The 115343-nt window shown below is 34.7% G+C and carries 84 protein-coding genes, 2 pseudogenes and 1 riboswitch (2 of these 87 cut by a window edge); of the genes and pseudogenes, 47 read left to right on the top strand and 39 right to left on the bottom strand.

Annotation, left to right across the window (positions count from 1 at the left end; genetic code table 11):
* Both FLAK523_RS07675 and FLAK523_RS07680 read right to left on the bottom strand, forming a co-directional pair.
* Positions 1 to 1560, bottom strand: the 5' portion of a protein-coding gene (locus tag FLAK523_RS07675) for an ATP-dependent DNA helicase RecQ (protein WP_248908034.1). Its footprint begins 336 nt before the window's first position; the window shows 1560 of its 1896 coding nt (coding positions 1–1560); the start codon lies at positions 1558 to 1560; its stop codon lies beyond the left edge, outside the window.
* A 72-nt stretch (positions 1561 to 1632) separates the two neighbouring features.
* Positions 1633 to 2202, bottom strand: a complete 570-nt coding sequence (locus tag FLAK523_RS07680) for an AAA family ATPase (protein WP_248908036.1) — start codon at positions 2200 to 2202, stop codon at positions 1633 to 1635.
* A 119-nt stretch (positions 2203 to 2321) separates the two neighbouring features.
* Between FLAK523_RS07680 and FLAK523_RS07685 the strand changes: the two genes are divergently transcribed.
* From FLAK523_RS07685 to FLAK523_RS07700, 4 genes are all read left to right on the top strand, one after another.
* Entirely contained in the window at positions 2322 to 2606 is a 285-nt protein-coding gene (locus tag FLAK523_RS07685) for a DUF493 family protein (RefSeq protein WP_248902286.1), read from the top strand.
* Positions 2607 to 2695: 89 nt separating this feature from the next.
* On the top strand, positions 2696 to 3421 hold the full coding sequence (locus tag FLAK523_RS07690; RefSeq protein ID WP_248902287.1) for a DUF4290 domain-containing protein: 726 nt from the start codon (positions 2696 to 2698) through the stop codon (positions 3419 to 3421).
* Positions 3422 to 3488: 67 nt separating this feature from the next.
* Positions 3489 to 4802, top strand: a complete 1314-nt coding sequence (murA, locus tag FLAK523_RS07695) for a UDP-N-acetylglucosamine 1-carboxyvinyltransferase (protein WP_248902288.1) — start codon at positions 3489 to 3491, stop codon at positions 4800 to 4802.
* A gap of 94 nt (positions 4803 to 4896) precedes the next feature.
* Positions 4897 to 5766, top strand: coding sequence for a cation diffusion facilitator family transporter (locus tag FLAK523_RS07700; RefSeq protein ID WP_248902289.1), 870 nt, complete (start codon positions 4897 to 4899; stop codon positions 5764 to 5766).
* Between the two features lie 74 nt (positions 5767 to 5840).
* Here FLAK523_RS07700 and FLAK523_RS07705 read toward each other — a convergent pair whose 3' ends face one another.
* From FLAK523_RS07705 to FLAK523_RS07715, 3 genes are all read right to left on the bottom strand, one after another.
* Positions 5841 to 8324, bottom strand: coding sequence for a DUF5686 and carboxypeptidase regulatory-like domain-containing protein (locus FLAK523_RS07705; RefSeq protein WP_248902290.1), 2484 nt, complete (start codon positions 8322 to 8324; stop codon positions 5841 to 5843).
* 86 nt (positions 8325 to 8410) lie between these two features.
* On the bottom strand, positions 8411 to 8824 hold the full coding sequence (gene aroQ, locus FLAK523_RS07710; RefSeq protein ID WP_248902292.1) for a type II 3-dehydroquinate dehydratase: 414 nt from the start codon (positions 8822 to 8824) through the stop codon (positions 8411 to 8413).
* A gap of 74 nt (positions 8825 to 8898) precedes the next feature.
* Positions 8899 to 9462: a porin family protein gene (locus FLAK523_RS07715; RefSeq protein ID WP_248902293.1), complete on the bottom strand. Its 564-nt coding sequence runs from the start codon at positions 9460 to 9462 to the stop codon at positions 8899 to 8901.
* A gap of 349 nt (positions 9463 to 9811) precedes the next feature.
* On the opposite strand from FLAK523_RS07715, the gene FLAK523_RS07720 reads away from it, so the two are divergent.
* The 4 genes from FLAK523_RS07720 to FLAK523_RS07735 all read left to right on the top strand — a co-directional run bounded on the left by FLAK523_RS07720 (position 9812) and on the right by FLAK523_RS07735 (position 12725).
* Positions 9812 to 10402, top strand: a complete 591-nt coding sequence (locus FLAK523_RS07720) for a porin family protein (RefSeq protein ID WP_248902295.1) — start codon at positions 9812 to 9814, stop codon at positions 10400 to 10402.
* Positions 10403 to 10482: 80 nt separating this feature from the next.
* Positions 10483 to 11385, top strand: a complete 903-nt coding sequence (xerA, locus tag FLAK523_RS07725; protein WP_248902296.1) for a site-specific tyrosine recombinase/integron integrase — start codon at positions 10483 to 10485, stop codon at positions 11383 to 11385.
* Positions 11386 to 11466: 81 nt separating this feature from the next.
* Positions 11467 to 11862 (top strand): transposase, encoded by a 396-nt coding sequence (locus FLAK523_RS07730; RefSeq protein WP_248902299.1) that lies wholly within the window; start codon positions 11467 to 11469, stop codon positions 11860 to 11862.
* Between the two features lie 38 nt (positions 11863 to 11900).
* On the top strand, positions 11901 to 12725 hold the full coding sequence (locus FLAK523_RS07735) for an IS3 family transposase (RefSeq protein WP_248908062.1): 825 nt from the start codon (positions 11901 to 11903) through the stop codon (positions 12723 to 12725).
* Positions 12726 to 12857: 132 nt separating this feature from the next.
* Here the strand turns inward: FLAK523_RS07735 and rny are convergent, their stop codons facing one another.
* The 3 genes from rny to FLAK523_RS07750 form a co-directional block, all read right to left on the bottom strand.
* The gene (gene rny, locus FLAK523_RS07740; RefSeq protein WP_248902300.1) at positions 12858 to 14420 is read right to left on the bottom strand and encodes a ribonuclease Y; all 1563 of its coding nucleotides are present in this window, start codon (positions 14418 to 14420) and stop codon (positions 12858 to 12860) included.
* Positions 14421 to 14628: 208 nt separating this feature from the next.
* Positions 14629 to 14922, bottom strand: a complete 294-nt coding sequence (locus FLAK523_RS07745) for a cell division protein ZapA (protein WP_248902302.1) — start codon at positions 14920 to 14922, stop codon at positions 14629 to 14631.
* 8 nt (positions 14923 to 14930) lie between these two features.
* Entirely contained in the window at positions 14931 to 15221 is a 291-nt protein-coding gene (locus tag FLAK523_RS07750; RefSeq protein WP_248902303.1) for a hypothetical protein, read from the bottom strand.
* Positions 15222 to 15398: 177 nt separating this feature from the next.
* On the opposite strand from FLAK523_RS07750, the gene FLAK523_RS07755 reads away from it, so the two are divergent.
* The 3 genes from FLAK523_RS07755 to FLAK523_RS07765 all read left to right on the top strand — a co-directional run bounded on the left by FLAK523_RS07755 (position 15399) and on the right by FLAK523_RS07765 (position 20470).
* On the top strand, positions 15399 to 17096 hold the full coding sequence (locus FLAK523_RS07755) for a M23 family metallopeptidase (RefSeq protein ID WP_248902305.1): 1698 nt from the start codon (positions 15399 to 15401) through the stop codon (positions 17094 to 17096).
* Between the two features lie 15 nt (positions 17097 to 17111).
* The gene (locus FLAK523_RS07760; RefSeq protein WP_248902307.1) at positions 17112 to 19580 is read left to right on the top strand and encodes a TonB-dependent siderophore receptor; all 2469 of its coding nucleotides are present in this window, start codon (positions 17112 to 17114) and stop codon (positions 19578 to 19580) included.
* A gap of 167 nt (positions 19581 to 19747) precedes the next feature.
* Positions 19748 to 20470 (top strand): hypothetical protein, encoded by a 723-nt coding sequence (locus FLAK523_RS07765; RefSeq protein ID WP_248902309.1) that lies wholly within the window; start codon positions 19748 to 19750, stop codon positions 20468 to 20470.
* Positions 20471 to 20485: 15 nt separating this feature from the next.
* Here the strand turns inward: FLAK523_RS07765 and FLAK523_RS15275 are convergent.
* The 5 genes and pseudogenes from FLAK523_RS15275 to FLAK523_RS07795 form a co-directional block, all read right to left on the bottom strand.
* A pseudogene (locus FLAK523_RS15275) lies at positions 20486 to 21191 on the bottom strand (hypothetical protein).
* 69 nt (positions 21192 to 21260) lie between these two features.
* Positions 21261 to 23087, bottom strand: coding sequence for an ABC transporter ATP-binding protein (locus FLAK523_RS07780; protein WP_248902314.1), 1827 nt, complete (start codon positions 23085 to 23087; stop codon positions 21261 to 21263).
* Positions 23087 to 24814 carry a phospho-sugar mutase gene (locus FLAK523_RS07785; protein ID WP_248902316.1) on the bottom strand — a complete coding sequence of 576 codons (1728 nt, stop codon included), beginning with the start codon at positions 24812 to 24814 and terminating at the stop codon, positions 23087 to 23089. Before FLAK523_RS07785 ends, FLAK523_RS07780 begins: the two co-directional genes overlap by 1 nt.
* 130 nt (positions 24815 to 24944) lie before the next feature.
* Entirely contained in the window at positions 24945 to 25901 is a 957-nt protein-coding gene (locus tag FLAK523_RS07790) for a glycosyltransferase family 2 protein (RefSeq protein ID WP_248902317.1), read from the bottom strand.
* A 3-nt stretch (positions 25902 to 25904) separates the two neighbouring features.
* Positions 25905 to 26441, bottom strand: coding sequence for a DUF4199 domain-containing protein (locus FLAK523_RS07795; RefSeq protein ID WP_248902319.1), 537 nt, complete (start codon positions 26439 to 26441; stop codon positions 25905 to 25907).
* 241 nt (positions 26442 to 26682) lie between these two features.
* On the opposite strand from FLAK523_RS07795, the gene FLAK523_RS07800 reads away from it, so the two are divergent.
* The 4 genes from FLAK523_RS07800 to FLAK523_RS07815 all read left to right on the top strand — a co-directional run bounded on the left by FLAK523_RS07800 (position 26683) and on the right by FLAK523_RS07815 (position 31836).
* Positions 26683 to 26934 (top strand): type B 50S ribosomal protein L31, encoded by a 252-nt coding sequence (locus tag FLAK523_RS07800; protein WP_248902321.1) that lies wholly within the window; start codon positions 26683 to 26685, stop codon positions 26932 to 26934.
* Positions 26935 to 27081: 147 nt separating this feature from the next.
* Positions 27082 to 28257: a GlmU family protein gene (locus tag FLAK523_RS07805; RefSeq protein ID WP_248902322.1), complete on the top strand. Its 1176-nt coding sequence runs from the start codon at positions 27082 to 27084 to the stop codon at positions 28255 to 28257.
* Between the two features lie 314 nt (positions 28258 to 28571).
* A complete protein-coding gene (locus FLAK523_RS07810; protein WP_248902324.1) occupies positions 28572 to 30035 on the top strand; it encodes a sodium:alanine symporter family protein in 1464 nt (487 codons plus the stop codon).
* 166 nt (positions 30036 to 30201) lie between these two features.
* Complete coding sequence (locus FLAK523_RS07815; RefSeq protein WP_248902325.1) at positions 30202 to 31836, top strand: ABC-F family ATP-binding cassette domain-containing protein; 1635 nt, start codon at positions 30202 to 30204, stop codon at positions 31834 to 31836.
* A gap of 114 nt (positions 31837 to 31950) precedes the next feature.
* Here FLAK523_RS07815 and FLAK523_RS07820 read toward each other — a convergent pair whose 3' ends face one another.
* The gene (locus tag FLAK523_RS07820) at positions 31951 to 32235 is read right to left on the bottom strand and encodes a GNAT family N-acetyltransferase (RefSeq protein WP_091092755.1); all 285 of its coding nucleotides are present in this window, start codon (positions 32233 to 32235) and stop codon (positions 31951 to 31953) included.
* Between the two features lie 766 nt (positions 32236 to 33001).
* On the opposite strand from FLAK523_RS07820, the gene FLAK523_RS07825 reads away from it, so the two are divergent.
* Together FLAK523_RS07825 and FLAK523_RS07830 are read left to right on the top strand one after the other, a co-directional pair.
* Positions 33002 to 33676, top strand: a complete 675-nt coding sequence (locus FLAK523_RS07825) for an alpha/beta hydrolase (RefSeq protein WP_248902327.1) — start codon at positions 33002 to 33004, stop codon at positions 33674 to 33676.
* 37 nt (positions 33677 to 33713) lie between these two features.
* Positions 33714 to 34613, top strand: coding sequence for a lytic transglycosylase domain-containing protein (locus FLAK523_RS07830; RefSeq protein ID WP_248902328.1), 900 nt, complete (start codon positions 33714 to 33716; stop codon positions 34611 to 34613).
* Between the two features lie 192 nt (positions 34614 to 34805).
* Here FLAK523_RS07830 and FLAK523_RS07835 read toward each other — a convergent pair.
* Positions 34806 to 35069, bottom strand: a pseudogene (locus tag FLAK523_RS07835) (DUF2892 domain-containing protein); the annotation flags it as partial.
* Between the two features lie 1508 nt (positions 35070 to 36577).
* Here FLAK523_RS07835 and FLAK523_RS07845 point away from each other — a divergent pair.
* Entirely contained in the window at positions 36578 to 59338 is a 22761-nt protein-coding gene (locus FLAK523_RS07845; RefSeq protein ID WP_248902330.1) for an Ig-like domain-containing protein, read from the top strand.
* A 440-nt stretch (positions 59339 to 59778) separates the two neighbouring features.
* Here FLAK523_RS07845 and FLAK523_RS07850 read toward each other — a convergent pair whose 3' ends face one another.
* Complete coding sequence (locus tag FLAK523_RS07850; protein ID WP_248902332.1) at positions 59779 to 60294, bottom strand: DUF2892 domain-containing protein; 516 nt, start codon at positions 60292 to 60294, stop codon at positions 59779 to 59781.
* 167 nt (positions 60295 to 60461) lie between these two features.
* On the opposite strand from FLAK523_RS07850, the gene rpmH reads away from it, so the two are divergent.
* Entirely contained in the window at positions 60462 to 60623 is a 162-nt protein-coding gene (gene rpmH, locus FLAK523_RS07855; RefSeq protein ID WP_248902334.1) for a 50S ribosomal protein L34, read from the top strand.
* A gap of 158 nt (positions 60624 to 60781) precedes the next feature.
* Positions 60782 to 63634 (top strand): carbamoyl-phosphate synthase large subunit, encoded by a 2853-nt coding sequence (gene carB / locus FLAK523_RS07860; RefSeq protein ID WP_248902336.1) that lies wholly within the window; start codon positions 60782 to 60784, stop codon positions 63632 to 63634.
* A 179-nt stretch (positions 63635 to 63813) separates the two neighbouring features.
* Here the strand turns inward: carB and FLAK523_RS07865 are convergent, their stop codons facing one another.
* From FLAK523_RS07865 to FLAK523_RS07890, 6 genes are all read right to left on the bottom strand, one after another.
* Entirely contained in the window at positions 63814 to 66072 is a 2259-nt protein-coding gene (locus FLAK523_RS07865) for a hypothetical protein (protein ID WP_248902338.1), read from the bottom strand.
* Between the two features lie 71 nt (positions 66073 to 66143).
* Positions 66144 to 67679, bottom strand: coding sequence for a M20/M25/M40 family metallo-hydrolase (locus FLAK523_RS07870; RefSeq protein ID WP_248902340.1), 1536 nt, complete (start codon positions 67677 to 67679; stop codon positions 66144 to 66146).
* 224 nt (positions 67680 to 67903) lie between these two features.
* On the bottom strand, positions 67904 to 68767 hold the full coding sequence (locus FLAK523_RS07875; protein ID WP_248902341.1) for a DUF808 domain-containing protein: 864 nt from the start codon (positions 68765 to 68767) through the stop codon (positions 67904 to 67906).
* A 44-nt stretch (positions 68768 to 68811) separates the two neighbouring features.
* Positions 68812 to 69495, bottom strand: coding sequence for a nitroreductase family protein (locus FLAK523_RS07880; RefSeq protein ID WP_248902343.1), 684 nt, complete (start codon positions 69493 to 69495; stop codon positions 68812 to 68814).
* Positions 69496 to 69663: 168 nt separating this feature from the next.
* Complete coding sequence (locus FLAK523_RS07885) at positions 69664 to 70317, bottom strand: dienelactone hydrolase family protein (RefSeq protein ID WP_248902345.1); 654 nt, start codon at positions 70315 to 70317, stop codon at positions 69664 to 69666.
* Positions 70318 to 70413: 96 nt separating this feature from the next.
* Positions 70414 to 71088, bottom strand: coding sequence for a phosphoribosyltransferase (locus FLAK523_RS07890; RefSeq protein ID WP_248902347.1), 675 nt, complete (start codon positions 71086 to 71088; stop codon positions 70414 to 70416).
* A gap of 229 nt (positions 71089 to 71317) precedes the next feature.
* On the opposite strand from FLAK523_RS07890, the gene FLAK523_RS07895 reads away from it, so the two are divergent.
* From FLAK523_RS07895 to FLAK523_RS07930, 8 genes are all read left to right on the top strand, one after another.
* Positions 71318 to 72277 carry an ion channel gene (locus FLAK523_RS07895; RefSeq protein WP_248902348.1) on the top strand — a complete coding sequence of 320 codons (960 nt, stop codon included), beginning with the start codon at positions 71318 to 71320 and terminating at the stop codon, positions 72275 to 72277.
* A gap of 99 nt (positions 72278 to 72376) precedes the next feature.
* A complete protein-coding gene (locus FLAK523_RS07900; protein ID WP_248902350.1) occupies positions 72377 to 73276 on the top strand; it encodes a MerR family transcriptional regulator in 900 nt (299 codons plus the stop codon).
* A 35-nt stretch (positions 73277 to 73311) separates the two neighbouring features.
* Complete coding sequence (locus tag FLAK523_RS07905) at positions 73312 to 74772, top strand: NAD(P)/FAD-dependent oxidoreductase (RefSeq protein WP_248902351.1); 1461 nt, start codon at positions 73312 to 73314, stop codon at positions 74770 to 74772.
* A gap of 12 nt (positions 74773 to 74784) precedes the next feature.
* Positions 74785 to 75624 (top strand): phytoene/squalene synthase family protein, encoded by an 840-nt coding sequence (locus FLAK523_RS07910; protein ID WP_248902353.1) that lies wholly within the window; start codon positions 74785 to 74787, stop codon positions 75622 to 75624.
* A 27-nt stretch (positions 75625 to 75651) separates the two neighbouring features.
* A complete protein-coding gene (locus FLAK523_RS07915; protein WP_248902355.1) occupies positions 75652 to 76092 on the top strand; it encodes a sterol desaturase family protein in 441 nt (146 codons plus the stop codon).
* A gap of 1 nt (position 76093) precedes the next feature.
* Positions 76094 to 76771, top strand: a complete 678-nt coding sequence (locus FLAK523_RS07920; protein WP_248902356.1) for a lycopene cyclase domain-containing protein — start codon at positions 76094 to 76096, stop codon at positions 76769 to 76771.
* A 1-nt stretch (position 76772) separates the two neighbouring features.
* Positions 76773 to 77234: an SRPBCC family protein gene (locus FLAK523_RS07925; RefSeq protein ID WP_248902357.1), complete on the top strand. Its 462-nt coding sequence runs from the start codon at positions 76773 to 76775 to the stop codon at positions 77232 to 77234.
* Positions 77234 to 78529 (top strand): deoxyribodipyrimidine photo-lyase, encoded by a 1296-nt coding sequence (locus FLAK523_RS07930; RefSeq protein WP_248902358.1) that lies wholly within the window; start codon positions 77234 to 77236, stop codon positions 78527 to 78529. The genes FLAK523_RS07925 and FLAK523_RS07930 overlap by 1 nt, the downstream gene beginning before the upstream one ends.
* Positions 78530 to 78669: 140 nt before the next feature.
* Here the strand turns inward: FLAK523_RS07930 and FLAK523_RS07935 are convergent, their stop codons facing one another.
* Genes FLAK523_RS07935 through FLAK523_RS07960 form a run of 6 tightly spaced genes read right to left on the bottom strand, consistent with a single transcriptional unit; the run spans position 78670 to position 83690 of the window.
* Positions 78670 to 80088 carry an SDR family oxidoreductase gene (locus FLAK523_RS07935; RefSeq protein WP_248902359.1) on the bottom strand — a complete coding sequence of 473 codons (1419 nt, stop codon included), beginning with the start codon at positions 80086 to 80088 and terminating at the stop codon, positions 78670 to 78672.
* Between the two features lie 18 nt (positions 80089 to 80106).
* Positions 80107 to 80718 carry a GTP cyclohydrolase I FolE gene (gene folE, locus FLAK523_RS07940; protein WP_248902366.1) on the bottom strand — a complete coding sequence of 204 codons (612 nt, stop codon included), beginning with the start codon at positions 80716 to 80718 and terminating at the stop codon, positions 80107 to 80109.
* Positions 80719 to 80748: 30 nt separating this feature from the next.
* On the bottom strand, positions 80749 to 81432 hold the full coding sequence (locus tag FLAK523_RS07945; protein WP_248902368.1) for an SDR family NAD(P)-dependent oxidoreductase: 684 nt from the start codon (positions 81430 to 81432) through the stop codon (positions 80749 to 80751).
* Positions 81433 to 81451: 19 nt separating this feature from the next.
* Positions 81452 to 81730, bottom strand: coding sequence for a TIGR03643 family protein (locus FLAK523_RS07950; protein WP_248902370.1), 279 nt, complete (start codon positions 81728 to 81730; stop codon positions 81452 to 81454).
* Positions 81727 to 83031, bottom strand: coding sequence for an AarF/ABC1/UbiB kinase family protein (locus FLAK523_RS07955; protein ID WP_248902372.1), 1305 nt, complete (start codon positions 83029 to 83031; stop codon positions 81727 to 81729). Before FLAK523_RS07955 ends, FLAK523_RS07950 begins: the two co-directional genes overlap by 4 nt.
* Positions 83031 to 83690, bottom strand: a complete 660-nt coding sequence (locus tag FLAK523_RS07960; RefSeq protein WP_248902374.1) for a TetR family transcriptional regulator C-terminal domain-containing protein — start codon at positions 83688 to 83690, stop codon at positions 83031 to 83033. The genes FLAK523_RS07955 and FLAK523_RS07960 overlap by 1 nt, the downstream gene beginning before the upstream one ends.
* 110 nt (positions 83691 to 83800) lie before the next feature.
* Here FLAK523_RS07960 and FLAK523_RS07965 point away from each other — a divergent pair, with 110 nt between their 5' ends.
* Entirely contained in the window at positions 83801 to 84709 is a 909-nt protein-coding gene (locus FLAK523_RS07965; RefSeq protein WP_248902381.1) for a TIGR01777 family oxidoreductase, read from the top strand.
* 8 nt (positions 84710 to 84717) lie between these two features.
* Here the strand turns inward: FLAK523_RS07965 and FLAK523_RS07970 are convergent, their stop codons facing one another.
* The 4 genes from FLAK523_RS07970 to rmuC form a co-directional block, all read right to left on the bottom strand.
* The gene (locus FLAK523_RS07970) at positions 84718 to 85257 is read right to left on the bottom strand and encodes a YceI family protein (protein ID WP_248902383.1); all 540 of its coding nucleotides are present in this window, start codon (positions 85255 to 85257) and stop codon (positions 84718 to 84720) included.
* Positions 85258 to 85406: 149 nt separating this feature from the next.
* Positions 85407 to 85952, bottom strand: a complete 546-nt coding sequence (locus tag FLAK523_RS07975; RefSeq protein WP_248902385.1) for an acyl-CoA thioesterase — start codon at positions 85950 to 85952, stop codon at positions 85407 to 85409.
* 3 nt (positions 85953 to 85955) lie between these two features.
* Entirely contained in the window at positions 85956 to 86321 is a 366-nt protein-coding gene (locus FLAK523_RS07980; protein ID WP_248902387.1) for a 6-phosphogluconate dehydrogenase, read from the bottom strand.
* Positions 86322 to 86326: 5 nt separating this feature from the next.
* A complete protein-coding gene (gene rmuC, locus FLAK523_RS07985) occupies positions 86327 to 87697 on the bottom strand; it encodes a DNA recombination protein RmuC (protein WP_248902389.1) in 1371 nt (456 codons plus the stop codon).
* A gap of 187 nt (positions 87698 to 87884) precedes the next feature.
* Here rmuC and FLAK523_RS07990 point away from each other — a divergent pair, with 187 nt between their 5' ends.
* The 6 genes from FLAK523_RS07990 (at position 87885) to FLAK523_RS08015 (ending at position 93308) form a co-directional block, all read left to right on the top strand.
* Complete coding sequence (locus FLAK523_RS07990) at positions 87885 to 89078, top strand: ectonucleotide pyrophosphatase/phosphodiesterase (protein ID WP_248902391.1); 1194 nt, start codon at positions 87885 to 87887, stop codon at positions 89076 to 89078.
* Positions 89079 to 89155: 77 nt separating this feature from the next.
* A complete protein-coding gene (locus FLAK523_RS07995; protein WP_248902393.1) occupies positions 89156 to 89740 on the top strand; it encodes a pseudouridine synthase in 585 nt (194 codons plus the stop codon).
* A 21-nt stretch (positions 89741 to 89761) separates the two neighbouring features.
* A complete protein-coding gene (locus FLAK523_RS08000) occupies positions 89762 to 90214 on the top strand; it encodes a tRNA (cytidine(34)-2'-O)-methyltransferase (protein WP_248902395.1) in 453 nt (150 codons plus the stop codon).
* 114 nt (positions 90215 to 90328) lie between these two features.
* On the top strand, positions 90329 to 91936 hold the full coding sequence (locus tag FLAK523_RS08005; RefSeq protein ID WP_248902396.1) for a class I SAM-dependent methyltransferase: 1608 nt from the start codon (positions 90329 to 90331) through the stop codon (positions 91934 to 91936).
* Positions 91937 to 92049: 113 nt separating this feature from the next.
* Positions 92050 to 92445, top strand: coding sequence for a transposase (locus tag FLAK523_RS08010; protein ID WP_248902397.1), 396 nt, complete (start codon positions 92050 to 92052; stop codon positions 92443 to 92445).
* A gap of 38 nt (positions 92446 to 92483) precedes the next feature.
* Positions 92484 to 93308 (top strand): IS3 family transposase, encoded by an 825-nt coding sequence (locus FLAK523_RS08015; RefSeq protein WP_248908072.1) that lies wholly within the window; start codon positions 92484 to 92486, stop codon positions 93306 to 93308.
* 43 nt (positions 93309 to 93351) lie between these two features.
* Here FLAK523_RS08015 and FLAK523_RS08020 read toward each other — a convergent pair whose 3' ends face one another.
* The 3 genes from FLAK523_RS08020 to FLAK523_RS08030 form a co-directional block, all read right to left on the bottom strand.
* Positions 93352 to 94131, bottom strand: coding sequence for an ABC transporter ATP-binding protein (locus tag FLAK523_RS08020; RefSeq protein ID WP_248902398.1), 780 nt, complete (start codon positions 94129 to 94131; stop codon positions 93352 to 93354).
* 143 nt (positions 94132 to 94274) lie between these two features.
* Positions 94275 to 95306 (bottom strand): iron ABC transporter permease, encoded by a 1032-nt coding sequence (locus FLAK523_RS08025; protein ID WP_248902399.1) that lies wholly within the window; start codon positions 95304 to 95306, stop codon positions 94275 to 94277.
* Positions 95307 to 95422: 116 nt separating this feature from the next.
* Complete coding sequence (locus FLAK523_RS08030) at positions 95423 to 96565, bottom strand: ABC transporter substrate-binding protein (protein ID WP_248902400.1); 1143 nt, start codon at positions 96563 to 96565, stop codon at positions 95423 to 95425.
* Positions 96566 to 96661: 96 nt separating this feature from the next.
* Here FLAK523_RS08030 and FLAK523_RS08035 point away from each other — a divergent pair, with 96 nt between their 5' ends.
* The 7 genes from FLAK523_RS08035 (at position 96662) to FLAK523_RS08065 (ending at position 103681) form a co-directional block, all read left to right on the top strand.
* Positions 96662 to 97030: a DUF5522 domain-containing protein gene (locus FLAK523_RS08035; RefSeq protein ID WP_248902401.1), complete on the top strand. Its 369-nt coding sequence runs from the start codon at positions 96662 to 96664 to the stop codon at positions 97028 to 97030.
* Between the two features lie 80 nt (positions 97031 to 97110).
* Positions 97111 to 97620, top strand: coding sequence for a bifunctional adenosylcobinamide kinase/adenosylcobinamide-phosphate guanylyltransferase (gene cobU, locus FLAK523_RS08040; protein ID WP_248902402.1), 510 nt, complete (start codon positions 97111 to 97113; stop codon positions 97618 to 97620).
* A gap of 2 nt (positions 97621 to 97622) precedes the next feature.
* The gene (locus FLAK523_RS08045; RefSeq protein WP_248902403.1) at positions 97623 to 98273 is read left to right on the top strand and encodes a diphthine--ammonia ligase; all 651 of its coding nucleotides are present in this window, start codon (positions 97623 to 97625) and stop codon (positions 98271 to 98273) included.
* A gap of 32 nt (positions 98274 to 98305) precedes the next feature.
* A complete protein-coding gene (gene cobT, locus FLAK523_RS08050; RefSeq protein ID WP_248902405.1) occupies positions 98306 to 99991 on the top strand; it encodes a nicotinate-nucleotide--dimethylbenzimidazole phosphoribosyltransferase in 1686 nt (561 codons plus the stop codon).
* A 56-nt stretch (positions 99992 to 100047) separates the two neighbouring features.
* Complete coding sequence (locus FLAK523_RS08055; protein ID WP_248902407.1) at positions 100048 to 100845, top strand: adenosylcobinamide-GDP ribazoletransferase; 798 nt, start codon at positions 100048 to 100050, stop codon at positions 100843 to 100845.
* The gene (cobC, locus tag FLAK523_RS08060) at positions 100830 to 101351 is read left to right on the top strand and encodes an alpha-ribazole phosphatase (protein WP_248902409.1); all 522 of its coding nucleotides are present in this window, start codon (positions 100830 to 100832) and stop codon (positions 101349 to 101351) included. The genes FLAK523_RS08055 and cobC overlap by 16 nt, the downstream gene beginning before the upstream one ends.
* A gap of 99 nt (positions 101352 to 101450) precedes the next feature.
* Positions 101451 to 101690: riboswitch (cobalamin riboswitch) on the top strand.
* Between the two features lie 77 nt (positions 101691 to 101767).
* On the top strand, positions 101768 to 103681 hold the full coding sequence (locus FLAK523_RS08065) for a TonB-dependent siderophore receptor (protein WP_248902411.1): 1914 nt from the start codon (positions 101768 to 101770) through the stop codon (positions 103679 to 103681).
* 73 nt (positions 103682 to 103754) lie between these two features.
* On the opposite strand, the gene FLAK523_RS08070 is transcribed toward FLAK523_RS08065, so the two are convergent.
* Entirely contained in the window at positions 103755 to 104372 is a 618-nt protein-coding gene (locus FLAK523_RS08070; protein ID WP_248902414.1) for an N-acetylmuramoyl-L-alanine amidase, read from the bottom strand.
* Positions 104373 to 104770: 398 nt separating this feature from the next.
* Here FLAK523_RS08070 and gyrB point away from each other — a divergent pair, with 398 nt between their 5' ends.
* From gyrB to FLAK523_RS08095, 5 genes are all read left to right on the top strand, one after another.
* On the top strand, positions 104771 to 106714 hold the full coding sequence (gyrB, locus tag FLAK523_RS08075) for a DNA topoisomerase (ATP-hydrolyzing) subunit B (RefSeq protein WP_248902416.1): 1944 nt from the start codon (positions 104771 to 104773) through the stop codon (positions 106712 to 106714).
* A 94-nt stretch (positions 106715 to 106808) separates the two neighbouring features.
* A complete protein-coding gene (mdh, locus tag FLAK523_RS08080) occupies positions 106809 to 107744 on the top strand; it encodes a malate dehydrogenase (RefSeq protein WP_248902418.1) in 936 nt (311 codons plus the stop codon).
* 210 nt (positions 107745 to 107954) lie between these two features.
* On the top strand, positions 107955 to 110924 hold the full coding sequence (secDF, locus tag FLAK523_RS08085) for a protein translocase subunit SecDF (protein ID WP_248902420.1): 2970 nt from the start codon (positions 107955 to 107957) through the stop codon (positions 110922 to 110924).
* A 405-nt stretch (positions 110925 to 111329) separates the two neighbouring features.
* Positions 111330 to 111626 carry an acyloxyacyl hydrolase gene (locus FLAK523_RS08090; RefSeq protein ID WP_368670287.1) on the top strand — a complete coding sequence of 99 codons (297 nt, stop codon included), beginning with the start codon at positions 111330 to 111332 and terminating at the stop codon, positions 111624 to 111626.
* Between the two features lie 182 nt (positions 111627 to 111808).
* On the top strand, positions 111809 to 113404 hold the full coding sequence (locus FLAK523_RS08095; RefSeq protein ID WP_248902422.1) for a T9SS type B sorting domain-containing protein: 1596 nt from the start codon (positions 111809 to 111811) through the stop codon (positions 113402 to 113404).
* A 56-nt stretch (positions 113405 to 113460) separates the two neighbouring features.
* On the opposite strand, the gene lgt is transcribed toward FLAK523_RS08095, so the two are convergent.
* From lgt to cysS, 3 genes are all read right to left on the bottom strand, one after another.
* Entirely contained in the window at positions 113461 to 114387 is a 927-nt protein-coding gene (gene lgt / locus FLAK523_RS08100; protein WP_248902424.1) for a prolipoprotein diacylglyceryl transferase, read from the bottom strand.
* A gap of 107 nt (positions 114388 to 114494) precedes the next feature.
* Positions 114495 to 114728: a membrane protein insertion efficiency factor YidD gene (yidD, locus tag FLAK523_RS08105; RefSeq protein ID WP_248902426.1), complete on the bottom strand. Its 234-nt coding sequence runs from the start codon at positions 114726 to 114728 to the stop codon at positions 114495 to 114497.
* 73 nt (positions 114729 to 114801) lie between these two features.
* Positions 114802 to 115343, bottom strand: partial view of a cysteine--tRNA ligase gene (gene cysS / locus FLAK523_RS08110; RefSeq protein ID WP_248902428.1) — the final stretch only. The gene runs 937 nt beyond the window's last position; 542 of the gene's 1479 nt are visible here — the last part of the coding sequence; its start codon lies beyond the right edge, outside the window — the gene reads right to left on this strand; its stop codon occupies positions 114802 to 114804.

Genomic DNA, 115343 nt, shown 5'->3' on the forward strand with positions numbered 1-115343 from the left:
TTGGTTTTCTAAATATTTCGATACTCTGTTAATTGTCCTTTCATCTTCACGGATTTCGTTAAAAATCAAACTGGCATCATTGTTTTTCGAATGGTAATCAACTATGTCTTTTTCTTTTAATTTATGTAAAACAGCATGAATTTCCATTTCTGAATGATTCGACTTTTTAGCAATCAATTGTATGTTGAATGGAGTTTGCATTTCATAGATTCCAGGATATGTTCTCAGGATAGCCAATATGATTTCTTCATCCCGGTGATTTAAGCTGATGTATCTAATTACTTCTTTGGATGGGATGATGAACTGTAATGTTATTTTTTCCGAAAATTCCTGGGATAAAGTAATGACTCCTTGTCTGTCTAGAAATTGTATGGCATTATACGTTTTAAGGACTGGAAATCCATATTTTATGCAAAAGTGATTTAAATTAAAACTGAACTTCTCGTTGATTCCTTCTCCGTATGCTATTTGGAAAAAATTACAAAGTTTAATGTACATACTATTCAGGAACTTTTTATCAGGAAGTATTTTTAAAAATTGATTTTCTGCCTGAGCAATATCAGATGGATTGCTTAATAATACGGCATAGGCTTTTTCTCCATTTCGACCTGAACGACCCGCTTCTTGATAGTAGTTTTCTAAATTTTCCGGTAATTGGATGTGAATGACTGTCTTTACATTTGATTTATCAATGCCCATTCCAAAAGCATTTGTGGCTACAATTACTTGTGCTTTTTCTTCCATCCACAACTCCATATTTTTGTCTTTATCTTTAGAGGTAAGTCCGCCGTGATAATACGTTGCTTTAAATCCTAAAGATTGTAGTTGAGATGAAATATCAAGGCAGGATTTCCTGTTTCGGACATAGATAATCGAAGGTTGCGGATTTTTTTTTAAAATTTGTTCAATTCTAAAAAGTTTGTCTTCTACTTCAAAAGTCATATATGCAATATTATCTCTTGCAAAAGATTTTTGGAATAGTTGAGGGTTTTGTAATCCTAATTCATTTATGATGTCTTCTTTCGCTTTTGGTGTAGCAGTTGCGGTCAAAGCCAAAAAAGGTATTTTGGGGAAATGTTTTTTTAATTCTGAAATTTTTAAATATGCAGGACGAAAATCATGGCCCCATTGGGAAACACAATGCGCTTCATCAATTGTTATAAGGTTTATAGGCAAGTTTTTTAACCTGTCTAATATCCAGTCAGATTGTAAGCGTTCAGGGGATAAGTACAGGAATTTATAATTTCCGAACTGGCAATTGTCTAAAAGATCAATCATCTCATCGGATTTTATTCCTCCCGTTAAAGCGATAGCCTTGATGTTTCGCTTTTCTAAATTGGCAACCTGGTCTTTCATTAAAGCGACAAGCGGAGAAATCACAAGGCAGATACCTTCATTTATCATCGCGGGAATCTGAAAACAAATTGATTTACCACCACCTGTTGGCAATAACGCAAATGTGTCTTGTCCGCTTAAAACGGAATCGATGATTTCATTTTGCAGTGACCTAAAAGCATCGTGTTTCCAGTATTTTTGAAGAATTTGTAACGCTTCAGACATTAATCTTGAATTTAGAATTACAATTTTCGAATAATATATTTACTATTCGCAATTCAATACTCAAATTACGAATTAATTTGAAATGGTGTCTAATATAAAAAGAATTCTGTTATCAACCGTATCTTTAGGCACTTCAATAAGATTATAGCCGTAACCTTGATAGGTTTCAATAAGATGATCTTGAATCAATTTAGCTTGTTCGTAATTTTCATAACGCGCATCGTCGCTTATGTAAATCTCTTCCCAAGGTGGTAAAATGAATATCTTGGAATATTTGTGTTCTTTGCAAATAGCATCAAACGAAGCAGGGTAACTGTCTCCTATGTAGTGCATATAAGCCAAGACATCTGGAATTCCCCGATCAATAAAAACGACATTATGGGGCTCGTTTTGTGCGTCTTCAAACTGTTTTTTTCTGCCTTCTAGGAGTAGTTCACTAAAGAGCAGGGGTTTCTCAAGGAATAATTGTTCAATTCCTTGTTTTTTTGCTTCTAATGTTACTTCTCTAGAGATTTCAGGATAACAACAAAAACCTTTTGCTATTAATCCGTCAATTAGAGTACTTTTTCCAGTTCCTGGACCGCCAATAATTACTATGATTTCTTTCTGCACTTTTTGGAAATAAGGCGCAAACTTACTCAAACTTATCGGGATTTAAAAAATGATAGGCGTTAAAATTACTGTTTTTGTCAAAAAATCCCAATTCAAAAATAAATATTCACATTTGAAACCGTATATTTGCTATTATTTTTAAATATAGAATGGATAAGAATACCGAAGAATTTTATGATCGATTAAAAACGGAATTGGATTTAAGTAATACTTGGCCTGCCTTGTATTTGTTTAAATTTATTGTACCAACAGAAAATGACAATGTCGAACGTGTTGAACAAGCATTTAACTGTATGGGTGCCGTTATAAAAACTACAAAATCTAGAACTGGAAAATTTACAAGTGTGTCTATTGATGTTCAAATGAAAAATTCTCAGGAAATAGTTGAAAAATACCAGGAAGTCTCTGTTATTAAAGGGATTATTTCTCTGTAACATTTGAAGTGTTATTTTGAGGCAGCTTAAATTTGTATGCTGAATACTCTTAGAATTCGCATATTATATATATTCAAAAAAATTCAAATATGAATTCAAAATACCAAAAGGAAATCGCAAACGATGTTGTACATCATTTGGAATATAATGCCGAGAGATCGCATCTAATTATTCCTGAATACGGTCGTCATTTGCAAAAACTAATAGATCAAGCTACTGCTATTGAAGATGCTGAAGAGCGAAACAAAGCGGCAAAATATATTATTCAGGTAATGGGAAGTTTAAACCCCCATTTACGTGATGTACTTGATTTCCAACATAAATTATGGGATCAGCTTTTTATTATGTCTGATTTTAAATTAGATGTTGAGTCTCCATATCCAATTCCATCTCGTGAAGTTTTACAACTGAGACCAGATGTTTTAAAATACCCGCAAAATTTCCCTAAATACAGATATTATGGGAACAATATCAAGTACATGATTGATGTTGCCAATAAATGGGATGATGGGGATATGAAAAATGCTTTAGTGAAAGTGATTGCTAATCACATGAAAAAATCATATTTGAGCTGGAATAAAGACACGGTGAAAGACGATGTTATTTTTGAACATTTATATGAATTATCAGATGGTAAATTAGATATGCTTCAAAGTACTGAAGAACTTATAAACACGACTGATTTATTGCGTACTAACAAACGTATATCTAATAAAATCATTCCAGTAGGTGCACCAAAAATTCAAAGCAATAAGAATTCTAAATCAGGGAAACCAAATCCTTTGCACAAAAAAACAAACAAAAAATCTTTATAAAGCGGGTTAACTTTTGAGTCATCAAAAAATAATTTGTAATCGTAATATATAAATACTAAATCAAAAAATGGGAATATTCAAAATCGAAGGAGGCATTCGCCTAAAAGGAGAAATCACTCCACAGGGAGCAAAAAATGAAGCATTACAAATATTGTGTGCTGTGCTTTTAACACCTGAAAAAGTGACAATCAACAATATTCCTGACATTATTGATATCAACAAACTGATTAAGCTTTTAGAAAATTTAGGGGTTAAAATCCAAAAAACAGGTTCTGGTTCTTATACTTTTCAAGCTGATGACGTTAATGTAGGGTATCTAGAAACGGAAGCCTTTAAAAAAGAAGGAGGATCACTTCGTGGTTCTATTATGATCGTTGGGCCGCTTTTGGCTCGCTTCGGAAAAGGATATATTCCTAAACCGGGAGGAGATAAAATAGGTAGAAGAAGATTAGATACTCATTTTGAAGGATTCATTAATCTAGGAGCTAAATTCCGTTACAATAGAGAAGATCACTTTTACGGAGTTGAGGCTACTGAAGGGTTAACAGGTGCTGATATGCTACTTGACGAAGCTTCAGTTACTGGAACTGCTAATATTGTTATGGCGGCAGTTTTGGCAAAAGGTAGAACAACAATTTACAATGCCGCTTGCGAACCGTATTTGCAACAACTTTGTAAGATGTTGAACTCTATGGGAGCTAATATCACAGGAGTTGGTTCGAATTTATTGACTATCGAAGGAGTGGAAAGCCTAGGTGGATGCGAGCACAGAATTCTTCCTGACATGATTGAAATTGGATCTTGGATTGGATTAGCAGCCATGACTAAAAGTGAAATCACAATTAAAAACGTGAGTTGGGATAATCTTGGAGTAATTCCAAATAATTTCAGAAAACTAGGAATTACATTAGAACGTAGAGGAGATGATATTTACATTCCTTCACATGAAAATGGATACGAGATTAAAACTGATATTGACGGTTCTATTCTTACTGTTGCCGATGCACCATGGCCAGGATTTACTCCTGATTTATTGAGTATCGTATTGGTTGTGGCAACACAAGCAAAAGGGGATGTGTTGATACATCAAAAAATGTTTGAAAGTCGTTTGTTCTTTGTGGATAAACTTATCGATATGGGCGCGAAAATTATGTTGTGCGATCCACATAGAGCGGTTGTTATGGGGCATAATTTTGAGTCTCAATTGAAAGCAACGACAATGTCTTCACCTGATATTCGTGCAGGTATATCTTTATTGATTGCTGCGCTTTCAGCAAAAGGAACCAGTACAATTCAAAACATTGAACAAATCGATCGTGGATACGAAAGAATTGATGAAAGGTTGAGAGCCATTGGAGCTAATATTGTTCGTATCGAATAAATAATATATTTCATTTTTTTTAAATCGCTTAAATACTTCTTTTAATAACAATCAAAAAGAAATATTTAGGCGATTTTAATTTTTTATAAAAAGTATGTCAAACGAAAAGAAAGCAATTCAAGCAACGTATTTCAGTATAGTTGGAAATAGTTGTCTAGCAATAATCAAAGGGTTAGCCGGATTTTTCGGTAATTCGTATGCTTTGATTGCAGATGCCATTGAGTCTACTACGGATATATTCGCGTCCTTTTTAGTCTTGTTTGGAATCAAATATTCGAATAGACCAGCTGACAAAAATCATCCTTATGGTCACGGTAGGGCAGAGCCGCTAATCACTTTTTTAGTTGTTGGTTTTCTTATTACATCTGCCACTATTATTGCTTATGAAAGTATTATAAATATTCAGACACCTCATGAACTTCCTAAATCCTGGACCCTTTTGGTTCTTGGTGGAATTATTATTTGGAAAGAATTTTCATTCCGCCTTGTAATGAGAAGAAGTGTGGAAACAAATAGTTCTTCTTTAAAAGCGGATGCTTGGCATCATCGTAGCGATGCGATAACATCTGTTGCTGCTTTTATTGGGATTTCAATCGCTATAATTTTGGGAAAAGGATATGAATCTGCTGATGACTGGGCGGCTCTTTTTGCATCTGGTTTCATTCTATATAATAGTTATTTGATTTTTAGACCTGCTCTTGGTGAAATTATGGACGAGCATTTATATGACGATTTGATCGAAGAAATAAGAAGGGTCTCCAGTCAAGTAGAAGGAATAATTGACACTGAGAAATGTTTTATACGTAAGGCAGGAATGAAATACCACGTGGACCTTCATGCTATTGTGGAAGCTACTATTTCGGTTAAAGAAGGACACGATTTGGCACATAAACTAAAAGACACATTACAAGAGGAAATACCTGAGTTAGGAAATGTTTTAATACATATTGAACCAAACAAATAATAATATAAAATATCCCATTGCAAACGCATTGGGATATTTTTTTTACTTGTTTATTATAAAGTATTGATTGTATGCTATTCTAATATATTTAGAAATTTCAAACCAAAAACAACTCCGTCTCCCTTGATACCATTTTGATAAGAACGAACATAATCTACTCTCAACATCTTGAATTTCCCGAAACCTAGATTGTCTAATCCTATTGTAACTTCAGAATAGGGTTTTTTGTTTGGTACTGCAAGCGTATGGAATCCCATTACCAAAGTTGAATTTAATTTATTTAATAGCGGTATTTTATTCATAATATATCCTTCGTCATTGTGCTCCATATGGACTTCGAAATAACTTTCGTTTGTACTATTAGAATAATAAGGCAGTAAATTAAATACATTCAGGTAGCGTTCAGTTTGTCCTATGTGGGTCTGGTTTCCATTGAAATGTTTATAGTCTACAAAGGAAATGTTCTCCGCGTTAAAGAATTTACCTGCTTTTAAATTCATTCCAAGTTTACCTTTGTTTCCTAATGTGACATCATAACTCAGGCGGGCGTTGATATGGTCAAATTCATATTTTTTCTCATTTCCTGCAAATGCTTTTTCATAACCCAGATTAAGTGTCGGGTATTTTTCATTTCGGATATTATATTTACCGTCGGGGCGAGACGAATATTTATTTCCGAAATTAATTTTTGCATTCAGCGTAGCTTTCATCAAATTATGTTTTTCAAAAGCGGGAGTGACAAAATCATTTGGAGCCAATGGATTATTGGAAGAATAAATATCTTCGTTGTTAAAATATGAAAAATCAGTAGTGTTGAAAAGTGGTTTTCGTTGCTGGTATTCCATTTTACCGTTTAGATTTACCCCATTTGCGATGTCTTGGCTATAGCCAATTTGTGCAAACTCAACATTATATAATTTCATGTAATTGTCTTTGAAAAATAAAGAACTAACCGAGTTTGTTAAATTATTAATTGGTTGATTATTGTTGAATTGACGAACAGTGTTTCCTCCCGATACTGATACAGTTGCATAATCTTGATTGTTGAATCTATGGATGAATTGTCCTGTAATACGCAAACGATCATCCGAAAAACCATAGTTTAGCTTTGTGCCAATGGAAGTGTATTTTCCCTTCTCGTTATCTTTCCAGTTTGAATATCTAAATCCGGAATCAAAATTATATCCCTGAACGGTATTAAAACTCAATGAACTTAGATTAAATAAGCCTTCGTAGCTGAAAGATTTTTTCTCTGAACTGTTTCTATAGGTATATCCTGTTAAAAGTTTTAATAATTTGAATTTATTACCCTTTTGGTCTATGGAATCCATATACTTTTTTGAATTGCGCACTTTGTAAATGCTGTCTTTTCGAATGTAATCGTTGCTTTCTTCTAAGGTTAAAGGAATAGGTCTGTTAGTGTTCCAAAAAGCTGTGTCTTTTTTATTCGAATTTACTTCAATAGATGTTATTTCGTTAGTAAATGTTTTTTTGGGAAAAGCTTTTATGAATTCATAATTGCTGTATACATAGGTGTATTTTCCAATAAATTTTATACCAAAAGCACCAGCATTTATGTCAAGACTCTGAGTGTTTTTAGCCCAGATTTTATTGTTTTTGTTGTAAATGAAGTTTTGTTTAAGTGTCATAACATCAACAAATTCTTCTTTCATTCGGTATCCTTTTATGTTTAAATCAACAGCATAGATTGCCCATGAATCATCAACAATATAAATGTAACCTTCAAAAACGGGTTCACTATCTCTTTTTGCAATTACTTCTATTTTATTAATTGTTCGATTATTCTCATCATTGAAAGTGCTTTCAAGTTTAAATTTATAGTAATTAAAAGCATTGTCAGCTATAGGCGAAATCATATTAACCCCAAAGTTCACAGTGTTGTCGTAGAAGTCGTAAAAAGAAGACCTCGCAGTGTTGTAACTGTATCCATTATCTCTACCACTTACCTTAGAAGCTGTTACTACTTCTTTTAAATTATTTGGTTTTTCGAATGAGATCTTTGAAAATGTTTCAGATAAGGAAATAATGCCCGTTCCTGTTGAATCTAAACCTCCGTTCATATCCCCAATTTTTTGACCAAATATCTTTTTAGGAGCATTTTTTAGTTTGAAAATACCTCGGGAATAAAAATCAGCTTTGTAACGATCTGTTTTTTCGGTGTTTTCCTTTTTGTTGGCGATTGCATTTTTTATGATTGCAATAGCAGGGTTGATCTTTGTGTTGATGACTACTTCTTTTAATGAGAAGCTTTCTTCCATCATTTTTACATCTAAAAGATATGGTTTGTTTTCTGTTTGGACAGCTATTTTTTGAGTCTTAAATCCTAAATATTGGAAAACAACCGAATGCTTTCCGGCAGTTTTAATATTCAATTCATAATTCCCATTCTCGTTTGAAGTTGTACCGTTATAAGTATCTTCTTCGAAGACAGTTACAAAAGGAATAGGATTGCCTTTCTCATCAGAAACGGTTCCCTTGATTTGAGCATAATTGGTAAATGACACCAAAATTAGAAGCAGTAAAAAATGTTTTTTCATGAAAGTTTTTTCTCTCACAAAAATAGAAGAAGTTTAAAAAGAGGATATTAATTATATGTTAAACATTTATAAGAATATTTTTAGCTTTAAAGAAAGGACTGAATCGCTAATTCGTAGCTTTTTAGTCCAAAACCAAGAATCACTCCTTTTGCATTTCCTGAAATATACGATTGATGTCTAAAACTTTCACGTGAAAATGTATTCGAAATATGAACTTCTATTACCGGAGTAGTTATCGCTTTTACAGCATCTCCTATTCCTATAGAGGTATGCGTATAAGCACCAGCATTTAGTATTATCCCGTCAAACGTAAAACCAAATTCCTGGATTTTATCAATCAATTCCCCTTCAATATTACTTTGAAAATAACTGAATTCAATTGCCGGAAATTTTATTTGTAAAGTCGTAAAATACTCTTCAAATGTTAAGTTTCCGTATACTTCAGGTTCTCTCTTTCCTAATAGATTTAGATTTGGTCCATTAATAATGCTGATTTTCATATTGATGTTTTTGTAAAAATAAAAAAACCGTTCCAATTATAGAACGGTTTTAATAAAATTAGTTTTTATTATTCTTAAAATGTAAATCCTGCAGAAATTTGAAGTGCTGAATTTTTAACTTCTGCTTCTTTAGAAGCTTCAGTAAGACCTAAAACATAACGACCTTGTAAAAAGAAGTTTTTTGTAATATTAATTCCTAAACCTCCCACGGCTGCAAATTCAAAAGTCTCTGCATTATTATAAACAAAATTATTTCTTTCACTTAATAAAATGGAAGCTTGTGGTCCAAAGTCAAGACTAAATGTTTTATTTAAATTGATTTTTACCAAAACTGGTGCGGATAAATATCCCAATTCATTTTTGAATTCTTCAACAGCATTTTTGTATGTTGCGCCTTGGGTTGAATATAATAATTCAGGTTGTAAAGATAAACCTTCTGTTAGTCTAACTTGAACAACTAATCCTGCGTGATAACTGGTTATAGCATCAGTAGTATAATTAGTGTTGTTAACTGTAATTGCAGAGCCTGTTTGGTTTGCATAATTTACTCCACCTTTTAAACCAAATTTAACTAATTGTGCCTGTGTGTTAACTGATATGGCAATGATTAAAAGGGTAAATAATATTGTCTTTTTCATAAGTGGTATTTAATTTTGATTGTTAGTATTAAGATCACAATTTAAAACTCTTTATTTTGATATTTATTACAATTCTATCTTTTTTTTTAATAAAGTAAAAAAATTAAAGAAGTTTTAATTTTTTTAACCCTTTCTTTTAAATCTTATCAATTTAATGATCAATAAATCAAGTAGTTGTAGTTTTATTTTTGTTTTATAGCTAACAATGTTAACAAGTTAAATATGATATAAATGATTGTTTTCTTGGTTTTAATCGAATTTTATTGACACTCAACGAATTTGTTTTAATTTTGTAAGTTGTTGTAAAATAAATACATAGCTTTATTTTGTTAATTTTAAAACAAAAATTATGAAAAAAGTTATTTTAACGGCAGTAGCACTATTTACAATCTTATTTGTAAATGGTCAAGACAAAAAGGATATGTCTTTTGGTGTCAAAGCAGGGTTGAATGTTTCTTCAATTAATAATATAGATGAAGATGGAGTGGATTCAAACTCTTTAATAGGTTTTCATGTTGGTTTTTTTGGTGAATTTATGGTAAGTGATAAATTCGCTATACAACCTGAATTACTCTACTCCACTCAAGGAGTTGAATTAGAATTTTTAGGGGAAAAAGGGGACTTGAAATTAGACTATATTAATATTCCAGTATTGGGTAAATATTATGTGTCTGATGCTTTTAGTTTGGAGGCCGGTCCGCAAATTGGATTTTTAGTATCTGCCAAAGCTAATTCAGGTGGAGTAGAAGAGGATGTAAAAGATGAACTTAAATCAACTGATGTAAGTTTAGCTTTTGGTGCTAATTATACTATTTCTAAAAATATAATGATAGGTGCTCGATATAATTTAGGTTTGACACGCTTACAGGAAAATTTGTCTCCAGGGGAAAAAGATTTTAAAAACTCTGTATTCCAAATTTCTTTAGGTTACAAATTCTAGTAATTCTTTTTTAAAATAAAAGTAAAACCACGCCATCAGCGTGGTTTTTTTATATCTTAAAATATCTTTACTTTGTAAGTATGAATTGGAATTCCTATATCACTAATTTTCAGTCTTATTTAAGAATCGAAAGGGGTTTGTCAAAGAATACAATTGAGAATTACTCTTTTGATATAGAACGCTTGTGTCTTTTTCTTGATGAAAATGAAATTGTTGTTTCTCCATTAAAAATAGGTGAAGAAACGTTGCAGCAATTTATTTATAGTGTTTCAAAAGAAGTGAATCCCCGTTCTCAAGCAAGGATTATTTCAGGTTTGAAAAGTTTTTTTGGTTATTTGATATTTGAAGATTACCGTCTTGACAATCCTTTGGAATTGATAGAAAGTCCTAAAACGGGCAGGAAGCTACCCGATACCTTGTCTTTGGAAGAAATTGATGCTCTTATAGCTGCAATTGATTTAAGTTCGAATGAAGGAGAGCGTAACCGCGCGATGATTGAAATACTGTATGGTTGTGGTCTTCGGGTTTCGGAGTTAGTTGAACTTAAAATTTCCGATTTGTTTTTTGAGGAAGGTTTTATAAAAGTCACGGGAAAAGGAAATAAACAACGTTTTGTTCCAATTGCCGAATTAGGTAAAAAGTACATTCTTATATATAAGGATTCTATTCGAATTCATCTTAATATTCAAAAAGGATTTAATGACACTTTGTTTCTCAATAGAAGAGGGAGGCAGCTTACAAGAGCTATGATTTTTACAATTATAAAAGACTTGGCTCGAAAAATAGAATTGGACAAAAAAATAAGCCCGCACACTTTTCGCCATTCATTTGCGACTCATCTTTTGGAAAATGGTGCTGATTTGCGATCTATTCAATTAATGTTGGGACACGAATCAATAACAACTACAGAGATTTATTTGCACTTAGATCGAAAACATTTAGCTCAAGTAATGAATAATTTTCATCCAAGGAAGAGTGATTAGTGATCAGTGTTCAGTGTTCAGTTTTCGGTAATTAGTGATCTGTACTTCCCTGATATAGGTTGACCACAAAAGTCAAGTTATATGAATGCAAATTTAAAAGAAATTAGGAAACTCCGAGTTTATTCGGAAGAGTTTAAAAAAGGAATCGTAAGTTTTTACGAAAGCGGGAAGTATAGTGTTCTGCAATTAGAACGACTTTACGGAGTAAATAACGTTACAATCTACAATTGGATTTATAAATTTTCTACTTTTAATGAAAAAGGAATTAGAGTTGTAGAAATGAAAGATAGTAACATTGATAAGCTAAAACAGTTAGAACTCAAGATAAAAGAACTTGAACAAGCGGTTGGTCAGAAGCAAATAAAAATTGATTATCTCGAAAAGATGATTGATATAGCTAAAGATGAATTTAATATCGACATAAAAAAAAACTCCAACACCCCACAATCAGCTGGTTCGTTGAGAACCAGAAAGTAATAAGTTTTTCTTTAAATCAGCTTTACGAAACACTTGAAATAAGCAAGCAAGCAGTTAATCAGTATTCAAAAAGACAGGTTGCTTTTGAAAGAAAGATAGAATGTCTGATTTTAGAAGCAGAGGAACTAAGGAAAGAACACCCTGGTTGTGGGGTTGAGAAAATGTATTATGCTTTGCGTCCTAATTTCATAGGAAGAGATAGATTTATCGATACGTTTATGGATTTAGGGTTCAGGATAAAAAGGCATAAAAATTACAGGAGAACAACGTTTTCTGTGAAAGTTTATTTTCCGAATCTAATAAAGTCAATGTCTGTATATGCTCCGTCGACGATTTGGCAATCGGATATAACTTATATTTATGTTGGAGAAAGATTTTATTACGCAGTGTTTATAATAGATGTTTATACAAAGAAAATCGTTGGACATCAACTATCTAATCATATGAGAGCTACTGCTAATTTAAGCGCAATGCAAATGGCATTAGAAAACAATCAAGCTCCAATGATACACCACTCTGATAGAGGTAGTCAGTATATTTACAATGAATATATAGCTCTTCTCAAAGTGAGTGGATGCGAAATCAGCATGGCATTGTCAGGACAAGACAATGCTTATGCAGAAAGGATTAACAGAACAATAAAAGAAGAGTATATAGACCATTGGAAACCTAAAACATTTGAACAATTAAAAAAGGATGTAGATAGAGCAGTTGAACATTATAATAATAAGAGACCTCATAACAACATAGGGAAATTAAGCCCTGTTGATTTTGAAAATAATTGGTTCAATAATCCTCTTTTTTCTAAGCCTATTATTACTATTTTTGACAATGATAAATTAATAGAAATCGGTCAACTTTAATTAGGGACGTGCAATCAGTTGCAGTTTTCTATAATATATTCGATTTTAAGCAAAAAAAAGACTTGTCAATTTTTCAATCAACAAGTCTTTTTATAAGTTATCTATTTCCTTACTTAGGAGGATTATAGTGTATTATTTAGCAATATTTACCGCTCTAGTTTCTCTAATTACGGTTACTTTAACTTGACCAGGATATGTCATTTCAGTTTGTATTTTTTGAGATATTTCAAAAGAAAGCGTAGCAGCATTATCGTCAGAAACTTTTTCACTTTCCACTATTACACGTAACTCTCTACCCGCTTGAATTGCATAAGCATTTTTAACACCTGTGAATCCGTAAGCTACTTCTTCTAAATCTTTTAAACGTTGGATGTATGAATCTAATACTTGTCTTCTCGCTCCAGGTCTTGCGCCAGATATAGCATCACAAACTTGGATAATTGGAGATAATAAAGATTTCATTTCTATTTCGTCGTGATGCGCTCCAATGGCATTACATACCTCTTCTTTTTCACCATACTTCTCAGCCCATTGCATTCCTAATAGAGCGTGAGGTAAATCACTTTCTGCATCTGGAACTTTACCAATATCATGAAGTAATCCAGCTCTTTTGGCAAGTTTTACATTCAATCCTAATTCGGCTGCCATAATTCCACAAAGTTTTGATACTTCACGAGAGTGTTGCAATAAATTTTGTCCATAAGAAGAACGGTATTTCATACGTCCTACTACTTTAATTAATTCAGGGTGTAATCCGTGGATTCCTAAATCGATAACAGTACGTTTACCAACTTCTATGATTTCGTCGTCAATTTGTTTTGTTGTTTTAGCAACAACTTCTTCAATACGTGCTGGGTGAATTCGTCCGTCAGTTACTAATTTATGTAAAGCTAAACGAGCAATCTCTCTACGAACCGGGTCAAAACAAGAAAGTATAATCGCTTCTGGTGTATCATCAACAATGATTTCAACTCCTGTAGCTGCTTCTAAAGCTCTAATGTTTCTACCTTCACGTCCAATGATTCTACCTTTAACATCATCTGATTCAATGTTGAATACAGAAACACAGTTTTCTACTGCTTCTTCTGTACCAACTCTTTGAATAGTGTTGATAATGATTTTTTTAGCTTCTTGCTGAGCAGTTAGTTTTGCATCTTCAATAGTTTCTTGAATGTGCCCCATCGCTTGGCTTTTCGCTTCTGCTTTTAGTCCTTCGACTAATTGATTTTTAGCTTCCTCTGCTGATAAACCAGAAATCACTTCTAGTTGTTGCAGTTGGCTTTTGTGCATTTTTTCAACTTCGACTTGCTTTTTATCTAAAACTTCAATTTTTGACGTGAATTCAATAGTTTTTGATTCGAAATCATCGTTTACTTTTTTAGCTTTTGATAGTTCATTAGAAATTTGAGATTCTTTGTCTCTTATTCTTTTTTCTACTTCAGCTACCTTTTTATCACGAGAAAGGATTACTTGCTCATGTTCTGATTTTAATTCGATAAATTTCTCTTTTGCTTGAAGAATTTTATCTTTTTTTATGTTTTCAGCTTCTAAGTTGGCGTCTTTTAAAATAGATGTTGCCTCTTTTTTAGCGTTTTTTATCAAATTAGAAATATTACTTTTTTCTATGATCTTGGCAATTCCAAAACCTCCTGCAATACCTATAATTCCTGAAATAATAATCGTTACTATGTCCATGTTTATTAAAATTTATATATAAAAAAGCCTACATTAGGTTGCTTGAATAAACTCGGAAAGACAAGTTTTGAGCTAACTCACTGTTCAAGTTTCCTCGCCGGGGCGTGGCATGCTTTAGTAGTGATGATTTGCTCATTCTAAATTGTTAGTGTTGAGTTTACCAAATATGAACTAATGTAGGCAGTATCTTAGTTTCTGTAAAGAACGTTTAATTATCGAGATATTGATCTATTAATGCGTTAAGTTTATTGATTCTTTCAATAGTTTCATCGCCGTTAATAGCATTGTCAATTTGTTTTTGTTCCACTTGTGATGCAAATTGTAAAGCGCACATTGCTAATACGTCTTGCTTATCGCGAACAGCATAATTTTCTTCAAATTGCTTAATCATTACATCAATTTTTTTGGAAGCGCTTCTAAGCCCTTCTTCTTGAGATAAATTTACCGTTAACGGGTAAACTCTTTCTGCTATTGATATTTTTATTTTAAGCTTATCGTCCATATCTTTTACTAATCTGATAGCTGTGCTATACAGTAATCAATTTCACGAATTAATGAATTTATTTTAAGCTTTGTATCTCTTTTATTATCGTCACTGCCTAGTAATGAATTGGCAATTTTAAGTGTTTCATATTGCGCTCTTAACGCGTCAATCTCAATAGATTGATTTTCTATGATTTGTGCAGATTTTGTTAATTCGATTTTTATTTCCTGAGTATTTCTTTCTAAACTTTTTATTTTAATAATAAGTTTTTCAATCTTATTTTCAAGAGTATCAATTATTTCTGCAATTACACTCATTATATATTCTGTTCATTACTTAATATTACAAAGTTAGTATTCCTTTTTAGTAATGCAATACTTTATTAGTTTTTTTATATTAAAATACGTAAGGCGTTGTAAAATAAGTAATTGCGTTTTATTTTGATTTGTAAAGTATTACCGAATACTTTTTTTATCTTAGCAAAAATGTATTTGATGAGATTTCCTGTTATTATTTTGTTGTTTTGTAGTTCGCTTTTTGCACAAACGGAGTATCCAAAAGATTATTTTGGATTGCCCTTAGATATTCCTATACAGCTGTCTGGGAATTTTGGGGAGTTAAGGCCAAATCATTTTCATGCCGGTTTTGATTTTAAAACTTTACAAAGAGAAGGATTGGAAGTTCATGCAGTGGCTGATGGCTATATTTCGAGAATAAAGATGTCTTCTTTTGGAAATGGAAAAGCGATTTATATTACTCATCCTAATGGATATACATCTGTGTATTGTCATTTACAAAGACCTAATGATGTAATTGAAGCTTTTGTAAATAAAGCGCAGTATAAAGAAAAATCATATGATATTGAGTTGTTTTTAAAACCGACTGATTTAACAATTACAAAAGGTCAGACCATTGCATATAGTGGAAACACTGGATCGTCTGAAGGACCTCATTTGCACTTCGAATTTAGAGATACTAAAACAGAAAAAGTTATCAATCCACTTTTGTTTGGGTTTGATAAACATATAAAAGACACCAAGAAACCTTTAATTTCTGCAGTTTATGTTTACCCTTTAGATTCAAAAACCTCTATAAATAGATCTAAACGACCTTTATTATTAAATGTGGTTTTACAAAAAGACGGAACATACCTTGCGAATAAAGTTTCGGCTAACGGGAAAATTGGTTTTGGAGTTACAGCTTATGATTATGACAATGCTTCTTTTAATAAGAACGGAATCTATAAAGTGCAGACTTATTTAAACGGAAAGCCAAATTTCGGATTTCAATTTGATACTTATTCTTTTGATGAAATGCGTTATATAAATGCGTTAATTGATTATCCTAGATATAAGAAAAGTTATCAAAGAGTCCAGAAATTATTTATGACAAACCCTTTTCCGTTAAGTATTATTAAAACGGATGAAACTAACGGGATTATTCAGGTTTTGCCAAATTTATCTTTTGTTTACCAAATAAAGATTTCAGACTTTTTTGGAAATATGAGTGTCGTAACAATTCCTATTCATTATGATTTATTGACTACAATTATTGATCAGGAGCCAGTAGTTTCTAACTATTTTGTAAAAGTCAAGAAGGATAATAATTTCGCTAAAAATAATTGGTCTGTTTTCTTTCCTTCGAATACTTTTTATGAAGATTTTGAAATTAATTTCGATGTAAAGAATGAAACTCTTTATCTTCATGATGATTCTGTTCCTGTTCATTCTAATTTCACTATATCAGTTGAAGATTCTTCTTATACTGATGCTCAAAAAGAAAAGGTTTTTATTGCTGATATTGATGCCAGAGGAAGAGCAGGTTATAATTATACGTATAGTAAAGGGAATGTGTTTTCGGCCAAGGTTAGATCTTTAGGTAAATATAAATTATCAATCGATACAACTCCACCTACGATATCTATAACTAATCCTATTGAAGGGAAATGGATAAGTACACAAAAAACAATTCAACTGAGAATTGACGATGATACATCTGGAATCAAATCTTATGACGGATATTTGAACGGGAAATGGATTCTCTTCGAATATGATCATAAAACAAAAAAAATTACTCATAATTTCAGTGATGGAATTGTTTCAGAAGGCGTTAATGATTTAAAGGTGGTTGTAACTGATAAAGTAGGAAATTCATCTATCTTTGAAACGCAATTTTTCAGAAGTCAAAAATAATAATACATTTTCAATTTGAGTCTCTATAAAATAATTTTTGTTTTCCTTTTCGGCTGTATTGGGTTTACTTCATATGCTCAGTCCGCCATTGTGAAAGGTGTTATTCTAGATAAAAATAATCTGCCCTTGGACAATGTAAATGTAACTTGTTCCGGTTTCAGAGCACAATCTAATGTAAATGGTTTTTATCAGATACAAGTTCCGGCTAATCAAAAAGTGGCTGTAATATTCACTCATATCTCCCTAAAAAAAACTACGGTTTTTTTAACTTTAAATACTGCTGAACACTATGAGTTCAATTTGGTTATGAATGATCAGGAAGAACAAATGGGAGAAATAATTGTCACTACAAATAATAAAAAAATAGTTCAGGGAATTACAAGTTTAGATCCAGCGGTAATTCGTAAAATTCCAGGAGCTAATGCTGGTGTCGAGAATATCCTAAAAACCTTAGCAGGTGTAAATTCAAATAATGAACTGAGTACGCAATATGCTGTTCGTGGCGGAAATTATGATGAGAATTTAGTTTATGTAAACGAGATTGAAGTGTATCGCCCTTTTTTAATTCGTTCTGGTCAACAGGAAGGTCTTAGTTTTACCAATACCGACTTGGTACAAAACATTGATTTCTCAGCAGGAGGTTTTCAATCGAAATTTGGAGATAAATTATCTTCTGTCTTAGATATTACCTATAGGAATCCTGTAGAATTTGCAGCTTCACTTGAGGCTAGTTTTCTTGGCGGAAGTCTATCAGTCGATGCTGTTTCCAAAAACAAAAAATGGACTGCAATAACTGGAGTGCGATATAGGAATAATAGTTTATTAGTAAAAAGTCAAGATACACAAACGAATTACACACCTACATTTGCTGACATTCAAACCAATATTAATTTCCAGGCTTCGACTAAATGGCAATGGAGTTTTTTAGGGAATGTATCACAAAATAAGTACCAATATCAGCCTTTAACACGTCAGACAAAATTTGGAACAATTGATAAGCCTATGGCACTATCAGTATATTATGAAGGACAGGAAAGAGATAAATACGATACTTATTTTGGGGCAATGAAAACTACATTCAAAGCTACTGAAAATTTCACTTTGAAATTTATTGGCTCTGTTTTCCATACTTTAGAGCAAGAATATTTTGATATTTTGGCTCAATATCGTTTGGGTGAAGTCGATTCTAATATTGGGTCGGTTACTTATGGGGGAGTTTCTTTTACAAGAGGAATTGGTTCGCAACTTAATCATGCTCGAAATGATCTCGATGCCTTGATTGTAAATACGGAAGTAAAAGGAATACACGATTGGAAAAAAAATCTATTTGAATGGGGTGTGAAATACACGCGTGAATCGATAAGGGATCGCATAGTAGAATGGGAAGTTATTGATTCTTCAGGGTTTTCAATAAATCCTCCTATTGTAATCCTTCCAAAAAACGACCAGCCATATTCACCTTATACCGGTCCGTTGACACCTTTTCAAAATATAAGAGCTAAAAATTTCAATACCATTAATCGATTTTCCGGATATGGACAATGGAGCCGAAAAGGGAAAATAGGTAGAAACGAAGTTTGGGTAAATGCAGGTGTGAGAATGCAAAATTGGGCTGTTACAGGTGCAAGTGAAATAGGAAAAGGGCAGACCACTATAAGTCCAAGATCACAATTTGCAATAAAGCCCGACTGGGAAATGGATATGGTTTTTAGGATTTCTGGAGGATTGTATCACCAACCACCATTTTATAGAGAGTTAAGAAATGCCGAAGGGACTGTGTTGCCAAATGTAAAAGCGCAGCAATCAGTACATTTTGTTTTAAGTAACGATTATAGTTTTAAATTGTGGGAACGCCCTTTTAAATTAGTTTCCGAGTTGTATTATAAGTCTCTTACGGATGTCAATACCTATACCATTGATAATGTAAGAATACGATATGCGGCTTCAAATGTTGCAACTGGCTACGCTCAGGGATTAGATCTTCGCTTGAACGGGGAGTTTGTTCCTGGAACTGAATCCTGGTTTAGTTTTGGGTATCTTAAAACCGAAGAGAACAGTAACAATAGAGGTTATATTGCCAGACCTACGGATCAAAGACTGAAATTTGGGGTTTTGTTTCAGGACTATATGCCAAATATCCCAACGGTAAAATTATATCTAAATTTGGTATACAATACAGGATTGCCGGGAGGTTCCCCTTCGTATTCAGATCCTTATCAATATCAAAACAGGTTGAATGATTATCGAAGAGTTGATGTTGGTTTTTCTAAAGTGTTTATAGATAATAGCACCGGAAAATTAAATTATGGATGGTTTAGTAGTTTCAAGGAACTGTCTGTTGGATTGGAAATCTTCAATTTGTTCAATAATCAAAATGCAATTACGAATACTTGGGTTAGAGATGTGTATACAAAAAACGAATATGCGATTCCTAATTTTATGACTACAAGGGTTTTTAATGTAAAGTTGAGTGCGAAGTTATAGGGCACAGGTTCTTTTTTTATTTCATAAATAAGACTAAAATCTAAAAAGCATTTTTAAAATTCATTACATTTGATTTAATAAGTTTGTAGAAAAATAGAATAAAGAAGATTTCATTGCTAATTAAAAAGGAATCAGGGTTTTGTTCGAATAAATAAAAATTTCCAGATATGAAATATATATATAAGATACTATTAGGCGTATCAGTTCTGTTTTTAACCAGCTGTAAAGAAGAAGTTGAAAAACCGAAAGTGATTTATGATTCTGCCAATAAAGCTAAAGGAATAAGTAGAATAGATTCTACTCAAGTTTCGATTTCTGATTTACCAATACAAATGGAAGGAACCAATTATTTGATTCATCCAGTGGGAGATTTGCGGGTTTATGAAAGAGGTTCGAAAGCTAGGTATGGTTCTTCGAGTGTAATTGATCTAAGTTTTACCATTTCTAATTATGGAGAAAATGAAATTACGGGGTTTTTACAAAACCTGAAATTTCAAAAAATAAACTCGGATTCAATTAGACCTTTGACGGATAAGCCCGCTTTGATACAAACGGCAAGTTATTTAAAATCGGTTTCTGATAGAGCCAAAAAACAAATATTAGTATATACTATGTATGATATAGATACTAATAGAGATGGTAAATTAGACACGAGTGATATAAAATCTTTGTATCTAAGTGATATTAGTGGCGATCGTTTTACTAAAGTATCTCCTGATTTTCAGGAATTAATTGATTGGAATTTAATAGAATCTATTAACAGATTGTATTTTAGAACTGTTGAAGACACCAATAAAAACGGTCAGTTTGATAAAAATGACGTTGTGCATTACAATTATATAGATTTAGGAAACCATGAATGGAAAGTGATTGACTATAAGCCAATCTAAAATTCATAGCAATTTCTAAATTAAAATATCACTTTCAAGATCGGATTTTTCTATTGTAAAATCGAAACCTAGTTCTTTTACAAGTTCTATAACTAGGTTTTTATACCAGTTTTCTGATTTTGGATGGATGTATATTTTTTCGATCAGTTGATCGATATCTACATTGATTTTCAGACCATCGTTCAACGTGATTTTTCTTTCCCCTACATCTGAAATTATTCGAACCTCCCGCTCGTATTGAAAACTTTTTCGTTTGAATAAAAAAGGGAAAAACATATCGTCAAACGGAATGTATTCTTTTTTGTAATCGATATAATTTACTTCACCAATCAATATACTGTTTGTAGCACTTTTCAGGAATAAGTGCTTTCTGTAATCTTCCTATGGTTGATTGTATGGCTAATCCTTCTGTATTTTGAGTGAATATTTGCCACATGGCAAAGGATTCGTATTCGTTGATATGCCAACTACTGATAGCTACTTTTTCACGATGTGTTTTGTAGTAATTTAAGAAATCAGGATTGTCAATTGATAGTTTCTTTATTTCATCAAAGGTAGGCTCACTAAAAGTACCTTCGTATTGATCCTCAAATTTATCTGACCGAGACATAAATAATTTTTTAGACATCAATAAGGCTAAAAATTTAGATAAATCTAGATATTTCCAGACTATTGTGTCTGGATCGTCGGTAAGATTAATATTTGGGTTACTGAGGTACATTTATTTGAATTTATAGATTTAATATTAGTATGCCACAAATCCTTAATCCAAATTTAGTGAATTATATCATTATTCAAACGATTGTAAGTTAACCAATTTGTTATAAGTCCCATTCAATGCAATCAGTTCATCGTGAGTTCCCTGCTCTACAATTCTTCCTTTTTGCATCACTACAATTGAATCTGCTTTTTGTATAGTCGAAAGACGGTGTGCAATAACGATTGATGTTCTGTTTTGCATCATATTTTCTAGCGCCACCTGCACAAATTTTTCGCTTTCAGTATCCAATGCTGAAGTAGCCTCATCCAAAATCATAATAGGAGGATTTTTCAAAACAGCACGGGCAATAGATAAACGTTGTTTTTGACCACCTGAAAGTTTGTTTCCGCTATCACCTATGTTTGTGTGGATGCCTAATGGTAAATCTTTTACGAACTCATACGCGTTGGCAATTTTTAATGCTTCAATGATTTCCTCGTCTGTTGCATCTTGTTTTCCTAACGCAATATTCGCTTTGATGGTGTCATTAAATAATATGCTGTCTTGAGTTACTAAACCCATCAATCCTCTAAGAGATTGTAGGTCCATATCTTTGATATCTACACCGTCAATAGTTATCGTTCCTTCGTTTACATCATAAAAACGAGTCAATAGATTAGCGATAGTGCTTTTTCCGCTTCCAGATTGTCCTACAAGAGCAACAGTGTGCCCTTTTTTAACTTCTAGAGAAAAGTCTTTTAAAACGATTTCATCTTCGTATTTAAAGTTGATGTTTTTTATAGTAATATTTGAATCGAATGAGTTTTTATCAATAGCATCTATTTTGCTGGTAATGGTGTTTTCTTGATCCAGTATTTCTAAGATTCTTTCAGCAGCAGCATTTCCTCTTTTGATGCTATAAGATGCTTTTGAGATAGATTTAGCTGGTGTAAGAATATTGTAAGCTAATCCCATATAAGCGATAAAAGCAGCTCCTTTTAAACTGTGTTCAATCAAAACCATATGTCCTCCGTACCAAAGCAATATGGCGATAACCATAATTCCCATAAATTCACTCATAGGTGAAGCCAGGTTTTGTCGATTGCCTATAGTGTTAGATAAACTAAAAAAACGGTTCGTAGAGTTTTGGAAAATTCCATTAAAATAACTTTCAGAGTTGTATCCTTTTACGACTTTTAATCCCCCAAGGGTTTCCTCGATAGTTGATAAAAACAATCCTTGTTCTTCTTGGGCTTTAGTTGATTGTTTTTTTAATTTTTTTCCAATAAGGGAAATGATGTAACCAGATACAGGAATAAAAATAAAAACAAAAACGGTCAGTTTTACACTTATGGTAAACATCGTTACAATTGTAAAAATGATGGTAAGAGGTTCTTTTACTACCAATTCTAAAATAGATAGAAATGAATTCTGCACTTCGTTTACATCAGCTGCAATTCTTGAAATGGTATCCCCTTTTCTTTTTTCTGAGAAAAAGGAAATAGGCAATTCAAGTGTTTTTTTATACATCGCATTTCTAATGTCTCTCAGGATGCCGTTTCTAAGATAGGTAATGAAAAACATAGCCATATAATCAGACAAGTTTTTCAACAAGAATATAGTAATTATTCCTGCAACCAGAATGGATAAAGTATAACCTATTCCGTTTAGGTCTGTGATTGCGGTAAGATAATAACTCAAGGAATCCGATATGTAATCTTTTAATTCCCAAATTCCTTTATAGCTTGGAACGGTGTAGTTTTTTTTGGATTGTCCAAATAATACATCCATCATAGGCATTAATGACACAAAGGAAAGTGTTCCAAAAAGGGCGTACAAAACATTGAAAAAGATGTTTAAATATGCATACTTTTTGTATGGTATTAAAAAAGGGAATATTTTCTTGAAATTGTTCATTAGTTCAATTGCATTGCAATAATAATATTTTTAATTTTCTCGTCTAAGGAGCGCTCAACTTCGGCGAAATCAGCTACGTCGTATAGGTCAGCCTTTACGCTGATATAGAATTTAATTTTAGGCTCGGTTCCACTAGGTCTTGCTGCAATTTTTGCCCCGTCTTCAGTGTAATAAATCAACACATCTGATTTTGGGATATTCATTGTCTCGTCTTCTCCAGTGAATAAGTTTTTAGCAATTGATGATTTGTAATCTTCCATCATTACAACACGCTCCCCGTTGATTTCTTTCAAAGGGTTTTCGCGTAAATCCACCATCATTTGGTTGATTTCTTTTAGACCTTCGATTCCTTTTTTGGTCATAGAAACTAAATATTCTTTATAGAATCCGTTATCAACGTATAATTTCAATAGTTCTTTGTAAACAGTACTTCCTTTGGCTTTGGCTTGCGCTGCCATTTCGCATATTAATAAAGTTGCTGCAACGGCATCTTTATCACGTACGGCATCACCAACCATATAACCAAAGCTTTCTTCACCACCACCTATGAATTCCAGTTCCGGAAAATCTTTAATCATTTTGGCAATCCATTTGAAGCCAGTCAAACCTATTTTGCATTCCACCTCATAATTGGTAGCCAGTTCCATCATCATAGGAGTGGAAACAATTGTAGAACCTACGAATTGCTTGCCATTAATTTTTCCTGCTTTTTTCCATTGCTCTAATAAAAAAGCAGTCATCAAAATCATACTTTGATTTCCGTTAAGGAGAATCATTTTGCCTTCGTTATTTCTAACGGCTACCCCTAAACGATCACAGTCAGGGTCAGTACCTACAACAATGTCGGCATTTGTTTTGTCAGCCAGGGCAAGTGCCATAGTCAATGCTTCCGGTTCTTCTGGATTAGGAGATTTCACGGTAGGGAAATCCCCGTTAGGCTCTGCCTGTTCAGCAACAATGTGAACATTAGTATATCCTGCTTGTTCTAAAGTGGCTGGAATTGACTTAATAGAAGTTCCGTGTAATGAAGTGAAAACGATGCTCAGATTTTCTTTGGCCTCAGCCGAAGTATTAAAACTCGCATTTTCAATCGAAGACTTGATGAAAGCCTCGTCGATTTCACTATCTATATATTGAATCAAATCTTCATTTGCCTCAAATTTTATTTCACTGTATTTTAAATCTTCAATAACCTGAATGATAGCTGCGTCTTGAGGGGGAACAAGTTGTCCTCCGTCTTCCCAGTACACTTTGTAACCATTATATTCCGGAGGATTATGTGAAGCTGTAAGCACAATTCCGCACTGACAACCTAGTTTTTTTACTGCAAAACTCAATTCGGGTGTTGGACGCATATCCGAAAATAAATACACCTGAATACCATTCGCAGAGAAAACATCGGCAACCACCTTTGCTAGAGTATCGCTATTGTGACGACAGTCATAAGCAATCGCCACTTTTAAATCCTGATTAGGAAACACTTTGTGCATATAATCAGAAAGACCTTGGGTGTTTTTACCCAGGGTGTATTTATTGATGCGGTTGTTTCCCACGCCCATAACACCACGCATTCCTCCAGTCCCAAATTCAAGATTTTTATAAAAACTTTCCTCTAGTTCTTTTGGAGAAGAAGTCATCATTTCTTTAATTGCTTCCTGAGTATCATTGTCAAACGTAGGCGTTAACCATTCGTTTACTGCGTCTAATGTGTTTTGTGGGATATTCATTGTGTGTATTTTTATATTGTTAGTCATTAAATTGAGGCTAATTATTTATTTTTTAAGGAGCTAATCCTGCTGTCCGTTATATCCACGCTAAAAAAGCGTGGGATGCCACTTCCATCAGGGCTAATGTGTATTATAAATTAAGTTCGCTCGCGATTTTATAACGTTCTTCGTTGTTTTTTGAGCGTAAAATAATTTCGCCAAGAAATCCCGCCAAAAACAATTGAGTTCCTAAAACCATAGTGGTTAACGCTATGAAAAACCAAGGGTTATTAGTCACTAAGCTATATCGCATATCATTATACATATAGTATAGTTTAGAAACACCTATGTATCCTGCTGACATAAAACCAATGATAAACATAAACGAACCCATAGCGCCAAATAAGTGCATTGGTCTTTTTCCAAAACGAGATAAGAACCAGATAGTGATTAAATCCAGGAAGCCATTAATGAAACGCTCCATACCAAATTTAGTTTCCCCGTATTTTCTAGCTTGATGCTGAACAACCTTTTCACCTATTTTACCAAAACCGGCATTTTTTGCCAATACTGGAATGTAACGGTGCATTTCACCTGAAACCTCTATGTTTTTTACAACCACATTTTTGTAGGCTTTCAATCCACAATTAAAATCATTCAACTCCACACCAGATGTTTTTCTAGCGGCCCAGTTGAATAATTTAGAAGGAAGATTTTTTGCCATTACGGAGTCGTAACGCTTCTTTTTCCAACCTGATACTAAATCAAAATCTTGACTCGTTATCATATTGTATAAACCCGGAATTTCTTCTGGACTGTCTTGTAAATCAGCATCCATAGTGATAATAACATCACCTTTTGCCTTTGCGAAACCAGCATGTAAAGCTTGTGATTTACCAAAGTTCTTCATAAAACGAATCCCTTTTATATTTGGGTTTTCATTCGAGAACCCCTCAATAAGTTTCCAAGAATTATCCGTACTACCATCATCTAGGAAGATAACTTCATAGCTGTAGTTGTTGGCTTGCATCACTTTTATGATCCAAGAGTATAATTCTTGTAGAGATTCCTCTTCGTTAAGAAGTGGTATAAGGATAGTTAAGTTCATTTATTAGTAATCTTGCGATGAAGTTTTTGATTTAAATATTGCAGCCATAATTAATCCTAAAATAGCACAGAAAAAGATAACAAAAACAGATCCTTTCAATTGTTCAACGATAGAATAAGGGTCGGTTTCTCTTAATTGTTTAATTGTTTCGTTTAAAGAAGAAGCAGGTACGCCAAATTTCTCTGAAGTACTAATCAAGTACTTTATTGTCAGATCCAGAAGAGTGTCTTTTATAGCTGGGTCAATAAAGTTGAATAAAACAATTTTAAAAAGAACAGAAATAAGTACGCCAATTACTGCCGAAATAAAATAAGTTGTAAAGGCTTCTTTGAATGTAAAAACTCCGTTTAATTCTTTTTTGGTAGTCGAGAGTAATATAATAGGTACAACAATAAAAACAGAAAGGCTTAAAAGTGTTGTCCACCAAGCAATGAATAATTCGATGTCAACGGCATACATAAAAGCAGTGATTAATGATAATGCTACTCCAGTGATAATGCCATAGGTAATTCCGTTTTTCTTGATAATTTCGTTAATCATTATTTGGTTGGTTTTAAATTAATCCACAAATATAGCAATTCCCATTTTATTCAGGGATAAAAAAACCTTTTTACGATTATTTAAAAAAATTGTCACAAAGGATTGTTTATTGAAAATTAATTGTAAATTTGCACACTTAAAATAATACAATAGCAAAAAGTTATGATGTGTTTATACCTTTTCGGTTAAAGGAAAAGCTTCAAAGCAGGTTATAGCCAAACAAATAAAAAAGAATTACAAGATGAAAAAAGGTACACACCCAGAGAATTACAGATTAGTTGCTTTTAAAGACATGTCAAATGAAGACGTTTTTATCACTAAATCTACAGCAGATACAAGAGAAACAATTACAGTTGACGGTGTTGAATACCCAGTTGTAAAAATGGAGATCTCTAGAACTTCTCACCCTTTTTACACAGGTAAAAGCAAACTTATCGATACTGCAGGACGTATTGACAAGTTCAAAACTAAATATGCTAAACACGTTAAATAATTTTAACTTGTTTTTAATTATACTAAAGCCTTCCATTTCGGAAGGCTTTTTTATTTGTTTAAATCAGGATCGTTAAGGGAGAACTTCTTAACATAACAAATAAAAACTTTGTAACTTTGGTCCTTTGTAACTTTGAAACTTTATAAAATGAATTACATACTTTTTGACGGGCCTGCTCGTAATGCATTATTGCCTTTTACCTTTACACGTCCGGTTGCTGATATTCTTATCGGGATTATGACTATTCGTCAAAAATGGGAATTGCATTTAGGCTCTACTACCACTACAATTACTGAGGAATATCTATCGGATAAATATCCTATGGTGGAATTGGAAGAAAACATTATGATTAATGCTTCTTTTCTTCCTAATGCTGTCTTGGCTGAAATGGTAAGTAATTTAGAGTCAAATCAGGTTATTTTTAAAGGTGAAGAAGTAGTTGCTTTTTTTACCAATGAAAATCAAGAAGAGGTAGATTTTGATTCTTATGAAATTATTGAGTATGATGACGACTGCCTGACAGTTGAAAACACTTGGGATATTTTTTCTAAGAATGATGCTGCAATTCGGGAAGATTTTGAAATTTTAACCGAAGGAAGGAAATCGAAACAAATTCCTCAAAGTGTCAACGTTATTTCTCCTGAAAATATATTTATAGAAGAAGGAGCTAAACTTGAATTTGTGACTTTGAATGCTTCTACAGGACCTATATATATAGGTAAAAACGCTGAAATAATGGAAGGTTCTGTTATCCGTGGGCCTTTTGCTTTGTGTGAAGGTGCTGTTGTTAAGATGGCAGCAAAGATTTATGGCGCAACTACTGTTGGACCACATTCCAGAATTGGAGGGGAAGTTAATAATTCGGTATTGTTTGGATATTCAAATAAAGGTCATGACGGTTTCTTAGGAAACTCTGTCTTGGGTGAGTGGTGTAATATTGGTGCTGACAGTAATAATTCGAACCTAAAAAACAACTACGAAGAGGTAAGATTGTGGAGCTATGAAACCGAAGGTTTTGCCAAAACAGGACTTCAGTTTTGTGGTTTGATGATGGGAGATCACAGTAAATGCGGAATTAATACTATGTTCAATACAGGTACCGTAATAGGAGTGAGCGCTAATATCTTTGGAAGTGGTTTTCCCCGCAATTTTGTACCAAGTTTTTCTTGGGGTGGAGCTTCTGGTTTTACTACATATATAACAAAGAAAGCTTTCGAAACTGCAAGACTTGTTATGGGTCGAAGAGACGTTGAATTTGATGAAAAAGAATCAGCTATTTTAGAGCATATCTTCGAGGAAACTAAAAAGTGGAGAAAAGAATAGTTTCAACGGTTTTATAGTATTTTAAAAATATAGAAGACGGTTCAATTTTTTAAAATTGAACCGTCTTTTTTGTGGTGTTCAAAACTGTATTGATGATTGGATTTTAATAATGTGGAGATAATATGTTAAAAACCCATTTTTTCGAATAAAAATAAGCCGATTTATTAGGGTTGATATTTAGTAGGTTAATAAGTTTTTACTTTTTTAAAGCACCTTTGTTAGTTTTTTTTACCTATATGTTATAGTTTTATCGAAATTTAATAATAAAACGAATGTTTTAATGAGTTTGTGATAATTATATAAATACTAAATATATGGAAGAAGTTATTGGGGTGTTGAATGATATTGTTTGGAGTAATGCTTTAATTGTTTTGTGTTTAGGAACGGGGCTTTATTTTACGTTGCGCACTCGTTTTCTACAAGTACGACATATTAAAGAAATGTTTCGCTTGCTATTTGATGGTGAAAGTTCTGAATCAGGGGTTTCTTCTTTTCAGGCTTTATCCATGTCATTGGCAGGTAGAGTAGGGACTGGGAATATTGCAGGTGTTGCTACGGCGATTGCATTTGGTGGACCTGGAGCAATGTTTTGGATGTGGATGGTTGCCTTTTTAGGGGCGAGTACCGCATTTGTTGAAGCTACTTTGGCACAAATTTATAAAGAAAAACATTTAGGACAGTTTCGTGGAGGCCCCGCTTTTTATATAGAAAGAGGTTTAGGAGTGAAATGGTTTGGTGTTTTATTCGCAGTCGTTTCGGTTATTTCTGCTGGTTTATTATTACCGGGTGTTCAAGCAAACTCTGTTGCTGATGGAATTCAAAATGCTTTTCAATTGGATACTTGGATGTCTGGGGCTGCAGTTGCTGTTATGTTTGGTCTTATCGTTTTTGGAGGAGTAAAAAGAATTGCCAAATTTACCGAGTACATTGTACCTATTATGGCAATTGGTTATATTTTAATCGTATTAGTGATAATCGCTATTGATTACGATCAATTACCAGGAGTTATTTCTTTGGTTTTCAAAAGTGCTTTTAATATGGAAGCTGGTTTTGGAGCTGTTTTTGGTCTTGCTATTCAATGGGGAGTGAAAAGGGGAATTTATTCTAACGAAGCAGGTCAAGGTACAGCGCCACATATTGCCGCTGCCGCTAATGTTTCGCATCCTACTAAACAAGGTTTAGTTCAATCGTTTTCTGTTTATATAGATACTTTATTAGTTTGTTCTGCAACGGGGTTTATGTTGTTGATAACAGGAAAATACAATGTGCAAAATCCGGCTTTTGGAACTGATGGTGCTTCTGAATTTTTATATAATGGGGCACAAAATGTTTCGGTAGGCCCAGGATTTACTCAAAGTGCTATGGATAGTGTTTTCCCAGGCTTTGGGTCTTATTTTGTGGCAATAGCATTGTTTTTCTTCGCTTTCACAACAATTTTGGCTTATTATTATATCGCAGAAACTAATATTTCTTATTTAACTAGAAATTTAAAATCACCAATTTATACTCACATACTTAAAGTGGTTATGATGTTAGTGATTATGTATGGTTCAATTAATCAAGCAAAATTAGCTTGGGACATTGGAGATTTAGGTGTTGGATTGATGGCTTGGTTTAATATTATAGCTATTATTCTTTTACAAAAACCGGCTTTGGCAGCATTGAAAGATTATGAAAAGCAGAAAAAGGAAGGGAAAGACCCTGTTTTTTACCCAGAAGATATTGGAGTTACAAATGCACATATTTGGAATACTATAAATAAAAAGAAAGAGGATTAACATCCTATAGAATTTTTTTGAAAGCTTCTAGAGATAAGAATTTAATTCTGTTTCTAGAAGCTTTCATTTTATAATAAACAAATTAGTTATTTAAGCTATCTTTGCATTTTTAAAATTAACTCGGTTTCAATTAAATTAGAAGCCGAATCTACAAATAAACATTACAATGATTACAGTTAACGATATTTCAGTACAATTTGGTGGTACTACGCTTTTTAGCGATGTTTCTTTTGCTATAAATGAAAATGATAAAATTGCCCTTATGGGTAAAAATGGAGCGGGTAAATCGACGCTTCTGAAAATAATTGCAGGACAAAGCAAACCGTCAACTGGGAATATCTCGGCACCAAAAGAAGCAGTTGTTGCTTATTTACCACAGCATTTATTGACTACTGATGGAGCTACAGTAATGGAAGAAACTTCAAAAGCTTTTGGAGAAATTTTTGGTATGAAAGCTGAGATTGATGAAATCAACGAACAATTAACCATTCGTACTGATTATGAAAGTGATGCGTATATGAAATTGATCGAAAGAGTTTCTGACTTAAGCGAGAAATTTTATGCTATCGAAGAAGTGAATTACGAAGCTGAAGTAGAGAAAATATTAATTGGGTTGGGTTTTGTTCGTGAGGACTTTACGCGTCAAACATCTGAGTTTTCAGGAGGATGGAGAATGAGAATTGAACTAGCTAAAATCCTTTTACAAAAACCAGATTTAATTTTACTGGATGAACCAACAAATCATATGGATATTGAAAGTATCCAATGGTTAGAGGACTTCTTGATTAATCAAGCAAAAGCGGTTGTGGTGATTTCTCACGATAGAGCGTTTGTGGATAACATTACTAATCGTACTATTGAAGTTACAATGGGACGTATCTATGACTACAAAGCGAAGTATTCTCATTATTTAGAATTGAGAAAAGACCGCCGTATGCACCAACAAAAAGCATATGATGAGCAGCAACGTATGATTGCTGATAATAGAACTTTTATTGACCGTTTTAAAGGGACTTTCTCTAAAACAGATGCTGTTCAGTCTCGTGTTAAAATGTTAGAGAAACTAGTTATAGTACAGGTGGACGAAGTAGATAATTCGGCATTAAAATTAAAATTTCCTGCAGCGGTTCGTTCGGGACAATATCCAGTAATTGTGAAGGATTTGTCAAAATCTTACGGAGATCATGTGGTTTTCAAGGATGCTAATATAGTAATTGAAAGAGGGCAAAAAGTTGCTTTTGTCGGAAAAAATGGAGAAGGAAAATCGACAATGATCAAAGCCATTATGAAGCAAATTGAAATTGATGGCGGTAGTCTTGAGATTGGTCATAATTCGCAAATTGGTTATTTTGCTCAAAACCAAGCAGCTTTATTAAATGAAAACGCTACTATTTTTGAAACTATTGATGATATTGCGGTAGGGGATGTTAGAACTAAAATAAAGGATATCTTAGGAGCTTTTATGTTTCACGGAGATGATGTGACTAAAAAAGTAAAAGTCCTTTCAGGAGGAGAGAAAACACGTTTAGCAATGATTAAATTATTGTTAGAACCGGTTAATTTGTTGATTCTGGATGAACCTTCAAATCACTTGGATATGAAGACTAAAGACATCATTAAAGATGCGCTACGTGATTTTGATGGGACTTTGATCTTGGTTTCTCACGACAGAGATTTCCTTGACGGACTAGCGACAAAGGTTTTTGAATTTGGAAATAAAAGAGTAGTTGAGCATTTTGAAGATATTACGGGATTCTTGGCAAATAAGAAAATGGAGAGCATGAGAGAAATAGAAAAATAATTTTTTATATAATTATAAAAAAGGCATAAGTTAATTCTTGTGCCTTTTTGTGTTATACTAGACATTAGTAAAAAAAAAGCGGCTGAACATACTAAATGATACAGCCGCTTTTTTTTAAAGTCTAATTCCTGGGGGAAGTAGTTCTTTGTAAATAGGGTTTTTTTTAAAAAAAACCACGATTTTTGGAAGTATGGGAACTACTTTTAATTTTCGTTCAATGGCAATGGCCATTATTTCAGATAGTAACTGAGAAACAAACTCTTCGTTGTCAAATTCGTCTGGAGTATTTATTTTTGTCAAAAATATCTTTTTTTCTTGAAAAGAATATTCAACTGAAACTAACCCTTCCTCTACTGTAGTTTCAAATTGTCTTGCGAAAGTATTGTCTTTGATTTCCATGATAATAGATTGTTCCATATTGTTTGTTTAAGTATTTGTGACCGGACTAATATTCGCCCAATTTTATTATTGAAGATTCATTGGCGTTTTTTTACCAATTGTATTTTAATTTTAGTGTTGGTTTTATTTCAAATTAAATATATCCATGATTATCTATTGCTATTATAATACGCTTGTACCATTTGTTCACTACAACTAAGAAAACAGATAATCGCCCTCCTTCAGGAAGTCAACATTGTGTGTTAGGGTTGTGTTATTTTCGAAAATTTGCAGATAAATAAAAGGGTTTTGTTACTGAACCTATATTATGTTTCTAGTATTTTTTTTAGTGAGGCAACCTTTACAAAGGTATTGAATTGATTATCAGTATCAAATCATTTTAACGTCTATGTTGGAGGCGCTCTTCTCTTTGTCAGTAAACAATAGTCGTTGCAAGGTTGTTGCACGTTATTTTTTTTTTATACAGCTACAGTTTCGTTTAGGTATTCATGGAATGGATGGTCTATCTCTGTTCAATTTCATCTTCAGTTGTAAAGTTTCGGTGTTTTAATCCATACTCGAGCCAAAGGATAATAATTTTCGACGAGAAAGTAGAAAATGACTCTATAGCTGTTGCGACCACAGTTTTAGATTTGTAAAGTAGAACAGTCATAATTTAATGCTAATATAAAGGTAGATTCGAAGTTGGTTTCAATAAAAAAATTAATTTTATAAGAAATTTGTAATAATTAGATGGCAATCTGTTGTAAAATATTGAAGCACAATTATGAGTAAAATACCAGTTTATTTTATGCCTGGATTAGCGGCCAGTGCTGCTATTTTTGAGAGAATACAACTTCCAGAAGCTGATTTTGAAACACATCTTCTAGAGTGGGAGATTCCGTTGGTTAAGGAATCTTTGGACGATTACGCCAAGAGAATTGCTCTGAAAATCAAAAAGGAGAGTCCTGTTTTGATTGGCGTTTCATTTGGAGGTATTTTGGTTCAAGAAATGGCAAAACATATCGATGCGAGAAAGGTAATTATCATCTCGAGTGTAAAAAGTAATTTGGAATTCCCCCGAAGAATGAAAATTGCTAAGACCACTAAAGCTTACAAACTCATTCCGATGAGTTTGATATTAAATTTGGAGAATTTAGCCAAGTTTTCCTTTGGTTCAAAGATTAATCATCGATTGAAATTATATGAAAAATTTCTGTCGGTTCGTGATATCGGTTATTTAGAATGGGCTGTAGAGAAAGTGATTCTTTGGGATCGAACAGTCGTTGACGAAAGTGTAATCCATATTCATGGCGATATGGATGATGTTTTTCCAATAAAGTATATCAAAGAATGTACTGTGGTAGAAGGAGGAACTCACATTATGATTTTGAATAAATACAGGTGGTTTAATGCTAATTTGGGCGCTATTATTTTGGGAGCAAATACAACTGTGGACTGATTGTTGCTGCCTGATATACATGCTAAAAATGAGAAAAATGAAAAGAATAGAAAGAATAAGTATCCTCCTTACGGTAGTTTTTGCAAGCGGTCTATTGATTTTTGCAACTACATATGAGTCGAAGGACAAGCTAGATAAAGAAAAAAAATATGTATCAACCTATTTTCCGGTTACGGCTAATTTTGCTGGGGAAACTACACCATTGAAAATTTCGGATGTCAAAGAACGCTTGGATCGGGAATTGATTGTCAACATAAATCTTCATGCCTCTACTATTTTAGCGATAAAAAGAGCAAACCGTGCTTTTCCTGTTATTGAACCCATTCTTAAGAAAAACGGAATTCCAGATGATTTTAAGTATCTAGCAGTGATAGAAAGTGGTTTAGTCAATGCAGTATCCGGTGCTGGCGCTAGAGGGGTATGGCAGTTTATGCCGGAAACAGCTAAGGAAAGAGGAATGGAAGTTAACGAGATTGTTGATGAACGCTATAATTTAGAAAAATCAACACAGGCAGCTTGTAGTTATTTTTTGATTGCTAAAGCAAAATTTGGAACTTGGACTTTAGCTGCTGCTTCTTATAATGGCGGAATGGGAGGGGTTAACAAGCAAATGGAGATCCAAAAAGAATCTAATTACTATGATTTGTTGCTTACCGAAGAAACGTCTCGTTACGTATTCCGAATTTTGGCACTGAAAGAAATTATGAAAAATCCTGATAAATTTGGTTTCTCCTTAGCAGATGAAGAGCTGTATGCGATATTGCCAACAAAAAAAATCGCTGTAGACACTACGATTAATGACTTAGCTGATTTTGCGAAAGCGCAGGGGATAAACTATAAGATTTTGAAAATTCATAATCCATGGCTTAGAGATAAAAAATTAGAGAATCCAACGAATAAAAAATATACAATTGAAATTCCATTGAGTGGATATTAAGTCAAAACGGTCTGAATATTACCAAAGGACAAGATCTTTTAGAATCTTTTGCTTTTAGATTGTATAAAAAAAACGCAGCATCACAATTACTATTTTTCAATAGACCTGCGAAGCTGCGTTTTTTAATGCTTTTTATTTGCTGATGAAAGTATAATAAAAAAGGGCAAATAATTTTATTTGCCCTTTTTTGAATTATATTTTTTTCATTTGACCTTTCATCATGGTGATCTGTTCTTTCAGCATACCTTGTTTGTCTAGTCTTTTTGCTTCGTTTAGAAGGTTAGTCGCTTCTAGCTTTCTTCTTCTTGACATCGCAACTCCCGCTAGATTTAATTTGGCAACAGCCAAATCGATAGACAATCCTAATTCGATTGCTTTCTTGAAATATTTTTCAGCTTGGTTGATATTAGTTTGCGAAAGCATTATTCCGTGTAAGTAATTGAAATATACCTGTTTATTTAATGCCTGGTTTGGCGGCAAGTGCTGAATTTTTTGAACGGATTGTTCTTCTGTAAGATATATTTGAAAATTATCCGTTAGAATGGGAAATTTCCATAGATAATGAAACTTTATCTGGTTATGCTAAAAGAATGACTCAAAAGATTTTTCGGCCCAATCCGGTTTTAATTGGCGTTTCTTTTGGAGGTATTTTGGTTCAAGAGATGGCAAATTTCATCAAAATTTAAAATGTAATTTAGAATTTCCACGAAGGATGAAACTCGCCAAAAAAAACCAAAGCTTATAAATTGATTCCTACGACTTTGTTTGCCAATATTGAAAATCTTACGAAGTTTTCGTTTTGATCTAAAATTAATCAGCGGCTCAAGTTGTATGAAAAATATTTGATTGTTCGAGATAAACGTTATTTAGATTGGGATGTAGAGCAGGTAATATTATGAGAAAGAACTGAGGTAGATTATTCCGTTGTACATATACACGGCGATGCTGATGATGTTTTTTCTATAAAGTACATACAGAATTGCATTGTCGTTGAAGGAGGAACTCACACCATGATATTGATGAACTACAAATGGTTGAATGGGAATTTGCCAAGGATTATTAATATTTCTAAATAGTCTTTTAAAAATTAGTCAGTAAAAAAATCATTCTGCATTGATTAAAGTATTTTATATGAATTTTTATTGAACAGGTTTTTTTAACCTTTAATGTTTGGCTAACACCTATTGGTCATGAAATTTACAATGTAAGTTGAGTGTTTTTTTAAAATAATTTCTTTCTACTCAACTAATTTTTTATTTTTTTTCACTGAAAACGATAACCAAGAATGCTAATAAAAGTATTTACAGCTTTATATCTTTATTTAAGTGTAGTTTAAGCTTTGTTTTGTATGTAAGACGTTGAATTATTCTATTATAGCAAAACATTTTAATTTAAATACAGTAAGTGTTTTTTTGTTTTTGAAAATCAAGACGTTAGTTAATAAGTGAATCTATTTTTTTGATATTATACTATGCGTTCCTACTATTTGTTTATATTATTATTCTTGTTAAATTTATAAATTTTTATTTTTTTATGACATTAAACGTTTTTATTCGTATTTCAACAAAAAAAAATTAATTGTATTAATTTCTATTATACCTTGCGTTAATTTTAAAATAATAAACAAACTATTGTGTAGCAATAAGCTTGATTGTTTGTGTATTTTAAAGTTTAATTATTAATTATTATGCATTATATTCAAAAAATTAACAAACAATATTAATTCACTACCCCCAATTAATTAGAATATTTAAATTGAATGTAACATCTTCAATTTACACTGATTTGCTTTTTAATTCCTATATTAATTAGTGCTACTTATTTGAAAATATAAAATATGTTTAATCGATAAAATTTTCCTGATTAAAAGTATTTAAAGCTTTAATAAGTAAAAATAACTCTTGAAAATAAATTAAAACACTGTTATATATACTTGCTTATTAAAACAAAAAAATTCCCCAAGCATGAAAAATTTTACTCACCTTATTTTTAATTTAGTTGGATCTAAATTAAATTTGTCTTTTTCATTAAACGCCATTTTAATTATGGTTTTTTCTATTTGTGTTGGTTCAGTTAATGCCCAAACTCAGCCAGCTGCTAGCCTAAGTCAAGGTGCCAATGGAGCTTTAACAGCTAGGACCACTCCTGTTGTATGGCAAAATGGTAACGTAAATGCCAATCAAGCGCATTATGTAGAGGGTAATTCTTTGCCATACAGGTTAGTAATGACTCAAATGCCTATTAATGGCACTGAAGTGACATTGACCCTTCAATATGATTTGGTAAATAATAGCCGTTATGCCCTTGATTTTTTAACTGGTTTTCAGCAAATTCAACGTCATGATTTTGACAACCATACTGAGGAAGAAATTGTAAATCCAGTTATTGATTATTCTCAATTTTCATTAAATAGTCCTACTAGTACACTACCCATTACTACACCATCTTATCTAAACGGTACATATGGAGCGGGAGCAGGAAGAGCTTTAGCTGATTTTAATGCATTACTAGCTGAGGATAAGTTTATTACATTATGGGGAGCCAATTTTAATACTAACGCAGGTATTAATTATACCTATTGGATTGGAAATACACAGGTTTTTACGGAAGCAGAAATTTTATCTCTAGTTGGGGGTAATAAATCGGTATCTTTTACCATAAAATTCACACCTACCTCTTCAACAGTAATTTTAGCATGGGGAGGTCATATTGCTGATAGGCTAGATTGGAGTTCAAATCCATTATTGAGTGCGGGTGCTATCAGTGGCTCACCTTATCATACCAGAACCGTAAGCTGGAGTTTAAACAATTTAGGTAACCAGGATAGATCCCTCGCTGTGGCATTATCACCAGCAATCTGCCCATCATTTTTGACTACTCCAATAAATCCTTGTACTAATACATTAAATGGAACACCCATTCCCTGTGTTGAAAACGCTTGTGCTGGGTCAACTTTATTTTATAAGATTCCTACGGAATCAGGAGCGACTTCTTATTTGTGGTCGGTAACATCATCAATCGGGTCTTCTACTACTGGAATTGTCATTTCTCCTAACGCAACCAGCCAGGCCATATCTGTTTATTTTCCCAATGCTGGAAAGTATACAGTTAATGCTGTTCTTAAAAATGATTCAGGTATTACCATTGCATGTCCAATAAATACAGTGACAATTAATAATCAGGTAACTGGTAATTCTATTGCTTCCCCTCAATCTATTTGTTATGGAACTACGCCCGCTACTTTAACTGAAACAACATCTTCTTTTGGCAAAGGATATGTTTATTTATGGGAAAGCAGTACTACCAGTGCAACTTCTGGTTTTAATTCTGCTACTGGGGCAAATAATACAGCCAATTACTCTCCAGGAAGTTTAACACAAACAACCTGGTATAAACGATATGTAACTTCTGGAAGCTGTACCAGTGGTTATTCCAATGAGATTATGATTACTGTGAATCCATTGCCAACAGCTTCCACAACCTCTCAAACTAATGTAAGTTGTTTTAGTGGAACTAATGGAAGTGCTACTGTAACAGCATCAGGAGGAACATCTCCTTATACTTATTCTTGGTCTCCTTCAGGCGGAACAGCAGCTACAGCTTCTGGGCTTGCCGCTGGAACTTATACCGTTACTGTTACAGACAGTAAGGGTTGTACCAAGACAGCTACAGCTACCATCACACAACCATCAGCTGCTTTATCTGCTTCTGCAACGGGAACTAATGTCAACTGTTTTGGTCAGTCAACGGGTTCAATGACCGTTTCAGCCAGTGGGGGAACACCTTCTTATAGTTATGTAATTGCGGGTCCTACGGTTAATACCACAGGAGCAACATCAGGTATTTTCACTGGATTATCAGCTGGATTATATACAGTTACTGTCACAGATAGTAAGGGTTGTAGTACGACAGCGACTTATACAGTTACACAGCCTACAGTAGCATTATCAGCATCAGCTACGGGAACTAATGTTAACTGCTTTGGTCAGTCTACAGGTTCAATGACCGTTTCAGCTGGTGGTGGAACAGCATCTTATAGCTATGTAATTGCCGGCCCTACGGTTAATACTACAGGTGCTACATCAGGTATTTTCACAGGTTTATCGTCTGGAGCATATACAGTTACTGTAACAGATAGTAAGAGTTGTAGCACGACAGCGACTTATACAGTTACACAGCCTACAGCTGCTTTAGCAATTTCATCTTCAGTAATTACAAAAGCGACTTGTCTAAATGGTACAAATGGCGCAATTGATATTACAGTATCTGGAGGAACTTCTCCTTACACTTATTTATGGTCGAATTCGGCTACTACTGAAGATTTATCTGGATTATCAATTGGTACTTATTCAGTTATAATTAAAGATGCAAATTTTTGTGAATTTACTTCAGTTAATATTACCATTGGTTCAACTAATTGTCTACCAGTAGCGGCAGCAGATGCAGAAACAGTAGCTGAAGACGGAAGCTTAACAGCGAGCGTAGCGGGCAACGACACTCCAAGTGGCGATGGCGGCAATGTATGGTCAGTAGTTACTGACGTAGCGAACGGAACCTTAGTATTTAATCCAGATGGTAGTTATACTTACACACCAAATGCGAATTACAATGGTTCAGACAGCTTTACGTATAAAGTATGTGATACCGATAATGATTGTTCACAGGCCACATTGACCATTACGGTAAATGCCGTGAACGATGCCCCGGTAGCTGTTGATGATACCATTACGGCCACTGAAGACACGCTATTTACATCGACTGTTGATTTAGATTTCAACGATACCGATTTAGATGGTGATTCCTTAACGGTTGTTGCAGGAACATTTACTACAGCACAAGGCGGAACATTGGTTCTTGCTGCTGATGGTTCTTATACCTACACACCAGCATTGAACTTCAATGGAACAGACAGTGTTGATTACACCGTTACAGACGGATTCTTAACAGATATTGGAACATTGACCATTACGGTAAATGCCGTGAACGATGCCCCGGTAGCTGTTGATGATACCATTACGGCCACTGAAGACACGCTATTTACATCGACTGTTGATTTAGATTTCAACGATACCGATTTAGATGGTGATTCCTTAACGGTTGTTGCAGGAACATTTACTACAGCACAAGGCGGAACATTGGTTCTTGCTGCTGATGGTTCTTATACCTACACACCAGCATTGAACTTCAATGGAACAGACAGTGTTGATTACACCGTTACAGACGGATTCTTAACAGATATTGGAACATTGACCATTACGGTAAATGCCGTGAATGATGCCCCGGTAGCTGTTGATGATACCATTACGGCCACTGAAGACACGCTATTTACATCGACTGTTGATTTAGATTTCAACGATACCGATTTAGATGGTGATTCCTTAACGGTTGTTGCAGGAACATTTACTACAGCACAAGGCGGAACATTGGTTCTTGCTGCTGATGGTTCTTATACCTACACACCAGCATTGAACTTCAATGGAACAGACAGTGTTGATTACACCGTTACAGACGGATTCTTAACAGATATTGGAACATTGACCATTACGGTAAATGCCGTGAACGATGCCCCGGTAGCTGTTGATGATACCATTACGGCCACTGAAGACACGCTATTTACATCGACTGTTGATTTAGATTTCAACGATACCGATTTAGATGGTGATTCCTTAACGGTTGTTGCAGGAACATTTACTACAGCACAAGGCGGAACATTGGTTCTTGCTGCTGATGGTTCTTATACCTACACACCAGCATTGAACTTCAATGGAACAGACAGTGTTGATTACACCGTTACAGACGGATTCTTAACAGATATTGGAACATTGACCATTACGGTAAATGCCGTGAATGATGCCCCGGTAGCTGTTGATGATACCATTACGGCCACTGAAGACACGCTATTTACATCGACTGTTGATTTAGATTTCAACGATACCGATTTAGATGGTGATTCCTTAACGGTTGTTGCAGGAACATTTACTACAGCACAAGGCGGAACATTGGTTCTTGCTGCTGATGGTTCTTATACCTACACACCAGCATTGAACTTCAATGGAACAGACAGTGTTGATTACACCGTTACAGACGGATTCTTAACAGATATTGGAACATTGACCATTACGGTAAATGCCGTGAACGATGCCCCGGTAGCTGTTGATGATACCATTACGGCCACTGAAGACACGCTATTTACATCGACTGTTGATTTAGATTTCAACGATACCGATTTAGATGGTGATTCCTTAACGGTTGTTGCAGGAACATTTACTACAGCACAAGGCGGAACATTGGTTCTTGCTGCTGATGGTTCTTATACCTACACACCAGCATTGAACTTCAATGGAACAGACAGTGTTGATTACACCGTTACAGACGGATTCTTAACAGATATTGGAACATTGACCATTACGGTAAATGCCGTGAATGATGCCCCGGTAGCTGTTGATGATACCATTACGGCCACTGAAGACACGCTATTTACATCGACTGTTGATTTAGATTTCAACGATACCGATTTAGATGGTGATTCCTTAACGGTTGTTGCAGGAACATTTACTACAGCACAAGGCGGAACATTGGTTCTTGCTGCTGATGGTTCTTATACCTACACACCAGCATTGAACTTCAATGGAACAGACAGTGTTGATTACACCGTTACAGACGGATTCTTAACAGATATTGGAACATTGACCATTACGGTAAATGCCGTGAATGATGCCCCGGTAGCTGTTGATGATACCATTACGGCCACTGAAGACACGCTATTTACATCGACTGTTGATTTAGATTTCAACGATACCGATTTAGATGGTGATTCCTTAACGGTTGTTGCAGGAACATTTACTACAGCACAAGGCGGAACATTGGTTCTTGCTGCTGATGGTTCTTATACCTACACACCAGCATTGAACTTCAATGGAACAGACAGTGTTGATTACACCGTTACAGACGGATTCTTAACAGATATTGGAACATTGACCATTACGGTAAATGCCGTGAATGATGCCCCGGTAGCTGTTGATGATACCATTACGGCCACTGAAGACACGCTATTTACATCGACTGTTGATTTAGATTTCAACGATACCGATTTAGATGGTGATTCCTTAACGGTTGTTGCAGGAACATTTACTACAGCACAAGGCGGAACATTGGTTCTTGCTGCTGATGGTTCTTATACCTACACACCAGCATTGAACTTCAATGGAACAGACAGTGTTGATTACACCGTTACAGACGGATTCTTAACAGATATTGGAACATTGACCATTACGGTAAATGCCGTGAACGATGCCCCGGTAGCTGTTGATGATACCATTACGGCCACTGAAGACACGCTATTTACATCGACTGTTGATTTAGATTTCAACGATACCGATTTAGATGGTGATTCCTTAACGGTTGTTGCAGGAACATTTACTACAGCACAAGGCGGAACATTGGTTCTTGCTGCTGATGGTTCTTATACCTACACACCAGCATTGAACTTCAATGGAACAGACAGTGTTGATTACACCGTTACAGACGGATTCTTAACAGATATTGGAACATTGACCATTACGGTAAATGCCGTGAACGATGCCCCGGTAGCTGTTGATGATACCATTACGGCCACTGAAGACACGCTATTTACATCGACTGTTGATTTAGATTTCAACGATACCGATTTAGATGGTGATTCCTTAACGGTTGTTGCAGGAACATTTACTACAGCACAAGGCGGAACATTGGTTCTTGCTGCTGATGGCTCATACACCTACACACCAGCATTGAACTTCAATGGAACAGACAGTGTTGATTACACCGTTACAGACGGATTCTTAACAGATATTGGAACATTGACCATTACGGTAAATGCCGTGAATGATGCCCCGGTAGCTGTTGATGATACCATTACGGCCACTGAAGACACGCTATTTACATCGACTGTTGATTTAGATTTCAACGATACCGATTTAGATGGTGATTCCTTAACGGTTGTTGCAGGAACATTTACTACAGCACAAGGCGGAACATTGGTTCTTGCTGCTGATGGTTCTTATACCTACACACCAGCATTGAACTTCAATGGAACAGACAGTGTTGATTACACCGTTACAGACGGATTCTTAACAGATATTGGAACATTGACCATTACGGTAAATGCCGTGAATGATGCCCCGGTAGCTGTTGATGATACCATTACGGCCACTGAAGACACGCTATTTACATCGACTGTTGATTTAGATTTCAACGATACCGATTTAGATGGTGATTCCTTAACGGTTGTTGCAGGAACATTTACTACAGCACAAGGCGGAACATTGGTTCTTGCTGCTGATGGTTCTTATACCTACACACCAGCATTGAACTTCAATGGAACAGACAGTGTTGATTACACCGTTACAGACGGATTCTTAACAGATATTGGAACATTGACCATTACGGTAAATGCCGTGAATGATGCCCCGGTAGCTGTTGATGATACCATTACGGCCACTGAAGACACGCTATTTACATCGACTGTTGATTTAGATTTCAACGATACCGATTTAGATGGTGATTCATTAACGGTTGTTGCAGGAACATTTACTACAGCACAAGGCGGAACATTGGTTCTTGCTGCTGATGGTTCTTATACCTACACACCAGCATTGAACTTCAATGGAACAGACAGTGTTGATTACACCGTTACAGACGGATTCTTAACAGATATTGGAACATTGACCATTACGGTAAATGCCGTGAACGATGCCCCGGTAGCTGTTGATGATACCATTACGGCCACTGAAGACACGCTATTTACATCGACTGTTGATTTAGATTTCAACGATACCGATTTAGATGGTGATTCCTTAACGGTTGTTGCAGGAACATTTACTACAGCACAAGGCGGAACATTGGTTCTTGCTGCTGATGGTTCTTATACCTACACACCAGCATTGAACTTCAATGGAACAGACAGTGTTGATTACACCGTTACAGACGGATTCTTAACAGATATTGGAACATTGACCATTACGGTAAATGCCGTGAATGATGCCCCGGTAGCTGTTGATGATACCATTACGGCCACTGAAGACACGCTATTTACATCGACTGTTGATTTAGATTTCAACGATACCGATTTAGATGGTGATTCCTTAACGGTTGTTGCAGGAACATTTACTACAGCACAAGGCGGAACATTGGTTCTTGCTGCTGATGGTTCTTATACCTACACACCAGCATTGAACTTCAATGGAACAGACAGTGTTGATTACACCGTTACAGACGGATTCTTAACAGATATTGGAACATTGACCATTACGGTAAATGCCGTGAACGATGCCCCGGTAGCTGTTGATGATACCATTACGGCCACTGAAGACACGCTATTTACATCGACTGTTGATTTAGATTTCAACGATACCGATTTAGATGGTGATTCCTTAACGGTTGTTGCAGGAACATTTACTACAGCACAAGGCGGAACATTGGTTCTTGCTGCTGATGGTTCTTATACCTACACACCAGCATTGAACTTCAATGGAACAGACAGTGTTGATTACACCGTTACAGACGGATTCTTAACAGATATTGGAACATTGACCATTACGGTAAATGCCGTGAATGATGCCCCGGTAGCTGTTGATGATACCATTACGGCCACTGAAGACACGCTATTTACATCGACTGTTGATTTAGATTTCAACGATACCGATTTAGATGGTGATTCCTTAACGGTTGTTGCAGGAACATTTACTACAGCACAAGGCGGAACATTGGTTCTTGCTGCTGATGGTTCTTATACCTACACACCAGCATTGAACTTCAATGGAACAGACAGTGTTGATTACACCGTTACAGACGGATTCTTAACAGATATTGGAACATTGACCATTACGGTAAATGCCGTGAATGATGCCCCGGTAGCTGTTGATGATACCATTACGGCCACTGAAGACACGCTATTTACATCGACTGTTGATTTAGATTTCAACGATACCGATTTAGATGGTGATTCCTTAACGGTTGTTGCAGGAACATTTACTACAGCACAAGGCGGAACATTGGTTCTTGCTGCTGATGGTTCTTATACCTACACACCAGCATTGAACTTCAATGGAACAGACAGTGTTGATTACACCGTTACAGACGGATTCTTAACAGATATTGGAACATTGACCATTACGGTAAATGCCGTGAATGATGCCCCGGTAGCTGTTGATGATACCATTACGGCCACTGAAGACACGCTATTTACATCGACTGTTGATTTAGATTTCAACGATACCGATTTAGATGGTGATTCCTTAACGGTTGTTGCAGGAACATTTACTACAGCACAAGGCGGAACATTGGTTCTTGCTGCTGATGGTTCTTATACCTACACACCAGCATTGAACTTCAATGGAACAGACAGTGTTGATTACACCGTTACAGACGGATTCTTAACAGATATTGGAACATTGACCATTACGGTAAATGCCGTGAACGATGCCCCGGTAGCTGTTGATGATACCATTACGGCCACTGAAGACACGCTATTTACATCGACTGTTGATTTAGATTTCAACGATACCGATTTAGATGGTGATTCCTTAACGGTTGTTGCAGGAACATTTACTACAGCACAAGGCGGAACATTGGTTCTTGCTGCTGATGGTTCTTATACCTACACACCAGCATTGAACTTCAATGGAACAGACAGTGTTGATTACACCGTTACAGACGGATTCTTAACAGATATTGGAACATTGACCATTACGGTAAATGCCGTGAATGATGCCCCGGTAGCTGTTGATGATACCATTACGGCCACTGAAGACACGCTATTTACATCGACTGTTGATTTAGATTTCAACGATACCGATTTAGATGGTGATTCCTTAACGGTTGTTGCAGGAACATTTACTACAGCACAAGGCGGAACATTGGTTCTTGCTGCTGATGGTTCTTATACCTACACACCAGCATTGAACTTCAATGGAACAGACAGTGTTGATTACACCGTTACAGACGGATTCTTAACAGATATTGGAACATTGACCATTACGGTAAATGCCGTGAACGATGCCCCGGTAGCTGTTGATGATACCATTACGGCCACTGAAGACACGCTATTTACATCGACTGTTGATTTAGATTTCAACGATACCGATTTAGATGGTGATTCCTTAACGGTTGTTGCAGGAACATTTACTACAGCACAAGGCGGAACATTGGTTCTTGCTGCTGATGGTTCTTATACCTACACACCAGCATTGAACTTCAATGGAACAGACAGTGTTGATTACACCGTTACAGACGGATTCTTAACAGATATTGGAACATTGACCATTACGGTAAATGCCGTGAATGATGCCCCGGTAGCTGTTGATGATACCATTACGGCCACTGAAGACACGCTATTTACATCGACTGTTGATTTAGATTTCAACGATACCGATTTAGATGGTGATTCCTTAACGGTTGTTGCAGGAACATTTACTACAGCACAAGGCGGAACATTGGTTCTTGCTGCTGATGGTTCTTATACCTACACACCAGCATTGAACTTCAATGGAACAGACAGTGTTGATTACACCGTTACAGACGGATTCTTAACAGATATTGGAACATTGACCATTACGGTAAATGCCGTGAATGATGCCCCGGTAGCTGTTGATGATACCATTACGGCCACTGAAGACACGCTATTTACATCGACTGTTGATTTAGATTTCAACGATACCGATTTAGATGGTGATTCCTTAACGGTTGTTGCAGGAACATTTACTACAGCACAAGGCGGAACATTGGTTCTTGCTGCTGATGGTTCTTATACCTACACACCAGCATTGAACTTCAATGGAACAGACAGTGTTGATTACACCGTTACAGACGGATTCTTAACAGATATTGGAACATTGACCATTACGGTAAATGCCGTGAACGATGCCCCGGTAGCTGTTGATGATACCATTACGGCCACTGAAGACACGCTATTTACATCGACTGTTGATTTAGATTTCAACGATACCGATTTAGATGGTGATTCCTTAACGGTTGTTGCAGGAACATTTACTACAGCACAAGGCGGAACATTGGTTCTTGCTGCTGATGGTTCTTATACCTACACACCAGCATTGAACTTCAATGGAACAGACAGTGTTGATTACACCGTTACAGACGGATTCTTAACAGATATTGGAACATTGACCATTACGGTAAATGCCGTGAATGATGCCCCGGTAGCTGTTGATGATACCATTACGGCCACTGAAGACACGCTATTTACATCGACTGTTGATTTAGATTTCAACGATACCGATTTAGATGGTGATTCATTAACGGTTGTTGCAGGAACATTTACTACAGCACAAGGCGGAACATTGGTTCTTGCTGCTGATGGTTCTTATACCTACACACCAGCATTGAACTTCAATGGAACAGACAGTGTTGATTACACCGTTACAGACGGATTCTTAACAGATATTGGAACATTGACCATTACGGTAAATGCCGTGAACGATGCCCCGGTAGCTGTTGATGATACCATTACGGCCACTGAAGACACGCTATTTACATCGACTGTTGATTTAGATTTCAACGATACCGATTTAGATGGTGATTCCTTAACGGTTGTTGCAGGAACATTTACTACAGCACAAGGCGGAACATTGGTTCTTGCTGCTGATGGTTCTTATACCTACACACCAGCATTGAACTTCAATGGAACAGACAGTGTTGATTACACCGTTACAGACGGATTCTTAACAGATATTGGAACATTGACCATTACGGTAAATGCCGTGAACGATGCCCCGGTAGCTGTTGATGATACCATTACGGCCACTGAAGACACGCTATTTACATCGACTGTTGATTTAGATTTCAACGATACCGATTTAGATGGTGATTCCTTAACGGTTGTTGCAGGAACATTTACTACAGCACAAGGCGGAACATTGGTTCTTGCTGCTGATGGTTCTTATACCTACACACCAGCATTGAACTTCAATGGAACAGACAGTGTTGATTACACCGTTACAGACGGATTCTTAACAGATATTGGAACATTGACCATTACGGTAAATGCCGTGAACGATGCCCCGGTAGCTGTTGATGATACCATTACGGCCACTGAAGACACGCTATTTACATCGACTGTTGATTTAGATTTCAACGATACCGATTTAGATGGTGATTCCTTAACGGTTGTTGCAGGAACATTTACTACAGCACAAGGCGGAACATTGGTTCTTGCTGCTGATGGTTCTTATACCTACACACCAGCATTGAACTTCAATGGAACAGACAGTGTTGATTACACCGTTACAGACGGATTCTTAACAGATATTGGAACATTGACCATTACGGTAAATGCCGTGAATGATGCCCCGGTAGCTGTTGATGATACCATTACGGCCACTGAAGACACGCTATTTACATCGACTGTTGATTTAGATTTCAACGATACCGATTTAGATGGTGATTCATTAACGGTTGTTGCAGGAACATTTACTACAGCACAAGGCGGAACATTGGTTCTTGCTGCTGATGGTTCTTATACCTACACACCAGCATTGAACTTCAATGGAACAGACAGTGTTGATTACACCGTTACAGACGGATTCTTAACAGATATTGGAACATTGACCATTACGGTAAATGCCGTGAATGATGCCCCGGTAGCTGTTGATGATACCATTACGGCCACTGAAGACACGCTATTTACATCGACTGTTGATTTAGATTTCAACGATACCGATTTAGATGGTGATTCCTTAACGGTTGTTGCAGGAACATTTACTACAGCACAAGGCGGAACATTGGTTCTTGCTGCTGATGGTTCTTATACCTACACACCAGCATTGAACTTCAATGGAACAGACAGTGTTGATTACACCGTTACAGACGGATTCTTAACAGATATTGGAACATTGACCATTACGGTAAATGCCGTGAATGATGCCCCGGTAGCTGTTGATGATACCATTACGGCCACTGAAGACACGCTATTTACATCGACTGTTGATTTAGATTTCAACGATACCGATTTAGATGGTGATTCCTTAACGGTTGTTGCAGGAACATTTACTACAGCACAAGGCGGAACATTGGTTCTTGCTGCTGATGGTTCTTATACCTACACACCAGCATTGAACTTCAATGGAACAGACAGTGTTGATTACACCGTTACAGACGGATTCTTAACAGATATTGGAACATTGACCATTACGGTAAATGCCGTGAACGATGCCCCGGTAGCTGTTGATGATACCATTACGGCCACTGAAGACACGCTATTTACATCGACTGTTGATTTAGATTTCAACGATACCGATTTAGATGGTGATTCCTTAACGGTTGTTGCAGGAACATTTACTACAGCACAAGGCGGAACATTGGTTCTTGCTGCTGATGGTTCTTATACCTACACACCAGCATTGAACTTCAATGGAACAGACAGTGTTGATTACACCGTTACAGACGGATTCTTAACAGATATTGGAACATTGACCATTACGGTAAATGCCGTGAATGATGCCCCGGTAGCTGTTGATGATACCATTACGGCCACTGAAGACACGCTATTTACATCGACTGTTGATTTAGATTTCAACGATACCGATTTAGATGGTGATTCCTTAACGGTTGTTGCAGGAACATTTACTACAGCACAAGGCGGAACATTGGTTCTTGCTGCTGATGGTTCTTATACCTACACACCAGCATTGAACTTCAATGGAACAGACAGTGTTGATTACACCGTTACAGACGGATTCTTAACAGATATTGGAACATTGACCATTACGGTAAATGCCGTGAACGATGCCCCGGTAGCTGTTGATGATACCATTACGGCCACTGAAGACACGCTATTTACATCGACTGTTGATTTAGATTTCAACGATACCGATTTAGATGGTGATTCCTTAACGGTTGTTGCAGGAACATTTACTACAGCACAAGGCGGAACATTGGTTCTTGCTGCTGATGGTTCTTATACCTACACACCAGCATTGAACTTCAATGGAACAGACAGTGTTGATTACACCGTTACAGACGGATTCTTAACAGATATTGGAACATTGACCATTACGGTAAATGCCGTGAACGATGCCCCGGTAGCTGTTGATGATACCATTACGGCCACTGAAGACACGCTATTTACATCGACTGTTGATTTAGATTTCAACGATACCGATTTAGATGGTGATTCCTTAACGGTTGTTGCAGGAACATTTACTACAGCACAAGGCGGAACATTGGTTCTTGCTGCTGATGGCTCATACACCTACACACCAGCATTGAACTTCAATGGAACAGACAGTGTTGATTACACCGTTACAGACGGATTCTTAACAGATATTGGAACATTGACCATTACGGTAAATGCCGTGAACGATGCCCCGGTAGCTGTTGATGATACCATTACGGCCACTGAAGACACGCTATTTACATCGACTGTTGATTTAGATTTCAACGATACCGATTTAGATGGTGATTCCTTAACGGTTGTTGCAGGAACATTTACTACAGCACAAGGCGGAACATTGGTTCTTGCTGCTGATGGTTCTTATACCTACACACCAGCATTGAACTTCAATGGAACAGACAGTGTTGATTACACCGTTACAGACGGATTCTTAACAGATATTGGAACATTGACCATTACGGTAAATGCCGTGAACGATGCCCCGGTAGCTGTTGATGATACCATTACGGCCACTGAAGACACGCTATTTACATCGACTGTTGATTTAGATTTCAACGATACCGATTTAGATGGTGATTCCTTAACGGTTGTTGCAGGAACATTTACTACAGCACAAGGCGGAACATTGGTTCTTGCTGCTGATGGTTCTTATACCTACACACCAGCATTGAACTTCAATGGAACAGACAGTGTTGATTACACCGTTACAGACGGATTCTTAACAGATATTGGAACATTGACCATTACGGTAAATGCCGTGAACGATGCCCCGGTAGCTGTTGATGATACCATTACGGCCACTGAAGACACGCTATTTACATCGACTGTTGATTTAGATTTCAACGATACCGATTTAGATGGTGATTCCTTAACGGTTGTTGCAGGAACATTTACTACAGCACAAGGCGGAACATTGGTTCTTGCTGCTGATGGTTCTTATACCTACACACCAGCATTGAACTTCAATGGAACAGACAGTGTTGATTACACCGTTACAGACGGATTCTTAACAGATATTGGAACATTGACCATTACGGTAAATGCCGTGAATGATGCCCCGGTAGCTGTTGATGATACCATTACGGCCACTGAAGACACGCTATTTACATCGACTGTTGATTTAGATTTCAACGATACCGATTTAGATGGTGATTCATTAACGGTTGTTGCAGGAACATTTACTACAGCACAAGGCGGAACATTGGTTCTTGCTGCTGATGGTTCTTATACCTACACACCAGCATTGAACTTCAATGGAACAGACAGTGTTGATTACACCGTTACAGACGGATTCTTAACAGATATTGGAACATTGACCATTACGGTAAATGCCGTGAACGATGCCCCGGTAGCTGTTGATGATACCATTACGGCCACTGAAGACACGCTATTTACATCGACTGTTGATTTAGATTTCAACGATACCGATTTAGATGGTGATTCCTTAACGGTTGTTGCAGGAACATTTACTACAGCACAAGGCGGAACATTGGTTCTTGCTGCTGATGGTTCTTATACCTACACACCAGCATTGAACTTCAATGGAACAGACAGTGTTGATTACACCGTTACAGACGGATTCTTAACAGATATTGGAACATTGACCATTACGGTAAATGCCGTGAACGATGCCCCGGTAGCTGTTGATGATACCATTACGGCCACTGAAGACACGCTATTTACATCGACTGTTGATTTAGATTTCAACGATACCGATTTAGATGGTGATTCCTTAACGGTTGTTGCAGGAACATTTACTACAGCACAAGGCGGAACATTGGTTCTTGCTGCTGATGGTTCTTATACCTACACACCAGCATTGAACTTCAATGGAACAGACAGTGTTGATTACACCGTTACAGACGGATTCTTAACAGATATTGGAACATTGACCATTACGGTAAATGCCGTGAACGATGCCCCGGTAGCTGTTGATGATACCATTACGGCCACTGAAGACACGCTATTTACATCGACTGTTGATTTAGATTTCAACGATACCGATTTAGATGGTGATTCCTTAACGGTTGTTGCAGGAACATTTACTACAGCACAAGGCGGAACATTGGTTCTTGCTGCTGATGGTTCTTATACCTACACACCAGCATTGAACTTCAATGGAACAGACAGTGTTGATTACACCGTTACAGACGGATTCTTAACAGATATTGGAACATTGACCATTACGGTAAATGCCGTGAATGATGCCCCGGTAGCTGTTGATGATACCATTACGGCCACTGAAGACACGCTATTTACATCGACTGTTGATTTAGATTTCAACGATACCGATTTAGATGGTGATTCATTAACGGTTGTTGCAGGAACATTTACTACAGCACAAGGCGGAACATTGGTTCTTGCTGCTGATGGTTCTTATACCTACACACCAGCATTGAACTTCAATGGAACAGACAGTGTTGATTACACCGTTACAGACGGATTCTTAACAGATATTGGAACATTGACCATTACGGTAAATGCCGTGAATGATGCCCCGGTAGCTGTTGATGATACCATTACGGCCACTGAAGACACGCTATTTACATCGACTGTTGATTTAGATTTCAACGATACCGATTTAGATGGTGATTCCTTAACGGTTGTTGCAGGAACATTTACTACAGCACAAGGCGGAACATTGGTTCTTGCTGCTGATGGTTCTTATACCTACACACCAGCATTGAACTTCAATGGAACAGACAGTGTTGATTACACCGTTACAGACGGATTCTTAACAGATATTGGAACATTGACCATTACGGTAAATGCCGTGAACGATGCCCCGGTAGCTGTTGATGATACCATTACGGCCACTGAAGACACGCTATTTACATCGACTGTTGATTTAGATTTCAACGATACCGATTTAGATGGTGATTCCTTAACGGTTGTTGCAGGAACATTTACTACAGCACAAGGCGGAACATTGGTTCTTGCTGCTGATGGTTCTTATACCTACACACCAGCATTGAACTTCAATGGAACAGACAGTGTTGATTACACCGTTACAGACGGATTCTTAACAGATATTGGAACATTGACCATTACGGTAAATGCCGTGAATGATGCCCCGGTAGCTGTTGATGATACCATTACGGCCACTGAAGACACGCTATTTACATCGACTGTTGATTTAGATTTCAACGATACCGATTTAGATGGTGATTCCTTAACGGTTGTTGCAGGAACATTTACTACAGCACAAGGCGGAACATTGGTTCTTGCTGCTGATGGTTCTTATACCTACACACCAGCATTGAACTTCAATGGAACAGACAGTGTTGATTACACCGTTACAGACGGATTCTTAACAGATATTGGAACATTGACCATTACGGTAAATGCCGTGAACGATGCCCCGGTAGCTGTTGATGATACCATTACGGCCACTGAAGACACGCTATTTACATCGACTGTTGATTTAGATTTCAACGATACCGATTTAGATGGTGATTCCTTAACGGTTGTTGCAGGAACATTTACTACAGCACAAGGCGGAACATTGGTTCTTGCTGCTGATGGCTCATACACCTACACACCAGCATTGAACTTCAATGGAACAGACAGTGTTGATTACACCGTTACAGACGGATTCTTAACAGATATTGGAACATTGACCATTACGGTAAATGCCGTGAATGATGCCCCGGTAGCTGTTGATGATACCATTACGGCCACTGAAGACACGCTATTTACATCGACTGTTGATTTAGATTTCAACGATACCGATTTAGATGGTGATTCATTAACGGTTGTTGCAGGAACATTTACTACAGCACAAGGCGGAACATTGGTTCTTGCTGCTGATGGTTCTTATACCTACACACCAGCATTGAACTTCAATGGAACAGACAGTGTTGATTACACCGTTACAGACGGATTCTTAACAGATATTGGAACATTGACCATTACGGTAAATGCCGTGAACGATGCCCCGGTAGCTGTTGATGATACCATTACGGCCACTGAAGACACGCTATTTACATCGACTGTTGATTTAGATTTCAACGATACCGATTTAGATGGTGATTCCTTAACGGTTGTTGCAGGAACATTTACTACAGCACAAGGCGGAACATTGGTTCTTGCTGCTGATGGTTCTTATACCTACACACCAGCATTGAACTTCAATGGAACAGACAGTGTTGATTACACCGTTACAGACGGATTCTTAACAGATATTGGAACATTGACCATTACGGTAAATGCCGTGAATGATGCCCCGGTAGCTGTTGATGATACCATTACGGCCACTGAAGACACGCTATTTACATCGACTGTTGATTTAGATTTCAACGATACCGATTTAGATGGTGATTCCTTAACGGTTGTTGCAGGAACATTTACTACAGCACAAGGCGGAACATTGGTTCTTGCTGCTGATGGTTCTTATACCTACACACCAGCATTGAACTTCAATGGAACAGACAGTGTTGATTACACCGTTACAGACGGATTCTTAACAGATATTGGAACATTGACCATTACGGTAAATGCCGTGAACGATGCCCCGGTAGCTGTTGATGATACCATTACGGCCACTGAAGACACGCTATTTACATCGACTGTTGATTTAGATTTCAACGATACCGATTTAGATGGTGATTCCTTAACGGTTGTTGCAGGAACATTTACTACAGCACAAGGCGGAACATTGGTTCTTGCTGCTGATGGTTCTTATACCTACACACCAGCATTGAACTTCAATGGAACAGACAGTGTTGATTACACCGTTACAGACGGATTCTTAACAGATATTGGAACATTGACCATTACGGTAAATGCCGTGAACGATGCCCCGGTAGCTGTTGATGATACCATTACGGCCACTGAAGACACGCTATTTACATCGACTGTTGATTTAGATTTCAACGATACCGATTTAGATGGTGATTCCTTAACGGTTGTTGCAGGAACATTTACTACAGCACAAGGCGGAACATTGGTTCTTGCTGCTGATGGTTCTTATACCTACACACCAGCATTGAACTTCAATGGAACAGACAGTGTTGATTACACCGTTACAGACGGATTCTTAACAGATATTGGAACATTGACCATTACGGTAAATGCCGTGAACGATGCCCCGGTAGCTGTTGATGATACCATTACGGCCACTGAAGACACGCTATTTACATCGACTGTTGATTTAGATTTCAACGATACCGATTTAGATGGTGATTCCTTAACGGTTGTTGCAGGAACATTTACTACAGCACAAGGCGGAACATTGGTTCTTGCTGCTGATGGTTCTTATACCTACACACCAGCATTGAACTTCAATGGAACAGACAGTGTTGATTACACCGTTACAGACGGATTCTTAACAGATATTGGAACATTGACCATTACGGTAAATGCCGTGAATGATGCCCCGGTAGCTGTTGATGATACCATTACGGCCACTGAAGACACGCTATTTACATCGACTGTTGATTTAGATTTCAACGATACCGATTTAGATGGTGATTCATTAACGGTTGTTGCAGGAACATTTACTACAGCACAAGGCGGAACATTGGTTCTTGCTGCTGATGGTTCTTATACCTACACACCAGCATTGAACTTCAATGGAACAGACAGTGTTGATTACACCGTTACAGACGGATTCTTAACAGATATTGGAACATTGACCATTACGGTAAATGCCGTGAACGATGCCCCGGTAGCTGTTGATGATACCATTACGGCCACTGAAGACACGCTATTTACATCGACTGTTGATTTAGATTTCAACGATACCGATTTAGATGGTGATTCCTTAACGGTTGTTGCAGGAACATTTACTACAGCACAAGGCGGAACATTGGTTCTTGCTGCTGATGGTTCTTATACCTACACACCAGCATTGAACTTCAATGGAACAGACAGTGTTGATTACACCGTTACAGACGGATTCTTAACAGATATTGGAACATTGACCATTACGGTAAATGCCGTGAACGATGCCCCGGTAGCTGTTGATGATACCATTACGGCCACTGAAGACACGCTATTTACATCGACTGTTGATTTAGATTTCAACGATACCGATTTAGATGGTGATTCCTTAACGGTTGTTGCAGGAACATTTACTACAGCACAAGGCGGAACATTGGTTCTTGCTGCTGATGGTTCTTATACCTACACACCAGCATTGAACTTCAATGGAACAGACAGTGTTGATTACACCGTTACAGACGGATTCTTAACAGATATTGGAACATTGACCATTACGGTAAATGCCGTGAACGATGCCCCGGTAGCTGTTGATGATACCATTACGGCCACTGAAGACACGCTATTTACATCGACTGTTGATTTAGATTTCAACGATACCGATTTAGATGGTGATTCCTTAACGGTTGTTGCAGGAACATTTACTACAGCACAAGGCGGAACATTGGTTCTTGCTGCTGATGGTTCTTATACCTACACACCAGCATTGAACTTCAATGGAACAGACAGTGTTGATTACACCGTTACAGACGGATTCTTAACAGATATTGGAACATTGACCATTACGGTAAATGCCGTGAATGATGCCCCGGTAGCTGTTGATGATACCATTACGGCCACTGAAGACACGCTATTTACATCGACTGTTGATTTAGATTTCAACGATACCGATTTAGATGGTGATTCATTAACGGTTGTTGCAGGAACATTTACTACAGCACAAGGCGGAACATTGGTTCTTGCTGCTGATGGTTCTTATACCTACACACCAGCATTGAACTTCAATGGAACAGACAGTGTTGATTACACCGTTACAGACGGATTCTTAACAGATATTGGAACATTGACCATTACGGTAAATGCCGTGAATGATGCCCCGGTAGCTGTTGATGATACCATTACGGCCACTGAAGACACGCTATTTACATCGACTGTTGATTTAGATTTCAACGATACCGATTTAGATGGTGATTCCTTAACGGTTGTTGCAGGAACATTTACTACAGCACAAGGCGGAACATTGGTTCTTGCTGCTGATGGTTCTTATACCTACACACCAGCATTGAACTTCAATGGAACAGACAGTGTTGATTACACCGTTACAGACGGATTCTTAACAGATATTGGAACATTGACCATTACGGTAAATGCCGTGAATGATGCCCCGGTAGCTGTTGATGATACCATTACGGCCACTGAAGACACGCTATTTACATCGACTGTTGATTTAGATTTCAACGATACCGATTTAGATGGTGATTCCTTAACGGTTGTTGCAGGAACATTTACTACAGCACAAGGCGGAACATTGGTTCTTGCTGCTGATGGTTCTTATACCTACACACCAGCATTGAACTTCAATGGAACAGACAGTGTTGATTACACCGTTACAGACGGATTCTTAACAGATATTGGAACATTGACCATTACGGTAAATGCCGTGAACGATGCCCCGGTAGCTGTTGATGATACCATTACGGCCACTGAAGACACGCTATTTACATCGACTGTTGATTTAGATTTCAACGATACCGATTTAGATGGTGATTCCTTAACGGTTGTTGCAGGAACATTTACTACAGCACAAGGCGGAACATTGGTTCTTGCTGCTGATGGTTCTTATACCTACACACCAGCATTGAACTTCAATGGAACAGACAGTGTTGATTACACCGTTACAGACGGATTCTTAACAGATATTGGAACATTGACCATTACGGTAAATGCCGTGAACGATGCCCCGGTAGCTGTTGATGATACCATTACGGCCACTGAAGACACGCTATTTACATCGACTGTTGATTTAGATTTCAACGATACCGATTTAGATGGTGATTCCTTAACGGTTGTTGCAGGAACATTTACTACAGCACAAGGCGGAACATTGGTTCTTGCTGCTGATGGTTCTTATACCTACACACCAGCATTGAACTTCAATGGAACAGACAGTGTTGATTACACCGTTACAGACGGATTCTTAACAGATATTGGAACATTGACCATTACGGTAAATGCCGTGAATGATGCCCCGGTAGCTGTTGATGATACCATTACGGCCACTGAAGACACGCTATTTACATCGACTGTTGATTTAGATTTCAACGATACCGATTTAGATGGTGATTCCTTAACGGTTGTTGCAGGAACATTTACTACAGCACAAGGCGGAACATTGGTTCTTGCTGCTGATGGCTCATACACCTACACACCAGCATTGAACTTCAATGGAACAGACAGTGTTGATTACACCGTTACAGACGGATTCTTAACAGATATTGGAACGCTGACCATTACGGTACTTTGTGCTACACCAAATGCTCCAACAGTTGATGTTATACATCCAAGCTGTACTGTAGCAACTGGAAGTATTACAGTGAAAACTCCGGTAGGTCCGTATCTAATGTATAGTATTGATGGTGAAAACTATCAATCAAGTACAGCATTTAGTGGTCTTATTGCAGGTAATTATAGTGTAACGATTATAAATGGCGCTTGTATTTCTTTATCAACTATTGTAACTATCAATTCACAACCAGTTTCGCCTGCTCCGCCAACAGCAAGTGTAACTGTGCAACCAACTTGTACCGTTTCAACAGGAACAATACAGGTGACGGTACCGGCTAATGGAACTGGAATTACGTATACTGTTGTAGGTGTGAATCCTGTAGTAGCAGCAGTGACCAATACAACAGGTGTGTTTAGTAATCTGGCAGTAGGAAGTTACAATGTAACTACTACTAATGCGATAGGGTGTATTTCGGTCCCAACAGCAGTAAGTATTCTTGCTCCAGTGGGTTGTGGAGGAATTTTCCATACGGGTACTACTTGTGCTGATTTTAAAGCAGGAGGAAATGGATTAGAGTTAATGCAGTTGTGTTACTCAACCCAAGGTAAAAATGTAAAAATTGTTACCCCAGGTGTGTTCTTCTATTATGCAACTATTGTTGCTCCAAGTTCAAGTTTCAGTATTGATGTAACTCAGTCAAAAGTCACAACTTCAGGTAATAGTTTTGGTCTGTTCTCAATTCAGAAAGCGAATCAAATAACATTATGGGATCCAAATTGTAATAAATTCAGTGATAATGGAATAATTAGTGGGACAAATAATGGTCAAGGCAAGTTAAATATTACTGGAGCCATTACTGGAGCGACCTATGTGTTGTCTGTTAAATATGATTCTAAATCAATACAAGGAAATAGCTTTACATCAGCAAATAATCCACCAACAGTAACTTATAATTTTGTGACTAAAGTTAATGGATCGGTTGTGCTTGGAAGTAGTGCTAATATTAGTATGGTACCAAATTGTTCAGCTTCATCACCAATAAGCACTTCAACGGCAAAAATTGCTGCTGTAACAACAATGGATGTAGATCTTTATCCAGTACCTTTTGTAAATAACTTAACATTAATTTATAAGTTTGAAACAAGTTCTGAGGTTAGAATAGAAGTTTATAATTCTAGTGGAAGGTTATTGTCAACGCAAATAGATAAGAATGTCTATATGAACAAAGAACTGCCAATTGAATTGAATTTTGGAATACTACCAGCTGAAATGTATTTAATAAAAGTAACTTCGGATGGAGGTAGTATCGTTAAGAGTGTTATTTCTAAATAGTTAAATGTTACATTTAATTCTGAAAAATAATTACAGGATTAACATTAAAACACAAATTTTTTAAACAGTAGTTTGCTTTTGCTTACTACTGTTTTTTTTTTTAAGTTGAAGTTGAATAAGTGTTCGCATATAATTTATAAAAAGAAAAGGCCTGACTTTTTAATAAAATTAAAGGAATAGATTTTTTTGTTAAAGTTGTCAAATTTTCTTAAATGGAGTAGGGTAATAGCTTTATTACGAATCTTGTCTTGTTTAAAGTATTTATTACAGACAAATATTTGCTCAAATGTTTTGAAGTGTTAAAAGCCTACTATATTCAACTAGGTTAGGTCTTACCTATTAGTGTTTTTTATAACGATTGTTTTTGTTAATCACTATTTCAGGACAAGACAACATTAAATAAAAAAAGGCGATTATTTACTAATCGCCTTTTATTTGTATTATATTTTTTTCATCTGATCTTTCATCATCTTGATTTGATCTTTCAGCATATTTTGTTTGTCCAGCTTTTTTGCTTCGTTAAGTAGCGTTGTGGCTTCTAGTTTTCTTCTTCTAGACATTGCTACTCCTGCAAGATTTAATTTGGCAACAGCCAAATCCATATCCATAGATAGGCCTAATTCGATTGCTTTCTTAAAATATTTCTCCGCCTGCGTTAAATTAGTTTGCGAAAGCATAATTCCATGTAGGTAATTAAAGTACCCTTGTTGTTTTTGTACCAATGCAGTTTCTGGAGTTTTAATGAATGTCAGCCATTTTTTTGCTCCTTCAAAATCTTGTTTTCTCAATTTTAAGAAGGCAAGTAAGATAAATTCGTTCTTGAAGTAAAGAAAAATAGGAAATGCTGATAATAATATTAGGAAAATCCCATTACCAATATTGCTCTCCGTAAATTGCCAAAAGCCAGTAACTATAATAAGTCCAGCGATAATAAGTTTGATATTCTTGTTTAACATGGTGTGTTTATATTTAAGATTGCAAAGATAGTAAAAGGAATTAAAAATATTTTCATAAAACTACTTGCGAGAAAAAAAAGTCTTTGTATATTTGCACTCGGTTTGAGGATGATGTCATCCAAAACAACTAAAGACATATAAATTAAGATTTTTAAAGATACTAAGCAATGAGCAAAAGAACGTTTCAACCATCGAAAAGAAAAAGAAGAAATAAGCACGGATTTATGGACAGAATGGCTTCTCCGAATGGAAGAAAAGTTCTTGCTAGAAGAAGAGCTAAAGGAAGACATAAGTTGACTGTTTCTTGTGAACCAAGACATAAAAAATAATGTTTGTATAAACATAGATAAGGCGTTACTTTTTTTAGTATCGCCTTTTTTTATACCTAATCGTTAAAATAATTCTAAGGATTAGGCTTAAAAGGTTAAAGTTGAGTAACTTTGGCCTGCTTAAAAAAATAACTACACAACATATTAAACACAAAAAAATGCCAAAAGACACATCCATTAAATCAGTATTAATTATAGGCTCAGGACCTATTGTTATTGGTCAAGCTTGCGAATTTGATTACGCAGGATCACAATCTGCACGTTCTATACGTGAAGAAGGAATTGAAGTCATTTTGATAAATTCGAATCCCGCTACAATTATGACCGACCCTTCTATGGCCGATCATATTTATTTAAAACCATTGACTACCAAATCCATTATTGAAATCCTTAAGGCGCATCCGCAAATTGATGCTGTATTGCCTACTATGGGAGGACAAACGGCTTTGAACTTGTGTCTTGAAGCGGACGAAAAAGGAATCTGGCAAGATTTTGGCGTAAAAATGATTGGTGTAGATGTAAATGCCATCAATATTACTGAGGATAGAGAGCAATTTAAACAACTTCTAGCTAGAATAGGTGTTCCTTCTGCCCCTGCAGAAATTTGTACATCTTACCTTAGAGGAAAAGAAATTGCACAAGAATTTGGTTTCCCATTAGTAATTCGTCCTTCGTTTACTCTTGGAGGAACTGGAGGAGCTGTTGTTTATAAAAAAGAAGATTTTGACGCCCTTTTAACTAGAGGTTTAGAATCATCACCAATTCACGAAGTCTTGATTGATAAGGCATTAATGGGATGGAAAGAATATGAATTAGAACTTTTAAGAGATAAAAACGATAATGTTGTCATCATTTGTTCGATCGAAAATATGGATCCAATGGGAATTCATACTGGAGATTCAATAACGGTTGCCCCAGCAATGACTTTGTCTGACACTACTTTCCAAAGAATGCGTGACTATGCTATCTTGATGATGCGTAGTATCGGGAATTTTGCAGGAGGTTGTAACGTACAATTTGCTGTGTCACCTGATGATAAAGAAGATATCGTTGCAATTGAAATTAATCCTCGTGTATCTCGTTCTTCTGCTTTAGCATCGAAAGCGACTGGGTACCCAATTGCTAAGATTGCTACTAAACTAGCATTAGGATACAATCTAGATGAATTACAAAACCAAATCACCAAATCAACTTCGGCTTTATTCGAACCAACTTTGGATTATGTGATTGTGAAAATACCGCGTTGGAACTTCGATAAATTTGAAGGAGCTGACAGAACTTTGGGAATCCAAATGAAATCTGTTGGAGAAGTTATGGGAATTGGACGTTCGTTTCAAGAAGCGCTTCACAAAGCGACTCAATCATTGGAAATAAAAAGAAATGGTTTAGGTGCTGACGGAAAAGGATATACAAACTACGAACAAATTATCGAGAAACTAACCAATGCAAGTTGGGATCGTGTTTTTGTGATTTATGATGCTATTGCCATGGGGATTCCTTTGAGCCGTATCCATGAAATCACTAAAATTGATATGTGGTTCTTAAAACAATACGAAGAGCTTTATACTTTAGAAAAAGAAATTTCAAATTATAAAGTGGATGTTTTACCAAAAGAGCTTATGCTTGAAGCAAAACAAAAAGGATTTGCCGACAGACAGATTGCCCATATGATGGGTTGTTTAGAAAGTGAAGTGCATAGCAAACGTATGGATTTGAATATCAATCGTGTATTCAAATTAGTAGATACTTGTGCTGCAGAGTTCAAAGCAAAAACACCATACTATTACTCGACTTTTGAAGCAGAGATTGAAAAAGCAAATGGCGAGCGTTACGTAGATAACGAAAGCATAGTAACTGATAAAAAGAAAGTAATTGTTCTTGGGTCAGGACCAAACAGAATTGGACAAGGAATCGAATTTGATTATTCTTGTGTACACGGTATACTAGCTGCTAAAGAATGCGGATACGAAACTATCATGATCAACTGTAATCCTGAAACGGTTTCTACTGATTTTGATACAGCTGATAAATTATATTTTGAACCGGTTTTCTGGGAGCATATCTACGATATTATCCTTCACGAAAAGCCTGAAGGTGTTATTGTACAGTTAGGTGGACAAACAGCTTTGAAATTAGCTGAAAAACTATCTAAATACGGAGTAAAGATCATTGGAACTAGTTTTGATGCTTTGGATTTAGCCGAAGATAGAGGAAGATTCTCTGAATTACTTACGGATTTAAAAATTCCTTTTCCTCAGTTTGGAATTGCTGAAACGGCGGATGAAGCTTCTGCTTTAGCGGATGTTTTGGACTTCCCATTATTGATTCGTCCTTCTTATGTATTGGGTGGACAAGGAATGAAGATTGTAATCAACAAGCAAGAATTAGAAGAGCATGTTGTGAATTTATTGAAAACGATTCCTGGAAACAAATTACTTTTAGACCACTATCTTGATGGTGCGATAGAAGCAGAGGCGGATGCAATTTGTGACGGTGAAAATGTGTATATCATAGGAATTATGGAACACATAGAGCCTTGTGGAGTTCACTCTGGAGATAGTAACGCGACATTACCTCCCTTTAATTTAGGGGAATTTGTAATGCAACAAATTAAAGACCATACTAAGAAAATAGCCTTGGCTTTAAAAACAGTAGGTTTGATCAACATTCAATTTGCGATAAAAGACGATACAGTTTATATCATTGAAGCAAACCCTAGAGCTTCTCGTACGGTTCCGTTTATTGCAAAAGCGTATGGAGAGCCTTATGTAAATTATGCCACGAAAGTAATGTTAGGTCACAATAAAGTAACCGACTTTAAATTCAATCCACAATTGAAAGGATTTGCCATTAAGCAACCAGTTTTCTCTTTCAGTAAGTTTCCTAATGTAAATAAAGCATTAGGACCTGAAATGAAATCAACAGGAGAAAGTATCTTGTTTATTGATGACTTAAAAGACGACCAATTCTACGAATTATATTCTAGAAGAAAAATGTATTTGAGTAAATAAACTTAAATAATTGATATTGAAAAAGCCCCGTTTGGGGCTTTTTTTTTTGAATCTATATGTTCTTAAGTAACTGTTTTTCATAATAATATCAATACGAATGGCAAATGAAAATTTATGTGCTAAAAACATTAAATCACAGAATTTATACCAAATGAACTCACAAAATATCAGTTATTGAATTATTCTTTTTTCTTCACTTTCAAATTAAAATTTGCTTTTCCTAATAGTCCTTCGGTACTTACTCCTTCTATATTTCCTGTAAAAGAAGTTTCTATATCTGAGCAATAGAAAGTTACAGTAGCTTCTCCATTTTCATCAGTAATAATTGATGGGTTCCAATATAAGGTATTCCTGTAATCAGGTAAATGGTCTAATTCGGATTGGCCTTCATATATTGGTTGGTAAAATTCTCTTTTTCGATAAAATCCTTTTAGCATTTTTAAATTAAATTTTTCCATAAGTTCTTTTTCACTCAAAATCTTTCCTTCATATCGAATTTTTCTTGTTCCATCTGAACTCCAATATAATTTTCCGTCAATAGGTTTGACATCATATGATCCTGGGTGGTTAAAGCAATTTAAAAGACCATTGTGGCAAACATAATCAGTATTATCTAATTTAGTCAGTTCATTTAGTGAACCCAAATACTTGTCTCGATACAACTTTTTACTCTTTGTTTTGATCTTAACTTCTTTTAGACGATTAACATTTTTAGATATGGAAAAAATTTCACTTGTATCTATTGTTGTTTCTTCTTGTATTTTTGAAATTGGATAGTTTATGAAAACTGTATTTCGATTATTTTTTATTATATCAAATGACGAGTCTTTAATGTTAAGCCTAACTTTATTATTTTCAGACGATAAAGGTTTGAGGTATAAATAGCCACTTTCAGCTTCTATAAGATGATGATGATTAACAACAAAACGTCCTATAGAATCGGTCATAATAATATCTTTGTTATTCTGGAGGTCTGAAGTAAAGACCATCACAAAATTTTGAGTTGGTTTTTCAGTTTTCTTAATTTTTTTTTCTGAAATGATTTGCCCTTTAATGTCATCTGAAAGGAGCATTTGTGGTTGTTCTTTTAAGTTTTCTTCATTCCATACATAGCGTCTCCACCCTTGTGTAAGCAATAATAAGTCTAGCGCTTCGTTTTTATTGTTGTTTTTTTTATTAAAATAATAAGCGGGATCGTATATAGTACCATTTAATTGAGAGGACAAATAATAATGAGTAAGAATGTTTTTTCGCTCTAATTTGTCTTCATATAATTTATCAAATATGCTTATTCCTAAATTTGCGATTACAGGTTCGCCATTTTGGTCGGTTACTTTAATTTTTAATAGAGAAGTTTCTTTAGTGTTATAAATTTTTTTATCGAGTGTGGTTTCAATATTTAGTTTTATATCTTGATTTACATATACTAATCGCTCTGCTATAGGCTCTGCATCTTTATTAAAAAGAGTTATTTCGGCAATACCTTGTGGAATATCTTTTAGAGGAATTTTAATGAGTAGTTCTTTGTTTAAATTGGCAGTTGCGACACTATAAACAACCCCTCTAATTTGTAGTCTTAAGAAAATTGCTTCTTTTTTTAAATTAGAAGTTTGACTTACTTTGAATGTTATAAATTCCTTTGTGTTTGATATTAGTTGTAATGTTCTTCCGTCAGGAAAAATTTCTGGCAAGTTATATCTTTCATTGTTTTTAGGATCTGTTATTTGAATGTGGTATTTTTTGTCAGCATTGGGAGTGAATAAAAAACTTCCCATACCAGCATGTTTACTATTAAAATCTAATAAAGGGTTGTCATTTTCATAAAGTTTACCTGATACATCAATGGGCAATCCTTCAGAATTTACAGCTTTAAATGCCACCTTGTTTTCAATATTTAAAACTAAATTACCTCCTTCAGGGAAAATAGTGAAATGTGTAATGTTGTTATTTTTTGTATCTCCTGGTTTCTGTTTATCTGTTATGTTTTTTAGAATTTTCACTTTCTGAACAGCACAAAACTCTTTACTATCTTTATAAAAGGAGTGCGAACTATAAGCCTCTAGTGTATAATTACCAGCTTGAAGCGAATCATTTATAAATAGATGTCCATCTACAAAACCATTGATTATTTCAAATTTTTCTTTCCAGACAATGGAATTGGTATTGTCTTCAATTAATTGTACAAACAATATTTTACTGCGTTCTGATGGAGAATGTGATTGAGCGTCTAATAGATATCCTTTAAACCATAAATCTTCTTCAGTTTCATATATTCCTTTACTTGTTTGTAAATACACATTATCTAAAGATTGTTTACTTGATAATCCCTCTAGTTTCTCAACTATAACATCGCTATTATCAAGGCTGTTTATTTGTGAATAGCCCTTGAATCCAGTACTGATGTAAAGCAATAATAAAAAGAATGTTTTTGGATTCATTAGATGCGTTATATGATTTTTTCAATTTTTCAATGCTATATATGTTCTTGTTTCTAAAAAAAAACGATAGTCTATTTTATTAGCATAATTGAACCCATAGTTTCAATACCATCAAATAAATTTTGAAGTCGAATATTTTCATTTTCGGCATGTTGATTATTGTCGTGATTCGCTATTGGAACTGAAACGGTATTGCCTTTTAGGTATTTTTCGAATAAATACAAAGGTAGACTTCCGCCCATAGTAGGTTGCAATACAACTTGATCATTCGTTGTAGCTTTAACTGCTGCAATGACTTTTTTAATAATTGGTAAATCCATTGAAGTACGTTGCGCATTTATTCCATTTTCATTTGCATTTATTTTTATAATTTTTGGATGTAAATTTCTTTCTTCATCTGTAGGTTCATTGCTAGTGACAAAATACCCTTGTTCTCTTATATGATTAATTACTTTTTGCTGTTGTCTTTCCCATTCGTTACCTAATACTAATCTTAGGTCAAGCACAGCTGTCGCGGTGGTTGGGATTTGATTTGAAGCCATTTTACCTACGTTGCCGCTTTGCATACCATTTATATTTAATGAAGGCAGATTGATTGACTCACTTAATGATTTACCTTTCATTTCTGGACTACCCATACCAAGTTCAGTCTTCATTTGTTCGTCAACAGAAGGTACTTCTAACAATGCTGCTTTCTCAGAGGGACTTAATGGAATCACATCATCATAAAAGCCTTTTATTGTCACTCGACCATCATTATCTTTCATTGAGGCTAATAACTGTGCTAACATCATTGCAGGATTTGGCGCCCAGTTCCCATAATGGCCACTATGTAATGGTCTTTTTGAAGCATATACAGTGAGATCAATGTTTGCGTCACCTCTAACACCAAAATAAATTTGCTTTTTACCGGACTGATGAACAGGACCGTCACATATTACCCATAAATCGGATTGTAAGAGAGGGGCATTTTTTTGTAAAATCTCATCTAAGTGGGTAGAACCTTCTTCCTCTTCACCTTCAAAAAAGAATTTAATATTATAAGTGGGTTTTAATCCGCTTTTATTGATGGCGTCGTAAGCATTTATAATAGCGTCAACTCCAGCTTTATCATCAGAAGCACCTCTAGCGTATATTCTCCATTCGTTATTGTATTTTCCGTCTACAGGGAAAGGGATGTTTGTACCATTTTTATCAATAGCAGCGGTATATAATTTAGGAGTAAAAGGACTCAAATTTTGATCCCATTGTGCAGGATTTACAGGTTGTCCGTCATAATGTGCATAGAAAATTAAAGTTTGTTTTGCACCTGGAACAAGTACTTCTCCATAAACAGCTGGAGTACTGTTTTTAGTTTCTCCGTGTAAAAGCTGTACGTTCTTGATGCCTTTTCGATTCATCATTGACATAATAAAATCGGCGTTTTTACGAAGACTTAATGGGTCTGAAGCAACATTAGGCAATCTTAAAAATTCTGAAAATTCAGTTATGATTTCGTTTGCATTCTTTTGCGTGTATTTTTTTATTTTTAAACTCTCTACTGATTGAGCGGAAAGTAGTTGTGTTGTCAAAACTAACAATAAAATAATTTGGCTATGTTTTTTCATAAAATGAGTTTAGTTTGTTAGGTGTTAAAAAAACAATTTATTTATAATTGTCATTCATTAAAAAATTTCTAAATCTAATATGTTATTAATGCTTTTCTAAAAATCATCTGGTAACTATATTAAACTAATTAAGATGGTTCTAATAAGTTTTGCTTTCGAATAATTTCCAATCTTCTTTTTCAAGTTCATTTCTCAGACGTGCCAATTAGATTATTCTTCCTTACTCAATGATTTTTTTTAAAAACTTTTTTAAATGTTTTTATAACGATCAAAGTAATTATTCCGATTACTAATCCAATAATGAATTCTCCTATTATTGAAGGAATGCTATTTACCAAATGATGTAGAAATTCAATGTTGTGGATAAAGATTCCACCTGCAACTAAAATCAATGCTATTGTTCCCACAAAGGCAAGTCCTTTAATTACTTTGGGTAATGCTTGTATTAGTAGATTTCCAATAAATTTTGAGGCACTATTTTTTTTATTAACCAGTTTAATTCCTAAATCATCCATTCTTACAATAAGGGCTACAATACCATAAACTCCTGCTGTTGCTAGAATTGCCACGATTGAGACTACAATAATTTGGGTAGTGATGGGTTTGCCTAATACAGTACCAAGCGCTATAATTACGATTTCTACAGACAAAATAAAGTCAGTTACGATAGCTGATTTAATTTTCTCTTTTTCAATAATTAATATTTCAGCTTCGGTTAGAATTTCGATTTTAATATTACTTTCTGAATGACTATGTGGGAATAAATATTCGTGTATTTTTTCAGCACCTTCATAGGCAAGGTAAATAGCTCCTAACACAAGTATTACTGTAACTACCCAAGGCACAAAAGCACTTAATAGAAATGCTAATGGCAGGATAATTAATTTATTTAAAAAGGACCCTTTGGTAATTGCCCATAAAACAGGTATTTCTCTTGAAGAAACAAATCCTGACGCTTTTTCAGCATTAACAGCTAAATCATCTCCTAATATTCCCGCTGTTTTTTTGGTGGCAATTTTACTCATTACCGCAACATCATCCATAAGAGCTGCGATATCATCTAATAGTGCAAAAAATCCTGAAGCCATACGTTTAATTCTATTTTAATTCCTTTTATTTAGGATTTTTCTAATTAATAAAAAGCACAAATGTCATCTATTCCTTTTCTTCCTAAATCTGGGACCCAGCATTCATCTGCAGGATATCCCACGGGAATTAATAGAAACGGCTTTTCGTTTTCAGGGCGGTTTAGGGTTTTACTCAAGAAGCCCATTGGACTAGGAGTATGTGTTAAGGAGACTAATCCGGCTTGGTGTATTGCAGCTAATAAAAATCCAGTTGCTAAGCCTACACTTTCCTGTACGTAGTAATTGTTTTTCTTTTTTCCTTCAGGACCAAATTCGTAAATGCGTCTAAAAACGATGATAAGGTAAGGTGCAGTTTCCAGAAATGGTTTGCGCCAATCCGTTCCCAAAGGCTTTAAATCCTCCAGCCAATCGCTCGACATTCGGGATTCATAGCTTTCCAGTTCTTCTTCTTCGGCAGCGATGCGTATTTGTTTTTTAATTTCGGGATTTGATACCACACAAAAAGTCCAAGGTTGTTTGTGAGCACCAGAAGGAGCTGTTGAGGCCGTTTTTATCAAGTTTTCGATTACTTCTCGTGGCACTTCTTTATTCGAAAATTCCCTAACAGAACGTCTGGAATCCATTGATTCATAAAAGGCTTGAGAGCGCTTCAGTAGTTCGGTGTCTGTTAATATAGGTCTGTTGTATGCTATATAAGGGTGGTCTTCAATTATTTTTTTATCAGGCATTTTTAATGTTTTTATTCTTATTCTCAAATGTAATTAAATTTATTTGAGCAGCAACATTTTGAATGTCTCATATTAGCAGTATGTTCAACTACTTTTGGAGTTTATGATTTTTTTTAAAGTATGATTGGGTATTGATTTGTATAATAATGAGATGGATATAAGTTAAATTTATTCCATTTTATTATTAAAATATTTTTTATACCAATCTATCGCCGATTCAGCTACTTCCTGCAAAGCTCCCGGCTCCTCAAAAAGATGAGTAGCGCCAGGAATTGTTTTCATTTCTTTTATTGTATTTATTTCGTCGTAAGCTTGTTTATTCATAATTACAACTGGAACATCCATCTGGCCCACAATAAGTAGTGTGGGTGCTGTTACTAATGCTAATGCGCTTAAACCTAAATCTGGTCGACCTCCACGTGAGACAACGGCTTTTATGGTGTTGCCAAAATAAGCAGCTGCCCTTAAAGCAGAAGCTGCCCCAGTACTTGCCCCAAAATAAGCAAATGGATACCCTTTAGTGTTTTCGTTTTTCATAAGCCATTCTGTAACCTCGATTAATCGGCTGACTAATAAATCGATGTTAAATCTGTTTTCATAAATCTCATCTTCTTCCTCTGTAAGTAGGTCAAATAACAGTGTGCCTATATTACTGCGATGAAACATTTTAGCCACATAATTATTTCTTGGGCTGAAGCGACTGCTGCCACTTCCATGTGAAAAAATTACAATTCCTATTGCATTTTTAGGAATTACTAAATTTCCCTTTAATGTTACGTTAGATAAAGGGATGTTGATTTCAAGGATTTCCATAATTGACATATTTTAATTATAAAAACGGATTTGTAATTCTTTTCAATGTTTCTATTTTTATTAGAATTAAAACTAAACAAATGATTTTAATTATTGGATTCAATATTATTTAGTGGTGTTACTTTTATTTAGCATATTTATCACTTCGTCATCACTTACCTGATCAAATTCTTCGTAAAAAGCGCCTACAGCTCTAAAATTTTTAGAAGCTATCAGGTACACAATTTCATCTGCCTTTTCAAGAAATATTTTTAAGGTTCCAAAAGGCAGTACTGAAACTGCCACAATAATTTTTTTTGGATTACTTTTTCGCAACATATCAATTGTTACCAATAAAGTATTTCCTGTTGCAATACCATCATCAACAATGATTACATTTTTATCTTTTATATCAAGAGGTATTCGATTTCCTCTATAAAAACTATTTTTTTCTTTTAATATTTCCCTGAGTCGAATGGTTTCCTTTTCGATGTAAGCGCTAGAAACTTCGGGATGTCTATCTATAATTATGGAATCTAATGATATTGCACCTACGGCAAATTCTTTGTTATTTGGATGACCTATTTTTTTTGAAAGTGCTATATCTAAAGGAAGATCTAGACTCTTTGCAATCTCATATGCTACAGGAACTCCGCCTCTGGGGATGGCGAGAACAATACTGTCGCTTTTTTTGTATTTTCCTAATTTTTCTGAAAGTAATAAACCAGCTTCAATCCTGTTTTTTAAAATCTCGTTATACATAATTTCTAATGTATTGTGGAATGATATTAAAATTAACATAAAGATATTGAAAATCAGAATGTTATGCTCTTTTTTATCATTTATTTAGGAAAATAAATAGATATAAAAACCGAAACCTTTTCTTTGTCTGCATTAAATTCATAATTTCAGTCCATATGTTAAGTTTTGTATTTTTTTAAATATTTAAGTTTTTTCTTAAAAGAGTAAAACATTGATTTTTATAATGTGATTTTTGGTAATTTTACTTTATAACTAATTTAAAAAAAATATGGCGTTGTTAGAAAGAATTAACCTTAAAGCCAAAACAGATAAAAATACAGGTTTTGGTACAAATTCCAGTAGCTATGGAGGTCGTTTTATTAATAAAAACGGTACTGCTAATATCGAAAAACGAGGGATGCATGTATTACATCGCATCAGTTGGTACCATACTATGATTGATATGTCTACCTGGAAATTTATGGGTATTGTTTTATCTTTTTATGTGGGTATTAATTTTGTTTTTGCCGCAATTTATTATGGAATTGGTCTCGAATACTTAAACGGGATCGAGCCTTCCGATTCTCACTGGGTTCAATTTGGTCAGGCTTATTTTTTTAGTGCTCAAACTTTTACTACCGTTGGATATGGTCACATAAGTCCAAGCGGTTTTTTAGCCAGTTCACTCTCTGCTGCTGAAGCTTTAATTGGTTTATTGAGTTTTGCTATAGCTACAGGTTTATTTTTTGGACGTTTTAGTAAACCCACAGCTTTTTTGAAATTTTCACATAATGCATTGATTGCTCCTTATGGTGAGGGTACAGCTTTAATGATTCGTACCGCTCCTTTTAAAAACACTAACTTTAGTGATGCCGAAGCTAAAATGACATTGGGTATGAGTATTGAAGAAAACGGTATTATGACAAATAAATTCTATGCCTTAGATTTAGAGTTGGAAAAAGTTAATTCGCTATCATTGAGCTGGACATTAGTTCATCCTATTACTGAAGAAAGTCCGCTATTTAAATTCAATAAAGCCGATTTTAGTACTGTAAACGGTGAAATTTTGGTCTTTATAAAAACCTTTGACGATATGTTTAGTAACACAGTTGCGATTCGTACTTCTTATACTTTTGAAGAGGTCATTTATGGAGCTAAGTTTAATCCTATGTATGCCAGAAGTAATGATAATTCCAAAACAGTTTTGCATCTGGACAAACTGAATAAATTTGAAGAAGTTATTTTATAATATAATTACCCATTTTTATTTTGTTTGAGTATATTTAGTGGTAAACATTATTTATAATATTAAATTGATTTACATTTGTTTATTAAATATAAGTAATTGATGAACAATATAAAAAATATATTCAGTATTAAAGATCTTGAAAACCTTTCAGGAATTAAAGCGCATACCATACGTATTTGGGAAAAAAGATATAATATTCTGGAACCTATGCGAACAGATACTAATATTAGATATTATGATTTGGCTAGTTTACAAAAACTGCTTAATATTACATTATTACACGATCACGGTTACAAAATTTCTAAAATCGCCACGTATCCACCTGAAACAATTCCAAAACTCGTTCAGGATATAACTTCCAATATAAATTCACAAAACCACGCCATTAGTGCCTTTAAAATGGCAATGATGAATTTTGACCAAGAGTTGTTTTTAAACACCTATAATTGGTTGATAGCTGAGAAATCTTTTAAAGAAATCTTTTATCAAGTCTTTATTCCTTTAATGACAGAGCTAGGGATATTATGGCAAACAGATACTATAACGCCTGCCCACGAGCATTTTATCAGTTATTTGATTAGACAAAAAATATTGATACAAATCGAAAAACTTCAAGGGTTAAAACCTAGTAATAATGACAAGGTTTTTGTTCTCTCTCTTCCTATGAATGAAATACATGAACTAGGGTTAATGTATTTAAATTATGAAACTTTATTAAAAGGGTATAAAACCATTTATTTAGGGGCAAGTATGCCAATTGAGAATTTGATGGATTTAAAAAAACATTTTGATTCCATTATATTCATCTCTTATTTGACTATAAAACCTGATATAGACTCGGTTAATGATTATGTAAGCCAAATGATTCAAGAATTATGGGATGAAAGCACTCAGCTTTGGTATATAGGTAGTAAAGTTGAATATATTTCTAGCGACGAATTTTCTGATAAAATACAGGTTTTTAATTCAATTTCGCAATTAGTGGATCATATAGAATAGTTTTTGTTTAAAGATTGAGTATATTTGTTAAACAAATGAAAAAAATAATAACAATAATAGGTTCTGGGTTCTCCGCTTTGTCTGCTTCTTGCTATTTAGCAAAAAGTGGCCATCAGGTTACTGTTTATGAAAAAAATTCCTCCATAGGCGGTAGAGCAAGACAATTTAAAAAAGAAGGTTTTACTTTTGATATGGGACCAAGTTGGTACTGGATGCCTGATGTTTTTGATCGTTTTTTTGCAGACTTTGGGAAAAAAACCACCGATTATTACGAGCTCATAAAACTTTCTCCAGCCTATCGCGTATATTATGGTGTTGATGACTTTATCGCTATTGCAGATAATCTTACTGAAATCCAAACTACTTTCGAGAGTATCGAAAAGGGTAGTGGACAAATTTTAGATGATTTTATGATGGAAGCCCAAAGTAATTACAATATTGCCATCAAAGAATTAGTGTATCGTCCGGGAGTTTCTCCATTAGAATTGGTCACGCTGGAAACAGCTATGAAAGTGGGACAGTTTTTTAGCAACATCAGTAAAGACATTCGAAAGAAATTCAAAAACGAAAAACTGATTCAAATTCTGGAATTTCCTGTTTTGTTTTTGGGTGCAAAACCATCAGACACACCTTCATTCTATAGTTTTATGAATTATGCCGACTTTGGTCTAGGGACTTGGCATCCCAAAACAGGAATGTTTGATGTGGTTAAGGCAATGGAAAATTTAGCGATTGAATTAGGAGTTACTTTTCATACTAATGCAAATATTGAAAAAATTATTGTCGAAAATAAATCAGCCAAAGCAATTGTTGTTAACGGACAACGTATTGATTCTGATATTATTTTAAGCGGTGCTGATTATCATCATACAGAAACTTTATTGGATATTGAACATCGAGCCTATTCTGAAAAATATTGGGAAAGTCGTGTTTTTGCACCGTCCTCATTATTGTTTTATGTTGGTTTTAATAAGAAAATAGAAAATATCTCACATCATGCATTATTTTTTGATGTCGATTTCCAGCAACACGCTGCTGATATTTATGATGCGCCACAATGGCCAAAAGAACCTTTGTTTTATGCTAATTTCCCTTCATTGACAGATAAAACTGCTGCGCCAGAGGGAATGGAAACTGGTTTTTTCTTAATTCCTTTAGCACCGGGAATAGAAGATACCGAAGCATTAAGAGAAGAATATTTTAAAAAAATCATTGATCGTTTTGAGCGTTTAACAAATCAGAGTGTGAAAAATAATATCATATTTAAAGAATCCTTTTGCAAGAATGATTTTGTTTCCCAATACAATTCATACAAAGGTAATGCCTATGGAATGGCAAATACCTTACTACAAACGGCTTTTTTAAGACCAAAATTAAAAAGTAAAAAAGTAAAGAACCTCTATTTTACGGGGCAATTAACCGTTCCCGGACCTGGAGTTCCTCCTGCACTAATTTCTGGGAAATTAGTATCCGAATTGATAGAAAAAGTAATTTAAAGAACCACAATTATGAAACAATTATTTGATGATGTATCTTTTAAATGCAGTAAACTAGTAACAAAAAACTATAGTACTTCGTTCTCGTTAGCGGTACATATGCTTTCTCCGAGCATAAGGAATGCAATATACAGTATTTATGGATTTGTGCGCTTTGCTGATGAAATTGTGGATTCTTTTCATGGTTTCGATAAAGAAAATTTAATAGATGATTTCGAAAAAGAATATTATAAAGCTATTGATTCTGGAATTAGTTTAAATCCTATTTTAAACTCGTTTCAGCATACTGTAAAAGAATATAATATCACTGATGATTTAATTCAATCTTTCTTGAAAAGTATGAAGCTGGATTTAATAAAGTCAGATTACAACAATAAGGAAGAGTACAATGAATACATTTATGGTTCAGCCGATGTTGTAGGTTTGATGTGTCTCAAGGTTTTTGTCAAAGGAAATACAGATCGATATGAACAGTTAAAATACGAAGCGATGCGATTGGGTTCCGCATTCCAAAAAGTAAATTTTCTTCGTGATTTAAAAGATGATAATTTGGTTTTAAATCGGAATTATTTTCCTGGGGTTGATTTAAATTCGTTTGACGAAAAAGTAAAAACGGCCATTATAAAAGAAATCGAAGACGATTTTGCTATTGCCTATAAAGGCTTAGTAAAATTGCCAATCGAAGCTAAATTCGGTGTGTATACTGCCTTTGTGTATTATAAAAAACTACTAAAAAAACTAAAAAACACACCTTATCACGAAATTGGAAATTCAAGAATCCGAGTTTCTAATTATACAAAAGCGGGTCTTTTGGCACAATCATTTGTAACTTATAAGTTGAATTTAGTATAGGAATTAGTACTTTTAAACAAAAAAAAAATGATCTCTTTTTTAATATTTTTAGGCGTTTTTCTCTTTATGGAATGTGTCACTTGGCTCACGCATAAGTATATTATGCACGGCTTAATGTGGTATTTTCACGAGGACCATCACCAACCTAAATATGCCCATCCTTTTGAAAGGAATGATATATTCTTTGTGATTTTTGCCATTCCTAGTATCGTTCTTTTTTATTACGGTGTTGAGGGCGGAATCAATTATTTATTCTTCATTGGATTAGGAATTACCACTTACGGTTTTTGCTATTTTATGATTCATGATGTTTTAATACACCAGCGTTTCAAGTGGTTTAAAAACACTAAAAACAAATACCTAATAGGTTTAAGAAAAGCTCATAAAGTGCACCACAAACATTTAGGAAAAGAAGAAGGAGAGTGTTTTGGGATGTTATTTGTTCCTTTTAAATATTATAAAGTTTAATATGTCTTTGTATTTTTTTTTAAATATCGCTTCCTTTTTAGTTCCGTTTCTTTACAGTTTCGAAACCAAAATGAAATATATTAAACGTTGGAAAGCTGTTTTTTCGGCGATAGTCATTACTTCGATATTATTTATTTTTTGGGATATTGTTTTCACAAAAATGGGGGTTTGGAGCTTCAATCCCAGATACCATTCTGGAATTGAATTTATTGATTTGCCCATCGAAGAATGGTTGTTTTTTATATGTATTCCATATGCCAGTATTTTTATTCATTTTGCTTTTCATTATTTTTATCCAAAGGTTTCTTTATCAGATAAAATAGTGAAAACTATATATTGGGTTCTAATGATTCTTCTTGTACCCACAATTGTACTTCATTATGATAAATTATATACGACAGTTAATTACATCTTGCTGCTGCTTGTGTTAACATACACGGTTTTCAGAGTTCCCGATGTTTTGAATACTTTTTTCATCACATTCCTTATTATATTAATTCCATTTGCATTAGTCAACGGAATCCTTACTGGTAGTTTTATTGACGAACCAGTGGTGTATTACAATGACAGTGAAAATTTAGGGATTAGACTAGGAACAATCCCAATTGAGGATATTGGATATGCCTTTACTATGATACTACTAAGTTTAGTTTTGATAACTAAAATCGAAAAAAAATAATATGAAACTCTATAAAAAAGAATCTGTTCAACATATAAATGCAAGTCTCGAGGAATGTTGGACTTTTTTCTCTAGCCCTAAAAACCTTCAAAAAATCACGCCCGAAACAATGGGTTTTCAAATCACGGATTTTGATGGTAAAAATATGTACGCTGGTCAAATTATTCAATACAAAGTTTCGCCCCTTTTAGGCATCAAATTACCTTGGGTAACCGAAATTACTTTTGTCAAAGAAAATAGTTATTTTATAGACGTACAACGTTTTGGACCTTATGCTTTGTGGCACCATAAACATTTCTTTGAAGCTACAGAAAAGGGTGTAAAAATGACTGATTTAATACATTATGCCTTACCACTAGGTTTTATTGGACGTATTATGAATACTTTAATTGTCAAAAATAAACTAAAAGCTATTTTTGAACACAGAGAGAAAATGGTAAACGAACTATTCAATTCGAAATAATGAATAAGCCTGCTGTTTCATTTTTCTGGTTTCGTAGGGATTTACGTTTAGAAGACAATGTAGGTCTGTTTTATGCTTTAGAATCTAACTATCCTGTAATCCCGTTATTCATTTTTGATGAAGACATCCTGGACAGTTTAGACAAAGATGATTCAAGAGTTGGTTTTATTCACGAATCAATATCTAAAATCAATGCTGATTTGAAGAATATAGGCTGTTCTCTTTTGGTGAAAAAAGGAGGGACTAAGGCTGTTTGGCAAAACCTTCTTGAGGAATATGATATACAAGAAGTTTTTTATAATAAAGATTATGAACCGTATGCTATACAACGGGACAACGCCATATCAAATTTTCTAGATGAAAATAATGTGGCTTCGCATAGTTTTAAAGATCAAGTGATCTTTGAAGAACTTGAAATTACAAAAGCGGATGGCTTGCCGTATACCATTTATACACCTTACAAAAATAAATGGTTAGAAAATTACAAAGATTTAGGAGGTTTTCATAAGTACAGTACAGAAGACCAATTTTCTAATTTCTATAAGGCAATTTTTAACTTTCCTTCTTTACAGGAAATAGGTTTTGAAGAAAGTGTAATAAAAGTAAAACCACATAATTTATCACAGATTGCTTCTTACCACGAAACCAGAGATTTTCCTGCATTAAATACAACTTCTTATTTGTCACCGCATTTGCGATTTGGTACCGTTAGTGTTCGAAAATTAGTTACTTGGGCAGCTAAAACGAATGCTGTTTTTTTAAGTGAGTTAATTTGGCGTGAGTTTTTTATGCAAATACTTTTTAGCTTTCCTAAAGTGGTTTCCCATAATTTTAAAGCCGCTTATGACGGTATTCAATGGCGTAATAATGAAGAAGATTTTAAAAGATGGTGTTCCGGAACTACAGGATATCCTATGGTTGATGCTGGAATGCGTGAATTGAATGCAACCGGTTATATGCACAATAGGGTTCGTATGGTGGTTGCGAGTTTTTTATGTAAACATCTATTAATTCAGTGGCAGTGGGGTGAAGCTTATTTTGCCGAGAAGTTATTGGATTATGATTTGTCTGCCAATGTTGGGAACTGGCAATGGGCTGCTGGAACAGGTTGTGATGCCGCACCTTATTTCAGGGTTTTTAATCCCGAAATTCAACTCAAAAAGTTCGACGGAAAAGGAATTTATATTCGAAAATGGATTCCTGAATTTGATTTGGATTATGTAGAACCAATGGTTGATCACGCTTTTGCAAGAGATAGAGCGATTGCTACATATAAAGCAGGAATATTGAAATGATTTTTTGAACCATAAAAGTTTTAGGAAAAAAAATGTTGTATTGTAGTAAAAAAATTAACTATTAAGAAATTAAGTTTCATTTAGTTATTAATGATGCTTAATTTTTTAATGGTTTAAATCTTATTTATATTTTCAAGAAACTATTTAACCAATTTATTCAACATTCCATTGAAAATAAAACCGTGAAAGGGTAAAACAGCATACCAGTATAATTTCCCCCAGATTCCTCGAGGTCTAAAAGTAGCCGACTGATAAAGTGTGTTTCCTAAGATTTTGAATTCTAACCAAGCTTCGCCAGGGAGTTTCATTTCAGCAAAAAGAATGAGTTTCCCTTCTTCTTTATTGGAATACAACACACGCCAAAAATCAAGTGAGTCACCAGGATTAATATTGTGTTTGTTTGTACGTCCTCTTCTGGATCCTACGCCTCCATATAATTTATCAATAAAGCCACGCAGATTCCACAGCCAATCTCCGTAATACCATCCCGTTTCTCCACCTATTGACCAAATTTTATTAATGGTGTATTCTCTGTCTATGATTTCTTTTTTTCTTCGGTCTATAAAACAATCTTTTTTAGGGATTTTTAGATAGGTAGAAATATTAGTTTTAAAGCGTCCGCTTACTAGTGAGTCTTTCCAGCTTGATGCTACATTATCTGCTTCTACTTTGAGTAATGCTCTGGATAATGCCATTTCATAAGTCATGGGTTTTACATCAAGTAATTCATTTATTTTAGTATCTCTACAAACGACTTCTACTTTCATACTACTAACTAAAGCACTGGCTAGTTTATAGGAAGTAGAGGTGACGAAATACAACCAGTAGGAGGATAGTTTTGGGGTCATTATTGGGATTGTAAAAATCCATCGTTTTAGGTTTTTTGCTTTGGCGAAAGCCAAAAGCATTTCTTTATAAGTCAGAATATCAGGTCCGCCAATATCAAAGTTTTGATTGTAGGTTACGGGATTTAGTAATGATTTTGATAAAAACTCTAGAACATCATTGATAGCAATAGGTTGGCATTTTGTATTGAGCCATTTTGGGGTAATCATTATAGGAAGTTTATTGACTAAATCTCGAATGATTTCAAAGGAAGCACTTCCGGAGCCAACAATGATACCAGCCCTTAGTGCAGTCATTACATAAGTCCCTGAACTTAATATATCCTCTACATTTTTTCTTGAAGACAAATGTTTAGAAAGAGATTCGTCATTGACAATCCCGGTGAGATAAATTACTTGTTTGGCATTTGTTTTATTTATTCTTTGCACAAAATTATTTGCCGAAATGCTTTCTAACTCATCATAGTTGTCCGATGAACTAGACATAGAATGGATGAGGTAGTAAGCGGCATCAATATCTGATGGTATTTCTAAAAGAGTTTCTTCCTTAAGAAAATCAACTTCAATAACTTTAATATTCTTTTCAAATCCTTTTGGAATTTTAAATCTGTTCCTATCCCTGACACAACAGATTATTTCATACCCATTAGCTACCAAAATTGGTAAAAGCCGTTTTCCAATGTAGCCCGTTGCCCCAGTTAAGAGAATTTTCATTTTGTTTTTTATTTAAATTTAACTCAATTTATTTGAAATCAGACTTATAAACTCTTTTCTTGTTTTGTTTTTTTCAAATGCTCCTGTAAAAGAGGAAGTGGTAGTAAATGAATTTTGTTTTTCAATACCACGCATTTGCATACACATATGTTGTGCTTCAATAACTACCGCGACTCCTAATGGTTCTAGTGCTTCCTGAATGCAATTTTTTATTTGGTCTGTTAAACGTTCTTGCACTTGCATTCTTCGAGAATATGCATCTACAATTCTTGGTATTTTACTTAGCCCTACAATTTTTCCATTTGGTATATAAGCTATATGTGCTTTTCCAAAAAAAGGTAACATATGGTGCTCGCACATTGAATATACTTCAATGTTTTTTACAACAATCATTTGGCTGTGGTTTTCGGTAAATAATGCTGATTTTAATATTTCTAAAGGATCTAAAGCGTAACCATGGGTTAAAAACTGCAACGCTTTAGCGGCTCTTTCAGGAGTTTTCTCAAGGCCTTCTCTAGTTATATCTTCACCTAGACCATATATTATTGTTTTGTAATTTTCTGCTAATAGAGCGGTTGTTTCAGCATTGTATTGTTCTTTTTTCTCGTAATTCTTCATTTCTTTAATCATACACTTGGTTATTGCAATTTAGCTAGGTTATTATATTTTAAAGGTTACTATACCGTAATCCATTTCGAAGATTTGACCGGAGATGGATTTTGCTTTTTGAGACATTAAAAAGTCAGCCATATCTGCGACTTCTTCGGGTTTTAAGTATCCTTTCATAGGGTGTCGTTCCATCATGTTTTCTTTCATCCGGTCATTGCGTAAAATACCTGCCGAAAGTGAGGTTTCGGTAATCGTAGGAGCAATGGCATTGATGCGTACTACCGATGCCAATTCAGCTCCTAACGATTTAACTAATCCTTCTACACCTGCTTTGGCTGTTGCTATACTGGCATGAAATGGCATACCAAGTTTTGCTGCTACAGTACTAAATAAGATGATTGATGGATTAGTCCCTTTCTTTAAAACAGGTAAATATTCCTGAATGACTTTTACAGCTCCAATTACATTAATTTCAAAGTCGTTTCTGAAATCGTCAATGCTTAAACTTCCTATTGGCTTTAGATTAATAGAACCGGGGCAGTATATAAGTGTGTCAATAGCTTCAATTTTGGGCAAGGAGTCTTTCAAAACATCTAATGAGAAATGAGTTAAGTTAGGATGGCTAACATTAGGCGCATTTCTACTAATATTGTAAATGTTATTTTGCTCTAATTGTTGTAATAAAATAGCATTTCCTATTCCTTTACTCCCGCCTATAATAAGTATGTTTTTCATTTTAAAAGGGTATGTGAATTTATCTTTTTGAAATTTTATTATTATTTATTTGTCTTTGTCTGCTACATTTAAATCTGCCTTTATCAAAATCGCGAAGTTTTTCATGTTTTGTTTTTCGGCCTTGTACGCGTTCTCGCCACATTCTAAAACTGGAAGGTTTCATTTCAGTACGCATTAATTCAATTACTCCATGTTCTTTTAACCCAAATTGCATTAGTATAGCATCAAATGTCGTTCGGTCCTCCCAAGCCATTTCAATGATTCTATCTTTATCAATGTCATTGAATATTATTTTCATAAATGATATTTTTGATATTCATTGACAACAATTTTAGCTTTCAAATCAAACATTAAATTATAGAGCCCAAAAAAGGTTCTGTTCATATAAATAAAGTGTTTAGATCCTCTATTTCCATTCATTTTTTTAAGATTGGTATCATTAGCAAAACGCTCACCTAATTTGGCTATACTTTCAAAGAATTCTTCATCCGAAAAATCAAAAGTTACTGATTGAAATGGTTTTGTAAACAGCGATAATAAATCATAAAACATAGCTGTGAAATAAGTTACTTCCTCTTTAGTATCCTCTTTTCTTATAATTTCCAGTTCAAATAATTTCGCACTGAATAATTCAGGGTTGTTAATGACTTCTTTGTTGATTAGCTCAAAATAGGGTATGTAGAAATCGTTTGGAATTGTTTTCATACATCCAAAATCCAGTGCTACCAATTCAATATTTTCATTGACCAAAAAATTTCCAGGATGTGGATCAGCATGGACTTTTTTAAGTATATGAATTTGGTACATATAAAAATCCCATAATGCTTGTCCTAATTTATTAGCAATTTCTGGATCAGTATTTTTATATTCAGATAAATGAACGCCACTCATCCAGTCCATCGTGATTATTTTCTCTGAAGAGTATTCAGGATAATAGTTAGGGAAAGCTAGATTGTCTATTTTTTGACAAGCTAATACAACAGCTTGACTTTGCTCAAGTTCCAGTAAATAATTTGTTTCTTCAATAAGTTTATCCTCTACTTCTTTAAAATATTTATCGGAGTCTTTTCCTTGAAGATTAAACATTCTAACAGCGATGGGTTTTACCAGTGCCAAATCAGAGGATATACTTTTAGCAACTCCTGGATATTGAATTTTCACAGCCAGTTTTTTTCCATCCTTTACAGCTAAATGTACTTGTCCAATACTAGCTGCGTTTATCGAAGTGGCATTGAACTCATCAAATATTTCATAAGGCGTTTTACCTAGATTAGATTTGAAGGTTTTAAGAACTAATGGAGCAGATAAAGGGGGTACTGAGAACTGTGATAATGAAAATTTCTCGACATAAGCCTGTGGTAAGAAGTTTTTATCCATACTTAACATTTGCGCTACTTTCAGTGCGCTACCTTTTAAGCTTTTTAATCCATCGTATATATCTTCCGCATTATCTTCATTTAATTTATCACGAGTTAAGTCACTATTGACCATTTTCTCGCCATAGTATTTCAAGTAGTTCACGCCAACTTTAGCACCTGTTTGTACTAGTTTAGTCGCTCTTTCAATTTTTGAGGTGGGTATGTAATCTATAGTTTTCATTATTTTTTTTGTATTTTTTCTTTAAACATAAATTTTCCAAAATCTATCAAGCTGTCAATAGGTGCTAGATTCATTAATTCGAAACTTAGCTTCACTGATTTTTCTATATAGATATCTGTTTTTTCAAATCCAGCGGAATCGTCTTCTAACCAAAACTTCATTGCCATTAATAACTGTATCCAAGAACTTTCTTGCAATGCTTTTTCTTGCATTTTTTGTAATTTTTCTTGTTTGATTCGGTACTCATCAGTAATGATATTCGTAACGTATTCTAGAAACGCTGTGCGTAAACTAGAAAGTTGTGCTAGATTTTTAAGTTGGTTTTGATGTGTATTCAAACTTTGACTTACATAACTTCTGTTAGCAGTTAATAATTCAAAAAAAGTAAAATAGAAACTTAGCATTTTACTCTTCATATCATAATCTGGGTAATTAGGGTCTTTATGTAATAGTTCGACAGTCTTTTCCAAAAATATTTTAAAAATTTCCTTTTCAATACTTTCTATTGTACCAAAGAAATCATAGAATTCGGATTCAGTAAAATTATTTTCTTTCGAGAATAAATAAACTGATTTTGGCTTTTCACTATGGTTTAATGTATATTCCATATAAAGTGAAACTATTTTGTCTTTTGTTATTTTGGTTTTTTTAGTTGCCATTTTTTCTTTTTATTAATTTGAATGTATAAAGATAGTAACTGTTTAACGAAATACTGTTAAAGTTAAACAAAATATTTATCGTATCTTTGGTTAAGCTTAATTGTAAACAGATGAAAAAGAATGTTTTAATATCAGGAGGCACTGGTTTTGTTGGAAGAAATCTAACTGATTTATTGATTAATAATGGGTATTCGGTTTCTATTTTGAGTCGAAGAAAACGCAATAATACCACAGATATTTATTATTATACTTGGGATGTTGAAAAACAAACCATTGAAGAAGAGGCTGTACTTAAAGCTGATTATATTGTGCATCTTGCTGGGGAGAATATAGCAGGTGAACGTTGGTCAGAAAAAAGGAAGAAAGCCATTATTGCGAGCAGGGAATTGTCTGCTGCTTTAATTCATTCGGTTTTGAAGCAAAATAATAAGAAGTTAGATGCCTTTGTTTCTGCTTCAGCAATTGGAATATACGGAGCATTTAACGGGGAAGAAATTTGTACCGAAGATACTCCTGTAGCAAATGATTTTTTGGGTACCGCCTGCCAAAAATGGGAAGCTTCAGCAAATACTATAGAAAGTTTAGGAATTAGAACGGTTAAAATAAGAACAGGATTAGTATTGGGTAAAAATGATGGTTTTCTAAATAAGCTAACGCCTATCTTTAAATTAAAACTGGGTTCTGCTTTAGGATCTGGAAAACAATATATGCCATGGGTTTATGTTGACGATTTGTGTCGCATCTATCTTGAGGCTATCAAGAACACAAATATGTCAGGAGCTTACAATGCTGCAATCAATGATGGAACTACAAATGCCATTTTTTCTAAGGCATTGGCCAAAGTTTATGGTTACTCCATCTGGTTGCCAAATGTTCCTTCATTCTTACTAAAAATTGTTTTGGGAGAAATGTCAAAGTTAGTGTTGTCCGGGAGAAGAGTGTCTTCTGATAAATTGAATAAGTTAGGGTTTCAATTTTATTTTAATAATTTGCAGGATACGCTAAAAAAATGTTTGTAGAGTAGAATTTATTGTAGAATACATTTAGTTTCCACTTTTACAATTTTGGAAATTTTACTGATTACTATGGATGGGATTTCTATTTTAAAATCATCAGTATTTAATGGAAAATTTGAAAGTATTTCAATTCCTTTTGGTGTTTTTTTAATTTTAGCTGAAACTCGTATGTTTTTTGATTTTCCATGGATATAAATCTTTCCTTTGATTTGATATTCTTTAGCAATTTCAGTTACGTTTCTAAGTTCAAATTTTTCTATCACTCCTTTAAATGTGGCTTTTGGGTATTTTCTACTTTCTAAATAATTTTCATTAAAATGTTGCTCCATTAAATTTCTTTCAAATCGAAATTGAGAAATATAAGCAACATAATAAATTGTACTGTTTTTGGGATTAAACACACAGCTGACTACTTTGTTTATTGCTTCCACTTCTTCAAAAAACGGTACCGACGCCTCAAAAACGATGATTCCTTTATTGGAAGTCATTTTATCTTGGGCGGTAACTGTATTTGCTAAGAATAGCAGAAATAAAAGTAGTTTTATTTTCATGGTGTTTTATGAATTTACCTCTTATCTAAAGTTACGAAATTTTGAGCAGAATACCATTAAATAAAGCTGAAACATCTTCCAAAAAAGAACCCCTAAAGGCATTTTTATCGCTTTAGGGGTAAGTTTACGTGTTTATGTGTTTTTTAAGGCTATAATTCGACTAATACTTTGTAATTGTTTAGAGTTGCCAAGCTTTCTAAAGAACCGTAATCAACGTTTTTGTCATCTTGATTGCTTACTTTTTTCAGGGTTATTTGTTTGAGACATTTGTGAAAGCGTCGTACTTCATTTAAATTCGAAAGTATTAATCCAGGCACTGCTACCGTTTTTCCGTCTTTGTCCTTTGAAACCATAGTGAAATAAGAGGAGTTACAATGTTTAGTTTTTCCGGTTTGAATATTCTCCGACTCTACGCGAATACCAATAATCATTGAACTGTTTCCCACATAATTCACGCTTGCCTTCATAGTCACAAGTTCTCCCACCTCGATAGGTTTCAAGAAATTCACCGTGTCCACTGAAGCGGTAACGCAATAGTTTCCTGAAAATTTTGACGCACAAGCAAAAGCAATCTGGTCAAGTAATGATAAAATATAGCCACCATGAATCTTACCGCTGAAATTGGTGTGTGAAGGCAACATTAATTCTGATATACTGATATTCGACGAAGCAACAGTTTTGAATTGACTATCCATAGTTTATTTTGTTTTGAAAGGAGAATTGTCTTTTCGAACGTCAGTAATAAAATAATGGGTATCTCCCCACCATGGAAAAGTTTTGTAACGTTCAATATAAGTAACCTTTACGTATCTTCCTTCCATTTCTTTTAAATCGGCAATGACTTTTTCATCTTTATCCAATACAGAAAAAGAAAAAATTTGAGCACCGGAAATACCCTGACTCAATTCGCCTTCCCAAGTTTTGTAAATCACTCCTTTATGGCTAAATTTAATTAATTCACCTGATCGTGTGCCTTCACTATAAGTGGCATAGTATAAAAAAGTGAAGTAACATATAACAGACAAAACAACTACTCCTGTAAGAATTCCTAAAAATTTTTTCATAATGATTAATTTGATAATTGGTTTTGATCTTTTTCAGCTCTATTAATGATATTCTCGGGAAGTGACTTCTTAGCTTTAGCTCCCATTTTTTTCAATTTCTCCACACTGGTGATTAAATTCCCTTTCCCTTCCACCAGTTTGTTCATTGCCCCGCTGTATTCTAATTTACTTTCGTCTATCTTTTTACCAATTTTTATTAAATCAGCAACAAAGCCTTCGAATTTATCATATAAAGCACCGGCTTGACGCGCAATTTCAACCGCATTTTCCTGTTGTTTTTGATTTGTCCACATACTGTCTATTGTTCTCAAAGTCGCCAGTAGGGTAGCAGGTGTTACAATTACTATGTTTTTTTCGAATGCCTTGTTGTATAAACTCGTATCTTCATTTAGTGCCATAGCAAATGCAGGTTCGATAGGAATAAACAATAATACAAAATCTGGACTTTCTATTTGGTATAAATCATGATAGTTTTTACTGCCTAATTGTTCAACGTGGCGTTTAATCGAATTGACATGTTCTTTTAAATAACCGTTTCTTAAATTGTCGTCTTCCTCATTGATGTATTTTTCATAGGCGGTTAATGAAACTTTAGAATCGACTATCATTTTCTTCCCGTCAGGTAAATTAATTACCACATCAGGAAAAACACGGTTTCCATCTTCAGTGGTAAAAGCTTGCTGCACTTCGTATTCACGGCCTTTCTCCAAGCCTGATTTTTCGAGCACACGTTCTAATACTAATTCGCCCCAATTCCCTTGCATTTTGCTGTCTCCTTTCAAGGCTTTGGTCAAGTTGATGGTTTCCTTGCTCATCTGGATATTCATTTCACGCAAACCAAGAATTTGTTGGCGCAAAGCCGCATGATAATCAATACTTTCTTTGTGTGTGTCTTCTACCTTTTTTTCGAATAATTGAATCTTATCTTGCAAAGGAGTAAGGATGTTTTTCATATTTTCCTTATTCTGCTCCGTGAATTTATTCGATTTTTCGTCTAATATTTTATTGGCTAAATTCTCGAATTCTTTGGTGAATTTTTCCTGTAGTTTTTCCACTTCTTCCTTTTGTTCTTTGTTGCGTTCCCAAAGGTTTTCAAAATCAACTTCTTTTTTTGAAAGCTGAATTGCTAAACTGTCTTTTTCGTTTCGAATGTTTTCTTTATCTAAATTAGTCGTTTCTAATTTCTTTTCGAAAATAACTCTATCATTCGAAAATTGCTCTTTCAACTGATTGAATTGGGAATTTAACGAAATTAGTTTTTCCTCTAGACTTACTTTTTCAGACTGAAAACGAGCCGAAAAAATGAGCTTCCCAAGGAAAATTCCAATAGCGAGAGCAATGATAAAAAGCAATAAAAAAGGAAGCATATTTGACATAAAAAGAATGGTTTTTGTAAATAGTAAAAGTAAGGAATTATATCAATTTTTTGGGCTAAACTTTTTTGAAAGAAATACAATTAATGATTATTTTTCGTAGTTCGTTTAATGGTTTCATTTTAAGGATGTTTATTAACACAGGAAAATAAGTATATATAATATCTTTGTAAAATAATAAAAATAGAAAATGAAAAAAACGTTACTATTATCTTTCTTGTTTTTTTTAGCTTGTGCTTCTTATGCACAGCAAAAAGATAAGCCTTATGTTGTTTTAGTTTCCTTAGATGGGTTTCGCTGGGATTATCATACTTATTTTGATACACCTAATCTTGATAAAATAGCTAATGAAGGGGTAAAAGCAAAATCAATGAAGCCTTCTTATCCTACCAAAACTTTTCCAAACCATTATAGTATTGTAACGGGTTTGTATCCAGATAACAATGGAATTGTAAATAATAGTTTTTATGATCCAAAACTTAAAATGTCTTTTTCGCTATCCAGTATTGCTAAAACAGATGCTCGATTTTATGGTGGAAATCCCATTTGGAATGTAGCGGAACAGCAGGGAATTAAAACGGCTTCGTTTTATTGGCCAGGTTCTGATATTGGAGACAGAAGTCCAAGTATATTTAAAACCTATGATGCTTCGGTACCCTATGCAACTAGAATAGAGACTGTAATTGATTGGCTTAAATTACCTGAAAAAGAACGCCCACATTTAATCACACTTTATTTTGATGAACCGGATTATACAGGACATACTTTTGGCCCTTTGTCTAAAGAAAATAAAATTACAGTGCATAAAATGGATTCTATTATAGGCAGTTTGTCTATGAAATTAGAGGAATTATCCATTGGGAAACAAATCAATTTGATAGTGGTGTCTGATCATGGAATGACAGACATTAGTGATAAAAAGAAAGTAGCTGTTTTGAAATATTTAAAACCAAGCTGGCTTGAATATGCTGATGTAATCAATCCTATAATGAGTATTCGTGTTCGGCCAGAAGCACAGGATTCAGTTTTTAAAGCACTTCGTAGAGTGCCTCATATCCGATTCTGGAAAACAGATAATATTCCTAAAAGACTTCATTATGGGACTAACGATAGAAGTTTAGATTTTGTAATTGAAGCTAAAAAAGGGTACAGTCTAGTTAAAGAATCTAGTCAAAAAGTAAAAGGCGGGACTCACGGATATGATAATAGAGTAAAAGATATGCATGCCATATTTTATGCAAAAGGACCTGATTTTAAAGTGAATAAAAAGGTGAGAACTTTAAAAAATGTTAGTGTTTATAATTTAATAGCACATATTTTAGGATTGCAAATTGAAACTGTCGACGGTGATTTTAAGGAAGTAAAAAGGATGTTAAAAGAGTAACTGTTTTATTCGTTTATTTTTATTCGAAATAAAAAAAGGAAAGGTTAAATTTGCATTTCATTTAGTCAAAAGTTTTTATGTCCCACCACCATTATATTCTCCATAAACCCTACGGCTTTTTAAGTCAGTTTATTTATGAGTTGAAACGAAAAAAGAAACTTTTGGGCGAGTTATATGATTTCCCACAAGGAACGATGGCTATAGGTCGTCTGGATGAAGACTCTGAAGGGTTATTGTTATTGACGACTGACGGAAAGATGAGTGAAATTATTCGTTCTAAAAAAGTGGATAAAGAATATTATGTTCAGGTTGATGGGGTAATTACTCAGGAAGCAATTGACATAATGAAAGAGGGAGTGGAAATAGGTTTTAATGGCACTAAATACATCACAAAACGCTGCAATGCTGCTTTGATCCATGAAGAACCCAACTTTGGACTTAGAGGAAAAAAAATACGTGATGAACGTCATGGTCCCACTTCTTGGGCATCAATAACGGTCAATGAGGGGAAATTTCGCCAAGTGCGTAAAATGACTGCGGCCGTTGGCTTTCCTACCTTGCGATTGGTTCGTGTTCGAATAGGGAATGTGCATCTTGATGGTTTACTGTCAGGAGAAGTGTTGGAAGTTGAAAATTTCGAAGTGGAGATTCCTAAATCTTAATTCCTAAATCATAAATTAAATATGTTAAACATAGTTTTAGTAGAGCCAGAAATACCAAATAACACCGGAAATATAGGCCGTTTGTGTGTGGGTACTGAAAGTAAATTGCACTTAATTCACCCTTTTGGGTTTGTAATCAATGATTCAAACTTGAAACGTTCTGGACTGGATTATTGGGTGCATCTTGATGTAACTGAGTATCAAAATGTAGCGGAATGGACTGCTCAAATTCCTGATAAATCAAGAGTGTTCCTAATGAGTTCTCACGCAACGAAATCCTATTTGGAAATTGATTTTCAAGATGGAGACTGGTTGGTTTTTGGTAAAGAAAGCAAGGGGTTGAGTGAAGAAGTTTTGGCACAATTCGACAATCATTTAAAAATCCCAATGTCTAATTTGATTCGGAGTTTTAATATCGCTAATTCCGTAGCTTTTGTAATTGGAGAAGCCAAAAGGCAAATTGCATTAAAATAATAACCTGTAATTTAGAATTGTAAAAGATTCCTGATGTTCAATTGGAATTTTATATATTTGAGTATCGTGTTAGTGAATAAAGCGAAATGCGACTCATTTTAAAATTCCCTTTTTATGATTGATAAAGCTTTTCTACGCAGTACTATTTTCAGGCATTTGGATGGTTTGGTAACTGCACCCGTGGGCTATGCCTTGCATAAAAAAGGAGTTCTGGCTTTTATATTGGATAAAAAAGAGGTTTCACTTACGGAACTTACTACTCATTTTAAAGCAAATGAAGGCTATCTCAATGTGGCTTTACGCGTTTTGTGTTCGCAGGGTTTTCTGAATTACCAAATCAATAATGAGACTGAGGAATTTAAATTTGGCTTGACCTCAAAAAGCGAAATTGCCTTTTCACTGTTTCATCTGTATGAAGATGTAGTGGAGTTACTGGAATTTTCGATGCAATTTCATCCTCGATTATTCGAAGATGCTCCTTTTGAAAAATTGAGTTTCATTTTCGAAAAATATAAAAACAATTACGGTATTGTATTCTCAGAGGATTCTTTGATCAATGAAATACAACATCAGATTTTAAAACATATTGAAGGTTCTTTAGTTGGGCCTACGCTGGTACGTCTTGGTATGAGCGGTATGTTTCATAAGTACTTTATGGAAATTTCCTTTCGTCCGGAGGAATTCCATAAGTCGCCTGACAGCTTCAAAAAAATTCTCGATTTTCTGGTTCACCTGAATTGGTTCACTGAAAAAAAAGGAAATTATCAATTCACTGAAACCGGTTTGTTTTTTGCCAAAAGAGCTTCTGCTTATGGTGTAACCGTATCCTATTTACCCACTTTTAGTAAAATGGACGAATTGCTATTTGGCAATCCCAATGTGTTAAGAAGTGTTGGGGAAGGGGAAGACGAAGTTCATGTAGACAGAGAAATGAATGTGTGGGGAAGTGGCGGTGCACACGATACTTATTTTAAAGTAGTCGATGAAATCATTATTAAATTGTTCAATTTACCAATAGAAGAACAGCCCAAAGGGATTTTAGATATGGGATGTGGTAACGGCGCTTTCTTGCAGCATATTTTTGATGTCATAGACCGCCAAACGTTAAGGGGAAAAATGCTCGATGATTATCCGTTATTTCTTGTGGGTGCCGATTATAACCAGGCTGCTTTGAAAGTAACACGAGCCAACTTGATAAAAGCCGATATTTGGGCCAAAGTAATCTGGGGTGATATTGGTCGTCCAGACTTGTTATCGGATGACTTAAAGGAAAATTATAATATTGATTTAAAGGAACTACTGAATGTAAGAACGTTTCTGGATCACAACCGAATTTGGGAAGAACCAAAAAACAGTACTAAAGATAGAATTAGTCAATCAACAGGAGCTTTTGCACACAGAGGCAAGCGAATAAGTAATAATCTGGTTGAAGATAACTTGCTAGAGCATTTCAATAAATGGTCACCTTATGTAAGTAAATTTGGTTTACTGATGATAGAATTGCATACGGTACCTCCAGCTTTAACAGCAGCCAATTTGGGGAAAACTGCCGCAACGGCTTATGATGCGACTCATGGATTTTCGGATCAATATATTGTGGAAATTGAGGTGATGCATAAAATTGCAGGGGAGGCAGGCTTGTTTTCAGACGCCACTATTTTTAGAAAATTCCCCGATTCAGATATTGCGACGGTGAGTATTAACTTGTTGAAAGGGATTTGAGGAGTGATCAGTAATCAGTGTTCAGAAGGCAGTATTCAGTAATCAGAATGCAGTGTTCAGTATTCAGTCAAATGTACTTCCCTGATATAGGTTGACCACAAAAGTCAAGTTATATGAATGCAAATTTAAAAGAAATCAGGAAACTCCGGGTTTATTCGGAAGAGTTTAAAAAAGAAATCGTAAGTTTTTACGAAATCGGGAAGTATAGTGTTCTGCAATTAGAACGACTTTACGGAGTAAATAACGTTACAATCTACAATTGGATTTATAAATTTTCTACTTTTAATGAAAAAGGAATTAGAGTTGTAGAAATGAAAGATAGTAACATTGATAAGCTAAAACAGTTAGAACTCAAGATAAAAGAACTTGAGCAAGCGGTTGGTCAGAAGCAAATAAAAATTGATTATCTCGAAAAGATGATTGATATAGCTAAAGATGAATTTAATATCGACATAAAAAAAAACTCCAACACCCCACAATCAGCTGGTTCGTTGAGAACCAGAAAGTAATAAGTTTTTCTTTAAATCAGCTTTACGAAACACTTGAAATAAGCAAGCAAGCAGTTAATCAGTATTCAAAAAGACAGATTGCTTTTGAAAGAAAGATAGAATGTCTGATTTTAGAAGCAGAGGAACTAAGGAAAGAACACCCTGGTTGTGGGGTTGAGAAAATGTATTATGCTTTGCGTCCTAATTTCATAGGAAGAGATAGATTTATCGATACGTTTATGGATTTAGGGTTCAGGATAAAAAGGCATAAAAATTACAGGAGAACAACGTTTTCTGTGAAAGTTTATTTTCCAAATCTAATAAAGTCAATGTCTGTTTATGCTCCGTCGACGATATGGCAATCAGATATAACTTATATTTATGTTGGAGAAAGATTTTATTATGCAGTGTTTATAATAGATGTTTATACAAAGAAAATCGTTGGACATCAACTATCTAATCATATGAGAGCTACTGCTAATTTAAGCGCAATGCAAATGGCATTAGAAAACAATCAAGCTCCAATGATACACCACTCTGATAGAGGTAGTCAGTATATTTACAATGAATATATAGCTCTTCTCAAAGGGAGTGGATGCGAAATCAGCATGGCATTGTCAGGACAAGACAATGCTTATGCAGAAAGGATTAACAGAACAATAAAAGAAGAGTATATAGACCACTGGAAACCTAAAACATTTGAACAATTAAAAAAGGATGTAGATAGAGCAGTTGAACATTATAATAATAAGAGACCTCATAACAACATAGGGAAATTAAGCCCTGTTGATTTTGAAAATAATTGGTTCAATAATCCTCTTTTTTCTAAGCCTATTATTACTATTTTTGACAATGAGAAATTAATAGAAATCGGTCAACTTTAATTAGGGACGTGCAAAAGTGTTCAGTTTTTGATCTTCCGTCTTCCTAACAAATAACAAACTTCCCTTTTTCGGAGTCGAATGTGATATGTTCGTCTTTGAAAATAGTATTGAAGCTCCCTTTTGAAATCAAATTACAAGGTTCGTCTTGGATGACAGTTTCTGGTGTCATAAGGATCATATCATCACTCAGTTGAATCGCCATATCAATATCGTGCGTCGAAAATAAAATACATTTATTAGTTTCCTTTGTCAATTTTTTCAACAATTTGAACAGCGCTACTTTGTGCAATAAATCCAAGTGAGTTGTTGGTTCATCAAGAATAATAAGCGGTGTGTCTTGTGCCAATGCGCGAGCCACTAATACTTTTTGTAATTGTCCATCACTGATTTCGTAATGTTTTTTAGATGCCAGATGACTGATTTGGGTGAGTTCAAGCGCTTCATTGATTTTGGCTGAATCGACATCGGATAATGTTCCAATCCAATTAGTATAAGGTTGACGTCCCAAAGCCACCAATTCAAAAACGGTCAGATTACTTGGCGGTAGTTTTTCGGTCAAAACAATACTTAGGTTTTGGGCCAGTTCCAAGGATTCGTAATCAGTAACTTTTTTATCATTTAAATAGACAGCACCTTCCAGCGGTTTTTGAATTCCGGTAATCGTTCGCAATAAAGTCGATTTCCCTATTCCGTTAGCGCCTATTAATGCTATTAGTTTCCCTTCTTGTAAATTCAGGTTGAGGTTTTTTGCAATAGTGTTAACTGCGCTTTTGGTTTTGTAACCAATGCTTAGATTTGATGTTGTCAGGATGTTTTTTTTCATCTATTTAAGATTTTGGTTTTTAACCACATTGCGTTTTTAATAAAACCATTAAGGAATTAAGGTTAATTAAGAGTTTTATTATTAGCTAAATTTTCTAAATATCTTAATGGTTTAAAAAATAAAAGACCAATTTTTTTGTGCCATTATCCCATCATTTTTCGTTTTCGAACCAATAACCAAATAACAATTGGTGCACCTAGCAACGAAGTTATTGCATTTATGGGTAAAGTAATATCAAAACCTGGCATTTGCGAAACAACATCACATACAAGCATAATTCCCGCACCCAATAAAAGCGTACTCCAATATAAAACCGAATGATTACTAGTTTGAAATATAAGTTTGGCAATATGCGGAACGGCCAAGCCTATAAAAGCAATTGGGCCTGCGTATGCCGTAATACTTCCCGCCAAAATACTAGTGGCAATAATTATGATAAGTCGTGTTTTTTTGAAATTAAGTCCCAAGCTTCTAGCGTAATTTTCTCCAAGAAGTAATGCGTTTAAAGGTTTAATGCTAAACAGACTTAAAAGCAATCCTATAAAAACGCAAATGGTTAAAATTAAAATTGAGCTCCAAGGTAGATTTCCTAAGGTTCCCATAGACCAAAATGTGAATTTTTGCAATTGTTCGGCCGTACTGAAATAAGTCAATGTTCCTACGATTGCACTGGTAAAACTACCAAACATCAGTCCTACAATTAAAATTGCCATAGTATCTCGCAAACGATGGGAAACTAGTAATACGGCTAGTAAAACAATCGAACTTCCCATAGTTGAGGCAAGAACGATTCCGTAAGAGGATAATAAAATGCTGCTTATAAACGCAGGCATAAACGCAGCTCCTAAAATCACGAAAGCAACACCTAGACTTGCTCCTGAACTTAGTCCTAATACATAAGGTCCCGCAAGCGGATTCCTAAATAACGTTTGCATCAACAAGCCACTAATAGAAAGCCCCATTCCAACTAAAACTGCTGTAATGGCTTTGGGTAAGCGGTAATTGATGATGATGTATTCCCAAGTGGATTTACTCGCTTGTCCGCCAGTTAAGCTGTTGTAAACTTCCTTGAAAGGGATGGTTATCGAGCCAAAACTGATGTTTATAAAAAACAAAACGATAAGCCCTAAACCAAGTAAGGAAAATAAAAGAATATTACGTTTTTGATTATTCAATTAGTGTTTTTTATTTATTTGTTTGTATTTCGTTTCGTAATAATTTATCAGTTTTTAAAAACGAATTGAAGCTCATCTTTGTCTCCCTCTCCTTTGGAGAGGGTTGGGGAGAGGATTTAGTTCAGTTTTTGAGCAAAGGTAAAAGTATAATTTGGAAGTAATTCAGGGTGGAAGATTTTGATGTAATCTTTTAATACTAAATCCGGTCGGCTGGGAGCTGATTCATAATATATGGTTCCGCCAGTTGCTCCTATTTTGCCTTCAAAAGTATACACTTGTTTGGTTTTGAAAGCATCAAATTGACTGTAATGCGGATTGATGTTTTCTAATTCAGCTACCGTTTTATAGGGACCTGTAGCAATCCAATAATTGGCGGTTTTCGCTTTTTCCAATACTTTTTCGAATGATAATCCAATACTGCCTGTTCCTTCCGTATCCGACCAAAGGTAATTGACTTTGGAGTCTTTTAAAAATTGTGCGACCCAACTGTTAGCTTTAGCAACATACCATTGGTCTTGGTACATCGATCCGTATAACACGGTTGCTGTTGGCTTTTTGGTGGAAACCAATTCCAAAGCTTCTTTATAGTTTTTAATAATGTCGTCAAATTGAGCTTTTGCTTCTTTTTCTTTTCCAAAAAGAGCTCCGTAAAGTTTTATCCATTCTGCTTTTCCAAGGGGTGATTGCTCCATCCAATCGGCTTGAATCAATACCTTTAAACCACTTTTTTCAAGATTATCAATCATTGGATTGTTATTGTCAATTCCAAAAGTCACTATAAGGTCAGGAGCCATATCAATCAATTGCTCCATGTTTAATTTTTCGTTTTGCCCCACATTTTTAACCGAACCGTTGTCAATTAGTTTTCTGGTTTTTTCGGAAGAAATGTAATCTGTATGTGGAAACCCAACTAATCGGTTTTCAGCTCCCAGCATTTCTAAATAAGGGATAATAGTGGTTGAGGTTACGACTATTGACTGTAAAGGAACTTGAATAGAAGTATATTTTTGTAAGCTATCAGGAACCACACTGTTTTTCTCTTTTAAGATATAAGTAAAGTCTTTATCAGCATTAGGCCAAGGGGTAATTACTTTCACAATAGAATAGCCTTCGAATTTGTATATGGCAAGACTGCTTGCGTATTCTATTTCGTTTTTTGTGTTTGAAATTGATTTGTTTTCTGATTTTTCGGTCTTTTTACAACCAATGAAAGTTGCAAGAACAAGGAGTAAAAGAATTTTGTAGGATGAAAGTCTCATGATACTATTTTGTGATTAAGGCAAAGGTAAAAGAAATTCCAAAAAATCTTGTTTATTTTTTAACCTAAAAAAATCAACAAATACTATCTTTACAACATGAATGGTATTAAAGAGAAACAGTGTTCAAGTTGTGGAACCGACTTTGGTTGTGGCGACACAGCTGAAGGAAGTAAATGTTGGTGTAATGATTTTCCGCCGTTATTTGTTCCCACGACAGCAATTGATTGTCTTTGTCCTGCTTGTTTTAAAAATTCCTGCTCTGAAAAAATTGAGGAATATGTAAGTACTTTAACTCCAGAAACCGCTGTTCATAATAAAGCGGCATTATTGCCAAAATCTACTCATTTAATCGAAGGAATTGATTACTATTTAGAGAATGGTAATTATGTTTTTAAAGCATTTTTTCATTTGAAAAGAGGGAGTTGTTGTGGCAACGGTTGTAGACATTGTCCTTATGATTTTTAAACTGTAAAAGCAGAAATTAAGACCTGATTACATTGTTTAAAATCTATTTAATAATTATCAATTTATAACTTATAATTGTAATGATATATTTAATTACAGGCGGAGAACGCTCTGGAAAAAGTAGTTATGCTGAAAATTTAGCAAAAGAATTATCGGCTAAACCCATATATGTTGCAACAGCAAGAAAATGGGACGATGATTTTCAAAAAAGAATCGATCGGCATCAAAATGACCGTGACGGACGCTGGATAAACATCGAAAAAGAAAAGCACTTGAGCGAAATTGATTTCTCCGGAAATGTTGCTATTGTGGATTGTGTTACGCTTTGGTTGACTAATTTTTTTGTTGACACAAAAAATGATGTAGCCTTGTGTCTGGAAAAAGCTAAAGCGGAGTTTGACAAAATTGCGAGCCAGGAAAATGCAACTATTATTATTGTTACCAATGAAATAGGAATGGGAGTTCATGCACAAACACACATTGGACGAAAATTCACCGAATTACAAGGTTGGATGAACCAATATATAGCAAAAAGAGCAGAGAAAGTGGTATTAATGGTTTCAGGGATTCCTGTAACAATAAAAGGATAACAATGAATTTTTTAACATCTTGGAGCGGAGGGAAAGACAGTTGCTATGCCATGATGCAGGCAATTGATCAAGGTTTGGTTCCCAAAGTACTTCTGAATATGATGAACGAAAACGGAAAAATATCCCGTTCTCATGGATTGCCTTTGTCGATTTTGAATCAACAAGCTCAAAAAATGCAATTGCCATTGGAAGGTGTTCCCGCAACTTGGGGCGATTATGAAGAAAAGTTTATCAGTACTTTAAAAATCCTTAAGGCAAAATATAATTTGGATGCCGCTTTTTTTGGGGATATCGATTTGCAAGCCCACAAGGATTGGGAAGACAAGGTGTGTGAAGCGGCTTCTCTAAAAGCAATTTTGCCTTTGTGGCAGCAAGACCGAATCACATTGGTAAACGAAATGATTGAAAATGGTATCGAAACCATGATTGTTTCTTGTAATACAATGATGGGCGAAAGCTATTTGGGGAAGCTACTAACAAAGGACTTGGTAGTGGAACTAATAGAAAAAGGAATTGATCCTTGTGGGGAGAACGGAGAGTTTCATACCTTGGTTTTAAATTGCCCCCTTTTTTCAGAAAGGATTAGCCTTCCGGAGTTTTCTATTAAAACCTATAACGACTACTGTTTTATTGTTTGGGAAGATTTTGTTTAGAAATTGAATCAATAAACCAGTGTAAAAAAACGATGATGACCTATTTAGATGAAATATTAAAATCCCGTCGCGACACTCGCCATTTTACTAATGATGAAGTTCCTGATGCCGTTATCCAAAAAGCGCTTCAGGCAGGACATTGGGCACCTTCTGTTGGTTTGACTGATGCAACTAAATATTATCTGATTAAGTCGGACGAAATTAAGAAAGCGGTTAAGAAATTGTTTTTGGATTATGATACTAAAGCTGCAAATCTAACAGATAACGAGCAACAAAAAGCGGATTATAAAGCTCTAAAGTTGGAAGCTATTGAAGAAGCCCCACTTGGGCTTGTGATTTGTTATGATCGTTCGGTTTTGAATAATTTTACTATTGGGACTGTTGGGAGTACTGAAGCTATCAAATATAGTTCTGTTTGTTCGGCTCAAAATATATGGTTGTCATTGACAGAGCAGGGGTATTCCATGGGATGGATTTCTATTTTAAATTATTATCAGTTCAAACAGTTATTAGGATTACCGGAACATATAGAGCCGCTGGGGTACTTTTGCGTAGGCAAACCCGCAACGGATTATGATAACCAACCGATGTTGCAACAATTGAATTGGAAACAAAAATCAGAAGTGCCTTTTGTGAAAGAGATTTTAGTCTCAGTCCCAGAGTCATTGCGTGGGGTTGCGAGGGACGAAGCAAAGCAATCTCATCCAGAATCTACATCAATCAAGGATGCATTGCAACATAAAATTGACAGCAAAACCAAGCCTACAGGCTCATTAGGGGTTCTTGAAAAATTAGCACAACAAATTGGCGAAGTGTTTCAAACCCTGGAGCCAAAAATAATCCAGCCCAATATTGTTGTTTTTGCCGCTGATCACGGAATCGCAGCACACGGTGTGAGCGCGTATCCACAGGATGTAACGAGACAAATGGTGACGAATTTTCTGGAAGGAGGAGCGGCAATAAATGTTTTTTGCAAACAAAATAATATTAAGTTGTCGATTGTGGATGCAGGAGTGAATTATGATTTTTCGCCCAATGCCAATCTGATTTCAGCTAAAATTGCCAAAGGAACCCAATCGTTTTTACACGGGCCCGCTATGAGTGCGTCCGAATTGAGTTTGTGTTTTTCTAAAGGGGCAGCAATCGTGGATGCTATTGCTAAAACAGGCAGTAATTGTATTGGTTTTGGAGAAATGGGTATCGGGAATACTTCGACAGCTTCGGTTTTGATGAGTATAATTACAAAAATGCCTCTTGAAGATTGTGTGGGATTAGGAACGGGAGTAAGTGATGAAAAATTAATTCAGAAACAAAAAATACTGAAAGCCGCGGTTGATAATTATTCAGGATCCCAAGAATTAGAGGATAAGCTAGCTTATTTTGGTGGATTTGAAATTATGCAAATGGCTGCCGGAATGCAAGCTGCTTATGAAAATAATATGCTGATTCTTGTTGATGGATTTATTTGCAGTGTGGCATTTTTAATTGCGCATAAAAAAAATCCTGTGATCATCAAAAACGCTATTTTTTGTCATTGTTCGGCTGAACAAGCACATTTGAAATTGTTAGATTATCTGGAAGTGAAACCTGTTTTGCAATTGGGATTGCGCTTAGGCGAAGGGACAGCTTGTGCTATCGCATTTCCTATTATCCAATCAGCTGTGGCTTTTTTAAACGAAATGGCCAGTTTTGAAAGTGCTGGGATTAGTGGTTCATAAATTCTTAGTAGAGATGTATTGCAATGCATTTTTGGCTAAAAAAAAACAATAAAAAAATGAAAAAAGAATTGCATATATTTTTTACAGCATTGATGTTCTATACCCGAATTCCTTGTCCTAAAAATATAGACCATAATCCTGATTATTTAAACAAAGCTTCTAGATATTTTCCTGTTATTGGTTGGGTAGTGGGTTCTGTGGCATTTGGTGTTTTTAGTTTGTTTAATTATTTAATGACTCCAGAAATAGCTGTGATTTTTTCTATGATTGCATCTGTTTTAGTTACTGGTGCTTTTCACGAAGACGGGTTTGCTGATGTTTGTGATGGTTTTGGAGGAGGATGGACCAAAGAGAAGATACTTTTGATAATGAAAGACAGTGCGATTGGTGCTTATGGAGCGATTGGTGTAGTATTATTGTTTTTACTCAAGTTTCAAACTTTGTCTTATATAGTTTCTCATTCAGAAATTCTAAATCTACAATCTCAAATCCTAATTTTTTTGTTGTTTGTTTCCGCACATTCTCTGAGCCGATTGGCGGCTATTTCTATTGTTTTTACCCAAGAATATTCTAGAGACGATGCCACAAGTAAAAGCAAGCCTATTGCGCAAAATTATACTTGGCGAGAAGTCGTAGGTGCATTCTTTTTTGGGTTAGTTCCAATTGTTGTTTTGGCATATTTTCAGTGGCAAATGGTATTGGTTTTAGTTCCCCTTTTCTTGACTCGATTTTTTTTGGCTCGGTATTTTCAAAAATGGATTGATGGGTATACAGGGGATTGTCTTGGGGCAACTCAACAAGTTTGTGAAGTAGTGTTTTACGTTTCAATTATTGCCTTATGGAAGTTTATTTAGTACGCCACACCGAAACGGTTTGTGAAAAAGGGATTTGTTATGGACAATCCGATGTTCGAATTTTAGAACCGTATTTAGAAATATTCGAGTCTATTAAAAACCAAATTCCTGATGATGTAACCGTGTATTCGAGTCCATTAATTCGATGTACAGAATTGGCTAATTATCTTTCGAATAAAATAATTACTGACAATAGGTTATTAGAAATGAATTTTGGGGATTGGGAAATGAAAAATTGGGATGCCATTCCACCGGATGATTTTACTCCCTGGATGAATGATTTTGTCAATGTAACCGTTCCTAACGGAGAATCATTTGTTGAATTATACAATAGGGTAAATGATTTTATAGAAAATGAACTTCATAATAATACTTCAAAACCAGTTGTAATTGTTGCTCACGCAGGTGTAATTAGAAGCATATTGTGCAAAATGTCAAATCTACCACTTAAAGACGCCTTTAATAATAAAGTAGACTTTGGGTCGGTCATCAAAGTAAATTTGTAAGTATTTGTTAATGAGTGCTTAATAGTTAGTTATTGGATTTTGTTTAAAAAAACATTCAATAGTTTCTACAAATTTGTTTTAAAGCTGAATTAAGTTTTATCTTTGCCGCCGTATTGAGGTTGTGCTTTTGCTCCTGAAGTTTCGGGATGTAAAACACATTAAAAGGGAATCAAGTAAAAATTTGGGAATTAGAATCCTAAATTATTAATCTTGGGCTGTACCCGCAACTGTAAGCTATTAAGCTTGTTGTTATCTACAAACCACTGCCACGACTTTCGTGGTGGGAAGGTAAACAACAAGACGCAAGCCAGGAGACCTGCCTACTACATCGAGTATCAAACTTTCGGGAAAAAAGGTTTGGGTATGGGTTATTCTATGCTTTTCTCCCCAATTTATTAAATTTTTACATTTTTAAAATGAACAAAAAAATCGTTCGCATTAGTGCGATTGCATTGTTTTTTGCAATGAACTGTTTTGCACAAGAACAAAAGTCAAATCAATTAGATGAAGTAGTAATTTCTGATTCAAAATTTGCTTTGTCAAAAGAAAAATCCGGTAAAGTAATTGTTAAAATTACGGCAGAGGATTTAAAGAAAAAACAGGGGCAATCTTTAGCTGCTGTTTTAAGTACCGTAGCTGGAGTAGAAATTAACGGAAACCAAAGCCGTAACGGTAAGGATCTAGGACTTTACATTCGTGGAGGAAGAGGACATCAAGTGTTAATCTTGATTGACGGAGTGCCAGTTTCGGATGCTTCAGGGATTAATTTATCGTATGACTTGCGTTTGCTTCCTGTTGATCAAGTGGAAAGTATTGAAATTATGAAAGGGGCTTCGAGTACATTATACGGTTCAGGAGCAGCTACCGGAGTAATCAATATTACATTGAAAAAAGCGGTTAATAAAGGAGTTGCTGGAAATGTGTATATGAATATGGGTACACAAACCGTTGCTAATAAAACAAATTATAAGCCTCAGGAGTTTAATCAAGGTTTTTCTTTGAATGGACGTGCAGATAAAGTTAATTATTTTGCTTCCTTGAATAGTACAGAATCTACAGGAATATCGGAAGCTAAACCATTGAATAGTGCAGTTGAATTTGAAAATGATAAATTTTCTAGAGTGAATTCAGTAGTTAAATTAGGGTTTACACCAACGAAAAAGTTGAGCTTAGATTTTTTTGCTAATTATGACAAAATGAAAAATGATTTTGATTCAGGTTCATTTGCTGATAATAAAATGAATTTCTCAACTTCTGAGCAGTATAGAGTTGGGTTTTCCCCAAAGTACAAATATGAAAAAGGAGAATTTGTGATCAACTCAAGTGCAAACTTGATTGACAGATCAATTTTTAATTTTGGAAGTTTTTCTTACTACAGATCAAGAAGTGTAAACGCGGACGCATTTAATAAATATAAAATCGCCTCTCAATTGTTTATAGTTACTGGTGCTCAATTTCAATTCCACGAAATGTCAAATAAAAGTGCTTATGGTGCAATTGAAAACGAATTGGCAAAATTCAATATGATTGATCCTTATGTAACGGCGGTTTATAATTCTGATTTTGGATTTAATTTAAATACAGGAGCACGTTTTAATATGCATAGTAAATATGGTAATAATTTGGTTTTTAATGTGAATCCATCTTATACATTGCCAAATTTACCTTTGAAGGTTTTAGCTTCTTATAGCACTGCATTTGTTGCTCCGAGTTTATACCAATTGTATTCCCCTTATGGAGATTTGAATTTATCACCTCAGAAAGATGCGACTGTCGAGCTAGGTTTTGAAGCAAGTTTGCTAGGAAAAAAAGTAACTTTAACTTCAGTCGCTTTTTTAAGAGAGGAAACGGATGCTATTGGGTTTGATTTAACAACCTACAAATATTTTAATGTAAATGGTCTTAATAAGGCAAAAGGGATAGAAACAATGGTTGCGTATGCTATGAATGATAAAGTAAGTTTCAATGCAAACTATACTTTTACGGAATTAGAAAGGCAATCGCGTGTTTTAAACCCTAAGCATAAAGTAAATGCTGGGGTTGATGTTCAGGCTACGCCACGTTTAGCATTTAGCGCTGCTTATCAATTCGTTTCTGATCGTTATACAGAATACACAACGTATCCTGCGCCATCATATAGTCCGGTGTTAAATTCGGAAATTTTGAAAGACTATCAATTAGTTAATGCAAATGTTCGCTACGAACTTATTAAAAATAGAATGAATGTTTTTGCAGCTGTAGATAATATTCTTGATAAAGATTTTGTTGAATCAAGAGGTTTTAGCACTAGAGGTAGAAATTTTAAGGCAGGTTTAAATATTTTGTTTTAACATCATTTTTAAATTTTTATAAAAAATCCCGCTTCAAATATTTGGAGCGGGATTTTTGTTTAAACACTATTTATTACTTCAATTCAGAAAGGCATTCTATGATTTTTTTTGCAATTTGAATTTGCGTGTTATTATTGGCAAGATTTTTTTTGTCACTTTCATTCGTTAAATATCCAAGCTCCATTATAACGGCTGGTGCTTCTGAGTTTTTCAAAATAAAAAAATTTGCATTCTTTATTTCGGAGACTTTATAATTTGATTGTAAAAACTTAGTCTGGAAATTTTCAGCTATTACATTTGACTTTTCATAAGAGTTAGATTCTTTAGAAACATATAATTCCATACCAGAAGCATTACTGTTTTTACTTGTATTTACATGTAAAGACAAAACTAAATCGGGTTTGATTCGATTAATGATTGTTGTCCTATCACTCAATGCTATAAATTCATCTGAGTTTCTTGTGAGGTGAATGATCGTATTTTCATTTGAATTTAAAGTGTTTATCTTGTTAGCGATTTGCTGAACAATCTCTTTTTCCATAATACTGTTTGAAGTAGCTCCAAAATCATTACCGCCATGACCTGCATCAATAACTACATTGATCTGTCTTGGTACTGATTTTTCAGGTTTTATAAATGCAAATGATACAATGGCCGAAAGAACTATTAAGAATTTGGTTGTGATTTTCATATTTTAGGTTTTATGAATTTGGTTACTTGTTATAATCGATCGAATAGCCTTTTTATTGTGTTAAACTTTAAAATTAACAAGAATATTTTTCTGTTTGATTGCATTAGGTTTTTATTTTGTTGGATTATTACTGTTTGTGATTGTTGGTTTAAGTTTTTTTTTTAGAAAATTATATTCCGTAAGAGGTTTTTATATGTGTGTGTTTTTCTAAAAAAAACGGCAAGATATTTATTTTGGTCACGATTAATAATATTGAAATTTTTAATGTAATATTGCCCTAAAATCAACAATATGTTAATAACTTAACGGCTTAATAAGGGAAATTGTCCTTTAAATAGTTTAGGTTTTTATATATTTGCGTGTTAGACAAAATTTCATTTTTTTTAGAATAAAATAATATGAGCGAAGAAATCAATAAGAACAATTATTCAGCAGATAGTATTCAGGCATTAGAAGGAATGGAGCACGTAAGAATGCGTCCTTCTATGTATATTGGAGATGTGGGAGTTAGAGGATTGCATCACTTGGTTTATGAGGTGGTGGATAACTCGATTGATGAAGCAATGGGAGGCCATTGTGATACCATAGTTGTTGATATAAATGAAGACGGTTCTATTACTGTTGAAGATAATGGACGTGGAATTCCAGTTGGTATTCATAAAAAAGAAGGTGTTTCGGCTCTAGAAGTTGTAATGACTAAAATTGGTGCCGGAGGTAAATTTGATAAAGATTCTTATAAAGTTTCTGGAGGTTTACACGGTGTAGGGGTTTCTGTTGTTAATGCTTTATCAAATCACTTAAGAGCTACGGTTCACAGTAGTGATGGAAAAGTATACGAACAGGAATATGAAAAAGGAAAAGCGCTTTATCCAGTAAAACAAATTGGAGAAACTACAAAAAGAGGAACGATTGTTACTTTCTATCCAGACCCAACTATTTTTACTCAAACAATAGAGTATTCATATGATACTTTGTCAGCTCGTATGCGTGAATTGTCTTATTTGAATAAGGGAATTACAATTACTTTTACTGATAGAAGAGAATTAGATAAAGACGGGAATTTTGTTTCAGAGATTTTTCATTCAACAGAAGGGTTAAAAGAATATATTCGTTATTTAGATGGTAATCGTGAGCCTATTATTGCACACGTTATATCAATGGACAATGATAAAGGAGAAATTCCAGTTGAGGTTGCCTTAATATACAACACTAGTTATTCTGAGAATATTTTTTCTTATGTAAATAATATTAATACACACGAAGGAGGAACACACTTACAAGGTTTTAGAACTGGTTTAACCAGATCTTTAAAGAAGTATGCTGATGCTTCCGGAATGTTAGATAAATTGAAATTTGACATTTCAGGGGATGATTTCCGTGAAGGTCTTACGGCTATTATCTCAGTAAAAGTGGCTGAGCCTCAATTTGAAGGTCAAACTAAAACTAAACTTGGAAATAGAGAAGTTGTTTCTCCGGTAAGTCAAGCTGTTGGAGATATGATTGAAGCTTATTTGGAAGAAAATCCAAATGACGCTAGAATCATTGTTCAAAAAGTAATCTTAGCGGCTCAAGCACGTCACGCGGCCAAAAAAGCTCGTGAAATGGTTCAGCGTAAAACCGTAATGGGAGGAGGAGGATTGCCAGGTAAACTATCTGACTGTTCTGAACAAGATCCTGCAAAATGCGAAGTATATCTTGTCGAGGGAGATTCGGCAGGTGGTACGGCTAAACAAGGTCGTGACCGTGCTTTTCAAGCAATTTTACCATTACGTGGTAAGATTTTGAATGTGGAAAAAGCAATGGTTCATAAAGTATTTGAAAATGAAGAGATTCGAAATATATTTACAGCTCTTGGTGTTACCATTGGTACAGAAGAGGATAGTAAAGCTTTGAATATTTCGAAACTGCGTTACCATAAAGTAATTATTATGTGTGATGCCGATGTCGATGGGAGTCACATTTCTACTTTGATCTTGACATTCTTCTTTAGATTTATGAAAGAATTAATCGAAGAAGGGCACGTTTATATCGCTGCACCTCCTTTGTACTTAGTTAAAAAAGGTAATAAAAAAGAATACGCTTGGAATGATCTTCAACGTGATCAAGCGAACGAAAGAATGGGTGGTAGTGCATCTATTCAGCGTTATAAAGGTCTTGGAGAAATGAACGCGGAACAATTATGGGAAACTACAATGGATCCAAGTTTTAGAACTTTGCGTCAGATAACTATTGATAGTTTAGCCGAAGCTGATAGAGTTTTCTCTATGTTAATGGGTGACGAGGTTCCGCCAAGAAGAGAGTTTATCGAGAAAAATGCTGTTTATGCTAATATTGATGCATAAACTTGTTAATTAGACGGTTTCTCTATGAAATTTGATAATAACAATTAATTATATAAAAATAAAAACAACCAAATAACCGTATAAACTTTAAATTATGAAAGTTACTATAGTAGGAGCAGGAAATGTAGGAGCAACTTGTGCAGATGTAATTTCTTATAGAGGAATTGCAAGCGAAGTAGTATTGTTGGATATTAAAGAAGGTTTTGCCGAAGGTAAAGCGTTGGATATTATGCAATGTGCTACGAATACCGGTTTTAATACAAAAGTGTCTGGTGTTACCAATGATTATTCTAAAACAGCAGGAAGTAAAGTTGTAGTGATTACTTCGGGAATTCCAAGAAAACCAGGAATGACTCGTGAGGAATTAATAGGTATCAATGCAGGAATTGTAAAAACTGTAGTTGAAAATGTATTGGTTCATTCACCTGAAGCAATAATTGTTGTAGTTTCAAACCCTATGGATACAATGACTTATTTAGCATTGAAATCTACAGGTTTGCCAAAAAACAGAATAATAGGAATGGGTGGAGCATTAGATAGTTCCCGTTTTAGAACTTATCTTTCATTAGCTTTAGATAAACCAGCAAATGATATTTCTGCAATGGTAATTGGTGGTCATGGTGATACTACTATGATTCCTTTAACTAGATTAGCATCTTATAATGGTATTCCAGTATCTCAATTTTTATCAGAAGAGGCTTTGCAAAAAGTTGCAGCTGATACTATGGTAGGTGGTGCTACTCTTACAGGTCTTTTAGGAACATCAGCTTGGTACGCTCCAGGAGCTTCTGTAGCTTTTTTAGTTGATAGTATTTTAAACGATCAAAAGAAAATGATAGCTTGTTCAGTTTTTGTTGAAGGAGAATATGGTCAAAACGATATCTGTATCGGGGTACCTTGTATTATTGGTAAAAATGGAGTTGAAGAAATCCTTGATATCAAATTGAATGATAATGAAAAAGCTTTATTTGCTAAAAGTGCTGATGCAGTTAGACAGATGAATGACGCTTTAAAATCAATTTTAGTATAATAATTTAATTATTTAATAAAGAAGACGGCAATTTTGCAGTCTTTTTTATTAAATAAATTGGTTAATCTTAACCATAATTATATATTTGCTCGGGTTAAAAAAAAATGAGATAATTCGTGGCTTTCTGTTTTTATATTTAAAACGAAGCTGAGTGTTATTTCTAGGAGTAAAAACAGAATAATGAACTTAAATAATTAATTTTTAGTAATAATGCAGAATAAAGGACTTATTAAATTTTTTGCAATTCTATTTGCATTGGTGAGTATTTACCAACTTTCTTTCACTTTCGTTTCGAGTAAGATTAAAAATGACGCTAAATCTTTTGCGGGAGGAAATCCTGATAAAGAGGCGAAATATTTAGACTCTATTAGTAAACAAACAGTATTTAACTTAGGGTTTACCAGCTTTACTTTTGATGAAGTAAAAGACAAACAGATCAATAAAGGTCTAGATTTAGAGGGTGGTATCAATGTTACATTGCAAATATCAGTTAAAGATATTTTAAAAGGATTATCGAATAATTCTAAAAATCCAATCTTTAATAAGTCATTAGCAGATGCTACGGCTAATCTAAAAGGAAATCAAAATTACACTGACGCTTTTTTTGAAGCTTTTGCTGCAAATTCAAAAGGAACTGTAAAATTGGCTTCTCCTGATATTTTTGCAAACAGAAGTTTGCAAGGTGAAGGTGGTATTGATTTTCAAATGACAGACGCAGAAGTACAAAAGGTTATCAAAAGAAAAATTGATGAATCTGTAGAAAGTGCTTTTGGAGTATTGAGAGAAAGAATCGACAAATTTGGAGTTACACAACCAAATATTCAAAAACTAGGAGAGTCTGGTAGAATTTTAGTTGAGCTTCCTGGAGCAAAAGATGTAGATAGAATTAAAAGACTATTACAAGGAAAAGCTGAATTACAATTTTGGGAAACTTACAAAATTGAAGAGATTGGTAATTTCTTAATGGCTGCAAATGAGTCATTGAAAAAAACTGAAGTTAATAAAGTTGAAACTAAAGCGGTTGTTAAAGATTCTTTAAGTGCTTTATTGACTGATGAAAAAGCTCCTGATGCTGCTAAAAAAGGAAACAATCCTTTATTAGACAAAATGATTGGACAAGGTGGTGGTCCTGTTCTTGGTTTGTTTTCACCAAAGGATACTGCAGTAATTAACGGATACTTGAAAAGAGCTGATATTAAAATATTGTTAGCTGCTGATCAACGTTATGCTAAGTTTGTTTGGGGTAAACCAGCAACTTTCAAAGACGAAAAAGGAAAAGATGTTGAATCTGTTGAGTTATACGCTTTAAGAGGTAATAGAGACAATATCCCTGCTATGGCTGGAGGAGTTGTTACTGATGCAAGTGATACTTTTGACCAACTAGGGAAGCCTGCCGTTTCTATGCAAATGAATGGGCAAGGTGCTAAAGCTTGGGAAGAATTAACAGGTAGAGCTTATACTCAAAAAACTAATATTGCTATTGTTCTTGATGATGTTGTGTATTCGGCTCCAGGAGTATCTAGTGGTCCAATATCAGGAGGAAGATCTGAAATTTCAGGGGCTTTTGATGTTACGGAAACTAAAGATTTAGCGAATGTATTAAGAGCGGGTAAATTACCAGCTGCTGCTGAGATAGTTCAGTCAGAAGTGGTAGGACCATCCTTAGGTCAAGAAGCAATTGATAACGGAACAACTTCTGCTATCGTTGGATTATTATTAGTATCGCTTTGGATGATGGTTTATTACGGTAAATCAGGATGGTATTCGAATATTGCTTTGGCAGTAAACTTACTTTTCCTTTTCGGAATACTTGCAAGTTTAGGAGCTGTACTTACTTTACCTGGTATTGCCGGTATCGTATTAACTATGGGTACTGCGGTGGATGCGAATATCATTATCTATGAAAGAGCAAAAGAAGAACTTCGAGCTGGAAAATCACTTGAAGAGGCAATTAAAACGTCTTATAGCTGGACTGGAGCGATGTCATCTATTACGGATGCTAACGTAACACATATCTTAACTGGTGCTGTATTATTCATTTTTGGTTCAGGACCAATTAAAGGATTTGCAACTACTTTATTAATTGGTATTGTAACTTCATTATTTACTTCTATTTTCATTGCTAGAATTTTCTTAGATAGAAACTTAAGAGGAAAGAATGATTTAACTTTTGTTACTAATTTCTCTAAGAACATGTTTACTAATTTCAAATTTGATTTCTTAGGAATTAAAAAATGGACTTATATGTTCTCTGCAGTTGTTGTTATAGCAAGTGTTGTTTCAATCTCAACAAATGGTTTTGATCAAGGTGTAGATTTTGTTGGAGGTAGAACTTTCCAAGTTCGTTTTGAGAAACCTATTGAGGCTGAATTAGTAAAAGAAGAACTTGCAAAAGTTTTTGGAAGTGCTGAAGCTAAAATATTCGGTGAGGATAATCAGTTGAAAATCACTACAAAATACAAAGTACAGGAAAACGGAAGTCAAGTTGACGAGGAAGTTAATAAGATGTTATATGACAACTTAAAACAACATTTCTCTGCTGATATTACTTACGATAAATTTGTAAATGCATATGATGGTAAAAAAGTAGGGGTTTTACAAGCTTCTAAAGTTGGACCTACTGTTGCTGAGGATATTAAAACTAATGCTTACTGGGCTGTATTAGGAGCTATGTTGTTAGTGTTTTTATACTTAATGATTAGTTTTAGAAAATGGCAGTATAGTTTAGGTGCGATTGCAGCTGTTGCGCATGATGTAATATTTGTATTGGGAATCTATTCTTTCTGTTATAAATTTATGCCTTTCGGAATGGAAATTGACCAACACTTTATTGCAGCTATTTTAACTGTTATTGGTTATTCTATGAATGATACAGTAATTGTATTTGATAGAGTTCGTGAGTTCTTGGCTGGAAAATCTAAAGGGACATTCTCTGAAATTGTAAATAACTCTATTAATACTACTATGTCTAGAACAATCAATACATCTTTAACGATGATTGTAGTATTATTAATTATGTTCATATTTGGTGGTGAATCTATTAGAGGATTTATCTTCGCTATGTTAGTAGGTATAGTTGTTGGAACTTATTCTTCATTATTTATTGCAACTCCGGTATTAGTAGATACTATATCAAGAGAGGATAAAAAGAAAGTTGAAAAAGAACATCAAGAAAATTAATTCTAAATCTAGAATTATTAAAAGACCCAACGTAAGTTGGGTCTTTTTTTTTTATTAAACCGAATTCTTTCAAGCAAAATAGATTAATTTAGTAAAGGAATTTAGGAATTGTGTCATTCTTTAAATTTGGTTATGTTTCTAAATCTATTTTTCACTTCAATTCTTTTTTTGTTTTTTAGTGTATTGTACCCTCAGGATGTATTTCAAAGAGTAACATTCGGTTTTTAATATGGTCTTGGAAAAGATATATCTAAAAAGGATTTTAGTTATAATAGCCATTATTATAAGCTACAGATAAATTATGCTATAAAAGAATCAAAAAGATATAGATACGATTTATCAATACAACCAGAAATTAATTTTGCTAAATACCAATCTGATAATGTTGTTTCATCTAATCTGATTATGATAAGGGAATATATTCTGAATCTAGGTTTTAAAATGAGTAAACCAATTACAGATAAATGTAATGTTTATTTACAAGGAAGTATTGGACCTATGATTAGTGATAAAGTTACTTATAGACTATCTAAAGGGTTTTCGTTTTCCGATGTGTTGGCTATAGGTATCACTTTTAAAGCTAACAAAGTGTCTTTCGATTTAAAGCCTAGTTTTCGCCATACTTCTAATGCAAGTATTCAAAAAATCAACTTCGGGTATAATATAATAAATGTAGAGTTTGGAGTTTATTTTCCTTTATAAACGGTATTTTATTCACTCATCTCTCGTTTGGGTTTAAATGTTAGTAATTGGCTGTTAATTGGTTAGTTGTTATTTTTTTTGGATAAATTGAAAAATGCCGTCCACGAATTTCTTATATTTACGTAATATTACTTTTATTGTATTGTCCCTTGTTTTTTTGTGGAATTTTTAAAACTTCGAACATGGAAAAATTTACTAAGTCATTTGTCTTTATTTTTTTGATTATAATTTTATCTGATTTAAGTATTTATGCTAAAAACGGTAGGTGTAGCTATGCAATTGAAAGTCTTGCCACCGCACCACCAACAGTTTATTCACCAGTTAGATATTGGCAAAATTGTTCAAAACCATTAACGGCAATTCCTTCAGGAGGAGGAACCTTGAATTGGTATCTTACAAATTTGCTGGCAGAAATCCCAATGGCTATAGCTCCAACACCTATTACGACTTCAGTTGGTTCGACAACAACTTATTATGTTAGTCAAACTATTGCGAGTATTGAAAGTATTCGTGTTCCAATTGTTGTTATAGTAGAAGCTGATAGTGGTGCTACTATTTTAAATTTTAAGTGTGATCCTTCTCAAATTCCAAGGTATTCTCTAAATTATACTCCTCCGGCTACAATTAATAATTCAGTTTTATTTGATTGGTCAAACAACAATGCATTTATTTCGCAGACGTATGTTTGTACTTATTCTATTCAAGGAGGTGCTTCAGTTACTGAATTTAATCCAAATAACGAATCACATTTTATAGTTACGAATTTGTTGCCTGGACAATCTGTGGAATTAACATTGACTTCCGCTTCGCATCCTTGTGTACCTTCAAAAAAAATGAAATGTATTGTGCCTTGTGGTGATTCAACTGTAACTCCAACATTTTCGCCAATTCCCACAACTTATTGTTTAAATGAAGCCCCGCTAGCTTTACCCAATTCTACCAATTCACCCCAAATTACCGGAACATGGAATCCTTTAACAATAGATACTTCGACATTAGGTACAACCGAATATATTTTTACACCAGATCCCATTTTATTTCCTTGTGCAACGACAAATAAAATGAGTGTTATTGTAGAACTCATTGAACCTAGTTTTACTGATTTAGTTGTTTGCTCTGGTGGAGTAGTACCAGATTTAAGTACTAATACTACTTCTCCAAACGGAATTACCGGATCTTGGCTACCTTCTGTTATAGATAATACAATAAATAGAAACTATGTGTTTACCACAGATCCAAATCAATGTGCTACGGCCTCTAAAACTATTAATGTTACAGTAAATCCTTCTAATACACTTGTAAATGTCGCTTGGACAGTAACAGATGCCTTCGTTGATAATCATCAAATATCAGTATCTGCAACTTTAGCGGGTAATTATCAATATCAATTAGATTTTGGAGTTTTTCAATCAAGCCCTATATTTAATAATGTATCTTCTGGTTTACATTCAATAACTGTAATAGATATAAATGGCTGTAGTAGTCCTATAACTATCAACAATGTTTTAGTGATAGATTACCCCAGGTTTTTTACTCCAAACGGTGATAGTTATAACGACACTTGGAATATTGATGGATTAAAAGATCAAACTGCTTCAGTAATTAGAATATTTGATCGATATGGTAAATTTTTAAAAGAAATTTATCCAGCTGGTAAAGGTTGGGATGGGATATATAACGGTCAACCAATGCCTGGTACGGATTATTGGTTTGTTGTCGATTATGCAGATCAAAATGGTATAAAGATATTCAAATCCCATTTTAGCTTAAAACGATAAAAAATAAAAGCTTCCTTTTTAAGGAAGCTTTTATTTTTTATGATATATAATGTGGATTATATTTTAACAGGCTTTTCTGCTGTAAAAATAAAATAGGCTCCTATTAATATAAAAGGAATACTTAGCCATTGGCCTGTAGATAGTAAACCTAAGGCGCTTTCAAAACCACCTTGACTTTCTTTAACTGATTCTACAACCATTCGAACCGAAAATAATAAAACTAGAAAAAGTCCAAATAGGAAACCTGATTTTTCTCTAGCTTCTGTCTTCCAATACAACAAAAATAATATAGCAAATACGAATACGTAGCAAAAAGCTTCATATAATTGAGCTGGGTGTTTTGCAGGAACTTGTTGCAGTAAGTTTGCAAAATCAGGATTTGTTGCTATGGCGTTATAAGCGTCATTTGGGTTTTGAATTTGAGTTGCGTTTACAGCATCTCTTGGTGAAAATTGGTCACGGATAAAACGTATTCCAAAAGCGGAAGTCGTTTTTTCCCCAATTATTTCAGAATTGAAAAAATTACCCAATCGAACAAAAATGGCACCACATGCTACAGGAATTACCACCCTGTCCAAGATCCATAAAAGCGGTTTTTTTAGAATTGTTTTACTGTAGTAATACATTGCAATGATAATCGATATGGCAGCACCATGACTCGCTAATCCTTGAAATCCGGTGAATTCAAATTGTGGGCTAAAACGGAAAGGTAAAAATATCTCCAATAAATTATTGCGATAATATTCCCAATCATAAAACAAAACATGTCCTAAACGGGCTCCAATTAATGTTGCTAGAACGGTCCAAATGAATAGTGAATCTAAATTTTCTAAAGATTCGTTTTCACGATCATAGATGTTTTTCATGATGTACCATCCTAATCCAAATGCGATTACAAACATAAGACTGTAGAATCGGATAATGAAAAAACCAAGATCAATACCTTCTGATGGATTCCAAACAATATTTAAAGCGTGTGTCATTTATTTTTTATTTATGTAAAAATACATTATTGATTTGAGTTTGAATAGGTATTAAGAGATTAAACTTACATTAATTTTCAGCGGTTGAATTTATAAATTTAAAAATTTTAATGCTTGCATTTCTTTTTTGGGACTGGATCATAACCTGTTTTTCCCCAAGGGTTACAGCTTACTATCCTTTTTAATCCTAAATAACCACCATGAAACAAACCATGTTCTTTTAAAGCTTCAATCATATACGAAGAACAACTAGGTTCAAACCGACAGGCTGCTGGTGTAAACGGGGAAATGGCTGTCTGGTAAAACCGAACCATTAAAATAAATGGAGTTGTTATCTTCATGATTATTTAGAAATTAATTACAATCAGCTAGAAAAAAGTTTTTGACTAATTTTCTAATTGACTGAATCTCTTATTAAATAGAAAAAGTAGTTCCTTCTTTCCCGTCTTTCAATTGAATACCAAGTGTTATCAATTGGTCTCTAATCTGGTCAGATAAAGCGAAATTTTTATCTGCTCTAGCTTGATTTCTCATGGCAATAAGCATATTCACTGTTCCTTCTAATTTATCATTACCGGTGTCAGCAGCTTTTTTATCTTCAAGTCCTAAAACATCAAAAACAAATGCATTCATGGCAACTAAAAACAGTTCTAAATCAGAAACCGTTAGCGATTCTTTTCCGTCATTTACAAGATTGATATATCGAACTCCCTCAAATAATTGTGCGATCATTATAGGAGAGTTGAAATCATCATTCATGGCATCATAGCAAGATTGTTTCCAGCCTGAAATGTCTAAAGTACTATTAGAACTTGCTGAAAGTTGCTTGATAGTATCCATGGCTTCCATCAATCTTTTGTATCCTTTTTCGGCAGCAACAATGGCATCGTCAGAAAAATCAAGGATACTTCTGTAATGCGCTTGTAGCATAAAGAAACGGGCTACTGATGCTGTGA

Origin of the sequence: Flavobacterium sp. K5-23, assembly GCF_023278045.1 — a bacterium.
Taxonomy (GTDB): domain Bacteria; phylum Bacteroidota; class Bacteroidia; order Flavobacteriales; family Flavobacteriaceae; genus Flavobacterium.

Excerpts from the sequence above, each read along its gene's own strand:
- cobU (WP_248902402.1), top strand. The coding sequence starts at position 97,111 with ATGATATATTTAATTACAGGCGGAGAACGCTCTGGAAAAAGTAGTTAT.
- FLAK523_RS07995 (WP_248902393.1), top strand. The coding sequence starts at position 89,156 with ATGTCCCACCACCATTATATTCTCCATAAACCCTACGGCTTTTTAAGT.
- FLAK523_RS07825 (WP_248902327.1), top strand. The coding sequence starts at position 33,002 with ATGAGTAAAATACCAGTTTATTTTATGCCTGGATTAGCGGCCAGTGCT.
- FLAK523_RS07905 (WP_248902351.1), top strand. The coding sequence starts at position 73,312 with ATGAAAAAAATAATAACAATAATAGGTTCTGGGTTCTCCGCTTTGTCT.
- FLAK523_RS07785 (WP_248902316.1), bottom strand. The coding sequence starts at position 24,814 with ATGAATATCCCACAAAACACATTAGACGCAGTAAACGAATGGTTAACG.
- rny (WP_248902300.1), bottom strand. The coding sequence starts at position 14,420 with ATGGACATAGTAACGATTATTATTTCAGGAATTATAGGTATTGCAGGA.
- FLAK523_RS07820 (WP_091092755.1), bottom strand. The coding sequence starts at position 32,235 with ATGGAAATCAAAGACAATACTTTCGCAAGACAATTTGAAACTACAGTA.
- FLAK523_RS07750 (WP_248902303.1), bottom strand. The coding sequence starts at position 15,221 with ATGAGTGTAATTGCAGAAATAATTGATACTCTTGAAAATAAGATTGAA.
- FLAK523_RS07745 (WP_248902302.1), bottom strand. The coding sequence starts at position 14,922 with ATGGACGATAAGCTTAAAATAAAAATATCAATAGCAGAAAGAGTTTAC.
- FLAK523_RS08045 (WP_248902403.1), top strand. The coding sequence starts at position 97,623 with ATGAATTTTTTAACATCTTGGAGCGGAGGGAAAGACAGTTGCTATGCC.
- FLAK523_RS07795 (WP_248902319.1), bottom strand. The coding sequence starts at position 26,441 with ATGATTAACGAAATTATCAAGAAAAACGGAATTACCTATGGCATTATC.
- FLAK523_RS08070 (WP_248902414.1), bottom strand. The coding sequence starts at position 104,372 with ATGAAAATCACAACCAAATTCTTAATAGTTCTTTCGGCCATTGTATCA.
- FLAK523_RS07780 (WP_248902314.1), bottom strand. The coding sequence starts at position 23,087 with ATGAACAATTTCAAGAAAATATTCCCTTTTTTAATACCATACAAAAAG.
- FLAK523_RS07980 (WP_248902387.1), bottom strand. The coding sequence starts at position 86,321 with ATGAAAAAATTTTTAGGAATTCTTACAGGAGTAGTTGTTTTGTCTGTT.
- FLAK523_RS07700 (WP_248902289.1), top strand. The coding sequence starts at position 4,897 with ATGTCAAACGAAAAGAAAGCAATTCAAGCAACGTATTTCAGTATAGTT.
- FLAK523_RS08010 (WP_248902397.1), top strand. The coding sequence starts at position 92,050 with ATGAATGCAAATTTAAAAGAAATCAGGAAACTCCGGGTTTATTCGGAA.
- FLAK523_RS07755 (WP_248902305.1), top strand. The coding sequence starts at position 15,399 with ATGAGATTTCCTGTTATTATTTTGTTGTTTTGTAGTTCGCTTTTTGCA.
- FLAK523_RS07965 (WP_248902381.1), top strand. The coding sequence starts at position 83,801 with ATGAAAAAGAATGTTTTAATATCAGGAGGCACTGGTTTTGTTGGAAGA.
- yidD (WP_248902426.1), bottom strand. The coding sequence starts at position 114,728 with ATGAAGATAACAACTCCATTTATTTTAATGGTTCGGTTTTACCAGACA.
- FLAK523_RS08055 (WP_248902407.1), top strand. The coding sequence starts at position 100,048 with ATGAAAAAAGAATTGCATATATTTTTTACAGCATTGATGTTCTATACC.
- FLAK523_RS07880 (WP_248902343.1), bottom strand. The coding sequence starts at position 69,495 with ATGCCTGATAAAAAAATAATTGAAGACCACCCTTATATAGCATACAAC.
- secDF (WP_248902420.1), top strand. The coding sequence starts at position 107,955 with ATGCAGAATAAAGGACTTATTAAATTTTTTGCAATTCTATTTGCATTG.
- FLAK523_RS08000 (WP_248902395.1), top strand. The coding sequence starts at position 89,762 with ATGTTAAACATAGTTTTAGTAGAGCCAGAAATACCAAATAACACCGGA.
- FLAK523_RS07730 (WP_248902299.1), top strand. The coding sequence starts at position 11,467 with ATGAATGCAAATTTAAAAGAAATTAGGAAACTCCGAGTTTATTCGGAA.
- FLAK523_RS08095 (WP_248902422.1), top strand. The coding sequence starts at position 111,809 with ATGGAAAAATTTACTAAGTCATTTGTCTTTATTTTTTTGATTATAATT.
- FLAK523_RS07930 (WP_248902358.1), top strand. The coding sequence starts at position 77,234 with ATGAATAAGCCTGCTGTTTCATTTTTCTGGTTTCGTAGGGATTTACGT.
- cobC (WP_248902409.1), top strand. The coding sequence starts at position 100,830 with ATGGAAGTTTATTTAGTACGCCACACCGAAACGGTTTGTGAAAAAGGG.
- FLAK523_RS07720 (WP_248902295.1), top strand. The coding sequence starts at position 9,812 with ATGAAAAAAGTTATTTTAACGGCAGTAGCACTATTTACAATCTTATTT.
- rpmH (WP_248902334.1), top strand. The coding sequence starts at position 60,462 with ATGAGCAAAAGAACGTTTCAACCATCGAAAAGAAAAAGAAGAAATAAG.
- FLAK523_RS07805 (WP_248902322.1), top strand. The coding sequence starts at position 27,082 with ATGAATTACATACTTTTTGACGGGCCTGCTCGTAATGCATTATTGCCT.
- rmuC (WP_248902389.1), bottom strand. The coding sequence starts at position 87,697 with ATGTCAAATATGCTTCCTTTTTTATTGCTTTTTATCATTGCTCTCGCT.
- FLAK523_RS07715 (WP_248902293.1), bottom strand. The coding sequence starts at position 9,462 with ATGAAAAAGACAATATTATTTACCCTTTTAATCATTGCCATATCAGTT.
- FLAK523_RS07815 (WP_248902325.1), top strand. The coding sequence starts at position 30,202 with ATGATTACAGTTAACGATATTTCAGTACAATTTGGTGGTACTACGCTT.
- FLAK523_RS08005 (WP_248902396.1), top strand. The coding sequence starts at position 90,329 with ATGATTGATAAAGCTTTTCTACGCAGTACTATTTTCAGGCATTTGGAT.
- FLAK523_RS08035 (WP_248902401.1), top strand. The coding sequence starts at position 96,662 with ATGAATGGTATTAAAGAGAAACAGTGTTCAAGTTGTGGAACCGACTTT.
- FLAK523_RS07865 (WP_248902338.1), bottom strand. The coding sequence starts at position 66,072 with ATGAATCCAAAAACATTCTTTTTATTATTGCTTTACATCAGTACTGGA.
- FLAK523_RS07975 (WP_248902385.1), bottom strand. The coding sequence starts at position 85,952 with ATGGATAGTCAATTCAAAACTGTTGCTTCGTCGAATATCAGTATATCA.
- mdh (WP_248902418.1), top strand. The coding sequence starts at position 106,809 with ATGAAAGTTACTATAGTAGGAGCAGGAAATGTAGGAGCAACTTGTGCA.
- FLAK523_RS07950 (WP_248902370.1), bottom strand. The coding sequence starts at position 81,730 with ATGAAAATAATATTCAATGACATTGATAAAGATAGAATCATTGAAATG.
- FLAK523_RS07945 (WP_248902368.1), bottom strand. The coding sequence starts at position 81,432 with ATGAAAAACATACTTATTATAGGCGGGAGTAAAGGAATAGGAAATGCT.
- cobT (WP_248902405.1), top strand. The coding sequence starts at position 98,306 with ATGATGACCTATTTAGATGAAATATTAAAATCCCGTCGCGACACTCGC.
- FLAK523_RS07705 (WP_248902290.1), bottom strand. The coding sequence starts at position 8,324 with ATGAAAAAACATTTTTTACTGCTTCTAATTTTGGTGTCATTTACCAAT.
- FLAK523_RS07850 (WP_248902332.1), bottom strand. The coding sequence starts at position 60,294 with ATGTTAAACAAGAATATCAAACTTATTATCGCTGGACTTATTATAGTT.
- FLAK523_RS08090 (WP_368670287.1), top strand. The coding sequence starts at position 111,330 with ATGATAAGGGAATATATTCTGAATCTAGGTTTTAAAATGAGTAAACCA.
- FLAK523_RS07800 (WP_248902321.1), top strand. The coding sequence starts at position 26,683 with ATGAAAAAAGGTACACACCCAGAGAATTACAGATTAGTTGCTTTTAAA.
- FLAK523_RS07895 (WP_248902348.1), top strand. The coding sequence starts at position 71,318 with ATGGCGTTGTTAGAAAGAATTAACCTTAAAGCCAAAACAGATAAAAAT.
- aroQ (WP_248902292.1), bottom strand. The coding sequence starts at position 8,824 with ATGAAAATCAGCATTATTAATGGACCAAATCTAAATCTATTAGGAAAG.
- FLAK523_RS07810 (WP_248902324.1), top strand. The coding sequence starts at position 28,572 with ATGGAAGAAGTTATTGGGGTGTTGAATGATATTGTTTGGAGTAATGCT.
- FLAK523_RS07955 (WP_248902372.1), bottom strand. The coding sequence starts at position 83,031 with ATGAAAACTATAGATTACATACCCACCTCAAAAATTGAAAGAGCGACT.
- FLAK523_RS07790 (WP_248902317.1), bottom strand. The coding sequence starts at position 25,901 with ATGAACTTAACTATCCTTATACCACTTCTTAACGAAGAGGAATCTCTA.
- folE (WP_248902366.1), bottom strand. The coding sequence starts at position 80,718 with ATGATTAAAGAAATGAAGAATTACGAGAAAAAAGAACAATACAATGCT.
- FLAK523_RS07970 (WP_248902383.1), bottom strand. The coding sequence starts at position 85,257 with ATGAAAATAAAACTACTTTTATTTCTGCTATTCTTAGCAAATACAGTT.
- FLAK523_RS07830 (WP_248902328.1), top strand. The coding sequence starts at position 33,714 with ATGAAAAGAATAGAAAGAATAAGTATCCTCCTTACGGTAGTTTTTGCA.
- carB (WP_248902336.1), top strand. The coding sequence starts at position 60,782 with ATGCCAAAAGACACATCCATTAAATCAGTATTAATTATAGGCTCAGGA.
- FLAK523_RS07990 (WP_248902391.1), top strand. The coding sequence starts at position 87,885 with ATGAAAAAAACGTTACTATTATCTTTCTTGTTTTTTTTAGCTTGTGCT.
- FLAK523_RS07960 (WP_248902374.1), bottom strand. The coding sequence starts at position 83,690 with ATGGCAACTAAAAAAACCAAAATAACAAAAGACAAAATAGTTTCACTT.
- FLAK523_RS07875 (WP_248902341.1), bottom strand. The coding sequence starts at position 68,767 with ATGGCTTCAGGATTTTTTGCACTATTAGATGATATCGCAGCTCTTATG.
- FLAK523_RS07925 (WP_248902357.1), top strand. The coding sequence starts at position 76,773 with ATGAAACTCTATAAAAAAGAATCTGTTCAACATATAAATGCAAGTCTC.
- FLAK523_RS07890 (WP_248902347.1), bottom strand. The coding sequence starts at position 71,088 with ATGTTAATTTTAATATCATTCCACAATACATTAGAAATTATGTATAAC.
- FLAK523_RS07935 (WP_248902359.1), bottom strand. The coding sequence starts at position 80,088 with ATGAAAATTCTCTTAACTGGGGCAACGGGCTACATTGGAAAACGGCTT.
- FLAK523_RS07870 (WP_248902340.1), bottom strand. The coding sequence starts at position 67,679 with ATGAAAAAACATAGCCAAATTATTTTATTGTTAGTTTTGACAACACAA.
- FLAK523_RS07920 (WP_248902356.1), top strand. The coding sequence starts at position 76,094 with ATGTCTTTGTATTTTTTTTTAAATATCGCTTCCTTTTTAGTTCCGTTT.
- FLAK523_RS07885 (WP_248902345.1), bottom strand. The coding sequence starts at position 70,317 with ATGTCAATTATGGAAATCCTTGAAATCAACATCCCTTTATCTAACGTA.
- murA (WP_248902288.1), top strand. The coding sequence starts at position 3,489 with ATGGGAATATTCAAAATCGAAGGAGGCATTCGCCTAAAAGGAGAAATC.
- FLAK523_RS08020 (WP_248902398.1), bottom strand. The coding sequence starts at position 94,131 with ATGAAAAAAAACATCCTGACAACATCAAATCTAAGCATTGGTTACAAA.
- FLAK523_RS07900 (WP_248902350.1), top strand. The coding sequence starts at position 72,377 with ATGAACAATATAAAAAATATATTCAGTATTAAAGATCTTGAAAACCTT.
- FLAK523_RS07915 (WP_248902355.1), top strand. The coding sequence starts at position 75,652 with ATGATCTCTTTTTTAATATTTTTAGGCGTTTTTCTCTTTATGGAATGT.
- FLAK523_RS07910 (WP_248902353.1), top strand. The coding sequence starts at position 74,785 with ATGAAACAATTATTTGATGATGTATCTTTTAAATGCAGTAAACTAGTA.
- gyrB (WP_248902416.1), top strand. The coding sequence starts at position 104,771 with ATGAGCGAAGAAATCAATAAGAACAATTATTCAGCAGATAGTATTCAG.
- FLAK523_RS08065 (WP_248902411.1), top strand. The coding sequence starts at position 101,768 with ATGAACAAAAAAATCGTTCGCATTAGTGCGATTGCATTGTTTTTTGCA.
- FLAK523_RS08030 (WP_248902400.1), bottom strand. The coding sequence starts at position 96,565 with ATGAGACTTTCATCCTACAAAATTCTTTTACTCCTTGTTCTTGCAACT.
- lgt (WP_248902424.1), bottom strand. The coding sequence starts at position 114,387 with ATGACACACGCTTTAAATATTGTTTGGAATCCATCAGAAGGTATTGAT.
- xerA (WP_248902296.1), top strand. The coding sequence starts at position 10,483 with ATGAATTGGAATTCCTATATCACTAATTTTCAGTCTTATTTAAGAATC.
- FLAK523_RS07690 (WP_248902287.1), top strand. The coding sequence starts at position 2,696 with ATGAATTCAAAATACCAAAAGGAAATCGCAAACGATGTTGTACATCAT.
- FLAK523_RS07845 (WP_248902330.1), top strand. The coding sequence starts at position 36,578 with ATGAAAAATTTTACTCACCTTATTTTTAATTTAGTTGGATCTAAATTA.
- FLAK523_RS07765 (WP_248902309.1), top strand. The coding sequence starts at position 19,748 with ATGAAATATATATATAAGATACTATTAGGCGTATCAGTTCTGTTTTTA.
- FLAK523_RS07685 (WP_248902286.1), top strand. The coding sequence starts at position 2,322 with ATGGATAAGAATACCGAAGAATTTTATGATCGATTAAAAACGGAATTG.